The organism is Streptomyces sp. NPDC049954, from assembly GCF_040656295.1.
In the GTDB taxonomy this organism is placed as follows: domain Bacteria; phylum Actinomycetota; class Actinomycetes; order Streptomycetales; family Streptomycetaceae; genus Streptomyces.
Window position 1 is genome coordinate 227,367 of record NZ_JBFALS010000005.1, and the last position, 114,875, is coordinate 342,241.

Here is a 114,875-nt window from a genome sequence, read left to right on the forward strand (position 1 = left end):
CGCCCCCGGCTTCCGCCTCGTCCACTACCCCACCGCCCGCGGCTGCGCCGCCGCCTACTACCCCGAGACCAACGTCCTGGTCCCCCTCGACGCGACCGCCGACACCAGCAATACCCCCGCCTCCAAGTCCGTCGTCGTCCGCCTCGACTCCCCCGCCCCCACCCGGGCCTGAACCGACCGCACCACAGAAACGGAGCCGCGCCCATGGGCGAGCAGCACACCGTGAAGTTCCCGCAGGACGTCATCGACGAGTACGCCGCCCTCGGCGTCGACCTCACCGCCCTGTTCTCCGCCGGCCACCTCGGCACCCGCATGGGCGTCCAGGTCCTGGAAGCCGGCGCCGAACGCGTCGTCGCCACCATGCCCGTCGAAGGCAACACCCAGCCCTACGGACTGCTGCACGGCGGCGCCTCCGCCGTCCTCGCCGAGACCCTCGGCTCCGTCGGCGCCATGCTGCACGGCGGCCCCGGCAAACTCGCCGTCGGCGTCGACCTCAACTGCACCCACCACCGCGGCGTCCGCGCCGGCCTCGTCACCGGCGTCGCCACCCCCGTCCACCGCGGCCGCTCCACCGCCACCTACGAGATCGTCATCACCGACGAACAGGGCGACCGCGTCTGCACCGCCCGCCTCACCTGCCTGCTGCGCGAGAACCCGCAGCCGGCCGGCTGACCCACGCCGCGCCCCACCGGCGCACACGCACCGCTGCCACGCGCACGACGACGGGGGCGCCTTCACACGGGAGCGCCCCCTTTGTCAACTCCCCAGCGGCAAAGAGAATATCGCCGCTATGCGGACACAAGACACCGATGAGACAACGCAGTTGACGCCCGGGCAAGCCTCTCAGTGAGCGCGCCACCCCCGTCCACACCACCGGCCGGGAGCCCTCCCCCACTGGTCCGCGATCACCCTGCGTAACACGCGCGCAATACGCCGCCCACAACCAGTTCACGCACCCCACGCCGTGCGCCCACCCCGGCCCCCGCACATGCCCCGACCGGCCTGCCAGCACCAACGGGGATTAAGTACCTTACGCATGCTGGGAGTTCTCAGCATGCGGTCATCACAGACCACTCGAAAACCGCATTGCGGCCACCCCGCGCCTCTCACACGCCACATCGCATAACAAGACAGTCACATCCTGTCCGCCCCCGCTCCCGCACCCCTTCACCTGCGCTTAGAGTCACGGCCAGTCACCGCGCCGCCGGGCAGCCACACCAAGCACCGCCCACAGCACCCTCGTCCTGCCCGGCGATCGACACGGCACCTCAAGCGAGGAGGCCGCGCCAGGAAAGGACCCACCCGTGCGAAACCGTTCCTTGCTCATCCTCACCACCGTGCTCACCACAGGCGCGCTGACGCTCAGCGCCTGCGGATCGCGCGACGACGACGACAGTTCGAGCGGCGACAAGACCAGCGGCGGCGGCAAGAAGACCACCGTCGTCATCGGCGTCGACGCCCCCCTCAGCGGTGACCTCTCCGCCCTCGGCCTCGGCATCCGCAACTCCGCCGACCTCGCCGCGAAGATCGCCAACAAGAAGAACCTCGTCCCCGGCGTCCAGTTCAAGATCGAACCGCTCGACGACCAGGCCCAGCCCTCCATCGGCCAGCAGAACGCCACCAAGTTCATCGGCGACAAGACGGTCCTCGGCGTCGTCGGCCCCCTCAACTCGAACGTCTCGCAGTCCATGCAGAAGCCGTTCAACGACGCGGGCCTCACCCAGGTCTCCCCCTCCAACACCGGCACCGAACTGACCCAGGGCGACGCCTGGAAGAGCGGCGACAAGAAGCGCCCCTTCAAGACCTTCTTCCGCACCGCCACCACCGACCAGGTCCAGGGCTCCTTCGCCGCCAACTACCTGTACAAGACGGTGAAGATCAAGCAGGTCTACCTGATCGACGACCAGAAGACCTACGGCGCCGGCCTCGCCGCCTCCTTCAAGGAGACCTTCACCAAGCTCGGCGGCAAGATCGTCGGCGCCGACCACATCAACCCCGACGACCGCGACTTCAACGCCGTCGTCGCCAAGGTCAAGCGCAAGAACGCCGGGGCCGTCTACTACGGCGGCGAGTACCCCGCCGCCGCCCCCCTCAGCCAGCAGCTCAAGGACAGCGGAAGCAAGATCCCGCTCATGAGCGGCGACGGCATCTACAGCGCCGACTTCATCAAGCTCAACAAGAAGGCCCAGGGCGACCTCGCCACCTCCGTCGGCGCCCCCGTCGAACAACTCGACTCCGCCAAGCAGTTCATCTCCGACTACAAGCAGGGCGGATACAAGGACGACTACGAGGCCTACGGCGCCGGCACCTACGACGCCACCTGGTCCATCATCGAAGCCGTCAAGAAGGCCGTCGAGGACAACGACGGCAAACTCCCCGGCGACGCCCGCAGCAAGGTCCTCGACGCCATGAGCACCGTCAAGTTCAGCGGCGTCACCGGCGACGTCTCCTACGACGAGTTCGGGGACACCACCAACACGATGATGACCGCCTACGAGGTGGACAGCGGCAAGTGGGTCCCCAAGAAGAGCGAGGTCTACAAGCCCTGACCAGGGCCCAACCCGACCACGCACCCTGAGGGCCCACCCTCACACGTGTTGCCCAGGCCGCGCGGGAACCGCTCACAGCGTCCCGCGCGGCGCCTTATCCGAACCACTCCACGGAGGCCCTGCGGTGCACGAACTGCCGCAACAGCTGGCCAATGGACTCATCCTCGGCGCGATGTACGGACTCATCGCGATCGGCTACACGATGGTCTACGGCATTGTCCAGCTCATCAACTTCGCCCACGGCGAGATCTTCATGATCGGAGGATTCGGCGCCTACACCGTCTGGACCCTCCTCCCCGACGGCTCCCCACTCCTCGCCGTCATCCCCGTCATGATCATCGGCGGCGTCATCTGCTCCGTCGCCGTCGGAACCGCCGCCGAACGACTCGCCTACCGGCCCCTGCGCGGCGCCCCCCGGCTCGCCCCCCTCATCACCGCCATCGGGCTCTCCCTCTTCCTCCAGCAACTCGTCTGGGCCTTCTACCCCGACGCCAAGTCCGACATCTCCTTCCCCCAGTTCCACGGCGACCCCTTCCACGTTCTCGGCGCCACCGTGCAGCGCGGCGACCTCTTCATCATCATCGCCGCCCCCATCTGCATGCTCATCCTCGGCTGGTTCGTCTCCCGCACCCGCTCCGGACGCGGCATGCAGGCCACCGCCCAGGACCCCGACACCGCCAAGCTCATGGGCATCAACACCGACCGCATCATCGTCATGGCCTTCGCCATCGGCGCCGCGTTCGCCGCCGTCGCCGCCGTGGGCTACGGCCTCCACAACGGCCAAATCGGCTTCTACATGGGCTTCATCATGGGCCTCAAAGCCTTCACCGCGGCCGTCCTCGGCGGCATCGGAAACTTCTACGGCGCCATGCTCGGCGGACTCGTCCTCGGCGTCGCCGAATCCCTCGCCACCGGCTACATGGGCGACGTCCCCGGAATGGACCTCTTCGGCGGCGGCGCATGGAAGGACGTCTGGGCCTTCGTGCTCCTCATCGTCGTCCTCCTCCTCCGACCCCAGGGCCTCCTGGGCGAACGCGTCGCGGACAGGGCTTGATCACCATGACAGACACCACGAACCCCACGGCCCCGCACGACGCCGTCCTCAAACTCCCGGCCCCCGCCGCCCGCTACGGCACCCTCGCCGGCACCCTCATCGCCTTCGCCGGAACCTTCCTCTCCTGGACCTACACCGACGAGTTCCCCGGCGACCTCACCGTCACCGGATACCCCGGCGGACTCCAGCTCATCACCCTCGCCGGAGCCCTCCTCACCGCCCTGCTCACCCTCAGCGCCCTCCACACCCCCGGACTGCGCTGGCTCACCCCCGGCGGACCCCACAGCGCCGTCCGCTTCCTCGCCCTCGGCACCTTCGCCACCACCGCCTACACCGTCATCGCCATCGCGGTGAAACTCGACGGCCTCATCGCCCTCGACCCCGGAGCCTGGATCTCCCTCGCCGGCTCCGCCCTCGCCCTCGCCGCCGCACTCGGCCTCCCCCACGACGTCCCCCCGGGCACCCACCCCGGCACCACCGACGTCCCCCTGCGCCGCGCCTTCCAGGCACCCGCACCCCGCCGCGCCGAACGCACCCTCCCCGCGTGGCTCGACATCCTCGTCATCGCCGTCGCCTTCGGACTCGGCCTCTACGTCTTCACCTACGGCATCGACACCGAGTACTCCGAACTCTTCGTCGGCTACCTCGTCCTCGTCGTCCTCGGCACCCTCGGCCTCGCCCGCGCCGGCCTCCCGCGCCGCCTCAGCGAACTCACCACCCGCCACCGGCAGGTCACCCTCGCCGCCGCCTTCGTCGCCGCGATCTGCTTCCCCTTCACCCAGGACAACGACACCTACGCGCTCATCGGGACCAACATCCTGATCTTCGCCACCGTCGCCCTCGGCCTCAACGTCGTCGTCGGCCTCGCCGGACTCCTCGACCTCGGATACGTCGCCTTCCTCGGCGTCGGCGCCTACACCGCCGCCCTCGTCTCCGGCTCCCCCCAGTCCACCATCGGCGTCCACTTCCCCTTCCCCCTCGCCGTCCTCACCGGAGCCGCCGTCTCCCTCGTCTTCGGCGTCATCATCGGCGCACCCACCCTGCGCCTGCGCGGCGACTACCTCGCCATCGTCACCCTCGGATTCGGAGAAATCTTCCGGATCACCATGAACAACCTCAACGGCAACAGCGGCCCCGACGTCACCAACGGCTCCCAGGGCATCCCCAACATCCCCGACCTCGAATTCTTCGGATTCAAATTCGGGCTCCCCCACGACGTCCTCGGCTTCACCCTCGGCAGGTCCGGCAACTACTACCTGCTGATGCTCGTCTTCACCGCGATCGTCCTGCTCGTCTTCCACCGCTCAGGACAGTCCCGCATCGGCCGCGCCTGGGTCGCCATCCGCGAGGACGAGACCGCCGCCTCCGCCATGGGCATCAACGGCTTCCGCCTCAAACTCCTCGCCTTCGCCCTCGGCGCCACCCTCGCCGGACTCGCCGGCACCGTCCAGGCCCACGTCTCCTACAGCGTCACCCCCGAGCAGTACAAGTTCGCCGGCTCCGCACCGCCCAACTCCGCCTTCCTCATCGCCGCCGTCATCCTCGGCGGAATGGGCACCATCTCCGGCCCCCTCATCGGCGCCGCACTGCTCTACCTCATCCCGGCCAAGCTCCAGTTCATGCAGGACTACCAGCTCCTCCTGTTCGGCTTCGCCCTCATCCTCCTCATGCGGCTGCGCCCCGAAGGCATCGTCCCCGACCGCCGCAAGCAACTCGAATTCCACGAGAACGACCAACTCGCCGTGCCCGAACCACGACTTCCCGAACACGCCACCGGCGTCACCAAAGCGGGGGCCTGAACCATGACCACCACCCAGACCCCGCCCGAAACGGCCACCGCCGTCCTCGAAGCCACCGGCGTCACCATGCGCTTCGGCGGACTCACCGCCGTACGCAGCGTCGACCTCACCGTCAACGCCGGAGAAATCGTCGGCCTCATCGGCCCCAACGGCGCCGGAAAAACAACCTTCTTCAACTGCCTCACCGGCCTCTACGTCCCCACCGAAGGACGCGTCGCCTACAAGGGCACCACCCTCCCCCCCAAACCCCACCTCGTCACCAAGGCCGGAATCGCCCGCACCTTCCAGAACATCCGGCTCTTCGCCAACATGACCGTCCTTGAGAACGTCCTCGTCGGACGCCACACCCGCACCCGCGAAGGACTCTTCTCCGCCCTCCTGCGCGGGCCCGGCTTCAAAAAAGCGGAAGCCGCCTCCACCGCCCGCGCGATGGAACTCCTCGAATTCATCGGACTCGCCGGAAAAGCGGACCACCTCTCCCGCAACCTCCCCTACGGCGAACAGCGCAAGCTCGAAATCGCCCGCGCCCTCGCCAGCGACCCCGGCCTCCTCCTGCTCGACGAACCCACCGCCGGCATGAACCCCCAGGAGACCCGCGCCACCGAGGAACTCGTCTTCGCCATCCGCGACCAGGGCACCGCCGTCCTCGTCATCGAGCACGACATGCGGTTCATCTTCAACCTGTGCGACCGCGTCTCCGTCCTCGTCCAGGGACAGAAACTCGTCGAAGGCACCCCCGACGTCGTCCAGGCCGACGAACGCGTCGTCGCCGCCTACCTCGGCACCCCCATGGACAACAGCCCCGAGGACGAGTCCCTCGCCGCAGTCCAGGCCGCCGAAGCCGCCGCCACCCCGACGGGCACCACCAGGACGACAGCGGGCGGCGACACCGGTGCGACGACGGAACCCGGCACCGGGAACACCGACGCCACCACCGACGAACCCCCCGCCGACACCACCGCGGAGGACACCAAGTGACCGCCCTGCTCGAAGTCCAGGACCTCCGCGTCGCCTACGGAAAGATCGAGGCCGTCAAAGGCATCAGCTTCTCCGTCCAGGCAGGCGAGATCGTCACCCTCATCGGCACCAACGGCGCCGGCAAGACCACGACCCTGCGCACCCTCTCCGGCCTCATCAAACCCCTCGCCGGAACCGTCACCTTCGACGGCAAACCGCTCCACCAGTACCGCGCCGACCAGATCGTCGCCCTCGGCCTCGCCCACTCCCCCGAGGGCCGGCACATCTTTCCCCGCATGACCATCGAGGACAACCTCCGCCTCGGCGCCTACCTCCGCAACGACACCGAGGGCATCGCCAAGGACATCCAGCACGCCTACGACCTCTTCCCCATCCTCGGAGAGCGCCGCAGACAAGCCGCCGGCACCCTCTCCGGCGGCGAACAGCAGATGCTCGCCATGGGACGCGCCCTCATGTCCCAGCCGAAACTCCTCATGCTCGACGAACCCTCCATGGGCCTCTCGCCGATCATGATGCAGAAGATCATGAGCACCATCGTCGAACTCAAGAAGCAGGGCACCACCATCCTGCTCGTCGAGCAGAACGCCCAGGCCGCGCTCTCCCTCGCCGACCACGGACACGTCATGGAAATCGGCAACATCGTCCTCTCCGGCACCGGAGCCGACCTCCTCCACGACGAATCCGTCCGCAAGGCGTACCTCGGCGAGGACTGATTGCCCCGGCCCATACGGAAAGGGCCGTACCGGAATTCCACCGGTACGGCCCTTTCCGCGTCGTGAAGACAGAAACAGTTCGGTTACTTCGGCTGCTCCTTCGCGGCCTTCTTCTCCGCCGCGTCCTCGATCACGGCCTCCGCGACCTGCTGCATCGACATCCGCCGGTCCATCGACGTCTTCTGAATCCACCGGAACGCCGCCGGCTCGGTGAGCCCGTACTCCGTCTGCAACACCGACTTCGCCCGGTCCACCAGCTTCCGCGTCTCCAGCCGCTGCGAGAGGTCCGCGACCTCCTTCTCCAGCGTCCGCAGCTCCGTGAACCGCGACACCGCCATCTCGATGGCCGGAACGACATCGGTCTTCGAGAAGGGCTTCACGAGATACGCCATCGCCCCGGCGTCCCGCGCCCGCTCCACGAGATCGCGCTGGGAGAAGGCGGTGAGCATCAGCACCGGGGCGATCGACTCCTCGGCGATCTTCTCAGCCGCCGAGATACCGTCCAGCACGGGCATCTTGACATCGAGGATCACCAGGTCCGGCCGGTGCTCCCGGGCCAGCTCCACGGCCTGCTGCCCGTCCCCGGCCTCGCCCACGACGTGGTAGCCCTCCTCCTCCAGCATCTCCTTGAGGTCCAGCCGGATGAGGGCCTCGTCCTCGGCGATGACGACACGGGTGGTCAGCGGAGGCACGTGCGACTTGTCGTCGTCAGCGACGTTCTGGGGCGACTCGGACTCGGGGGCGCTCACGGTTGCTCCTTGATTCAGGGCAGGTGGGTACTGCTATGGAGAGGGTACCTAGCTGCGGTAAGGTAGTCCCGAACAGGGGGTGACCCTCCCTTGTTTTCGAAGGCCCCAGTACTCCAATCGGTCAGAGAGGCCGCTCTCAAACAGCGGACAGTGTGGGTTCGAATCCCACCTGGGGCACTTTCCTTGCTTTCGAAGGTCACGTGCAGCCCCTCGGTTTCACTCGTTCGGGGCCCTTGATCTCTGATTTCCCCATGCGGGTTCTCGCGTGCACCATCGTCGCTCGTGTGTATGACATCGATACGCGTGTCCGCGTGCTAGCACTCCTGGAAAGTGGCCGAAGCCTCAACTCGGTCAGCAAGCAGACCGGCGTGGCCAGGGCGACCATCAGGGAGTGGCAGAAGCGCCTCATCCCACGGGGCCGAGTCGCTTCCTCCTGCTGCCGCTGCCAGAACTCGCCACAAGAGCCTGCGGATCCAGCGGCTTACGCCTATCTGCTCGGGCTCTACTTGGGTGACGGCTGCCTCAGCACCGGGCGCCGCGGGGTCCACACCCTTCGGATCGCCTGTGCCGACACGTGGCCCGGACTGATCAGGGCTTGTGCGGTGGCCATGGGATCCGTGCTCCCCAACAACGTCTGGCGCACGCAGTGCGAGGGCTGTGTCGCGGTCTCCAGCAGCAGCAAGCACTGGACTTGCCTCTTTCCCCAACACGGGCCGGGTAAGAAGCATGAGCGTCATGTCTTCCTCGAGAACTGGCAGCAGGAGGTAGTGGACGCACATCCGTGGGCCTTCGTCCGGGGGCTCATCCACTCCGACGGCTCTCGCATCACCAACTGGACGCAGAGGATCATCGCAGGCGAGTTGAAGCGCTACGAATATGTCCGTTACTTCTTCACCAACAGATCTGACGACATCCGGGGTCTGTACTGCGCCACTCTCGACACACTGGGCGTCGAGTGGACAGTTCTGCACCGCGACAAGCGCGCTCTCAACATCTCCGTGGCCCGAAAGGCCTCAGTCGCCCGCATGGACCGACACGTGGGGCCGAAGTACTGATACGTGGATGCCCCCGTCGGCCCCGAGGCCCCCTCTCAGGAGAGTTCGCGGGTTCGAGCGCCGAGAGCGACACCCCTCATTCCCCCATGCGGTGAAAATACTCCGTCTCCCGCCCAAGTCGGCCCCCAATGCCCGACCGTGAGCCACATGCTCTTCCACCCATTCGAGACGCGCCGGCAGGCACTGTCACTCCTGCGCGAGGGTATGTCCAACGCCGAGGTCGCACGCCTCTTGCATGTCCCGAAAGGGACAATCGGCTACTGGAAACATCTCGACCTGGCCAAGCGAGGCGAAAACCCCGGCCGCAAGCGCAGTTTCTGCCCACGGTGCGACGAATCCCCTCTCGCCGACGCGGCGTACGCGTATCTCCTCGGCCTCTATCTGGGCGACGGCCACATAAGCACCGGGCCCCGAGTCTGATGATCACGCTGGACGACGCGTGGCCCGGCATTCAGGACGAGTGCGAGGCGGCCATGCGGGCAGTGCTCCCGGGTAACGCGATTTGCCGCGTGCGCCGGACGGGCTGCCACAACATCAAGGTCTACTCCCAGCACCTGCCCTGCCTCTTCCCCCAGCACGGCCCCGGCAAGAAGCACGACCGGGAGATCCGGCTCGAAAGCTGGCAACAGGCCGTGGTCGAGGCCCACCCCTGGGGCTTCGTCCGTGGCCTGATCCACTCCGACGGTTGCCGGATCACCAACTGGACCACGCGCGTGGTCGGTGGTGAGCGGAAACGCTACGAGTACCCGCGCTACTGGTTCACCAACGTCTCGGACGACATCCGCCGCCTCTATACGGACACGCTCGACCGACTGGGTGTGGAGTGGACCTCGTGCTTCCGCCACGGCAACCCGTACAACATCTCCGTGGCCCGCAAAGCCTCCGTAGCCCTCATGGACCAGCACGTGGGGCCGAAGTACTGACCTTCCAGTACCCCGGCCCCGTAACCCGTCCTCGTGCGCCGTTACTTCGGGGAGTCGTCCTCGCCGATGTGGTGGACGCGGACCAGGTTGGTGGAGCCGGCGACTCCGGGCGGGGAGCCCGCGGTGATGACGACGACGTCGCCCTTCTGGCAGTGGCCGAGCTTGAGCAGCATCTCGTCGACCTGGTCGACCATCGCGTCGGTGGACTCGACGTGCGGGCCGAGGAAGGTCTCCACGCCCCAGGACAGGGTGAGTTGGGCATAGGTCGCCTGGTCGGGGGTGAAGGCGAGCAGGGGGATGGGTGAGCGGTAGCGGGACAGGCGGCGGACGGTGTCGCCGGACTGGGTGAAGGCGACGAGGTACTTGGCGCCGAGGAAGTCGCCCATCTCGGCGGCGGCGCGGGCGACGGCGCCGCCCTGGGTGCGGGGTTTGTTGCGGTCGGTGAGGGGCGGGAGGCCCTGGGCGAGGATGTCCTCCTCGGCGGCCTCGACGATGCGTCCCATGGTCTTGACGGTCTGGACGGCGTATTTGCCGACGCTGGTCTCGCCGGAGAGCATGACGGCGTCGGTGCCGTCGATGACGGCGTTGGCGACGTCGCTGGCCTCGGCGCGGGTGGGGCGGGAGTTCTCGATCATCGAGTCGAGCATCTGGGTGGCGACGATGACCGGTTTGGCGTTGCGCCGGGCGAGTTTGATGGCGCGCTTCTGGACGATGGGGACTTGTTCGAGGGGCATTTCGACGCCGAGGTCGCCGCGGGCGACCATGATGCCGTCGAAGGCGTCGACGATGTCGGCGATGTTCTGGACGGCCTGGGGTTTCTCGACCTTGGCGATGACGGGCAGGCGGCGGTTCTCCTCGCGCATGATGCGGTGGACGTCGTTGATGTCGCGGCCGCTGCGGACGAAGGAGAGGGCGATGACGTCGGCGCCGGTGCGCAGGGCCCAGCGGAGGTCTTCGACGTCCTTTTCCGAGAGGGCGGGGACGGAGACGGCGACGCCGGGGAGGTTGAGGCCCTTGTTGTCGGAGACCATGCCGCCTTCGACGACGGTGGTGGTGACGCGGGGGCCGTCGACGGCGGCGACTTCGAGGCTGACCTTGCCGTCGTCGACGAGGATGCGTTCGCCCTGGGTGACGTCTCCGGCGAGTCCGGCGTAGGTGGTTCCGCACTGGTGGCGGTCGCCCTGGACGCCTTCTTCGACGGTGATGGTGAAGGTGTCTCCGCGTTCAAGGAGTACGGGGCCTTCTTTGAAGCGGCCGAGGCGGATCTTCGGGCCTTGAAGGTCGGCGAGGATGCCGACGCTGCGGCCGGTTTCCTCGGCGGCTTCGCGCACGCGGTGGTAGCGCTCCTCGTGTTCGGCGTAGCTGCCGTGGCTGAGGTTGAGGCGGGCTACGTCCATTCCGGCTTCGACCAGGGCTTTGATCTGGTCGTAGGAGTCGGTGGCGGGGCCCAGGGTACAGACGATTTTTGCTCGGCGCATGGGTCGAGCCTAGGGCTTACCGGCGGGTAGGGGTTTAGTCGGGGGTGACTGTTCAACGTCCTTCGGGTGTAGGGAACTTGACAATTGTTGAAGTGTGCGCAGGGGTGCTCCGATGAGCGCTCGCGCGGGGGCGTGGGTGGGGTGGGCGGTGATCTGATGGAAACCTGGGAGGGGTGTTCTTCGGGGTGTCGCTGCGTCAGAATCTACGCGCGTTGTGTCTGTGGGCGGTGGGGTGTTCCGGCCGCCGTGGTCAGTGGTGAGGAGCAGGGTGATGGCGTTGGATCGCAGGGCGTTCCTGGGTACGTCGGCGGCGACGGGGGCGGGGGTGGCGCTGGCGGGTGCGGCGGCTCCCTCGGCGGTGGCGTCGTCGGGTCGGGGTGGTGGGCACGGTCCGGGTCGCGGGCAGCGCTACTCGTTCTCGGTGCTGGGGACGACGGATCTGCACGGTAATGCGTTGAACTGGGATTATTTCACCGATAAGGAGTACGACGACGCTCAGCACAATGACGTGGGCCTCGCGAAGATCTCCACGTTGGTGGAGCGGGTGCGTGCGGAGCGGGGCCGGCGGAACACGCTGTTGATCGACGCGGGTGACACGATCCAGGGCACGCAGTTGTCGTACTACTACGCGCGGGTGGACCCGATCACGGCGCGGCGTGGTCCGGTGCATCCGATGGCGAAGGCGATGAACGCGATCGGTTATGACGCGGCGGCGCTGGGGAACCACGAGTTCAATTACGGCATCGAGGTGCTGCGGAAGTTCGAGGAGCAGTGTGATTTTCCGCTGCTGGGGGCGAACGCGGTGGACGCGAAGTCGCTGCGGCCGGCGTTCCAGCCGTATGTGATGAAGCGGTTGCGGACGCCGCACGGCCGGGATGTGCGGGTGGCCGTGCTGGGGTTGACGAATCCGGGGATCGCGATCTGGGACAAGGCGAACGTGCAGGGGAAGCTGGCGTTCCCTGGTCTGGTGGAGCAGGCGGCGAAGTGGGTGCCGAGGCTGCGGTCGATGGGCGCGGACGTGGTGCTGGTGTCGGCGCACTCGGGGGCGGACGGTTCTTCGTCCTGGGGTGATCAGTTGCCGTATGTGGAGAACGCGGCGACCTTGGTGGCGGAGCAGGTGCCGGGGATCGACGCGATTCTGGTGGGTCACGCGCATGTGGAGATCCCGGAGCGGCTGGTGACGAACACGGAGTCGGGTCGGCAGGTGGTGCTGTCGGAGCCGTTGAAGTGGGGTGAGCGGCTGACGGTGTTCGACTTCGATCTGGTGCTGGAGCGGGGTCGCTGGTCGGTGGAGCGGGCGGGTTCGCGGGTGTTGAACTCGAACACGGTGGAGGAGGACCGGCGGATCACGCGGTTGCTGTCGGGGGAGCACAGGAAGGTCGTGGCGTATGTGAATCAGGTGATCGGTACGTCGGTGGTGGCGATGGACACCGTGGAGGGGGCGTACAAGGACGTTCCGTTGATCGATCTGATCAATCACGTGCAGGCTGAGACGGTGCGGGAGGCGCTGGCGGGTGGGGAGTTCGCCTCGTTGCCGGTGTTGTCGCAGGCTTCGTGTTTCTCGCGGACGGCGGTGGTTCCGGCGGGTGAGGTGACGATCCGGGACGCGGCGGGTCTGTACACCTTCGAGAACACTTTGGAGGCGCGGCTGATCACGGGTGCGCAGTTGCGGGACTATCTGGAGTTCTCGGCGCGGTATTTCGTGCGGACGGCGGTGGGGGCGCCGGTGGATCCGGCGAAGCTGACGAACGCGGACGGGACGCCGGACTACAACTATGACGCGGTGTCGGGGGTGACGTACGACATCGATGTGTCGCAGCCGGTGGGTTCGCGGATCGTGGGTCTGTCGTTCGGGGGTGCGCCGGTTCAGGAGTCGGCGCGGTTCGTGCTGGCGGTGAACAACTACCGGGCGAGTGGTGGGGGTAATTTCCCGCATGTGCCGCAGGCGCAGCAGGTATGGGCGAATTCGGATGAGATCCGGAACACGATCATCGCGTGGGTGCGGGCGGCGGGGTCGATCGATCCGGCGGTGTTCGCTTCGGTGGACTGGCGGTTGACGCGGGAGGGTGTGCCGTTGTTCTGATCGTCGGGTGGTGTGCGGCGGCCCCGTGGGTTTTCCTGCGGGGCCGCTGTCGTGTCCGGGTGCGGTGGGTGGGGTCAGCGTTGTTCGGTGAGGCGGATGACGGTGGCGGGGTGGGGTTGGGGGCGGGGCTGGTCGGGGGTGAGGCCGAAGGTGGTGAAGGCGGTGCGGCTGGGGAGGGGGTAGGGGGTGGCGCGGGTGAGGTCGTTGAGGATGGTGGCGCTGCGCCAGGCGGCGAGGCCGAGGTCGGGGGTGCCTACTCCGTGGGTGTGGCGTTCGGCGTTCTGGACGTAGACGTGGGAGCCGGTGTCGGTGATGGCGGGGTCGAGGGTGAGGCGCTGGTGCGCGTCGACGTGGGGGCGTTGGGCGCTGTCGCGGTGGAGGTAGGGGTCGAGGCCGGCGAGGAGTTGGTCGAGGGGGCGTTCGCGGTAGCCGGTGGCGAGGACGACGGCGTCGGTGGTGAGGCGGGAGCGGGTGCCTTGCTGGCGGTGTTCGAGGTGGAGTTCGATGCGGCTGGTGGCGACGCGGCCCGCGGTGCGGACGGTGACGCCGGGGGTGAGGGTGGTGTCGGGCCAGCCGCCGTGGAGGCTGCGGCGGTAGAGCTCGTCGTGGATGGCGGTGAGGGTGTCGGTGTCGATGCCTTTGTGGAGTTGCCACTGCTGGGGCAGGAGGGTGTCTCTGGTGGTTTCGGGGAGTTGGTGGAAGTAGCGGGTGTAGTCGGGGGTGAAGTGTTCGAGGCCGAGTTTGGAGTACTCCATGGGGGCGAAGGCGGGGGTGCGGGCGAGCCAGGTGATTTTTTCGTGGCCGGGGGGCCGGTGGCGGAGGAGGTCGAGGTAGATCTCGGCGCCTGACTGTCCTGAGCCGATGACGGTGATGTGGCCTGCGGCGAGGAGGCGTTCGCGGTGGGCCAGGTAGTCGGCGGAGTGGACGACGGGGACGGTGGGGGCTTCGGCGAGGGGGCGCAGGGGTTCGGGGACGTAGGGGGCGGTGCCGATGCCGAGGGCGAGGTTGCGGGTGTAGGCGCGGCCGAGGGCTTCGGCTTCTCCGTCGTGGTCGATCTGGGTGTAGTCGACTTCGAAGAGGCGGCGTTCGGTGTTCCAGCGGACGGCGTCGACCTGGTGGCCGAAGTGGAGGCCGGGGAGGTTCTCGCTGACCCAGCGGCAGTAGGCGTCGTATTCGGCGCGCTGGATGTGGAAGCGCTCGGCGAAGTAGAAGGGGTAGAGGCGGTCGAGGGTGCGCAGGTAGCTGAGGAAGGACCAGGGGTTGGCGGGGTCGGCGAGGGTGACGAGGTCGGCGAGGAAGGGGACTTGGAGGGTGCTGCCTTCGATGAGCTGGCCGGGGTGCCAGTGGAAGGCGGGTTGTTGGTCGTAGAAGGCGGTGCGCAGGGGTGGGGTGGTGCTGGGGAGGGTGTGGGCGAGGGCGGCGAGGGAGAGGTTGAAGGGGCCGATGCCGATGCCGACGAGGTCGTGGGGGGTGTCGGTGTCGTGGGGTGGGGTGGGCCGGGGTTCGTGGGTGGGTGTGGGGTGGTGCGGGGTGTCGGCGTGGGTGGCTCGGGTGGGGTGGGTCGGGGTGGTCATCGGTCGAGGTGTCCTTCCACCAGGGTGAGCAGGGCGCTGAGGTCGGCGGTGGTGGTGTGGGGGTTGAGGAGGGTGGCTTTGAGCCAGAGGCGGCCGTCGAGGTGGGCGCGGCCGAGGACGGCGGTGCCTTCGTTCAGGAGGGTGCGGCGGAGGTGGGCGACGGTGCGGTCGTCGCTGTGGGTGGGGCGGAAGAGGACGGTGCTGATGGTGGGGCGGGAGTGGAGTTGGAGGTGGGGGTGGGTGGTGACGAGGTCGGCGAGGGTGTGGGCCTGGGCGCAGACGGTGTCGATGAGTTGGGCGAGTCCGGTGCGGCCGAGGGTGCGGAGGGTGACGGCGATTTTGAGGATGTCGGGGCGTCGGGTGGTGCGCAGGGAGCGGCCGAGGAGGTCGGGGATGCCGGCTTGGGTGTCGTCGTCGGCGTTGAGGTAGTCGGCCTGGTGGTTGAGGGGGGCGAGGTCGGTGGGGTCGCGGAGGGTGAGGAGTCCGGCGGCGACGGGCTGCCAGCCGAGTTTGTGGAGGTCGAGGCTGACGGTGTCGGCTCGGTCGAGGCCGTCGAGGAGGGGGCGGTGGGTGGGGCTGAAGAGGAGGGTTCCGCCGTAGGCGGCGTCGATGTGGAGGCGGGCGCCGTGGTGGGCGCAGAGGTCGGCGAGGGCGGGGAGGGGGTCGATGAGGCCGGCGTCGGTGGTGCCGGCGGTGGCGGTGACGAGGACGGGGTGGCCGGCGTGGTCCTGGAGGGCGCGGTGGAGCGTGGTGGGGTCGAGGGTGCCGCGGGGGGTGGGCAGGGGGCTGGTCGATGGGAGGCCGAGGAGCCAGGCGGCGCGGGGGACGCTGTGGTGGGCGTTGGCGCCGTGCAGGAGGTGCAGGGGCCGCTCGGGGGTGGTTTTCTCGCGGGCGAGGAGGGCGGCGAGCTGGTTGGCTTCGGTGGCGCCGGTGGTGACGAGGGCGTCGGGCCGGGGGGTGCCGGGGTGTGGGGGGGTGCCGTGGACTTCGGTGGCGAGGGTGTGGGTGACGAGTTGTTCGAGCGCGGTGGCGGCGGGGGCCTGGTCCCAGGAGTCGAGGGAGGGGTTGAGGGCGCTGGCGGCGAGGTCGGCGGCGGTGGCGACGGCGAGGGGTGGGCAGTGCAGGTGGGCGGCGCAGTGGGGGTGGGCGGGGTCGGCGGCGCCTTGGGTGAGGGCGGTGACGAGGGTGTGCAGGGCGGTGTGGGGGTCGCTGCCGGTGTCGGGGAGGACGGGGTCGGCGGCGGTGCGGGTGCGGGTGGCGGTGCGGGTGGGTCCGCCGGCGGGGAGGGGGCCTTCGCGGTGGGCGGCGCCGTCGGCGAGGGCGGTGAGGACGGTGTCGAGGAGGGGGCGCAGGGCGTCGGGGCCGTCGGGTCCACCGGCGAGGGGTGGTGGGGCGGTCATGGGGTGGTCCTTCCGCTGCGCTCGGGGGGCGGCCGTCTGTTCGGAGTGTTGACGGGGGCGGCCCGGTAAGCCCAACGACTGGGACCCGAAAGGGGTATGGGGGTGAGGTGAACCGGCGGCGGGGGTGCCGCTTCTGGTATGGGGGCGGTTCTGCCGGAGGCGGCGGGGCGCGCCAACTGCCGTTCCGGCAGGCCGCCTTACGCGCGACGCCGGGCGGGCCGGTGGGGTGCCGGCCCGCCCGGCGTCGGGGCGGTGCGGGGTGTCTCGTGGGTGGGGCAGGGGGGTCGGGTCAGGCGGTGTCGCGTACGCGCAGGGCTCGTTCGAGGTCGTCGAGCTGGTCGGTGAGTCCGCGGGCGAGGGCGGGGGTGGCGGTGGCGGTGTCGAGGCAGGCGCGGCCGAGGCGGAGGGTCTCGGTGTCGACGGCGTGGCCGGGGAAGACGTACCGGGCGGCGGCCTGGGCGATGGCGGGGCCGCGGCGCTGTGCGAGGGCGGTGGCGGCCGGGAAGTACTGGCTGACGTAGGGGGCGGTCAGTTCGTGCTGTTCGGGTTGCCAGAAGCCCTGGGCGGTGGCGGTGAACAGGTAGTTGGAGAGGGTGTCGTCCTCGAAGAGGGAGTGCCAGGCGCGGGCTTTGGTGTCGGGGTCGGGCAGGGCGGCGCGGCAGCGGGCGGCGCCTTCCTGGCCGGTGGCGCTGGGGTCGCGGTCGAGGGCGGCGGCGATGGTGGTCTCGTCGGTGGCGCCGAGGACGGCGAGGCGGGCGAGGATGCTCCAGCGCAGTTCGGGGTCGAGTGCGGGGCCGCCGGGGACGGTGTCGTTGTCGTACCAGTCCTGGAGGGTTTCGGGGCGGGTGGCGGTGCGGATGGCGGTGCGTACGGCGGTGAGGCGCAGCCCGGGGTGCTCGCCGCTCTCGGTGCGGCGCGTCAGGTCGCGGCACAGCTCGCCGAGGGTGTTGAGGGCGGCGGGTCGTGCGGCGGGGGTGGTGTAGCGGTCGGCGACCTGGGTGGCGGCGAAGGTGAGGACGCCGGAGACGACGGCGAGGTCGGTTTCCCGGGGCAGGTGGGTGCGGGCGGCGTCGAGGTACTGCTCCGGGGGGAGGTGTCCGTCGCGTACGGCGTCGCGCAGGGCGTTCCACAGGACGGCGCGGCTGAGGGGGTCGGTGACGGCGGCGAGGTGGGTGCGGGCGGTGGTCCAGGAGATGTCGTCGAAGCGGACCTTGGCGTAGCTGAGGTCGTGGTCGTTGAGGAGGACGAGGGCGGGGGCCTTGCCGGGCAGGGTGGTGGTGGCGGGGCCCTGGGCGGGGAGGTCGACGAGGGGGCGGGCGCGCAGGACGAGGCGGTCGGGCTCGACGGGGTCGTGGTCGTAGAGGCCGACGGCGACGCGGTGGGGGCGCCGGCCTTCGTGGTCGACGGTGAGGGTGTGGCCGTCGGGGCCGGGGGTGAGGCGGGGGGTGAGGGTGTCGACTCCGGTGGTGCGCAGCCAGGCGGCGGCCCAGGCGTGGACGTCGCGGTCGGTGGCCGAGGCGAGGTTGTCGATGAAGTCGGCGAGGGTGGCGTTGGCGAACTTGTGGCGGGCGAAGTGGGTGTTGATGCCCGCCAGGAAGTCCTTCTCGCCGAGCCAGGTGACGAGCTGGCGCAGGGCGGAGGCGCCCTTGGCGTAGGAGATGCCGTCGAAGTTGAGGAGGGCGGAGGCGGTGTCGGGGACGGCGTCGGGGTCGGGGGCGACGGGGTGGGTGGAGGGGCGCTGGTCGGCGTCGTATCCCCAGGACTTGCGGGCGACGGCGAAGTCGGTCCAGGTGTCGGCGCACCAGTCGCGTACGGGCCGGCCGGGGGCGTCCTCGCGGGTGGTCTCGGTGAGGGTCTGGTAGCCCATGTACTCGGCGAAGGACTCGTTGAGCCAGATGTCGTCCCACCAGCTGAGGGTGACGAGGTCGCCGAACCACATGTGGGCCATTTCGTGGGCGACGACCATGGCGCGGGTCTGGCGTTCGGTGTCGGTGACGGCGGAGCGGTAGACGAACTCGTCGCGGAAGGTGACGAGTCCGGGGTTCTCCATGGCGCCGGCGTTGAACTCGGGGACGAAGGCCTGGTCGTAGGAGTCGAAGGGGTAGGGCTCGTCGAACTTCTCGTGGTAGCGGTCGAAGCAGGCGCGGGTGACGTCGAGGAGTTCTTCGGCGTCGGTGTCGAGGTGGGGGGCGAGGGAGCGTCGGCAGTGCAGGCCGAAGGGGAGGCCGCGGTGTTCGGTGCGGACGGAGTGCCAGGGGCCGGCGGCGACGGCGACGAGGTAGGTGGAGATGAGGGGGGTGGGGGCGGCGCTCCAGTGGCCCGCGCCGTGGTGTTCGGTGATGCCGTTGGCGAGGACGGTCCAGCCTTCGGGGGCGGTGACGCCGAGGGTGAAGACGGCTTTGAGGTCGGGCTGGTCGAAGGCGGCGAAGACGCGCTGGACGTCGTTCATGAAGAGCTGGGTGTAGACGTAGCTCTCGCCGTCGGTGGGGTCGGTGAAGCGGTGCATTCCCTCGCCGGTGCGGGAGTAGCGCATCGCGGCGTGCACGGTGATCTCGTGTGCGCCGGCGCCGAGTCCGGTGAGGGGGTAGCGGTTGTCGGCGAGGAGCGCGGGGTCGAGGGGGGTGCCGTCGAGGCTGAGGGAGTGCAGGGTGGCGGGTTTGAGTTCGAGGAAGGTGTCGCCGTCGGTGCGGGTGGTGAAGCGCACGGTGGTGCGGGAGTCGAAGGTCTCCTCGCCGTGGGTGAGGTCGAGGTCGACCTGGTAGTGGTGGACGTCGAGGAGGGCGGTGCGGGCGCGGGCTTCTTCGCGTGTCAGTACGGGCATGGGGACATGCTGCCGTACCCCGCACGGCGGTCCGTACGGGGTGCTGGCATCTGTTGGCGCCGGGGTGGGGCCGGGTTCAGTCGGCGGTGTTGGAGGCGGTCCTCCCGGGCTTCGTCCCGGCCGTCTCCTCGGCGATGCGTTCGTGGTGGCGGATGACCTCCGCCACGATGAAGTTGAGGAGTTTCTCGGCGAAGGCGGGGTCGAGTTTGGCGCTTTCGGCGAGGCGGCGCAGGCGGGCGATCTGTTCGGCCTCGCGGGTGGGGTCGGCCGGGGGCAGGTGGTGGGCGGCCTTGAGGTGGCCGACCTGCTGGGTGGCTTTGAAGCGCTCGGCGAGCATGTGGACGACGGCGGCGTCGATGTTGTCGATGCTGTCGCGCAGCCGGAGGAGTTCGGCGCGGGCGTCGTCGGCGTTGCTGGTGGTCATGGTGGGGCAGCTTACGGGGCGGGGGCCGGGGTGTGGGGGCTCGGGGGCCGCGTTCGGTGGTCGTCCGTCCGGTGCCCGGTTTGCCTTTCCGGTGTGCGCGGGGGTACCAGTCGCGGCATGGGCACGGTCAAGAGCGGTTTTCGGACGGGTGACGTGGGGGCCTTGTTCGCGGCGGTGGAGGCCGGGGACGAGGACGCGGTGCTGGGTCTGCTGCGTCGCGGGGTGCCGGCGCGGAGTGTGGACGCGCGGGGCCAGACGGCGCTGTACGCGGCGGCGGTGCGGGACGAGCCGGGGGTGGTGCGGCTGCTGCTGGCGGCGGGGGCCGATCCGGACGAGCTGAGCGGGGCGGGTGACCTGCCGTTGTGCGGGGCGGCGTGCGGCGGGCACGTGGGTGTGGTGCGGGCGTTGCTGGCGGCCGGGGCGAAGGTGGACGGGGTCGAGGAGTTCGGGTTCAGGGCGCTGGACTGGGCGGTGGCCCTGGGTTTCGCCGGGGTGGCGGAGGTGCTGCTCGCGGCGGGGGCCGATCCGGACCGTGCCGCTCCGGGGGGTGCGGAGCCCTTGGTGGTGGCCGCGGCGGGTGGCTCGTTCTCCACGGTGCGGTGTCTGCGGGAGTACGGCGCGCGGGGTGGGCGGGCGGCGCTCGCGGCGGCGTGGGCGGCCTTGCGCGGCGATGTGCGCGCGGAGGCGGAGCGGGCGGCGCTGGAGCAGGCGGGGGGCGCGGGGCCGGAGGTGGAGGTCGTCGTGCGGGAGGTCGTGGAGGACGGCGGGCTGACGGTGGTCGCGGAGGCGTTCCGCGCGGGGCTGCCGGTGGGGGCGGCCGAGCGGCGTACGGGGCACGGGGCCGTGTGCACGCTGCTGGAGCGGGAGGCGGGGATCGTGACGGCGCGTGCGGAGCTGGCGGGCCGGGCGCTGCGCGACGGGGTGCGGGGCCGGGGGCTGGACAACTGGACGCGGTCCGTCGAGGCGTTGGTGGAGCGGCACGACGAGGAGACGTTCGAGGCGGTGGCGGCGTGGTGTGCGTGGGAGGACGAGGCGCGGCGGGCGCTTGCGGCGGACGTGCTGGGCGGCTGGGGCGAGGCGCGGGCGGTACCGCCGCTGCGGGCTCTGGCGCGTCGTTCGCGGGAGCCGGAGCCCTTGGTGGCGGTGGCGGCGGCCTTGTCCCGGTTCGGCGATCCGGCGGCGGTCCCCGAGTTGGTCGCGCACGCGGCGCATCCGTCGGCGCGGGTGCGGGCGGCGGTGGCCGGGGCGCTGGCGGGGCACGCGGGCGGCGCCGGGGCGCTCGCGGCGCTGTTGCGGGACGCGGTGGCCGAGGTGCGGGAGCGGGCGGCGGCGGCGCTGCGGGAACCGGTGGAGCCGGCCGCGCGGGCGGCGGGGGTGCGGGAGGGCCTGGTGGGGCTGCTCGACGACCCCTCCCCCACGGTCCGGGCGCACGCGGCGGCGGCGCTGGCGCGCCGCGGTGACCCGCGCGCCGTGCCGGTGTTGGCCGCCCTGCTGGCGGACAGCCCGCCCCACGCCCCCGCGAGGGCGCTCGCCGCGGGGGCGGTGGCCCTGGTGACGGACGCGGGGGCGCGACGGCGGCTGGCGGCCACGGCGGTGCGGGTGCGGGCGGTCTAGGGGCGGGCCTCGCCGACCCCGCTCATCGCCTGCGGCTGTCTGCCGGTGGGCCGACGTCGGCACGGGCCGAGGCAGCCGGGGACCCGACACGCTCGTGCGCTGCGCACGAGCGGAGAGGAAACGCCCGGTGCCGCCGACCACGACAACGGGTCGGCGGCACCGGGTTTCCGCTTCGCCCGGGTGGGCGGGGGTGCGGGGCTCAGCGTCCGGTGGAGCGGCCCCGGCCGGCGGAGCGGGAGCGGGCCGCGCCGCCGCCGGCGCCCTGGGGGCGGCCGGAGCCGGAGGCTCCGCCGCGCCCGCCCTGGCCGCCGCGGCCCTGGCCGCCCGCGCCCGCGGCGCCCCTGCGACCGCCCTCGGCGTTGCCGCCCGTGGCGCGCGAGCCGCCCTGGCGTGCGCCGCCCGAGGCGGACGTGGTGCCCGTGCCGGGCGCGGCGCCCTGCGCGCCGGCCGGCCTGCGGCGGCGCCTGCCGCGCGAGGACGAGGAGCCGCCCGGCCGGGACTGGCCGCCGTCCTCGTTCTGGCGCTGCGCGGTCGGCTGCACCGGGATCTCCAGGACGACGGGGACGCCGGAGGGCTCCCGCGCCCCGGTGATCCGGGCGAGTTCGGGGTCGGTGGAGGCGACCCGGGCGGTGTGCGGGGTGATGCCCGCCGCCACCATGAGGCGGGACATCTCGCGCTTCTGCTCGGGCAGGACGAGGGTGACGACACTGCCGGACTCCCCGGCCCGGGCGGTGCGCCCGCCCCGGTGCAGGTAGTCCTTGTGGTCCATCGGCGGGTCGACGTTGACGACGAGGTCGAGGTCGTCGACGTGGATGCCGCGGGCCGCGACGTTCGTCGCGACCAGGGCGGTGACCTGGCCGTTCTTGAACTGGTCGAGGGTGCGGTTGCGCTGCGGCTGGGAGCGTCCGCCGTGCAGGGCGGCGGCCTTGACGCCGTCCGCGAGCAGGCGCTTGGCGAGGCGGTCGGCGGCCCGCTTGGTGTCGATGAAGAGGATCACCCGGCCCTCGCGGGCGGCGATGCGGTGGGTGACGGCCTTCTTCTCGGTCTCGTCGGCGAGGTGGAGCAGGTGGTGCTCCATCGTCGTGACGGCGCCCGCCGAGGGGTCGACGGAGTGCACGACCGGGTCGGTCAGGAACTGCTTCACGAGCCGGTCGATGTTGCGGTCAAGCGTCGCGGAGAAGAGCATCCGCTGGCCGTCCGGCTCGACCTGCTGGAGCAGCCGGGTGACCTGCGGGAGGAAGCCCATGTCGGCCATCTGGTCGGCCTCGTCGAGGACGGTGACCGAGACGTTCTCCAGGGTGCAGTCGCCCCGGTCGAGGAGGTCCTTGAGGCGGCCGGGGGTGGCGACGACGATCTCCGCGCCGCGGCGCAGCGCTCCGGCCTGCTTGCCGATGGACAGTCCGCCGACCACCGTCGTCAGGTGCAGGCGCAGGGCGTCCGCGTACGGGGTGAGGGCGTCGGTGACCTGCTGGGCGAGTTCCCGGGTGGGGACGAGCACGAGGCCGAGCGGGGCGCGCGGGGCGGCCTTGCGGCCGGCGGTGCGGGCGAGCAGGGCCAGGCCGAAGGCGAGGGTCTTGCCGGAGCCGGTGCGGCCCCGGCCGAGGATGTCGCGTCCCGCCAGGGAGTTCGGCAGGGTCGCCGACTGGATCGGGAACGGCGTGCTGACGCCCTGCTCGGCGAGGGTCTTCAGGAGGCCCTCGGGCATGTCGAGGTCCTCGAAGGCCGGGGCGGGCGGCAGCGCCGGGGTGAGGGTCTGGGGCGGGGTGAAGTCACCCTGCGGGGCGGCGGCGGGCCTGCGGGCACCGCCGGAGCGGTTGCCGGCGGGGGCCTTGCGCGGGGCGCCACCGGTACGGCGGGTGGGAGCGGCGTCGCCGGAGGTCGTACCCGTACGACCGGAGCGGGAGCGGCCACGGGCCGGGCGGGCGGAGTCGCGCGCCGGGCGGGCGGGCTCCTGAGAGCTGGTCATGGGGTGTGCCTTCCTGGAGACAGCAGACGACCGGGGCCCGCACCTGCCGGTGCGGGCCCCGGTCGCGAGGTTCGCGGCCTGCGAGGGTCAGGCGGGAACGATGTTCTCCGCCTGGAGGCCCTTCTGGCCCTGGGTGACCTCGAAGGACACCTTCTGGCCCTCCTGGAGCTCACGGAAGCCCGAGGACGCGATGTTGGAGTAGTGAGCGAAGACGTCGGGGCCGCCGCCGTCCTGCTCGATGAAGCCGAAGCCCTTTTCGCTGTTGAACCACTTCACGGTTCCGGTGGCCATGTCGTTCTCCTTTGATGAGACGGAGCGGTACACACACCTCGTGTGCACCGTGTCGCACCATGAGCCCCATCCGGTTAACCGGAACAAAACAAACAATGCGCCCGACGAAGCATTCCGTCAGGCGCACATAAGAAGTTCTATGGGTACCAAAACTGCAACTCCGCCAGCCTAACACGATGGTTTTGGATGTGCCGGGTGGGACGCGCCACACCCCTGTCGGCGTGTCGCCCGGGGCGCTTCGCAGCTGGTCCGGGACGCGCCACGGCGCCTGCCGTCCTTGGTCGGGGACGGGGCAGGCGCCGCGTTCAGTTCCGTACGCCTTTGTACGGGACGTGTGGGGTGGTGCGGGTCAGACCGCCAGGGAGCGGTCGGTGGGGCGGATCGGGGCGGGCAGGGCGCTGGCACCGGTGAGGTGGGCGTCCACGGCGCGGGCGGCGGAGCGGCCCTCGGCGATGGCCCACACGATGAGCGACTGGCCGCGGCCGGCGTCACCGGCGACGAAGACGCCCGGGACGCTGGTCTCGAAGTGCTCGTCGCGGGCGACGTTGCCGCGCGCGTCGAGGTCCACGCCGAACTGCTCGACGAGGCCGCCCGACTGGTCGATGCCGGTGAAGCCCATCGCGAGGGTCACGAGCTGTGCGGGGATCTTCCGCTCGGTGCCCGGCTTCTGGGTGAGCTTGCCGTCCACGAACTCGACCTCGGCGAGGTGCAGGGACTGGACGTTGCCGTCCTCGTCGCCCTCGAAGTGGGTGGTGGAGGCGGAGTAGATCCGCTCGCCGCCCTCCTCGTGCGCGGAGGTGACCTTGTAGAGCAGCGGGAAGGTCGGCCAGGGCTGGCTGACCGGGTTCCGCTCGGCGCCGGGCTGCGGCATGATCTCCAGCTGCGTGACGGACGCCGCGCCCTGCCGGTGGGCGGTCCCGACGCAGTCGGCGCCGGTGTCGCCGCCGCCGATGACGACGACGTGCTTGCCCTCGGCGGAGATCGGGGGGGTGACGTAGTCGCCCTCCTGGACCTTGTTGGACAGCGGCAGGTACTCCATCGCGAAGTGGATGCCGTTCAGTTCGCGGCCGGGCACCGGCAGGTCGCGGGAGACGGTCGATCCGGCGGCGATGACCACGGCGTCGTAGCGCTTGCGCAGCTTCGCCGCGTCGATGTCGCGGCCGACCTCGACCCCGGTGCGGAACTTGGTGCCCTCCGCGCGCATCTGCTCGATACGGCGGTTGATGTGCCGCTTCTCCATCTTGAACTCGGGGATGCCGTACCGCAGGAGCCCGCCGATGCGGTCGGCGCGCTCGTAGACGGCGACGGTGTGCCCGGCCCGGGTGAGCTGCTGGGCGGCGGCGAGGCCGGCCGGTCCCGAGCCGATGACGGCGACGGTCTTGCCGGACAGGCGCTCGGGGATGCTCGGCGTGACGTCGCCGGTCTCCCACGCCTTGTCGATGATGGAGACCTCGACGTTCTTGATGGTCACCGGCTGCTGGTTGATGCCGAGCACGCAGGCCGACTCGCACGGCGCGGGGCACAGCCGCCCGGTGAACTCCGGGAAGTTGTTGGTCGCGTGCAGTCGTTCGGAGGCGGCGGACCAGTCCTCGCGGTAGGCGTAGTCGTTCCACTCGGGGATGAGGTTGCCCAGCGGACAGCCCTGGTGGCAGAACGGGATGCCGCAGTCCATGCAGCGCGACGCCTGGGTCGAGATGATCGGCAGCAGGGAGCCGGGAACGTAGACCTCGTTCCAGTCCTGCACGCGTTCGCCGACGGGGCGGGTCTGGGCGACCTCGCGTCCGTGGGTGAGGAAGCCCTTGGGGTCAGCCATTGGTCGCCGCCTCCATCATCTTGTTCTGGGTCTCGTTCTCCGAGAGCCCGGCCCGCTCGGCGGCGTCCTTGGCGGCGAGCACGGCCTGGTACGTACGGGGGATGATCTTGCTGAAGCGCCGCACGGCGGTGTCCCAGTCGGCGAGGAGCTTCCCGGCGACGGTGGAGCCGGTCTCCTCCTGGTGGCGGCGCACCACGTCGTGCAGCCAGGCGGTGTCGGCCTCGTCGAGCACGTCGGTGACGGATTCGAGGTTACCGGCGTTGACGTGGGTGCGGTCGAGGTCGATGACGTAGGCGACGCCGCCGGACATGCCGGCCGCGAAGTTGCGTCCGGTCTCGCCCAGGACGACGGCGTGGCCGCCGGTCATGTACTCGCAGCCGTGGTCGCCGACGCCCTCGGCGACGACGGTGGCGCCGGAGTTGCGGACGCAGAAGCGTTCGCCGACCCGGCCGCGCAGGAACAGTTCGCCGCCGGTCGCGCCGTAGGCGAGGGTGTTGCCCGCGATGGTGGAGTACTCCGCGAGGTGGTCGGCGCCCCGGTCGGGGCGGACGACGACGCGGCCGCCGGACAGGCCCTTGGCGACGTAGTCGTTGGCGTCGCCCTCCAGGCGCAGCGTGACGCCGCGCGGGAGGAAGGCGCCGAAGGACTGGCCGGCCGAGCCCGTGAAGGTGATGTCGACGGTGTCCTCGGGCAGTCCGGCGCCGCCGAACTTCCGGGTCACCTCGTGGCCGAGCATGGTGCCGACGGTGCGGTTGATGTTGCGGATGGCGACCTGGGCGCGCACCGGCTGGGCCTCCTCGGGGGAGGCGGCGTGCAGGGCGTCGGCGGCGAGCCTGATCAGCTCGTTGTCGAGGGCCTTGCTCAGGCCGTGGTCCTGCTCGGTGACGCGGTGGCGCACCCCGCCCTCGGGCAGGTCGGGCACGTGGAAGAGCGGGGCGAGGTCGAGGCCCTGCGCCTTCCAGTGGTCGACGGCGCGCGAGGTGTCGAGGACCTCGGCGCGGCCCACGGCCTCCTCGATGGAGCGGAAGCCGAGGTCGGCGAGGAGCTGGCGGACCTCTTCCGCGATGAACTCGAAGAAGTTGACGACGAACTCGGCCTTGCCGGCGAAGCGTTCGCGCAGCACCGGGTTCTGGGTGGCGATCCCGACGGGGCAGGTGTCGAGGTGGCAGACGCGCATCATGACGCAGCCGGACACGACGAGGGGGGCGGTCGCGAAACCGAACTCCTCGGCGCCCAGCAGTGCGGCGATGACGACGTCGCGGCCGGTCTTGAGCTGTCCGTCGGTCTGGACGACGATGCGGTCGCGCAGCCCGTTGAGCAGCAGGGTCTGCTGGGTCTCGGCGAGGCCGAGTTCCCAGGGGCCGCCCGCGTGCTTGAGGGAGGTGAGCGGGGAGGCGCCGGTGCCGCCGTCGTGCCCGGAGACCAGGACGACGTCGGCGTGCGCCTTGGACACCCCGGCGGCGACGGTGCCGACGCCGACCTCGGAGACCAGCTTGACGTGAATGCGCGCCTTGGGGTTGGCGTTCTTCAGGTCGTGGATGAGCTGGGCGAGGTCCTCGATGGAGTAGATGTCGTGGTGCGGGGGCGGGGAGATGAGGCCGACGCCCGGGGTGGAGTGCCGGGTCTTGGCGACCCAGGGGTAGACCTTGTGGCCGGGCAGCTGGCCGCCCTCGCCGGGCTTGGCGCCCTGGGCCATCTTGATCTGGATGTCGTCGGCGTTGACGAGGTACTCGCTGGTGACGCCGAAGCGGCCGGAGGCGACCTGCTTGATGGCGGAGCGCCGGGCCGGGTCGTAGAGGCGGTCGGGGTCCTCGCCGCCCTCACCGGTGTTCGACTTGCCGCCGAGCTGGTTCATCGCGATGGCGAGGGTCTCGTGCGCCTCCTTGGAGATGGAGCCGTACGACATGGCGCCGGTGGAGAAGCGCTTGACGATCTCGGAGACCGGCTCGACCTCCTCGACGGGGATCGAGGGGCGGTCGGAGGTGAGCCCGAACAGGCCGCGCAGCGTCATGAGCCGCTCGGACTGCTCGTTCACGCGCGAGGTGTACTGCTGGAAGATGTCGAAACGCCGCGTACGGGTCGCGTGCTGGAGGCGGAAGACGGTGTCCGGGTCGAACAGGTGCGGTTCGCCCTCGCGGCGCCACTGGTACTCGCCGCCGATGTCGAGCGCGCGGTGCGCGGGCGCGATGCCGGAGGCGGGGTAGGCCTTGGCGTGGCGGGCGGCGACCTCCTCGGCGACGACGTCGATGCCGATGCCGCCGATCTTGGTGGTGGTCCCGGAGAAGTAGGTGTCGACGAACTCCTGGGACAGGCCGACGGCCTCGAAGACCTGCGCGCCGCGGTAGGAGGCGACGGTGGAGATGCCCATCTTGGACATCACCTTCAGAACGCCCTTGCCGAGGGAGTAGATGAGGTTGCGGATGCCTTCCTCGACGTCGAGGCCGGGCAGAAAGGTGCCGGCCCGCACGAGGTCCTCGACGGACTCCATGGCGAGGTAGGGGTTGACGGCGGCGGCGCCGTAGCCGATGAGCAGCGCGACGTGGTGGACCTCGCGCACGTCCCCGGCCTCGACCAGCAGCCCCACCTGGGAGCGCTGCTTGGTCTTGATGAGGTGGTGGTGGACGGCGGCGGTGAGCAGCAGCGAGGGGATCGGGGCGTGCTCGGCGTCGGAGTGCCGGTCGGAGAGGACGATGAGGCGGGCGCCGCCCTCGATGGCGGCGTCGGTCTCGGCGCGGATCTCCTCGATGCGCTCCGCGAGGGCCCGGCCGCCGCCGGAGACGCGGTAGAGACCGGAGAGGGTCGCCGTCGTCATCCCGGGGAGGTCGCCGTCGGCGTTGATGTGGATGAGCTTGGCGAGCTCGTCGTTGTCGATCACCGGGAAGGGCAGGGTGACGCCGCGACAGGAGGCCGCGGAGGGCTCCAGGAGGTTGCCCTGCGGGCCGAGCGTGGAGCGCAGCGAGGTGACGAGTTCCTCACGGATGGCGTCCAGCGGCGGGTTGGTGACCTGCGCGAACAGCTGCGTGAAGTAGTCGAACAGCAGGCGGGGCTTGGCGGAGAGCGCGGCGATGGGCGAGTCGGTGCCCATCGAGCCGATGGGCTCGGCACCGGTCTTGGCCATGGGCGCGATCAGGACGCGCAGCTCCTCCTCGGTGTAGCCGAAGGTCTGCTGGCGGCGGGTGACCGAGGCGTGGGTGTGGACGACGTGCTCGCGCTCGGGCAGGTCGGGCAGCTCGATCTCGCCGGCCTCCAGCCACTCCTGGTAGGGCTGGTCGGCGGCGAGTTCCGCCTTGATCTCGTCGTCCTCGATGATGCGGTGCTCGGCGGTGTCCACGAGGAACATGCGGCCGGGCTGGAGGCGGCCCTTGCGGACGACCTTGGACGGGTCGATGTCGAGGACGCCGACCTCGGAACCGAGGACCACCAGTCCGTCGTCCGTCACCCAGTAGCGGCCCGGGCGCAGACCGTTGCGGTCGAGGACGGCGCCGATCTGGACGCCGTCGGTGAAGGCGACGGCGGCGGGGCCGTCCCAGGGCTCCATGAGGGAGGCGTGGTACTCGTAGAACGCGCGGCGGGCCGGGTCCATCGAGGCGTGGTTCTCCCAGGCCTCGGGGATCATCATGAGCACGCTGTGCGGCAGGGAGCGGCCGCCGAGGTGGAGGAGTTCGAGGACCTCGTCGAAGGAGGCGGAGTCCGAGGCGTCCGGGGTGCAGATCGGGAAGATCCGCTCCAGGGAGTCGCCGGTGAACAGCTCGGAGGCGAGCTGGGACTCGCGGGCGCGCATCCAGTTGCGGTTGCCCTTGACGGTGTTGATCTCGCCGTTGTGGGCGATGAACCGGTAGGGGTGCGCGAGCGGCCAGCTCGGGAAGGTGTTCGTGGAGAACCGGGAGTGCACGAGCGCGATGGCGCTCGCGAAGCGGCGGTCCGAGAGGTCGGGGAAGAAGGGTTCGAGCTGGCCGGTGGTCAGCATGCCCTTGTACACGATCGTGCGTGCGGACAGCGACGGGAAGTAGACGCCCAGTTCGCGTTCGGCGCGCTTGCGCAGCACGAACGCCTTGCGGTCCAGGGCGATCCCGGTCGCGGGCTCGGTGTCCGCGGCGTCGACGACGAACAGCTGCCGGAAGGCGGGCATCGTGGCGCGGGCGGTGGCGCCGAGCAGCTGCGGGGCGACGGGGACCTCGCGCCAGCCGAGGACGGTGAGGCCCTCCTCGGCGGCGATCAGGCCGACGGCGTCGGCCACGTCGTCCGCGCCGTGCTCGGGCAGGAAGGCGATGCCGACCGCGTAGGCGCCGGCCTCGGGCAGGTCGAAACCGGCGACCTCACGCAGGAAGGCGTCCGGGATCTGGGAGAGGAGGCCCGCTCCGTCGCCGGAGTCTGGCTCTGAGCCGGTCGCGCCGCGGTGCTCCAGGTTTTTGAGGACCGTGAGGCCCTGCTCGACCAGCGCGTGGCTCGCCTCACCGGTGAGGGTGGCCACGAAGCCGACGCCGCAGGCGTCGTGCTCGAAGCTGGGGTCGTACAGTCCCTGGGCGGCAGGGCGGGCATCCATGTGGGCCCAGGAGGTCGAGGTGACCGCGGAGCCCTGGGCCGCTGAATGCTGGGACTGCGGGCGCGGTGTACGCATCGGCTCTCCCGTCGTCGTCGTGGCATATGACATGTGCCGAGGGACGACGTTGGCCCTCTGCGAAATTTCGAGCAGGTTACATGATGGAAGCAATCCCGGAAACCGGATACTTCGTTCCATCATGCGGACAATCAAGGGGGTGCGAACCGATCGGAGTGCTGGTCGAGCGGGTGACCGTGACGGGGGCGGGCCCGGTGGGGGCCGGGTGCCGGAAGCCGGTACGACCACGGGTGAGGGCCGTCGGCTCTGGGGCGCGCGGGCGACATTGCCTGCGGCGCGTACGGCTCATGCCCCTCGGCCGCACTCCTGAAACCGCCGAGTAACGATTAGTTATGCGAGCCCCTGTATAGGACCTCATCCTACGGCGGCGCCGAAGAGATTGCCCAGGAGGTAGGTCACACCGGCCGCGGCGCCGCCCAGCACGAGCTGCCGCAGTCCGCCGAACCACCACGTGCGCGCCGTCACCCGGGCGACGACGGCCCCGCACAGGAAGAGCCCGGCGAGCGCGAGCAGGACCGCGGGCCACAGCGTGGTCGCGCCCAGCAGGTACGGCAGCACGGGCAGCAGGGCGCCCACGGCGAAGGACCCGAACGAGGAGCCGGCCGCCAGGGACGGGGAGGGCAGGTCGCCGGGGTCGACGCCGAGTTCCTCGCGGGCATGGATCTCCAGGGCCTGCTCCGGGTCGGCGGACAACTGCCGGGCGACCTCGGCGGCGAGCTCCGGCTCGACCCCGCGCGAGACGTACAGCTCGGCGAGTTCCGCCAGCTCGTCCTCGGGGTGTCTGCGCAGCTCACGGCGTTCGACGTCGAGTTCGGCGAGGACCAGTTCCCGCTGCGAGGCGACGGAGGTGTACTCGCCGGCCGCCATGGAGAAGGCCCCCGCGGCGAGCCCGGCCAGACCGGTCAGGACGACGGTGTGCGGGGCCAGCGCACCGCCCGCGACCCCGGTGATCAGCGCGAGATTCGACACGAGCCCGTCCATCGCGCCGAACACGGCGGGGCGCAGCCAGCCGCCGGTGACGTCGCGGTGCGTGTGCTGGTCGGGGTGATGGTCCTGATGCCCGTCCTGGCCCTGGTGGTCCTGGTGCGCGACGGACGGCAGCGGCTTCTGGATGCCCTGGGGCACGGTTTCGAGCAGCGGCGCCGTCCCGCTCGGCGCGGCGCTCCTGGCCGGCCGTCGTCCCGTGCCTCCGTCCGGGGCCGTCGCCCTCGTCTCAGCGGACTCACCGGCCGCTCCCCCGGTCCTCCCGCTCCCCCCGGTCTCCTCGGGCTCTTCGCGCTTCACATGTGTCCCGGTGACGGCCATCGCGCCCGTGTTCCTCTTCTCCGCTCGCGCGGCGGCCCTCGGCCGGGTCGTCCGCTCCCCCTCGCGGGGCCCGGCAGGAGCCCTCGCGACGGGTTCGAAAGTACGCACGAAAAGACCGCCCCGCCAGCAAGGAAGGCCGTACTTACCAGCGCTTTCGCGGTGCGCGACAGGCGTCGTCCGGCCACGCGCCGGATGCGTACGGACCGACGGCGGGGTCCGTCGCGGACGTACTCCCGGGGCGCGGCGAGCACCGTTCACCGGGCGCGGCTTCCGTACCCGGCCGGGGCATGGGACCCGGCCCTCAGACGATCGCCGCTGACCGGGCCGAGGGCCGGGTCGCGGGTCGCGGTGATCGACGCGGTCGGCGGCGAAGGCTTCGGTACGCGGCTGCGGCAGGGGCCGGCCGACGCGGGAGCGGACACCGGTCCGCCGCGCCGGGTGCCCGGCGCCAACGGCACGCTCACCGGGCCGGCCTCAGGTGGACGAGCGCCTGATCTCCGGCGCGGACACCTGTTGCTCCAGCTGGAGATCCCGCTGGGCACCGCTCGGGAGGTCCGGGGACGCGGGCGCGTGCGTCACGGCGTACGCACCGTGCTGACGCTCGCACCCGGCCCGCGCAGCCCCTGCCGCAGGGGCTGCTCGCGGCAACCGGCCTCGTGCGTGGGGCCCACCGCGCACGAGGCCGCCGCACTCACCGGCACCGTGTCCCGCGGAAGGCGGCGCGCGTCCTGCTCGGCCGGGCTCCCGAGGTCCTTATGCCGCCCGGTCCTCCGGTGCGCTGTTACACGGCATGGCGCGGGAGCCGGAGGCGCTCGCCCGGGCCGAGCGGCCCGGGGAGCCTAGCTCTTCTTCAGCGAGGTGGACGCCGGATCAGGCGCGGTGTCCTTCCCCTTGACGTCCTCGGCGTCCTCGGCCTCGGCGTCCTCGGAACGCTTGCGGTCCTTGGCACTCGCGGTGCCCTCGGCGTCCCCCGGCTCCGCGCCGTCCCCGGCCGCGACCGGCGGTTCGGGGTCGCTGCCGTCCCCGCGGTCGTGGATGACCTCGCGGCCCGGGCGCAGCCGTGCGGAGAACACGAGGTAGACCACCGCGGCCAGGAACACCAGGATCGCGGTCCAGACGTTGAGCCGGACGCCCAGGATGTGGTGGGCCTCGTCGACCCGCAGGTACTCGATCCAGCCGCGGCCCGCGCAGTACGCGGCGACGTACAGCGCGAAGGCCCTGCCGTGTCCGAGCCGGAAGCGCCGGTCGGCCCACAGGACCAGGAGCCCGACGCCGATGCACCACAGGCACTCGTACAGGAAGGTGGGGTGGTACGTGCCGGGGACACGGCCGCCCGTGTCGCTGGTGATCTTGAGGGCCCAGGGCAGATCGGTCGGCTTTCCGTACAGCTCCTGGTTGAACCAGTTGCCCCAGCGGCCGATGGCCTGGGCGAAGGCGACCCCGGGGGCCACCGCGTCGGCCCACGAGGGGAGCGTGATGCCGCGGCGTCGGCAGCCGATCCAGGCGCCGAGCGCGCCGAAGGCGATCGCGCCCCAGATACCGAGGCCGCCCTCCCAGATCTTGAAGGCGTCGACCCAGTCACGGCCCTTGGTGAAGTACAGCTCGTAGTCGGTGATGACGTGGTAGAGCCTCCCCCCCACCAGGCCGAAGGGCACCGCCCATACGGCGATGTCCGCGACCGTGCCGGGCCGGCCACCGCGCGCGATCCAGCGCCGGTTTCCGAGCAGCACGGCGACGAACACGCCGATGATGATGCAGAACGCGTATCCGCGCAGAGGGAGGGGGCCGAGATACAGCACCCCGCGCGACGGGCTGGGAATGAAGGCAAGGTCCATGGCAGGTCCGACGCTACCGTGCCGGGCCCGGAACGCGGACTCCAGCCCAGGCAACGGCTCCGTAACGAGCGCCACGCCGGGCCCGGAGGCAGTACCGGACACGGGGGCGCGGACAGTCCCCGCGCACCCGGCCGACGGGACCGCCGGTCACACCGCCCGGGGACGTGCCCGCGAAGGACGCGCCCCCGGGGACCGCGCGGCGGGCGGGTCCTGGGCCAGTGGGCGCCGCCCCGCTGCGGGCACCCTCCGCGACCGCGCCCCCGCCCTCTCCCGGCGTTCAGTCGCGCGCCGCGTCCTCCACCAGCTTCCGGAGCTTCGCCGGGGTCAGCGGGTTCTTCTGGTCGGAGAACACGTCCTTGCCGTTGAACCGCACGGTCGGGGTGCCGCGGAAGTCGCCCTGCTGGAACTTCTCGTCGGACTTCGCGACCCACGCGTCGTGGGTGCCCTTCTCGACGCAGGACCGGAAGGCGGGCGTGTCGAGGCCCTCGACCTTCCCGGCCAGTTCGAGGAGCTTGTCCGGCTTGGCGAAGGTGTCCTCGGTCTCGGCGGGCTGGTTGCGGTACAGCTCGTCGTGGTACGCGGGGAACTTGCCGGCGTCCTGGGCGCAGACCGCCGCGTTGGCGGCGCGCGCCGAGCCGCTGCCGCCCATGTTCTTGTCGATGAGCGTCGCGAGGTGGTACTCGACCTTGAGCTGCCCCTTCTCGGCCAGCTCGTGGATCGTCGAACGGTAGGCGCCCTCGAACTGGGAGCAGGCGGGACAGCGGAAGTCCTCCCAGATGGTGAGGGTGGACTTCGCGGACTCCTTGCCGACGGGGATCGCGAGGCCGTCCTCCCCCGCCGCTCCCTTGGGCGTCACGACGGGTCCGGCGGCGTCCGCCTTGTCCCCGTTCAGGTTGGCGGCGACGGCACCGATGGCCCCGGCCACCCCGAGGACGGCGGCGACCGTGACCGCCACGACCACCGTCTTGCGGCGCTTCTCCCGGACCTGCTCCTGACGGCGGTCGGCCGCGATGCGCTCGCGGGCGGACAGCTTTCCCTGACGATTCTTCTCGCTCACACCCCCGCAAACGAACCGGGGAGGCACATGTGCCTCCCCGGTCCTCTTTTCACGCCTACGAGCGAACACCGGGGCGCCAGGTTGCCAGCGGGACGCCCCGTCTGTTCGAGGCCCCGGTGGGCTCTACCGCGCGGGTGCCCTGTCCGCCGCCCGGACCCCGCGAGCGAGGTCCGCGGCGAGTTCCCGTACGGAGGCGAGACCAGCCGCCTCGTCGGGTGCGTCGAGCAGCCGCTTGACGAAGGCGGAGCCGACGATGACCCCGTCGGCGAAGCCGGCCACCTCGGCGGCCTGTTCCGCGTTGGAGACCCCGAGCCCGACGCATACCGGCAGTTCGGTGCTCGCGCGGGTCCGCTCGACCAGCTGCTGCGCCTGGGCGCCTACCGAGGCGCGGGTGCCGGTGACGCCCATGAGGGAGGCGGCGTACACGAAGCCCGAGCCGGCCGCGGTGATCTCGGCGAGCCGGACGTCCTTGCTGCTGGGCGCGACGACGAACACGGTCGCGAGCCCGTGCTTGTCGGCGTGCTCGCGCCACAGCGCGGACTCCTGGACGGGGAGGTCGGGCAGGATGCAGCCCGCGCCGCCCGCCTCGGCCAGCTCCCGGGTGAACCGCTCGACGCCGTAGCGGTCGATGGGGTTCCAGTACGTCATGACGAGGACGGGCTTGCCCGTCGCCTCGTACGCCTCGCGGACGGTGCGCATGACGTGGGCGATCTTCAGCCCGCCGCGCAGCGCGATGTCGTCGGCGGTCTGGATGACAGGGCCGTCCATGACCGGGTCGCTGTGCGGCAGCCCGATCTCGACCACGTCGGCGCCGGACTCCAGGACGGCCTTGACGGCCTCGATACCGCCGTCGACGGTCGGGAAGCCGGCCGGGAGGTAGGCGATGAGCGCGGCGCGCCCCTCGGCCTTCGCGGCGGCGAGGGTCTCGCCGAGCAGGGCGAGGTTGCCGGAGTGCGGGCCGGTGCCCGCGCCGGTCGTACCGGCCTGGGTGCTGGTGGTGCTGGTCACTGGGGCTCCCCCTCGGTGTCGGCCTCGACGACGGCGTCGACGACGACGCTCTCCTCGTCGTACAGCCCGAAGTACTTCGCGGCGGTGTCCATGTCCTTGTCGCCGCGGCCGGACAGGTTGACGAGGACGAGGCCCTCGGGGCCCAGCTCCCGGCCCACGTCCAGCGCCCCGGCGAGGGCGTGCGCCGACTCGATGGCCGGGATGATGCCCTCGGTGCGCGACAGCAGGCGCAGCGCCCGCATGGCCGCGTCGTCGGTGACCGGGCGGTACTCGGCGCGCCCGGAGTCGCGCAGGTAGGCGTGCTCGGGGCCGATGCCGGGGTAGTCGAGACCGGCGGAGATCGAGTACGGCTCGGTGATCTGGCCCTCCTCGTCCTGCAGGACGTAGGAGCGGGAGCCGTGCAGGATGCCGGGCTCACCGGCGGTGAGGGTCGCGGCGTGTTCGCCGGAGTCGACGCCGTGTCCCGCCGCCTCGCAGCCGAGCAGGCGGACCGAGGTGTCCGGGATGAAGGCGTGGAAGAGGCCCATCGCGTTGGAGCCGCCGCCGACGCAGGCGACCGCGACGTCCGGGAGGCGGCCGGCGCGCTCCTGGATCTGGCGCCTGGCCTCCACACCGATGACGCGGTGGAAGTCGCGGACCATCGCGGGGAAGGGGTGGGGACCCGCGACGGTGCCGAACAGGTAGTGCGTGGAGTCGACGTTGGCGACCCAGTCGCGGAACGCCTCGTTGATGGCGTCCTTGAGGGTGCGGCTGCCGGACTTCACGGCGACGACCTCGGCGCCGAGGATGCGCATCCGGGCCACGTTGAGCGCCTGGCGCTCGGTGTCGATCTCGCCCATGTAGATCGTGCAGTCGAGGCCGAACAGGGCGCAGGCGGTCGCGGTGGCCACGCCGTGCTGGCCCGCGCCGGTCTCGGCGATGACCCGGGTCTTGCCCATGCGGCGGGTCAGGAGGGCCTGCCCCAGCACGTTGTTGATCTTGTGTGAGCCGGTGTGGTTGAGGTCCTCGCGCTTGAGGAACACCCGGGCCCCGCCCGCGTGTTCGGCGAACCGGGGCACCTCGGTGAGGGAGCTGGGGCGGCCGGTGTAGTGGACCAGCAGATCGTCCAGCTCGGTGGCGAAGGCGGGGTCGTTCTTCGCCTTGTCGTAGGCGACGGCGACCTCGTCCACGGCGGCGACCAGCGCCTCCGGGATGAACTTGCCGCCGTAGGCGCCGAAGTAGCCCTCGGCGCTGGGGACCCGTCCCTCGGGATCGGGGAGGAAGAACTCGCTCGGCATCTCGTGTGCTCCTGTGTGCCGGGCGCGCGTGAGCGGCCCGGGTGAAGGGCTGACGGTGAACACGAAGGGCCGCCGCACGGGGTCTGCCGGACGCCCGGAGGGGTCCGGGCACACGGGTGCGCGTCAGCGGCCGGGGCGGCGCCATCGCATGCCGTTGACCTGCCCGGGCTCGTCGCCGATGACGTACCGCACGCGGCGGCCGTGGACGCGGCGGGCCGGGGCGCGGCAGCCGCGTGGCTTGCAGCCGCGCGCGAGCCGGGCGTAGGGGTCGCGCGCGGGGACGGGCGCCTCCGGCTGCGGGCGCGCCGGGGCCGCGGCGGGGCGGGGGCCGCCCGGCCGGAGGCTCTCGGTGACGCTCGCGGGAGGGTTCATCGGGGAGCGGTCAGCTCCTGCCGTGCCGCAGCGCGGGGTGGGCACCTGCGGCGACGAGGTCGGAGACGGCGGCCTTCGGGTCGCGGCCGGTGACCAGGGACTCGCCGACCAGGACGGCGTCCGCCCCGGCGTTGGCGTAGGCGATGAGGTCGTGCGGGCCGCGCACGCCGGACTCGGCGACCTTGACGAGGCCCGCGGGGACCTCGGGGGCGACTCTCTCGAAGGTGCCGCGGTCGACCTTGAGGGTCTTGAGGTTGCGCGCGTTGATCCCGATGATCTTGGCGCCGGCCTCGGCGGCGCGCTCGACCTCCTCCTCGTCGTGGGCCTCGACGAGGGGGGTGAGGCCGATGGAGACGGCGCGCTCGATGAGTGATTCGAGAGCCGGCTGCTCCAGGGCGGCGACGATCAGCAGAGCGAGGTCGGCGCCGTAGGCACGGGCCTCCCACAGCTGGTACGAGGTGACGATGAAGTCCTTACGCAGGACCGGGATGTCGACCTTGGCGCGCACCGCTTCGAGGTCGGCGAGGGAGCCGCCGAAGCGGCGCTGCTCGGTCAGGACGGAGATGGCGGCGGCGCCGCCCGCCTCGTAGTCGGCGGCGAGGGCGGCCGGGTCGGCGATCGCGGCGAGGGCTCCCTTGGAGGGGCTGGAGCGCTTGACCTCGCAGATGACCTTGACTCCGTCACCGCTCAGGGCGGCGAGTCCGTCCCGGGCCTCGGGGGCTCGCGCGGCGCGCTGCTTCAGCTCGTCGAGGCTGACGCGCGCCTGCCGCTCCGCGAGGTCGGCACGCACTCCGTCGATGATCTCGTCGAGCACACTCACGCCGGCGGACTCCTTCCCGGAACCCCTCCCCGCGGCGGTCACGCCGGGGGAAGGACGATTTTCGGACAGGCCCCGGAGGTGTCCGCGAAGGTTCCCCGGGGGGAACCGGGACGGGAACCGGGCGCCACTGCGATGGTATCCGCCGCGGGGCGTAAGGGTCGCATCCGGTTGACGCCAGTCCCATGACCTGGACTTTTCATACCGGCTCCGTGGAGCGGACCGGTACGAAACGTCACGGATGCAGGAAGGCGCCGAGGGGCAGGTTCCGGACAACGCTGAACACGAGCAGCACGCAGCCCAGGGCCCACGTCGCGCGCGGCGTGAGCGTGGTGGGGGGCGCGGGCCGGCCGCGTACGGCGCGCAGCACCCACACGGTCCACAGGACGGCGGCGGCGCCGTAGCCGAGGACGGCGAGCGCGTTGTCACCGAGGGCCCCGGCCAGGTCGCCGTGGGCGACGGCGTGGGCGCTGCGCAGCCCGCCGCAACCGGGGCAGTACAGCCCGGTGAGGCGCAGGAGGGGGCAGGCCGGGTAGTGGCCGGGCTCGTTGGGGTCCACGGTGCCGACGTAGGCGAAGGCCGCCAGGACCGCGCCGAGGGCCGCGGCGGGCGCCAGGAGGCGCCGTACGGGCCCGGGGCGGGTGCTCGTGGGGGGAGCGTGGGAGGCCGGGAACGGCGGGGCCCCGGTGTGCGGGCCGGCCGGTGCGCGGTCGACGCCCGTCCGGGGCTCTGGCCCCGCACCGGGCCGCGCGGCGTCCGGGTCCGCGTCCGGGGCGGTGTCTGCGTCTGTTTCTGCGCTCACCCCGGCATTCTGCCCGGGCACGGCGCGGTGGGCGGGCTCGCGCGCGCGAACGGCCCCGGCGCGTGGCGCGTCGAGGCCGTTCGTGGAGCGGATCAGCCCCGGGAGGCGGGGTCCGCCGTGGACTCAGTGCTGGGCCGAGGACACCTGGTGGTGGCCCTTGGGGGCGCCGAGGCCGGCTGCGCTCATCGCCCCGCCGACGATGGCGGCGACCGCGAGGATGCCGATGCCGACCCAGAAACCGGCGGGCACGGCCATCACGGTGAAGACGCTGGCGACGATGAAGCCGACGAAGGCGATGATGACGCCGGTCCACGCCGCCGGAGTGTGTCCGTGGCTGCTCTTCGACATGACTAGCTCCTCAAAGCGGTAGGTCTCGGTCCCCATTCTCCCGTACGGGTGACAACACCGCGCAGCCGGGTGGTATTCACGCACGGGGGCGGGAATTTCGGGGATCAGTGGCCCCCGGTCGGGTCCTCACCGCGGTCGATGGCCTTCCACAGGTCCTCGGGCCGGTCGGGGTCGACGGCCTTGCGCGGGGCGTGCGCGCGGGGCGTGCCGTCCCGCTCGTAGCGCCCCGACATGGCGGGCCAGCGGCGGCTGAACAGCAGCGCGAGCACCCCGGCGAGCAGGATGAACAGTCCGCCGACGGCGCCGACGTAGGGCCACGCGGTGTGGCTGAAGTGGTGCACGGCACCCGCCGTGTCACCGGTGGCGGTGGCCGCCTTCTCGTCGAGGGCGCCGGTGTCCCCGGCCCCGGTGAGGGCGGCGGCCAGGATGCCGGCCCCGCTCAGGGTGAGCAGGAGGGCGACCAGGACCCGGCCCGCGCGGCGGACCGCGAAGACCGCGAAGAGCGCGGCGAGGCCGACGATCGCGAGGGCGGCGGGCACCCCCGTGACGTCGCTGCCCTTCGCGCTCAGCGGCAGGGAGCCGCCGACGACGGAGGCGGTGCCGTGCGCCCAGGTCTGCCGGGAGCAGAGCAGGGCCACACCGGAGCCGACCGCGCCGAGGAGGAGGGCCGCGGAGAGGCTGCGGCGCCCGGCGCCCCCGCCGCGGGCGGAGGCTGCGAGGGCGTCGGTACGGGAGTGGGGGACAGCAGTCACCCTTCCACTATCCCTCACGCCCTCCCGGGGCGTTCAGGCGGTTGGCGGTGTGGACGGCGCGCAGGACGGCGGCGGCCTTGTTGCGGCACTCGGTGTCCTCGGCGACCGGGTCGGAGTCGGCGACGACCCCGGCTCCGGCCTGGACGTAGGCGGTGCCCTCGCGCAGCAGGGCGGTGCGGATGGCGATGGCGGTGTCGGAGTCGCCCGCGAAGTCGAGGTAGCCGACGCAGCCGCCGTACAGGCCGCGCCGGGCCGGTTCGAGTTCGTCGATGATCTGCAGGGCGCGGGGTTTGGGCGCCCCGGACAGGGTGCCGGCCGGGAAGCAGGAGGTCAGCACGTCGAAGGCGGTGCGGCCCTCGGCGACACGGCCGGTGACGGTGGACACGATGTGCATGACGTGCGAGTAGCGCTCGACGGACATGAAGTCGACGACCTCGACGCTGCCGGGCTCGCAGACCCGGCCGAGGTCGTTGCGCCCGAGGTCGACGAGCATGAGGTGCTCGGCGCGCTCCTTCGGGTCGGCGAGCAGTTCCTCGGCGAGCGCCTGGTCCTCGCGGGGGCTCGCGCCGCGCGGGCGGGTCCCGGCGATGGGGTGGACCATGGCCCGCCCGTCCTCGACCTTGACGAGCGCCTCGGGGCTGGAGCCGACGACGTCGAAGCCCTCGAAGCGGAAGAGGTACATGTACGGCGAGGGGTTGGTCGCGCGCAGGACGCGGTAGACGTCGAGCGCGCTCGCGGTGCACTCGGTCTCGAAGCGCTGCGAGGGCACGACCTGGAACGCCTCCCCGGCCCGGATGCGTTCCTTGATGTCCTCGACGGCCACCTGGAAGTCGGGGCCGCCCCAGCGCGCGGTGTACGCGGGCAGTTCGGAGGCGGGCAGTGCGGTGGGTGCCGTGGGCACCGCCCGGGCGAGGTCGGCCTCCATGGCGTCGAGCCGGGCCACGGCGTCCGCGTACGCCTCGTCGACCCCGGTGTCGAGGTCGTTGTGGTTGATGGCGTTGGCGATGAGGCGGACGGTGCCGCTCCAGTGGTCGAGCACCGCGAGGTCCGAGGTGAGCAGCATCGTCAGCTCGGGCAGGTGGAGGTCGTCGTGGTCGCCGGGGCCGACCTTCTCCAGCCGGCGCACGACGTCGTAGCCGAGGTAGCCGACCATGCCGCCGGTGAAGGGCGGCAGGCCCGAGGCGAGGTCGCGGGGGGTGTGCAGGGTTTCGACGGTGGCGCGCAGCGCGGCGAGCGGGTCGCCGTCGACCGGGACACCGACCGGCGGGGTGCCGAGCCAGTGCGCGCGGCCCTCGCGTTCGGTGAGGGTCGCGGCGCTGCGGACGCCGACGAAGGAGTACCGGGACCAGGACTGGCCGGCGTTCTCCGCGGACTCCAGCAGGAAGGTGCCGGGGCGTTCTGCGGCGAGTTTCCGGTACAGCGCGACCGGGGTGTCCCCGTCGGCGAGGAGGGTGCGGCTGACGGGGATGACGCGCCGGTCGGCGGCCAGTTCGCGGAAGGATTCGAGGTCCATGGCGGCAGACCCTACTGGGCGGCGGCGGGCTCGGCGGACGGCAGCAGCACGTCCGCGTCGAAGCAGGTGCGGTCCCCGGTGTGGCACGCGGCGCCCACCTGGTCGACCCGGACGAGCAGGGTGTCCCCGTCGCAGTCGAGGGCGACGGACTTGACGTGCTGGACGTGGCCGGAGGTGTCGCCCTTGACCCAGTACTCGCCGCGGCTGCGCGACCAGTAGGTGCAGCGCCCGGTGGTGAGGGTGCGGTGCAGCGCCTCGTCGTCCATCCAGCCGAGCATGAGCACCTCGCCCGTGTCGTACTGCTGGGCGACGGCCGGCACGAGGCCGTCCGGGGTGCGCTTGAGCCGGGCGGCGAGGGCCGCGTCGAGTGGGCTGTCCGCCGTGCTGTTCATGCCCCCCATTGTGGCGCAGCGGCTGACGGGGCCCGTCCCCCTGTGGACAACCGCCGTACCGGCCCGCCCCGGAAACGGGGCACAGGGCCCGTGCCGCGCACGCCCCGTTCCGTGCCCGGCAGGGCTACGCTGACCTCTATGTCCACTCATGCGAAGCGTGAACGGCTGCTCCTCGCCGATCTGTTGGAGGCCGCGGGCCCGGCCGCGCCGACCCTGTGCGAGGGCTGGCAGACCCGGGACCTCGCCGCCCACGTGGTGCTGCGCGAACGCCGCCCCGACGCGGCGGGCGGCATGTTCATCAAGCCGCTGGCCGCGCGCCTGGAGCGCGTGCAGGCCGAGTTCGCCGCCAAACCCTACGAGGAGCTGATCCAGCTCGTCAGGACCGGTCCGCCGAGGTTCTCGCCGTACGCGCTCAAGCAGGTCGACGAACTCGCGAACGCGGTGGAGTTCTACGTGCACGCCGAGGACGTGCGCCGCGCCCAGCCCGACTGGACGCCCCGGCAGCTGGACCCGGTGTTCTCGGACACGCTGTGGGCCCGGCTGGAGAAGACCGCGAGGATGCTGGGGCGCAAGGCGCCGGTCGGGGTGGTGCTGCGCCGCCCGGACGGGCAGACGGCGGTCGCCCACCGGGGTGCTCCGGTGGTCACGGTCACCGGGGAACCGGGTGAGCTGACCATGTTCGGTTTCGGCCGCCAGGGGCACGCGCAGGTGGAGCTGGACGGCGAGAAGGCCGCGGTCGACGCGCTGAGCGAGACCAGGCAGCTCGGTTTCTGAGGGCCCGGGGCACGGAAGGGCTTCCCCGGGAGGAACCCGTCCGGTGTGTTCCGTCGCACGAGGAGGCAGTGCCGTGATCAGGCTCGCGATGACCGGTGTCCATGTCGAGGACGTCGAGAGGGCGCACGCCTTCTACACGGAGGTCCTGGGGTTCGAGACCCGGACCCGGCTCGACATGGGCAGCACGCTGTTCGTGACGGTGGGCGCCCCCGGCGGGGCGCAGCGGGACGTGGCGCTGCTCCTGGAGCCCTCGGACGACGACGTGGCGCGCGTCTACCGGGAGGGGCTGTTCGCGAAGGGGCTGCCGGCGATCGTGTTCTCGGTGGACGATCTGCGTGCCGAGCACGAGCGGCTGACCGGCCTCGGGGTGCGCTTCGTGCAGGAGCCGGTCGCCCAGGGGCCGGCGCTGATGGCGGTCCTCGACGACACGGTGGGCAACCTGGTGCAGCTCATGGAGCCGCTGCCGGGCACCTGATCCCCGGGGGACCAGGGCCCGGCCCCGCCTCAGCGCACCGCGAGCCCGGCGCCCCGCATCGTGTCCTTGACCTGCCCGATCCTGAGGTCGCCGAAGTGGAAGACGGACGCGGCCAGGACCGCGTCGGCGCCCGCGGTGACGGCCGGGGCGAAGTCGTCCAGCCGGCCCGCCCCGCCGCTCGCGACGACCGGGACGTTCACCCGCCGCCGTACGGCGGCGATCATGTCGAGGTCGTAGCCGTCCTTGGTGCCGTCGGCGTCCATGGAGTTGAGCAGGATCTCCCCCGCGCCCAGTGCGGCGGCGCGTTCGGCCCATTCGACGGCGTCGATGCCGGTGCCCCTGCGGCCGCCGTGCGTGGTGACCTCGAAGGTGCCGGCCGGGGTGCGGCGCGCGTCGACGGACAGGACGAGGACCTGGCGGCCGAAGCGTTCGGCGATCTCCCGGATCAGCTCGGGCCGGGCGATCGCGGCGGTGTTGACGCCGACCTTGTCGGCCCCGGCGCGCAGCAGCTTGTCGACGTCCTCGGCGGTGCGGACGCCGCCCCCGACGGTCAGCGGGATGAACACCTGCTCGGCGGTGCGCCGGACGACGTCGTAGGTCGTCTCGCGGTCACCGGAGGAGGCGGTGATGTCGAGGAAGGTCAGTTCGTCGGCGCCCTCGGCGTCGTAGACCTTGGCCATCTCGACGGGGTCGCCCGCGTCGCGCAGGTTCTGGAAGTTGACGCCCTTGACGACCCGGCCCGCGTCCACGTCGAGGCAGGGGATGACCCGTACGGCGAGGCTCATGCCGCTCCTTCCGGCCGGTACGCCTCGACCTCGACCTCGACGACGAGACCGGGGTCGATGAAACCGGAGACGATGATCATGGAGGCGGCGGGGCGGACGGCGTCGAAGCGCTCCTTGTGGGCGCGGCCCACCTCGTCCGTGTCGCCGCTGTGGGTGACGTACATCCGGGTGCGGACGACGTCCTGCGCGCCGAGGCCGAGTTCGGCGAGCGCGTCGAGGGCGACGCCGAAGGCGGCCTGCGCCTGTTCGTAGGGGCCGCCCTCGACGACCGCGCCGTCCACGACGCCGGTGCAGCCGGAGACGAGGACCAGCCCGCCCGGCAGGGCGACGGCGCGCGAGTAGCCGATCGCGTCCTCCCAGGGGCCGCCCGAGGAGAGGCGTCGGATCTCTCCGGTCATCCGGCGGCCACCGTCCGCAGCGCCTCTTCCAGGGTGAACGCCTCGGCGTACAGGGCCTTGCCGACGATGGCGCCCTCGACGCCCTGGGGGACGAGTGCGGCGATCGCGCGCAGGTCCGCGAGGGAGGAGACGCCGCCGGAGGCGACGACGGGGCGGTCGGTGGCGGCGCACACGTTGGTCAGCAGCTCCAGGTTGGGGCCCTGGAGGGTGCCGTCCTTGGCGATGTCGGTGACGACGTAGCGGGCGCAGCCCTCGGAGTCGAGGCGGGTGAGGGTCTCGTAGAGGTCGCCGCCGTCGCGGGTCCAGCCCCGGCCGCGCAGGGTCGTGCCGCGCACGTCGAGGCCGACCGCGATCTGGTCGCCGTGCTCGGCGATGACCTTGGCGACCCACTCGGGGGTCTCCAGCGCTGCGGTGCCGAGGTTGACGCGGGTGCAGCCGGTGGCGAGGGCGGCGGCGAGGGTGTCGTCGTCGCGGATGCCGCCGGAGAGTTCGACCTTGATGTCCATCGCGCGGGCCACCTCGGCGATCAGCGCGCGGTTGTCGCCGGTGCCGAACGCGGCGTCGAGGTCGACCAGATGCAGCCACTCGGCGCCCGAGCGCTGCCAGGCGAGAGCCGCCTCCAGCGGGGAGCCGTACGACGTCTCCGTACCGGACTCGCCGTGCACGAGGCGCACGGCCTGACCGTCGCGGACGTCGACGGCGGGGAGGAGTTCGAGCTGCGCTGCCATGATCAGAGGGTCTCGATCCAGTTGGTGAGGAGCTGGGCTCCGGCGTCGCCGGACTTCTCGGGGTGGAACTGCGTGGCCCACAGGGCGCCGTTCTCGACGGCGGCGACGAAGGGTTCGCCGTGCCGGGTCCAGGCGACGCGCGGGGCGCGGATGTTGGGGTTGCCGGTCTCCAGGGTCCAGTCCTGGACGGCGTAGGAGTGCACGAAGTAGTAGCGCTCCTCGGGGCCGAGGCCGGAGAACATCTGCCCGCCCTCGGGGGCCTCGACGGTGTTCCAGCCCATGTGCGGGACCACGTCCGCCTTGAGCGGGCCGACGGTTCCGGGCCATTCGTCGAGGCCCTCGGTCTCGACGCCGTGCTCGATGCCGCGGCTGAACAGGATCTGCATGCCGACGCAGATGCCGAGGACGGGGCGTCCGCCGGACAGGCGGCGGCCCACGATCCAGTCGCCGCGCGCCTCCTTGAGGCCCTTCATGCACGCGGCGAAGGCGCCGACACCGGGGACGAGGAGCCCGTCGGCGTTCATCGCGGTGTCGTAGTCGCGGGTGATCTCGACCTCGGCGCCGGCCCGGGCGACGGCGCGTTCGGCGGAACGCACGTTGCCGAAGCCGTAGTCGAAGACCACGACCTTCTTGGGGGAGGTGTTCATGGTCAGCCGAACAGCCATTCCATACGGAGGATTCCGGCGATCAGGCACATGGCCGCGCCGATGGACAGCAGGACGATGAGGCTCTTGGGCATGTCCTGCTTGACGAAGGACACGATCCCGCCGACCAGGAAGAGGCCGACGAGGATCAGGACGGTGGAGAGGCCGTTCACAGCGCGCCCTTCGTGGAGGGGAGGATTCCGGCGGCGCGCGGGTCGTGCTCGCTGGCGTAGCGCAGGGCGCGGGCGAGGGCCTTGAACTGGCACTCGACGACGTGGTGCGCGTTGCGTCCGTAGGGGACGTGGACGTGCAGGGCGACCTGTGCCTGGGCGACGAAGGACTCCAGGATGTGCCGGGTCATCGTCGTGTCGTAGGTGCCGATCATCGGCGCCAGGTTCTCGGGCTCGGTGTGCACGAGGTAGGGGCGGCCGGAGAGGTCGACGGTGACCTGGGCGAGGGACTCGTCCAGCGGCACCGTGCAGTTGCCGAAGCGGTAGATGCCCACCTTGTCGCCGAGCGCCTGCCGGAAGGCGGCGCCGAGGGCGAGGGCGGTGTCCTCGATGGTGTGGTGGGTGTCGATGTGCAGGTCGCCCTCGGTCCTGACCGTGAGGTCGAACAGCCCGTGCCGGCCGAGCTGGTCGAGCATGTGGTCGTAGAACCCGACCCCGGTGGCGACATCGACCGTGCCGGTGCCGTCGAGGTCGATCTCGACGAGCACGGAGGTCTCTTTGGTCTTGCGTTCCACACGGCCGGTGCGGCTCATGCGTGTTGCTCCTTCATCAGTGCGCGTACCGCGTCGAGGAACGCGTCGTTCTCGGCGGGGGTGCCGGCGGAGACCCGCAGCCACTCCGGAACGCCGTTGTCCCGGACGAGGACGCCCCGGTCGAGGATGCGCTGCCAGGCGGCGTGCGCGCCGCCCGGGCCGTCGAAGCGGCCGAACTGGACGAAGTTGGCGTCCGAGTCGGTGACCTCGCAGCCCGCGGCGCGCAGCTCGGTGACGAGGCGGTCGCGTTCGGCCTTGAGCTGTTCGACGTACCCGAGCAGCGTATCGGTGTGCTCCAGCGCGGCGAGGGCGGTGGCCTGGGTGACGGCCGACAGGTGGTAGGGCAGGCGTACGAGCTGGACGGCGTCGACCACGGCGGGGTCGGCGGCGAGGTAGCCCAGGCGCAGTCCGGCCGCGCCGAACGCCTTCGACATGGTGCGGGAGATCACCAGGTTGGGGCGGCCCTCGATCAGCGGCAGCAGCGAGGGGCGGTGGCTGAACTCGACGTACGCCTCGTCCACGACGACGAGCGTGGGCTTGACCGACTGCGCCTCCTCGTAGAGGGCGAGGACGGTGTCGCGGTCGACGGCGGTGCCGGTCGGGTTGTTGGGCGAGGTGATGAACACGACGTCGGGGCGGCGGGCGGTCATCGCGCGCGTCGCGGCGCCCACGTCGATCGTGAAGTCCTCGCGGCGCGGCCCGGAGATCCACTCGGTGCCGGTGCCGCGCGCGATGAGCCCGTGCATCGAGTACGAGGGCTCGAAGCCGATCGCGCGGCGGCCCGGTCCGCCGAAGGCCTGGAGGAGTTGCTGGATGACCTCGTTGGAGCCGTTGGCGGCCCAGACCTGCTCGGTGCGCACGGGGTGCCCGCCGGTGCGCGTGAGGTACGCGGCGAGCTGCGTGCGCAGTTCGACGGCGTCACGGTCGGGGTAGCGGTTGAGGCCGCGCGCGGCCTCGCGGACCCGTTCGGTGATGCGGTCCACGAGGGCCTCGGGCAGCGGGTACGGGTTCTCGTTGGTGTTGAGCCGTACGGCCACGTCGAGCTGCGGGGCGCCGTAGGGGCTCTTTCCGCGCAGTTCGTCCCGCAGGGGCAGGTCGTCGAGGGAGATTCCGGAGGTGCCCGGTTCGTTCGTGCTCACGCCTGGGGGACCTTCCACTCGAACCGGGCCTTGACGGCGGCGCCGTGCGCGGGCAGGTCCTCGGCCTCGGCGAGGGTGACCACGTGGTGGGCGACCTCGGCGAGGGCGTCCCGGGTGTAGTCCACGATGTGGATGCCGCGCAGGAAGGACTGCACGGACAGGCCCGAGGAGTGGCAGGCGCAGCCGCCGGTGGGCAGGACGTGGTTGGAGCCGGCGCAGTAGTCGCCGAGGGAGACGGGGGCCCAGGGGCCCACGAAGACCGCGCCAGCGTTGCGGACCCGCGCGGCGAGGGCGGCGGCCCCGGCGGTCTGGATCTCCAGGTGCTCGGCCCCGTAGGCGTTGACCACGGTGAGTCCGTCGTCCAGGTCGGAGACGAGGACGATCGCCGACTGGCGCCCGGCCAGGGCGGGGGCGACGCGGTCCTCGCGGTGCTTGGTCGCGGCGACCTGGACCCGCAGTTCGGCCTCGGTGGCCTCGGCCAGCTCCGGGGAGTCGGTGACGAGGACGGAGGCGGCCATCGGGTCGTGCTCGGCCTGGCTGACGAGGTCGGCGGCGACGTGCACCGGGTCGGCGTCCGCGTCGGCGAGGATCGCGATCTCGGTGGGCCCCGCCTCGGCGTCGATGCCGATACGGCCCTTGAGGTGGCGTTTGGCGGCGGCGACGTAGATGTTGCCGGGGCCGGTGACGAGGTTGACCGGCCGGCAGCCCTCGGGTCCGTCCTCGGGCAGGGTGCCGTAGGCGAACATGGCGATCGCCTGGGCGCCGCCCGCGGCGTAGACCTCGTCGACGCCGAGCAGGGCGCAGGCGGCGAGGATCGTGGGGTGCGGGAGCCCGTCGAACTCGGCCTGCGGGGGCGAGGCCACGGCGATGCCCTCGACGCCGGCCTCCTGGGCCGGGACGACGTTCATCACGACGGAGGACGGGTAGACCGAGCGGCCGCCCGGCACGTAGAGCCCGACGCGTTCGACCGGGACCCACTTCTCGGTGACGGTGCCGCCGGGCACGACCTGGGTGGTGACGTCGGTGCGGCGCTGCGCGCGGTGGACGAGGCGGGCCCGGCGGACCGACTCCTCCAGGGCGGCGCGGACCTCGGGGTCGAGCGCGGTCAGGGCGCGCTCCAGTTCAGCCTTGGGCACCCGCAGGCGGGCGGGGCGGCCGTCGCCGAACCTCTCTCCCCACTCGATGACCGCCGCCGCGCCACGATGGCGTACGTCCTCGCAGACGGGCCGCACCTTCTCCAGGGCGGCTTCCACGTCGAACTCGGCTCGGGGCAGCAGGTCGCGCAGGGCGGCACCCTCGGGGAGGGCGTCGCCGCGCAGGTCGATTCGAGAGATCACGCCCCCAATTCTCTCAGACGGCCGACGGGCGCCGACGCCGCGTATCACGCACTGGGACGCCCCGGCGCCCGCTCCGTCACTCGGCGCGACGGCTTCGGCCACGGATACGCAGAGGTACGAGGGGCCGCCCCTGTGTTCCCTTTCCACTCACCCGCACCATGGGCTTTCGTTCCGTCACGCAGCGGGCATGAACATGTGTACACGGCACACGGGGGACCCCGGGGAGGAGGGACGGCTGTGCGCGAGGACGGTGAACCGCCGGAGTGGCTGACGGCGGCGGAGGTCGGGATGTGGCAGGCGTTCCGCAACGGCAGCGTGTACGACCTGCGGACCGGTGACCCGGCGGAGGACGATCCGCACGGCGCCCATCCGTGGGGCCCGGAGCGCCAGGTGCGGGCGCGGGTGGTGTGCGTGCTGCTGCTGAGCTGTCCACCGGCGCTGCACGGCCGGGTGTCCTCGCTCAAGCTCGCGGGGGTGCAGATCATGGACCCGCTCGATCTCGCGGGCGGTGCGGTGGTGCCGTACGTCGAGCTGGTGGGCTGCCGCTTCGAGCAGGAGGTCCTGCTGCCGGAGACGAGGTTCACGACGCTGCGTCTGGTGGACTGCGCGCTGCCCCGGCTGGAGGCGGCGCGGCTGCACACCGAGGGCGATCTGCACCTGCCGCGCTGCCGGGTGCAGAACGGCATCCGGCTGACCGACGCGCACATCGGCACCGATCTGCTGCTCAACGAGGCGGTGGTCTACCGCGACCGGCGCAACCGCTCGATCATGGCGGACGGGCTGAGCGTGGGCCAGGACCTCCAGGCGGAGCTGCTGGAGTCGCACGGCGAACTGAGCCTGCGCGGCGCCCAGGTCGGCGTCTCGCTGAGCCTGCGCGGCGCGCGGCTGGCCAATCCGTACGGCAGGCGGGCGCTCAACGCCCCGCAGATGACGGTCGAACGCACGCTGTACCTGACCCCGGCGGCGGTGGGCGACCCGCCGGGTTCCAGCGGGACGACCCCGGCGCGCGGCACCCGGGTGCGCCGCTTCGAGTGCCAGGGCGGACTGCGGCTGGACGACGGGCGGTTCGGGGACGCGGTCGACCTGGAGCAGGCCCGGTTCACGCTGGAGAACGACCAGGAGCTGTCGCTGCGCCGTATCCAGGTGCCCGAACTGCGGTTCCTGGGGCGCAAGGTGGAGCGGGGCCGGGTCGTGCTGTCGGGGGCGCGGGTGATCACCCTCATCGACCGGGCGGCGAGCTGGCCGACGCGCGGGCATCTGGCGATGGGCGGCTTCGTCTACGAGAACCTGGTGGCGGTGGACACCTTCCCGCTGGCGCGGCGTCTTGAGTGGGTGGCGTCCTCGGGGCCGGACTACAGCCCGGAGGCGTACGAGCGGCTGGCCTCGGTGCTGCGGGCCGGCGGGGAGGACGTCGAGGCGCGGGAGGTGCTGCTCGCCAAGCAGCGGGCACGGCGCAGGACCCTGCCCCCGGCCGGGAAGCTGTGGGGGTACGCGCAGGACTGGACGGTGGCCTACGGGTTCCGGCCGGGCCGGGCGGCGATATGGATGGCGGTGCTGTGGGCGACGAGTTCGTACCTGTTCGCGCAGGCGCAGCCGGCCCCGATAAAGGCCGACGAGCATCCCGACTGGAATCCGGCGCTGTTCGCCCTGGACCTGCTGGTCCCGGTGATCAATTTCGGCCAGGACGGCTACTGGCGGCTCCAGGGGGCCTGGCAGTGGGCGGGCGCGGTGCTCATCACACTGGGCTGGGCGCTCGCGACGACGGTCGCGGCGGGCGCGACGCGGGCCCTGCGCCGGGGATAGGGCCCGTACGCCCACACCCACACACACACGCGCGCGGGCCGCGATGCGGAATGCGCGGTACCTGCGGGGACAGGGTGCGGGAATGCGCACGAAATGGACCCCAGCCTTCACCGCACAGTGACGCGGCCTGCACAAGGCGCGATCTTTTGCCCTACCTTGACTCGCCGGAGCACAACCGAACCCACGATGCGAAAGCGACACCCGCCACCCTCTGGACGCGCTCCCACCTGCGTCTTTCAATGGTCCGCACCATGCACCCGCTGCTCGCCCTGCGCCGGACCGCGCGGATGATCCGGCATACCGCACCTCTCTGCGACGGGCTGCCCGCCGACGAGGAGGTCCTCCTCGACGCCCCGGAACCCTGGCTCGCCCCCGCCCTGGTCGCGGCGGGTACGGGCGTGTACGAGGACGCCGCGAAACTGCTCGCGGCGTCCAGGGAACGGGCCGAGTGGGAGACCCGGGACCGCTGCGTCGCGCGGCTGGCGGCCTTCGCCGACGCACGCCCGGAGTGGTTCGCCCGCTGGCAGGACGCGGCCCCGCACGATCCGGACATGCTGCTGGTCAAGGCGGAGCTCGCGCTGCGGCGCGGCTGGGCCTCCCCGGCCCGGGCGGAGCTGCTGCGCGCCGCCTCCCCGCTGATCGCCGCCGCGGCCGAGGGGGACGCCGCCGATCCGGTGCCCTGGCGGGTGGCGCTGGACCAGGCGCGCGGCACCAACGCCTCGCACACCGTCTTCGAGACGCTGTGGGAGCAGGCGGTGCGCCGCTCCTCGCACCACTACGGCTGCCATCTCTCGGCTCTGCAGTACCTTTCGGCGGCCTGGTACGGCTCGCACCGCGAGTGCTTCGACTTCGCGGAGCGGGCGGCCGAGGACGCGCTGCCCGACTCGCTGGTGCAGACCCTGCCGCTGCGTGCCGCGTACATCTGGCTGACGGCCGACGCGGGCGGTGCGCCCCGGGGCCCGCGGGCGGCGGCCGTTCCCCGGGAGCGGCTGGACGCGGCGGCGGACCGGGCCCTGGCCCTGTCGGCCCGCTACCCGGAGGGCGACGCGTGGCCGGCCGAGGCCCGCAACCTGCTCGTGTACGTCCTGCTGCGGCTGGAGCGCTGGCCGCAGGCGCTCCAGGAGCTGCACCGGGTCGGTCCGCTCGCCACCTCCGCGCCGTGGGCGGCGCTCTCCGACGATCCGCTCGCGCAGTTCCTCGACGTGCGCGACGGCGTGCGGATGGAGGTCGCGGCCCTGACTCCGGTGGGGCGCGCCCGCCGCCGCGACCGCACGCGCTGAGCGGTACGGAACGGCCGGACACGGCCTGATGGCCCCGGCTGTCGGCCGTGGCCATTAGGCTTGCCAGCCGTGACCACCGTCCGCCTTCCGCTGTTCCCGCTCAACTCGGTGCTGTTCCCGGGGCTCGTGCTCCCGCTGAACGTGTTCGAGGAGCGTTATCGCGCCATGATGCGCGATCTGAGCAAGATCCCCGAGGACGACGAACGCCGTTTCGTCGTCGTGGCCATCCGGGACGGCCGGGAGATCGCGCCGAGCGCCCCCGGTCTGCCGGACCCGACGGCGGTGCCCGAGAAGGGTCCGGCGGCCGGTTTCGGCGAGGAGCCGCTGCGCGCCTTCCACGAGGTCGGGTGCATCGCCGACACGGCGACGCTGCAGGAGCGTCCGGACGGCGGCTTCGAAGTGCTGACGACCGGGACGAAGCGGGTGCGGCTGCTCTCCGTCGACGCCTCGGGCCCGTACCTGACGGCCGAGGTCGAGGAGCTGGCCGAGGAGCCGGGCGAGGACGCGGGCTCGCTCGCGGAGACGGTGCTGCGGGCCTTCCGCTCGTACCAGAAGCGGCTCGCCGGGGCGAAGGAGCGCACGCTCGCCCCGGACGCGGAGCTGCCCGACGAGCCCTCCGTCGTCTCCTTCCTGGTGGCCGCGGCGACGATGCTCGACGTGCCGACCAGGCAGCGGCTCCTGGAGGCCCCGGACACGGCCTCGCGGCTGCGGGAGGAGCTGCGGCTGCTGCGCGCGGAGACGGCCGTGATCCGGCATCTGCCCTCGCTTCCGGCGATCGAACTGACCCGCTCCCCCACGAGCCTGAACTGAACCCGGCCGGGTTCGCCGACAGGGACCACCGATGGCGAAGAAGTCGAAGAATCAGCAGTCCGGCGGTACGCCCGCGACGCTCGCGCTGACGGCCGCGGGGGCTGCCTTCACGCTGCACGCCTACGTGCACGACCCGGCCCACCCCTCGTACGGCGAGGAGGCGGCCGAGGCCATGGGCGTCAGCGCGGAACGGGTCTTCAAGACGCTGGTCGCGGAGGTGGACGGGGCGCTGACCGTCGCGGTCGTGCCGGTCGCGGGCAGCCTGGACCTGAAGGCGCTGGCCTCGGCGGTCGGCGGCAAGCGCGCGGTGATGGCCGACCCGGCGGCGGCCGAGCGTACGACGGGCTACGTGCGCGGCGGGATCTCCCCGCTGGGCCAGCGCAAGCGGCTGCCGACCGTCGTGGACGCCTCCGCGAAGGACTTCGGGACGATCTGCGTCTCGGCGGGCCGCCGGGGCCTGGAGGTCGAGCTGGCCCCGGCCGATCTGGTGGCCCTCACCGACGCCGTACTGGCGCCGGTGGGCCGGGGCTGAGCCGCCGCACGGGGGCCGGCCCGGGGGTCCGCCCAGGGGTGCGCCTCACCCCCGCTGCGGGCCCTGGCCCTGTCCGCCGGGCTGCTGCGGGGGCGCGTACGGGGCGGGGGTGCCGTCGCCGCCCTGCGGACCGCTTCCGCCCTCCGGACGCGGGGGCGCCCCGGTCGAGGTCCACTGCGGGCCGCCGGCCCACGGGCCCTGCGGGAAGGGGACGGCCTCGCGCGGGCCGAAGACCCCGGTGAGCAGCAGGTGCAGGGCGACGGCGGCGAGCGGCCAGGCCAGCAGGACGCCCTTGGCGCCCAGTTCGAGCGGGGCGTCGAAGGTCTTGTTCTCCCCGACGGCGCGGGCGTGCGCCACGACGTCCTGGGTGGGGCCGAGCCAGATGCCCAGCCGCCAGGCCACGACCGAGCCGAGCAGCGCGCCCACCACGAGGCCCACGACGAGCGGGACCCCGCCCCGGCGCTGGATCAGGAACACCACGGCGCCGCTGACCAGGCCGAGGCCGAGGCCGAGCAGGACGAAGACCCCGTCCGTGCCGATGGCCTGTTCGCCCTCGCTGTCCTTGAGGTAGACGGCCTTGCCGTCGGAGACCAGCGGGACCCGGGGCGCGAGCCACAGCCACAGCAGGCCCATGAGCACTCCGGCCAGCACGAGGCCGAGGCTCACGAGGGCGGCCCGGCGGATCTCCGCCCCGGTCCCGGGGCCCTTGTCCTCGGGATGCGCCGGCTGCGGTCCGCCCGGCGCGGCCTGCCAGGGGTCGTACGGGGGGCCCGGGGGCGGTGTCTGGGATGCGCTCACCGGGACATCGTGTCAAACGGCTCACACCGGCTCAGGGGCGGGAGGGCCGATCGGCCCAAGCGGGCTCAGCGGGCCCCCGACACCGCCGCGCGCCGGTAGGCCCAGGTGGCGAGAGCCAGTGAGAGGACACCGACCCCCGCGCACACCCCGAGGTCGCCGAGGACGGCCGGCCAGTCGGGGGCGCCGGAGAAGGTCCTGGCCAGCGCCTCCACCCCGTAGGTGGACGGCAGCAGGTCACGGCACCAGCGGATCAGCTGCGGCATGTGGTCGGGCGGCAGCACGCCGAGCAGCAGCGCGGCGGACATCCCGAGCTGGCCGAGCAGGGTGGCGAGTTCGGCGCGCGGGGCGAGCAGTCCGCAGGCGGCGCCGAGCCCGGCGAGGGCGGCGCCCGCGAGCGGGACCACGGCGACCAGCACCCACAGGTGGGTGAGCGGCAGCCCGAACAGTCCGCAGCCCACGACGGCGGTCACGACGGTGCCAGGCACGGTGAACGAGGCGTAGGCGGCGGCGGCGCCGAGGACCACGGCGGCCGGTGGTACGGGCAGCGTCGCGTAGTGGTCGAGTCCGCCGGTGGCGCGCAGCTGCCCGAAGTACTGGGCGAGCAGGTTGAGGGCGACGAAGGCGACGACGAGGACGGCGGAGCCGGCGACGACCGAGCGGGCCTCGTCGCCGCCCTCCACGACCCCGCGCATGAGGATCATGATGCCGACGGACTGGAAGGTCGCGACGAACAGCAGCGGGATGCGGGCGACCCGGGCGCGGGAGAGCTGGGCGCGGTAGACGGCGGCGAGGGAGGGCAGCAGCCGGGCGCGGGGGGCGAGCGGGGCGGCCGCCTCGTCCTCGCCGCCCCGGGCGGGGGCCGCGCCGGACGCGCGCAGCGTGCCGGAGGCCTCGACGGGCGCGGCGCTCATCGCGGACCGCCCTCGCCGGGCGACGCGGGGCTGCGGTCCACCGGTACGGCATTCACGCTGCGGGCGCTCCTGTTCGCTGGGCCGAGGGGCGGGCCCGCGGTCTGGTTCATGACTTGACCAGGCCCTTCGTCCGGCCGCCGAGGGCGAGGTAGACGTCTTCGAGACTGGGGGTGCTGAGGGTGAAGTCGTCGAGGGCGCGGAAGGCGGCGCCCCCGGTCACGGCGGAGACGGCGGCGCGCGCCTCGTCGGGCCCCAGGCGCAGGGTCCAGCGGCGGCCGGACTCGACCGCGGAGTGCCGCAGGACGGCGACCTCGGGCACGTCGAGCGGGGCCTGTTCGCGCCACACGAGTTCGAGCCTGACCTCGTGGGCGACGCGGGACTTGAGCCCCGAGGGGGTGTCGCAGGCGATGACCCGGCCCTGTTCGAGGACGGCGACCCGGTCGAGCACCGTCTCGGCCTCGATGACGTTGTGGGTGACCAGCAGGACGGTGACCCCGTGTTCGGCGCGGCGCCGGTCGACGGCGGCCCACACGGCGCGCCGGGCCACCGGGTCCATTCCGGTGGTGGGTTCGTCCAGGACGAGGACGGAGCGTTCGCCGACGAGGGCGGCGGCGAAGCACGCGAGACGGCGCTGCCCGCCGGAGAGCTTCTTGAGGGGGCGCCCGGCGATGTCGGCCAGGCCGAGTTCGTCGAGGACGGCGTCCCGGGCGCGGCGGGCCTCGGGCAGGTCGAGTCCGCGCAGCCGCCCGGTGGTCTCGGCGGCCAGGGACACGGTCAGTTCGTCGAGCGCGGTCGACTCCTGGCCGAGGTAGGCGAGCAGCCGGGCCGCGCGCTCGGGGTGGCGCACGAGGTCGTGGCCCAGCAGGTGAACGCTGCCGGAGTCGGGGCGCATCAGGCCGGTCAGCTGCCGTACGAGGGTGGACTTGCCTGCGCCGTTGGGCCCGAGCAGTCCGAAGATCTCGCCACGTCGCACGTCGAGGTCGATGCCGTCGGTGGCCCGTACGGCAGGGGCAGCGGGCTGTCCGCGCCGGCCGCGCAGCGCGGGATAGGTCTTGACCAGATCCCGCACGACGCACACCGCGTCGCTTCCCCGCGCCCGTGCCGTGCCGTAACTCACGAGAACCGAGGCTACTGGGTGTCCGGTCCGGGACGGCGGGCGGGGCCGGTTCCCACGCGAATACGGCGTGTCGGGTTTCTCACCGTCATTCGACGACGCTGGCGGCCTCGGCGCCCACCTCGCGCCAGAAGCCGGCCCGGATCGCGTAGCGGTCGTTCTCGTCGATCTGGTCGTCCTTGTGGGCGAGCAGGCCGAAGCGCGCGGCGTAGCGCAGCAGCTCGCCGTCGACGCGGTGCGGGATGCGCGGGTAGAGCCCGGAAAGCCGCTCGCGCAGCGGGGGGAGCCCGGGCTGTCCGGGCATCCTGGCGAGCCAGCGGCGGGCGAAGACCTGCCCGACCTCGTAGGGGTCGCCGCCGACCGTCGTGATGTCCTCCTCGCGGTCGGCCCACCGCTGTTCGGCGGTCGTGAGCTGGGCGAGGGTCGGCAACTGGGCGGCCTCGGGGGGCTCGCCGGGGCCGGGGCGCTCGACCCAGCCCTTGTCGGAGGACCAGCGCAGGGTCGCGTTCGCGGGCGGGGACGGGGCGGGGCCGGCGGCGACGGCGCGCAGCGCGGCGAGGTCCTTGGGGGTGGGCACGCCCTTGCCGGGGGCGGGACGGTCCTCCTCGCGGTCCTCCTCGGCGGCGCGGGACGCGACGGGTCCGCCGTCGTGCCCGGCGCGTTCCAGGGGTGCGTGTTCGGGCGCGCGGTGGCCGTTCTCCCCGTTCCTGTCGGCGCGGTGGGCGGGCGCGGTGTGGCCGTCCGCTCCGTGCCCGGCGGAGGGCAGGGCCGACTCGGGCAGCGGGGCGGAGAGGATCGCGGCGTACTCGGGGCGGGGTTCGGCGGGCGGGGCGCACAGCCCGGGGTGTTCCTTGGCGCGGATGGCGCCGGTGATCCACTGCCGGTCCAGGACGCGACGCTCGTCGGCCTCGGCGACGAGGTCCTCGGACTGGTTGTAGTCCCCGTCGGCGGCCTGGACGGCCCACAGGTGCACGGCGACACCGTGCTCCTTGGCGGAGACGAGGCCGGGCAGCAGGTCTCCGTCACCGGTCACCAGGACGACGTCCGAGCAGGCCCGGTTGCGGGCGAGTTCGGTCAGCTCGGCGTGCATCGCGGCGTCCACGCCCTTCTGAGCCCACCGCCCGTCACTGCGGGTGAGGGCACCGAGCCGTACGGTGACGCGAGGGCGGACGCGCAGCCTGCGGTGTTCGGGCTGCGGGACGCGGTCGGGGGCGCCGTCGAACCAGTAGATGCGCAGCAGCGGCTGCTGGGTCTCGTGTTCCGCGCGCTCCCGCAGTCGCTGGATGAGGGCGTGGTGGTCCACGGTGATCCGGGAGCGGGAGGGTTCGCCGGCGAGCAGGCTCGCGGCGGCGCCGAGCAGATATCCGGCGTCCACCAGGACGACGCAGCGGTCCACGCGTTCCACCCTCTTCCCTAAAGTCCCTGTTCGGCCCCGCGTCCACGGTGACGGGGACAGGCGCACATCGGGTTTCCTTCGAGTCTGCCCGACAGTGCGGGGGTTAACGGCCTGAACTCGATCTTCGGCGCGGCGTTTCCACGCTTCGGCCGCTTCCCGCCTTCCCGCCGCCCGTCTCCCCCGCTCTTCCTCCCCTTCTCCGGGGGCGGTGACACCCGAGCGCGCCAGCGGTGATGACGCACGGTAATGATCCGAAATGCGTTCTCTGTCCGGTCATGTGAGCCTGAAGGCGGACCTGGCCCCGAGAACCTCGCAGGAGGAAGATTTCCATGGCCAAGAACAAGAACAACCGCAAGCAGGGCGACTCCCGCAACCGCGGCTCGGCGGCCGAGGAGGCGCAGGCCGAGGCGAGGACGAGCGCGACGGAGGCCCGGGAGGGCTTCCAGTCCCAGGCGCAGGGCAGCCCCGCCGACGTGGCCCGTAAGCACCAGCGCCGTTTCGGCCACAACTGAGCGGTGCCACGCGCTGACGACGTGGGAGAGGGGCGCACCCCGGCCGGGTGCGCCCCTCTCCCACGTACGGTTTCCGCCCGGGGTGTCAGCCGGCCAGGCAGGAGGGGCCGAGCAGGACCTTCAGGTCACCGAACAACGAGGGGTCGGGCTGGACCCGGTGCCGATCCAGGCGCAGCACGGTGGTCTTGCGGGGGCCCTGGAGCTTGATCCGGACCTCCGAGTTGCCGCGGTGGCTGCCGAGCACCTCGTTGAGCCTGCTGATCATCGGCGGGGTGACCCGGACCGCCGGGATGGTGATGATCACCGGCGCGTTGGTCCCCGCGTTCGACAGGTCGGGCACCTGGAGCTCCATCGCGACCAGCCGGGGGATGTCCTCGCGCTTGTCGAGCCGCCCCTTGACGAACACCACGGTGTCCTCAACGAGTTGGGTGGACACGAGCTGGTAGGTGGCGGGGAAGAACATGCACTCGATGGAGCCGGCGAGGTCCTCGACGGTCGCGATGGCCCAGGCGTTGCCCTGTTTGGTCATCTTGCGCTGGAGCCCGGAGATGATGCCGCCGATGGTGACGACGGCGCCGTCCCCGAAGTCCCCGCCGGTGAGCTGGGAGATGGCCGCGTCGCTCTTGTCGCTCAGGACGTGTTCGATGCCGAACAGCGGGTGGTCGGACACGTAGAGCCCGAGCATCTCGCGTTCCTGGGCCAGCAGGTAGGACTTGTCCCACTCGTCCTCGGTGAAGGTGACGTCGAGCCCGAAGCCCGGCTCGTCCTTGCCGCCGTCCTCCCCCATGCCGCCGAACAGGTCGAACTGTCCCTCGGCCTCCTTGCGTTTGACCGCGACGACGTTGTCGATCATCGGCTCGTACTGCGCGGTGAGGCCCTTGCGGGTGTGGCCCATCTCGTCGAAGGCGCCGGCCTTGATGAGCGATTCCGTGGTGCGCTTGTTGCAGGCCGCGGCCTCGACCTTGTCGAGGTAGTCGGGGAAGGAGGCGTACTTCCCCTTGGCCTTGCGGCTGCGGATGATCGAGTCCACGACGTTCTGCCCGACGTTGCGCACGGCGGTGAGACCGAAGAGGATCACGTCGTCGCCCTGGGCGGCGAAGTTGGCGACCGACTCGTTGACGTTGGGCGGCAGCACCCGGATGCCCATGCGGCGGCACTCGTTGAGGTAGACCGCGGACTTGTCCTTGTCGTCGCGCACCGAGGTGAGCACGGCGGCCATGTACTCGGCCGGGTAGTTGGCCTTGAGGTAGGCGGTCCAGTAGGTGACCAGCCCGTACGCGGAGGAGTGGGCCTTGTTGAAGGCGTACCCGGCGAAGGGCACCAGAACGTCCCACAGCGCCTGGATCGCCTCGTCGGAGAAGCCCTTCTTCTTGGCACCCGCCTGGAACAGGACGAAGTTCTTCTGGAGCTCGTCGGCCTTCTTCTTGCCCATGACGCGGCGCAGGATGTCGGCCTCGCCCAGCGAGTAGCCGGCGATGATCTGCGCGGCCTTCTGCACCTGCTCCTGGTAGACGATGAGCCCGTAGGTGAGGCCCAGCACCTCCTTGAGCGGCTCCTCCAGCTCGGGGTGGATCGGGGTGATCTCCTGCTGGCCGTTCTTGCGCAGCGCGTAGTTGGTGTGCGAGTTCATGCCCATCGGGCCCGGCCGGTACAGGGCCGAGACGGCGGAGATGTCCTCGAAGTTGTCGGGCTTCATGAGGCGCAGCAGGGAGCGCATGGGCCCGCCGTCGAACTGGAACACGCCGAGGGTGTCGCCCCGGCACAGCAGTTCGTAGGTCTTCGGGTCGTCCAGCGGGATGGCGAGCAGGTCGAGGTCGAGGCCCTTGTTGGCCTTCACCATCTTGACCGCGTCGTCCATGATCGTCAGGTTGCGCAGGCCCAGGAAGTCCATCTTCAGCAGGCCGAGCGACTCGCACTGCGGGTAGTCCCACTGCGTGATCGTCACGTTGTCCGTGTGCCGGACCCAGACCGGGGCGTGGTCGATGATCGGCTCGCTGGACATGATGACGCCGGCGGCGTGCACGCCCATCTGCCGCACGAGGCCCTCGACGCCCTTGGCGGTGTCGATGACCTTCTTGACGTCGGGCTCGTTCTCGTACATCCCCCGGATCTCGCCCGCCTCGGAGTAGCGGGGGTGCTTGGGGTCGGTGATGCCGTTGAGGTCGATGCCCTTGCCGAGGACGTCGGCGGGCATCGCCTTGGTGAGCCGGTCGCCCATCGCGTACGGGTAGCCGAGGACGCGCGCGGAGTCCTTGATGGCGTTCTTGGCCTTGATCTTGCCGTAGGTGCCGATCATGGCGACCTTGTCGGCGCCGTACTTCTCGGTGACGTAGCGGATCACCTCGACGCGCCGGCGTTCGTCGAAGTCGATGTCGACGTCGGGCATGGAGATGCGCTCGGGGTTGAGGAAGCGCTCGAAGATCAGTCCGTGCTCGATCGGGTCGAGGTCGGTGATGCCCATCGCGTACGCGACGATCGAGCCGGCCGCGGAGCCTCGCCCCGGACCGACCGCGATGCCGTTGTTCTTCGCCCACATGATGAAGTCGGCGACGACGAGGAAGTAGCCGGGGAACCCCATCTGGATGATGACGTCCATCTCGTACTCGGCCTGCTTCTGCCGGTCGTCGGGAACGCCCGCCGGGTAGCGGCGCTCCATCCCGCGGCGGACCTCCTCCTGGAACCAGGTGATCTCCGTGAAGCCCTCGGGGATGTCGAACTTCGGCATCAGGTCGCGCTTCTCGAACATCCCGCCGGTGTCGATCTGCTCGGCGACCAGGAGGGTGTTGCGGCAGCCCTCCTGCCAGGCGTCCGAGGAGTCGATCGCGTACATCTCGTCGGTCGACTTGAGGTAGTAGCCCGTGCCGTTGAAGCGGAAACGGTCGGGGTCGGAGAGGTTCTTGCCGGTCTGGATGCACAGCAGCGCGTCGTGGGCGGTGGCCTCGTGCGCGTAGGTGTAGTGCGAGTCGTTGGTGACCAGCGGCGGGATGCCGAGCTTCTTGCCGATCTCCAGCAGGCCCTCGCGCACCCGGCTCTCGATGTCGATGCCGTGGTCCATCAGCTCCAGGAAGTACCGGCCCTTGCCGAAGATGTCCTGGTAGTCGGCGGCTGCCTTGAGCGCCTCCTCGGGCTGGCCCAGCCGCAGCCGCGTCTGCACCTCCCCGGAGGGGCAGCCGGTCGAGGCGATCAGGCCCTCGGACCACTGCGCGATGGTCTCCTTGTCCATGCGCGGCCACTTCTGGAGCCAGCCCTCGGCGTAGGCGTCGGAGGACAGCCGGAACAGGTTGTGCAGGCCGGTCTTGTTCGCGGCCCAGATCGTCTTGTGCGTGTAGCCACCGGAGCCGGAGACGTCGTCGCGCTTCTGGTGCGGCTGGCCCCACTGGATCTTGCGCTTGTTGCGCCGGGACTCGGGCGCGACGTAGGCCTCGATCCCGATGATCGGCGTGATCCCGGCCTTCTTCGCCTGGTGGAAGAAGTCGTAGGCCCCGTGCAGGTTGCCGTGGTCGGACATCGCGATGTGCGACATCCCCATCTCCTTGCACGCGTCGAACATGTCCGTGAGCCGGGCCGCGCCGTCCAGCAGCGAGTACTGGGTGTGCACGTGCAGATGGGTGAACGGCGGCTTGGACGAGGACACGACAGGGGCCTCCGGCGGCACATCGACAACAGGACGAACAGCGAGGAAGTCTACGTCGCAGGACCAAGATCCATCCCGCCCACCACCAAGCCCGAACCCGCCCACGCCCTCACCACATGTACGGCCCCACCCCCACCCCACGCACGACCGCACCCCTCCACCACACGTACGGCCGCACCCTTCAAGCCCGTCCGGCGCTTGAGGACAAGGCCGAAGGCCGGCACCCCCGCACGCCCAACCCCAACCCCCACGCACGACCGCACCCCCCAGCCCGTCCGGCGCTTGAGGACAAGGCCGAAGGCCGGCATCAGTAACCGCCACACAAAGCGCACCCCCACCCGGGGCCGTCCGCCAAGGACCCGGGCACTCGGCGGTACCTTCAGGCGTTGACACACCGGGACGTACAGAGGTCCCCGGGCAAAGACGCCCCGCACTTCCCGTACCAGGAGGCACCCAGCGATGTCGGTCCCGCAGTCCACGGCAGCAGACCGCGAGGAGCGTGGGGAGCAGATCCTCGCGGTGTTCGACACGGCGTTCGGTGAGCTGCTGGCCGCCGACCCCGCCGCGTTCCGGGTGAAGTTCCGCAAGATGGCGGCCTCCGCCTTCGCGTTCTACCGCGGTACGGCCTGCCTGTTCTACGCGGACCTCGCGCGCGAGCAGCACGCGGGCCCCTACCTGGACGACCGCACCGGCCGGGTGTGGATCCACGGCGATCTGCACGCCGAGAACTTCGGCACCTACATGGACGCCCAGGGCCGCCTGATCTTCAACGTCAACGACTTCGACGAGGCGTACGTCGGCCCCTTCACGTGGGACCTCAAGCGGTTCGCGGCCTCGCTCGCCCTGATCGGCTACGCGAAGGCGCTCAGCGACGAGCAGATCAGCGAGCTGGTCGGGATCTACGCGGTCGCCTACCGCGAGCGCGTCCACCAGCTCGCGACGGGCGCCAAGAGCGACGAGGTGCCGCCCTTCACCCTGGACACCGCGGACGGGCCGCTGCTGGGCGCGCTGCGCGAGGCCCGTTCGCTCACCCGCTTCGGCCTGCTCGACTCGATGACGGAGATCCGCGACTTCGAGCGCCGCTTCGCTCCGGGCGGCGGCTCCCTGGAGCTGGACGCCGCGACCCGCTACAAGGTCCTGGCCGCGTTCGACGGGTACCTGGAGACGCTGCCGGACTCGTCCCTGACCCGCCCCGACTCCTACCGCGTCAAGGACGTCGTGGGCCGGCGCGGCATCGGGATCGGCTCGGCCGGGCTGCCCTCGTACAACATCCTGCTGGAGGGCAACAGCGACGCCCTGGAGAACGACGTGGTGATCTACGTCAAGCAGGGGCAGACCCCGGCCGTCAGCCGGCACATCACCGATCCCGCGATCCGCTCCTACTTCCAGCACGAGGGGCACCGCACGGTCATCTCGCAGCGCGCCCTGCAGGCGCACGCCGACCCGTGGCTGGGCTGGACCGAGCTGGACGGGGCGGGGCAGCTGGTCGCCGAGGTCTCGCCGTACGCGGTGGACCTCGACTGGTCGGACATCGACGAGTACGAGGAGATCGCGGCGGTCGTCGCGGACCTCGGCCGGGCCACGGCGGCGATGCACGCGGCGGCGGACGACGAGAGCGGGCACTCCGAGCTGGTGCCCTTCTCGACCGAGCGGGCCATCGACGCGGCGATCGCCGCCGACGAGGAGGGCTTCGCCGGACTGCTCGTGGGCTTCGCGCACGAGTACGGCGCGCGGGCCCGCCACGACCACCAGATCTTCGTGGACCTCTTCCGCAACGGCCGCATCCCCGGCCTGTAGCCCCCCCCCGGCGCGCGTCGCTCCCGCCCCAGCGGCGGAGCGGCGCGTGCCCTTGTTCACAGGCCCTGCTTCACAGGAACCCTTTAGGGCTCGTTTACCGGGGCCCGTGGCACACTCGGCAACGATGGACATATCCGGGACCCAGCTCAGAGCGCTGCGCGCGACGCTGTTCACAGCGCTCGTCGTGACGCTCTCGGCTGCCTCGCACGTCGTGCTGTCCCGGGCCCCCCTGCCGCTGCTCCCCCTGCTCGCCGTCGCCGGCGCGGTCTTCGCGCTGTCGTACGGCCTGGCCGGGCGGGAGCGCGGTTTCTGGCACATCGCGGCGCTGCTGGTCCCCCTGGAGCTGGCGGCGGACACGGTCCTCACCACCGGTCAGCATGTCTGTTACGGCCCTGCGGGCGGCCCCGTCGCGGGCCCGCTGCGCTCGTTCGGGATCGACGTGCTGTGCGGCGGCGGACCGGTCGGCACGCCGCTGAGCTCTCTCGCCGGTGGCGAGGAGACGCATGCCGCGCTGCTGCTGGCCGATCCGCGTCCCGGCGCCTCCTGGGTCCTGCTGGGCGCCCACCTCGCGGTGGGGCTGCTCGCGGCGGCCTGGCTGCGGCGCGGGGAACGCGCCCTGGCCCAGTCGCTCGCCGCCTTCACGGCCTTCGCCTTCCGCCCGCTGCTGCTCGCCGTGGCCTTCGTCACGGCCGGCGGCGCCCGCGCGGTGCGCGCGATCGCGCCTCGTCCGGCGCGCGCCGGACGCCGTCCGCACCTGGCGCTGCTCGCCCACTCCCTGGGACGGCGCGGCCCGCCCGCGGTGGCGAACGCCCCGGCCTGACCACGGCCTGCGGCGTCCCCTCCTCCCTTTTCTTCCTTCCGCCCGTCCGACCGGGCCCCGCCGTGTCCCCTCGTGGGCGCGCGGCGCAGGTGTGACCGGTCCGGGCCCCCCGCACTTTTCTGTCTCGACGGAGTACCCATGAGCAAGCGCAACACCCAGCAGGAGAAGACCGCGGCCCGTGAGCGGCTGCGTGCCGAACGCGAGCGGCAGGCCAAGAAGGAGGCCAGGAACCGGCAGCTCAAGGTGGGCGGCGGGGTCCTCGCCGTCCTGGTCATAGCCGGCGGTGTCGTGTTCGGCGTGAGCCAGGCCAGTGGCGGCGGCTCCGGCTCCGGTGCCTCCGGCCAGTGGGCCTCGGCGGAGAAGGACCCGCTGGTGAAGCCGAAGAACACGAGCGGCAAGGACGGCACGACCGTCGTGGTCGGCAAGGCCGACGCGAAGAAGACCCTCCAGATGTACGAGGACCCGCGCTGCCCCGTCTGCGCCCAGTTCGAGCAGACGGTCGGCTCGACGGTGGACAAGGGCGTCGAGGACGGGACGTACAAGGTCCAGTACATCGGCGCGACCTTCCTGGACGGCAACCTCGGCGGGTCCGGCTCGAAGAACGCGCTGAGCGCGCTGGGCGCGGCCCTCAACGTGAGCCCCGACGCCTTCTGGCACTTCAAGTCCGCGATGTACACGAAGGACAACCACCCCGACGAGCAGACGGACACCTTCAACAGCGACGCGGCCCTCATCAAGATCGCCGACCAGGTGCCGGAGCTGAAGGGTGACAAGGCGTTCCAGAAGGACGTCAAGGACGGCACCTTCGACAAGTGGGCGCTGACCATGTCGGACAAGTTCGACAAGAGCGGCGTGCAGGGCACCCCGACCCTGGAGATGGACGGCAAGAAGCTGACCTCGCCGGGCAGTGACAACGCGCCGATGACGGTCGCCGACTTCACCAGCGCGCTCGACCCGCTGCTGAAGGGCTGACCACCACCGCGCGAGAACGAAGGAGGGGCGGACCACGTACGCCGTGGTCCCGCCCCTCCTTCGTTTCCCCGCCTGCGGGCTCTCGCGGCCTACAGGCTGTCGAGGAAGCCGAGCGCGACGCTCCAGGTCTCCTGCGCGGCCCGTTCGTCCCAGTCCGGCAGTCCGGGGTCGGTGTAGAGGTGCCCGGCGCCCGGGTGGCCGAAGACCTCGACGTCGGCTCCGGCCCGCCGCATCCGCAGGTACCAGGCGTTCAGCCAGTCGTGCGACTCGAAGGGGTCGGGGTCGGCGACGTGCAGCTGGACGGGCAGGTCGTCGACGCTCGCGTCGTCCTTGAGGTCCGAGGTGCCGTGCAGGAGCAGCAGTCCGCGGGCCTTCTCGTCGCCGAGGGCGAGGTTCTGCGCGAGCGCGCCGCCGAGCGAGAACCCGGCGTAGACCAGACCCCGGTCGGACAGGGGCGCGGCGGCCTTGATCGCCCTGGTCAGCAACTCCTCGTTACCGATCTCGTCCCGCAGTTCCAGGCCCCGCTCCAGGGTGTCGGCCGTTTGTCCCCCGTACAGGTCGGGCACATGCACCTGATGTCCGGCGGCTCGCAGCCGGTCGGCCGCCGAGTGGACGGCCGGTCGCAGACCGTAGGCGGAGTGAAGAAGCAGGATGTCCATACGGGACATCCTGCCAGCCGCCGCTTCCCCCACTTCCAACGGAGACCAAGGGAGAGATGGAGAACATACTGCGCCCCGTCCTGGTGATCGGTGGTTCCGTCCTGTTCACGCTGGTCATCGGCTGGGCGGTGGACCAGCTGCTGCGCCGGGCCGACGCCCGCCACCACGAGACGCCCCTGTGGGGAATGCTGCGGCAGTGCCGGGTGCCCTGGCAGGTGGTGCTGCTCGCGGCGATGCTGCGCGGCTCCTACCGCGAGATCACCTGGCGTCCGGTCCGTCACTTCGACGGCGCCATCGGCCTCGTCCTCTCCCTCGTCCTCATCGGGGCGACGGCCTGGCTGCTGATCCGGGTCGCCTCGGCCGTCGTGGAGTCCTCGTACGCCCGTTATGCCTCGGCCACGCGTGATCCCGCCCGGGTGCGCCGGGTGCGCACCCAGGTGACGCTCATCATGCGGATCGTCACCGCGCTGGTCATCGTGATCGCGGTGGCGGCGATGCTCATGACCTTCCCCGACCTGCGGACGGCGGGGAAGTCGGTCCTGGCCTCGGCGGGCCTGATCGGGATCGTGGCCGGTGTCGCGGCCCAGTCGACGCTGGGCAACCTCTTCTCCGGTTTCCAGATCGCCTTCGGCGACATGGTGCGCATCGGCGACACCGTGGTGGTGGACGGCGAGTGGGGCGTGGTCGAGGAGGTCACGCTGACCTTCCTCGCGGTCCGTACCTGGGACGAGCGGCGCATCACCATGCCGGTGTCGTACTTCACCAGCAAGCCCTTCGAGAACTGGTCGCGCGGCGGGGCGCAGATGTCCGGCACGGTCTTCTTCCAGCTCGACCACTCCGCCCCGGTCCCGCTGATGCGCGAGCAGTTGCAGGTCATCCTGGACGACTGCCCGGCCTGGGACCGCCGCGACTGGAGCCTCGCGGTGACCGACACGACGCAGACCACGATCGAGGTCCGCGCCGTGGTCACCGCGAAGAACGCCGACGACATCTGGACGGTGCGCTGCGTGGTGCGCGAACGGATGATCGCCTGGCTGAGCGAGAAGCACCCGTACGCGCTGCCGAGCGTCGCGACGGTCCCGGCGGTGGCCCCGCCCGAGGAGGACACCGTCCGGCTGCGCAAGGACGAGACGCCGCGTCAGGAGGAGGTGCACAGCAACAACGCCGACGCGTACGCCGCCCGGGCCGGGCGCTTTGACGGCCTGGAGGACCGGCCGGCCGCCCCGCAGGTCCCGCAGCCGTCCCGCGAGGACGGCGACCGCCCGAGCCGGGTGGACGCCGCGCCGCGTACGGGGCGGGGCTGAGACACGTCGGCGCACGGGGTGACGCCCCGGTGAGCGGCGTCCGCACCCGGGCGGGCGCCGCTCACCGCTTCTTGTCGATACGGCAGTCGGCGACCGTCAGCTCCTTGGCGGCGCCGCTCGTCCGGCCGCACAGCATGACCGACTCCGTCTTGCCACTGCCCGGGTCCTGCCGCACCCGCCACAGCGCGATGGCGTGGCCCGTCCGCACCCCGTAGACCGGCGCGTCCTTGAAGTTCACGGTGCCGGTGGCCTGGGCGCCCAGCTCGACGTCGCGCAGGTTGACCCAGGTCGCCGCCCGGCTGTGGACCCGGTCCTTGCGGCTGGCCGCCTCGTACAGGGCGCGGGTCGCGTCGTGGGACAGGGCGGTCTGGCCGCTCGCGAGGAAAGGGCTGTTGTAGCCGGCCTGCCTGCCGCTGGTGCCGGGCAGGTAGCGCTCGACGTCCCGGTAGAACTCCGTTCCGGGCGCCGCGTCCCTGAGGTCGGCGAGGGTCGCGTGGTAGATCGTGACGTTGCGCCCGATGCCCTCGCTCTCGAAGTGGGCCTTGGAGACGTCGTCCCCCATGACCAGGGCGATCCTGTGCCGGTGGCAGTCGTCGTCCTCCGACAGGGCGCGCAGCAGGTTGCCGAGGTCCTCGACGCGGCCCGCGAAGTAGATGACGTCGGGCACCTCTCCCGGGACGCAGAACCCGGAGACGGCGTCCCGCAGCGCCGCGCCGCCGCTGTCCCGCAGCTGGTAGCGGATGGGTTTCTCGGGGGCGAGGGTGAAACCGCGGTCCTGCAGCATCCGCCCGCCGTACTTCTCCTGCTCCCCCGTGTACATGTCGCCGGTGCCCTTGGTCTCCCGGCTCAGTACGAGCGCCCGCTGCGGCTTTCCCTCCGTGCGCAGTTGCCGCACGAGCAGGCCGAGCTGCTGCGCCTGCCACTCGTCGGGCGCCGCGAGCGAGAACCAGTTGGCGTACTTCTCGGGCAGGTAGGTGGCGGAGTTGGTGCCGGAGACGACGGGCAGCCCGGCCGCGCCGAGGATCTCGGTGACCTTCCCGCTGGTCTTCATGTCCCGCCCGGCGCCGACCACGCCGACGACCGTGGCGTCGCGCTGCGCGTAGTCGGCGATGAGCCGGGCCATCCGCACCTGTTCGTCCATGTCGACCCCGCCGTTGGCGACGAGGACACGGAGTTTGACGGGTGCGTTGTCCTCGTTGACCGCGGCCTGGGCGAGCGCGAGTCCGGCCAGTTCCTCGGTGCCCTTGACGGGCGAGGAGCTTCCCGTGGCGTCGGCGCTGAGCGGGCCCGCGTAGACGATGGTGACGTAGTGGCCCGCGGAGTTCGCGAGCACCTTCCGGTTGCGCTCCCCGATCTGTTTTTCCAGCTCCGGGACGCTCCAGGGCACGCCGCCTGCCACCGGGCCGCGCCGGTCCTTGGGCAGCCGGGCGCCGAAGCTGACCGCGCCGGTCGAGATCCCGATGCACTGCTCCTCCCCGCCCGCGCCCGGCAGCAGCACCGAGTCCCGGTCGGCGGTGAGCAGCCCGGTGCGGCAGTACGTCGCGTCGAGGTGGAGCTGCTGGGCGACGAGCAGACCGGCGACGAGGGCCAGGCCCACCCCGAGGACCCCCGCCGACCACAGGACGCGGGCCGGGGCGGGCCGGGCCGAGGCCCGCTCGCACCAGCGCACCGGCTGGGCGGGCCGTTCGAGGTCGGTCGGGGTCAGCGCGATCGGCAGCGCCCACGGCACGGTGCCCGAGCGGCTCGGGGACTGCCGGGCGCGCAGGGCCCCCTCCCACTCCTCGTGCAGATGCGCGACGCGCTCGCTCAGGTTCAGCGGCGCGGTCCGCCGGGGCGCGACCCGGATCGTCGTACGGGGCCGGTCGAGGGCCGGTACGTCCTGCGCGGCCACCGAGGCGACGACGAGCAGCGGGTCCAGCTCGCTGCGCACGGTCCGCACGTCGCTGATCGCCTGGAGCAGCGCGATGCCGCCGTCCGCCGCGTCCGCCCGGTGCAGGAACAGCACGGGGGGCCGCAGCCGTTTGAAGCCGCGCAGGTCCCAGCTCCAACGGCGGTGGGCGTCCCGCAGGTCCTCAAGCAGCGCGAGGACGTGCAGCTGGAGCTGGGCGTCACCGCCCGCGCGCAGCGAGTCGGCCACGTCCCCGGCGCGGTGGGTGATCGCCCGCCAGGAGCGCAGCGGGTGCAGCAGCCCGGCCTCGTAGGCCTGTTGGCCGGCGACGGGGAGCAGGAAGGTGGTGGTCAGGAACCAGCGGCTCTCCCGGCGCAGCCACAGCAGCATCGGGGTGCGGCCGGGCGGTACGAGGTAGAGGACGGCGAGCAGGAAGAGGAAGCCGCAGGCCACGGTGAGCGCGATCGGGGCCTCGAAGAGCGGCAGTACGGCGGCGAGGACGGCGAGGACGGCGGCGAGCATCCCGGCGCCGGCCTGCCGGGACCGGTCCGCGACCGAGTCGCGGCGGTTGGCCCGGCGGGGGCGCCAGTGCTGTGCCGCGAGCTGGTCGAGGAGATCGCGGCGGCGCTGCACCGGATCGCTGACGCCGTCCCGCGTCGCCTCCTCGGCGTCCACGGCGCGTACGGCGTCGGCCAGGGCGTGGACGAGGCGCAGGCGCCGGAAGCGGTACCGGCGGTAGGCCGTCTGCGGACCGAGGCCGGAGGTGCCCTCCCACTCCCGTCCGGAGTCGATACGGCGCAGCAGGGCGGCGGCCCGCACCCGGTCGTCGTCGCCCGCGCCCTCGGCCGGGATCTGCGGGTCGTGCGGGTTGAGGACCGCGCAGCGCGCGCCGTGGGCGAGCTGGACCCGGTGGACGTCGTCGAGTATCCGGTCGGCCCGGTGGTCGTCCTCGGGCCGCTCGGCGTGCAGGACGAACATGGGCAGCAGCGGATCCCCGCCGCGGAAGTCACGGACGAGTTCCTCGACGCGCTGCTGAAGGTCGACGCTCGCGCGAACGGACACCCCGATGGGGTGCCGACACCCCACCAGGCCGTTGCGATTTCTCCCCGCCACGCCTCAACCCCCGCTCAGCCCCGTTGAGTTGAGGGTATACCGCACTCCTCGGACAGGAGCGGGTCACCGCGTCGCCGAAACACAACCGGTACCGGGGGCGTACCGCGGGGCACGGGGAAGGGGTGAGGGCCCGGCCGCCTCGGCGGGCGGCCGGGCCCTCACCCCTTCCGGAAGGAGGCGGCGGACGCGGCTCAGTGCAGGCTGCGCACGTCCAGCTGCCGCAGCACCCGGTCTACGACCTCGGGATCGGCCCCGGCCTCGTTGCGTGCCGACAGCACCTCGTGCCGGGCGGCCGACATCATCTCGCGCTGGACCTGGCGGTAGGCCTTGACGCGTTCGGCGCGTTTGGTGAGGTACTCGCGGCGTTCGTCGTCCATCAGCTCGGGGCTGATCCTGGCCCCGATGTCGAAGGCCCCGCGCTGGAGGCGTTCGATCACGTCGTCCGGCAGGTCCTCGATGCCGTCGATCTCCTTGAGCCGTCGCCTGGCCGCCTTGGCCGCGCGGATCGCCAGATCGTGCTCGATGCGCCGCTCGGCGTCGGTGTCGGCCTTCACGCCGAGGCGGCGCACCAGCCAGGGCAGGGTGAGCCCCTGGACGACGAGGGTCGCCATGATGACGCAGAACGCGATGAACACGATCTCGTCGCGGGCCGGGAAGGCGGATCCGTCGTCCGTCTCCAGCGGAATGGCCAGGGCCAGCGCGACGGAGGCCACCCCGCGCATCCCGGACCACCACATGACGACGGTCTCGCGCCAGTTGGACGGGATGTCCTCGTCGACGTCGCGTTTGCGGTGCAGCTTGAGGGCGAGCCAGCCGGCCGGCAGCAGCCACAGCAGGCGTACGACGATGACGACCCCGGCGACCGCCGCGCCCCAGCCGAGCATCTTCCCCTCGTGGCCCGCGGCGGTGCCGAACACGTTGTGCAGTTCGAGCCCGATGAGCCCGAAGGCGACCCCGGTCACGAGGGTGTCGACGATCTGCCAGAAGGTCTGCCCGGTGATCCGGCCCAGGACGTCGTCGGCGTCGAGCGCGTACTCCGCGAGGAAGAGCGCCGTGGTCAGCACGGCGAGCACCCCGGAACCGTGCAGCTCCTCGGCGAGTACGTAACTGATGAAGGGCACCAGCAGGGTCAGCCCGGTCTGGAGCGTCGCGTCGCCGAGCAGGTCGATGAGCTTGGAGGCGATCCAGCCCAGGGCGAGCCCCACGGCGACGGCGACGACGGCGGACAGGAAGAACAGGCCGATCGCGGAGGGCAGCGAGAAGCTGCCGCCCACCGCCGCGCCGATCGCCACGTGGTACAGCACGATCGCGGTGACGTCGTTGAACAGCCCCTCGCCCTCCAGGGTGGAGACGAGCCTGCGGGGCAGGCCGAGGGAGCCGGCGACGGCGGTCGCGGCGACCGGGTCGGGCGGGGCGACGAGCGCGCCGAGCGCGACCGCGGCGGCCAGCGGCAGCCCCGGCACGATGCTGCTGGCGACGGCGGCGACCGCGGCGGTCGTGACGAAGACGAGCGCGACCGCGAGCAGGAGGATGGCCCGCTTGTTCGCCGCGAACTGCCGCCAGGACGTGCGTTGCACCGAGGCGTAGAGCAGGGGTGGCAGCACCAGCGGCAGGATGAACTCCGGCGGCACCTCGACGTTGGGCACGAAGGGCAGCAGCGCCAGGACGACGCCCAGGAGCGTCATCAGCACCGGCGAAGGCAGCCCCAGCCGGTCCCCGAGCGGCACCGTGAGTACGGCGCCGAGCAGCAGCAGCATCAACAGCGCCAGTTGATCCACGGCGGGGGCCTCCTAGGGAGCCGGGGGCGGACGATCAACGCCTCAGGGGTCGCGGACCCCTGGGGGCTGTCCGGCGGATCATGGCCGGACACCCCCTAACCCTGCCATGGGCATCCCTTTACCCGGCCACTGGGTGCCGTGGCCCACGCCGGATCCCACGCCGGTGCCTCGGCGGACGGCCCCGGCCGCTCGCACCGCCGGCGGCCTCAGCCGCCCGCGCCGCCCACCGGCTTGCGCATCGCCCGGTGGTCGATCCCGGCGTCCAGGAACTCCGGTCCGTAGGCGCGGTAGCCGAGCCGCTCGTAGAAGCCGAGCGCGTGCGTCTGGGCGTGCAGGTCCACGGCGGTGAGCCCGCACGCGGCGGCCGCCTCCTCCAGGGCGCCGACCACGGCCGCGCCCACCCGGGAGCCCCGGGCCACGCGGCGCACGGCGAGCCGCCCGAGGGAGCCCACCGAGGGGTCGCCCCCCGTACGGTCCGCGGCCTCGGGGCCGTACAGCAGCCGCCCGGTGCCCAGCGGCGTCCCGTCCTCGGTCACGGCGAGGACGTGCACGGTGCTCGCTGCGGGCGCGTCGAACGCGTCGTACTCCAGGTCCTCGGGGACGCCCTGCTCGGCGACGAAGACCTCCTTGCGGACCGAGAAGCACGCCTCCCGGTCCGCGGCGTCCTCGGCGACACGTATCGCGTACGGCGTTCCGTCCTTCAGGCTGTGGCTGCTCACGCCGCCCCTTCCGTTCCGCTTCGTTCCTTGTGCGCCCCGGGGAGGGGCTCAGGCGCTCTCGGCCCGGACCCGGTCCAGCGCCCGCTGGAGGTCCTCGGGGTAGGAGCTGCTGTACTCTACCCACTCGCCGTCGCCGGGGTGGGTGAAGCCGAGACGCACGGCGTGCAGCCACTGGCGGGTCAGCCCCAGCCGCTTGCCGAGCGTCGGGTCGGCCCCGTAGGTGAGGTCCCCGACGCAGGGGTGGCGGTGCGCGGACATGTGGACCCGGATCTGGTGCGTACGCCCCGTCTCCAGCTTCACGTCGAGCAGGGAGGCGGCCCGGAACGCCTCCATGAGGTCGTAGTGCGTCACGGAGGGCTTGCCCTCGGCGGTGACGGCCCACTTGTAGTCGTGCTGGGGGTGGCGGCCGATGGGCGCGTCGATGGTCCCGGAGGTCGGGTCGGGGTGCCCCTGCACGAGCGCGTGGTAGCGCTTGTCGACCGTACGGACCCGGAACTGCTGCTTGAGCGAGGTGTAGGCGCGCTCGGACTTGGCGACCACCATGAGCCCCGAGGTGCCGACGTCGAGGCGGTGCACGATGCCCTGGCGCTCGGCGGCGCCCGAGGTGGAGATCCGGTAGCCCGCGGCGGCCAGCCCACCGATGACGGTGGTCCCGCTCCAGCCGGGGCTGGGATGCGCGGCGACGCCGACCGGCTTCATGATCACCACGACCTCGTCGTCGTCGTGGACGATCTCCATGCCCTCGACGGGTTCGGCGACGATCTGGACGGGGGCGGGGGCCTGCGGCATCTCGACCTCCAGCCAGGCCCCGCCGTGCACCCGTTCGGACTTGCCGACCACGGACCCGTCGACCTGCACCTTCCCGGCCGCGGCCAGCTCGGCGGCCTTGGTGCGGGAGAAACCGAACATGCGCGAGAGGGCGGCGTCTACGCGCTCGCCCTCCAGGCCGTCCGGTACGGGCAGGGTGCGGACCTCGGGAATCGTGCTCACCCGTCGAGTATGCCGGACGGGTGACACGCCCCGTCCCGCGCCGGGTGCGAGCGGACCGCCCGGAGGACCACTCAGTCCTTGTGCCGGGTCCCGTCCGGGTCCAGTCCGCGGAAGGACAGCAGCACGATCAGGATGCCGCCGCACACGATCGCCGAGTCGGCGAGGTTGAACACGGCGTAGCCCTTGGGGGCGATGAAGTCGATCACCGCACCGCGGAAGACGCCGGGCGAGCGGAAGATCCGGTCGGTGAGGTTGCCCAGCGCGCCCCCGAGCAGCAGCCCGAGCGAAATGGCCCAGGGCAGGCTGTAGAGCTTCCTGGCCAGCCGCGCGATGACGAGGATCACGGCGGCCGCGATGATCGTGAAGACCACCGTGTACGCCTCGCCCATGCTGAAGGCGGCTCCGGAGTTGCGGATGACGCCGAAGGTCAGCCAGTCGCCGATGACGTGCACCGACGCGTGCCCCTCCAGCTGCGCGACCACGACCAGCTTGCTGATCAGGTCGAGCAGATAGGCGAAGGCGGCCACGGCGAAGAGCGCGGCGATCTTCCGCCGCCCCTTCGGCGCCTCCTGCACCGCTTCCCCGTCCGGCTCCTGCCGTTCCGGGGTGTCCGGCGTACCGATGGTGCGCTCCACCTCTGCCACGTGACGTCCTCAAGCCCTGGTTACCCGATGGGGACGAGGGTACGGCAAGAACCCGCGGGCCCGGCCGACAGCCGCCGCCCGGACCGCCCTCGCCGGGTCGGGCACGTGCGCGCACGAACACGCGGGCCACGGCTCACCCTGCCCGACGTCAAAGCCGACGACGTCCGTGCGCCCGCGAACACGCGGCCCCCGGCCGACCCAAGAAGCACGGGCACACTCCGGGAGCCCCCGACCGGCCAGGGCCTCCCGGTCAGCCGCGTCGCTCCTGCTTCTGCTTGCAGTCCACGCACAGGGTGACGTGCGGGAACGCCTGCATGCGGGCCTTTCCGATCGGCTTCCCGCAGCTCTCGCAGACGCCGTAGGTGCCCGCGTCCATGCGGCCGAGCGCCCGCTCGGTCTGCTCCAGCCGCTCGCGGGAACTCGCGGCGAGCGACATCTCGTGCTCGCGCGTGATGTTCTTGGTCCCGGTGTCGGCCTCGTCGTCGCCCGCGCCGTCGGCGGAGTCCCGCATCAGTCCGGCCAGCGCCTCCTCCGCCGCGTCGATCTCGGCGCGCAGCCGGGTGACCTCGTCCTCCAGGCCCTGCCTCGCCTCACCGGCCTCCTCGGCCGTCCAGGGGTCCTCCCCCGGCCGCACCGCGAGGTCCTCCGGGCCGGGCGCTCCGCCGCGTGTCGGGGGCACGATCTCCTCCGTAGCCGTCCCTGTCCCGGCTGTCCTGGGGGTCTCGGGGTTCTTCTTCGCAGCCACTGTGGGGGCTCCCGTCTTCAGCGCGGCCGCCGCCGCTCGTGTGGGGCCGGCCGCCGGAGAACCAGCGTCCTTCCCCTTGCGGATATTCCTCTGCTCTTCGCGTGCCGGTTCTCGTCCGGCGGTCCTGCTCGCCACCATGACCGGGGCCCCTCACATTCCGTGATGTCGCACGCGAATCGTGCTCGGACGATAAATCGACACGCCGTCGGCGGCAACGGGGCACGCCGCCGGAACCCTTCCGCTCCCGGTGGGGAGGGGGCGGGCCCTCAAGCGTTGTGCCCAGCTCCCCGGCGGGTAACCGTCCGTGTCGGCGCACGCCGGGCGCACCCCCGGGGGCCTCGGCATTCGGCGCAGCCGAGGCGGCCCGCCGGCTCCGGGGACGTACGGCAAAAGCGGTCGCGGGCCACCCCGCCGCGCCCCGTACACTGGCCGCAGCGAGAAGCGAGGATGGGACGAGTAGCGGCGCAAGCGGCCACGAGCGACCCGGGGACGGTGGGAGCCCGGGGGTGCGCGCGACGTGAAGATCACCCCGGAGCCGCCGGAGGAAAGCCCCGCCGGAAGGCGCGGGCCGTAGAACCGGTTTCGCTGCCCCAATGAGGGGGTCGAGGGCCAGCAGGTCACCGGCCAAGGAGGGTGGTACCGCGGGAGCGAAACGGCTCTCGTCCCTCCGACGGAAGCCAGCAGTCCGCCGGAGGAGAACCCCCGATGACGCCGCCGCAATACCACCAGGTACCCGCCCAGGTCGATCTGCCCGCCCTCGAACACGAGGTGCTCACTTTCTGGAGCGAGCGGAAGATCTTCGCGAAGAGCCTCGCCCAGTCCGAGGGCGGTCCCGAGTGGGTCTTCTACGAGGGCCCGCCCACCGCCAACGGCATGCCGGGCGCCCACCACATCGAGGCCCGCGTCTTCAAGGACGTCTTCCCGCGCTTCCGCACGATGCGCGGCTACCACGTCGGCCGCAAGGCCGGCTGGGACTGCCACGGCCTGCCGGTCGAGCTGGCCGTCGAGAAGGAACTCGGCTTCAGCACCAAGAAGGACATCGAGGCGTACGGGATCGCCGAGTTCAACGACCGGTGCCGCGAGTCGGTGACCCGGCACACGGACGCCTTCACCGAGCTGACCGAGCGCATGGGCTACTGGGTCGACCTCGACGACGCCTACCGCACGATGGACCCCGAGTACGTCGAGTCGGTGTGGTGGTCGCTCAAGGAGATCTTCTCCAAGGACCTCCTGGTCCAGGACCACCGGGTCGCGCCCTGGTGCCCGCGCGACGAGACCGGCCTGTCCGACCACGAGCTGGCGCAGGGCTACGAGACGGTCGTGGACCCCTCGGTGTTCGTGCGTTTCCCGCTCACCTCGGGTCCGCTGGCCGGTGAGGCGGCGCTGCTGATCTGGACGACGACCCCGTGGACCCTGGTGTCCAACACGGCGGTCGCGGCCCACCCGGACGTGACCTACGTGGTCGCGACCGACGGCAACGAGCGGCTCGTCGTCGCCGAACCGCTCCTGGAGAAGGCGCTCGGCGAAGGCTGGGAGGCGACCGGACAGCGGTTCACGGGCCGCGAGATGGAGCGCTGGACCTATCAGCGCCCCTTCGAGCTGATCCCCTTCGACGCCCCCGCGCAGTACGTCGTCAACGACGGGTACGTGACGACCGAGGACGGTACGGGCCTGGTCCACCAGTCCCCCGCCTTCGGCGAGGACGACCTGCGGGTGTGCCGCTCCTACGGCCTCCCGGTGGTCAACCCGGTGCTGTCCGACGGCACCTTCTCCCCCGAGGTCCCGCTCGTGGGCGGCCAGTTCTTCAAGAAGGCCGACGAGGACCTGGTCGCCGACCTCAAGGCGCGCGGCGTCCTCTTCCGGCACCTCCCCTACGAGCACAGCTACCCGCACTGCTGGCGCTGCCACACCGCACTGCTCTACTACGCGCAGCCCTCCTGGTACATCAGGACCACCGCCGTCAAGGAGCGGCTGCTGGAGGAGAACGCGAAGACCAACTGGTACCCGGACTCCGTCAAGCACGGCCGGTTCGGCGACTGGCTCGACAACAACGTCGACTGGGCCCTGTCCCGCAACCGCTACTGGGGCACCCCGCTGCCCATCTGGCGCTGCGCGGACAACCACCTGACGTGTGTCGGCTCGCTGGCCGAGCTGAGCGAGCTGACCGGCACCGACCAGTCGGGGCTCGACCCGCACCGCCCCTTCATCGACGAGGTCACCTTCGCCTGCCCGGACTGCGGACAGACGGCGACCCGGGTGCCCGAGGTCATCGACGCCTGGTACGACTCGGGGTCGATGCCCTTCGCGCAGTGGGGCTACCCGTACAAGAACAAGGAGGTCTTCGAGGAGCGCTACCCGGCGCAGTTCATCTCGGAGGCCATCGACCAGACCCGCGGCTGGTTCTACACGCTGATGGCGATCGGCACCCTCGTCTTCGACAAGTCGAGCTACGAGAACGTCGTGTGCCTCGGTCACATCCTGGCCGAGGACGGCCGGAAGATGTCCAAGCACCTGGGCAACACGCTGGAGCCCATCCCGCTCATGGACCAGCACGGCGCGGACGCGGTGCGCTGGTTCATGGCGGCCGGCGGCTCCCCGTGGGCGGCCCGGCGCGTGGGACACGGCACGATCCAGGAGGTCGTTCGCAAGACGCTCCTGACGTACTGGAACACGGTGGCCTTCCAGGCGCTGTACGCCCGCACCGCCGGCTGGGCGCCCTCCGCGGCCGACCCGGCCCCGGCCGAGCGCCCGCTGCTGGACCGCTGGCTGCTGTCCGAACTGCACGCGCTGACCGGGGGCGTGACCGAGGCGCTGGAGGACTACGACACCCACCGCGCCGGGAAGCTGCTCTCCGCCTTCGTCGACGACCTCTCCAACTGGTACGTGCGGCGTTCGCGGCGACGCTTCTGGCAGGGTGACGCGGCGGCGCTGCGCACCCTGCACGAGGTCGTGGAGACGGTGACGCGGCTGATGGCGCCGCTCGTGCCGTTCATCACCGAGCGGGTGTGGCAGGACCTGGTCGTCCCGGTCGCCCCCGACGCGCCCGAGTCGGTGCACCTGGCGAGCTGGCCGGAGGCCGACCGCTCGGCGGTGGACCCGGAGCTGTCGAAGCAGATGGCGCTCGTGCGGCGGCTCGTGGAGCTGGGCCGGGCCACCCGCGCCGAGTCGGGCGTCAAGACCCGTCAGCCGCTGTCCCGCGCGCTGGTCGGCGCGGGCGGTTTCGAGTCGCTCTCCCCCGAACTGCGCGCGCAGATCACCGAGGAGCTGAACGTGTCCTCGCTGGCCTCGCTCAGCGAGGTCGGCGGCTCCCTCGTCGACACCTCCGCGAAGGCCAACTTCCGTGCCCTGGGCCGGCGCTTCGGCAAGGGCGTGCAGGCGGTCGCGAAGGCCGTGGCCGACGCGGACGCGGCGGCCCTCTCCCTCGCGCTGCGGGAGGGCACGGCCTCCGTGGAGGTCGACGGGGAGACGGTGACGCTCTCCCCCGAGGAGGTCGTCGTCACCGAAACCCCGCGCGAGGGCTGGTCGGTGGCCTCCGACTCCGGGGCGACGGTGGCGCTCGACCTGGAGATCACCGAGGAGCTGCGCCGGGCGGGCCTCGCCCGGGACGCGATCCGGCTGATCCAGGAGGCGCGCAAGAACAGCGGCCTGGACGTCTCGGACCGCATCGCGCTGCGCTGGCAGGCGAAGGACCCGGAGGTCGCCCACGCCCTGACCGAGCACGCGGGCCTGATCTCCGACGAGGTCCTGGCGACCGACTACGCGCAGGGTGAGGCGGACGCCGGGTACGGAGAGCCCTTCCTGGACGAGGCCCTGACCCTGAGCTTCCGTCTGCGGCGGGACGCGAAGTAACCCGAGATCCACGAAGGCCGGTGGCCACTCCCTGGGGAGTGGCCACCGGCCTTCGTCGTTCTCGCCCCGCTCGGCGCGGGCGACGCGAAGGGCCCCGGGGCGAACCCCGGGGCCCTTCGCGGAATGCGTGCCGACGCCTACCGGCGCGGGTGCGCCGTCAGTTGTCGTCCTCGTCGATCAGGAAGCCCCGCATGGGAGAGGGGGCCTGCTGCATCGGCTGCGGAGCCTGCGGCCGCACCGGGGCCATCGGCTGCGTCATGGCCGGCGACATCTGCTGCTGGCCGCTGCCGTACGAGGGGCCGGAGGACGGGCCGTTGCCCATGCCAGGACCGTTGTGGCCGCTGCCGTAGGAGGGCGCGCCGGCCCCCGCGGGAGCCATCGACGGCGCCGGGGACGGCGGCAGCGAGGGCGCGGAAGACGCTCGCGGCGGAGCCAGCGAGTCGTCGGCCTGCGTCTCCAACTGCCGCAGCTGCGACTCCAGGTAGGACTTCAGCCGGGTGCGGTACTCGCGCTCGAAGCCGCGCAGGTCCTCGACCTTGCGCTCCAGCGTGGCGCGGGCGGACTCCAGGGAGCCCATCGCGACGCGGTGCTTCTCCTGCGCGTCCCGCTCCAGCGCGTCGGCCTTCGCCCGGGCGTCCCGCTCCAGACCCTCGGCACGGCTGCGCGCCTCACCGACGATCTTGTTGGCCTCGGAACGCGCCTCGGCGATCGCCTGGTCGGCGGTCTGCTGAGCGAGCGAGAGAACCCGGGCCGCGCTGTCGCCGCCGGGGCCCTGCCCCTGCTGCGGCATCTGCGGGCCGCCGTGGCCGAGCGGGCCGACCATCTGTCCCTGCTGGTGCTGCATCGGACCCTGGCCCATCGGGCCGGGACCCTGCTGACCCATCGGACCGCCGGGGCCCTGCTGACCCATGGGGCCGGGACCCTGCTGACCCATCGGGCCCTGACCCATCGGGCCGCCGGGGCCCTGCTGGCCCATCGGACCCGGGCCCTGCTGACCCATGGGGCCGGGACCCTGCTGACCCATCGGGCCGGGACCCTGCTGACCCATCGGACCCTGACCCATCGGGCCGGGGCCCTGCTGGCCCTGCGGACCGTGCCCACCGGGGCCCGGGGGCAACTGCGGGGCGCCGGACGGCAGCTGGGGCGGGCCACCCATGTGCTGCTGCTGGCCCGGGTGCTGCTGCTGGTGCTGACCGGGGTGCTGCTGCTGCGGAGGCTGCTGCTGCCCGGGCTGCACCGGCTGCGGTCCCGATATGGCGGCGGGCACCGGTCCCTGCTGCCGATCCTGCTGCTCGGGAGGCTTGCGCATGTTCTGCTGCTGGTTCTGCGCGGCCGCCCGCGTGGCGGCGGCGAGTTTGGCCCGGAGGTCCTCGTTCTCGCGCAGCAGCCTGGTCAGTTCGGCCTCGACCTCGTCGAGGAAGGCATCGACCTCGTCCTCGTCATAGCCTTCTCGGAGGCGGACGGTTGTGAACTGCTTGTTCCGCACGTCCTCGGGGGTCAATGGCATCTCTTCACCTCAACGTAGTCGTCGGCATTCGGCAAGACCGTATCGTTCACAGCCAACTCACGACGGAGATCAGGATGTAGACGATGATCATTAGTACGAAGAAGGACAGGTCGAGCGCCACGCCCCCGAGACGCAACGGCGGGATGAACCTCCGCAGAAGCTTGAGCGGTGGATCAGTGACAGTGTAGGCGGCCTCAAGAACGACCACCATCGGCTTGCCTGGTTGCCATGAGCGGGCGAACTGGAACACGTAGTCCATGACGAGCCGGAAGATGAGCACCAGGAGAAAACACATCAGCGCGATGTAGAGCACATCCAGCACTACGCCCATGAGCGCTTCCCACTCCCCTGTCCTACGTGCTCGTTGTCCCGAGCCGCTTCGCTGCGCATCTGTTCTCAGCTCTGGTTGAAGAACCCGCCCTCTGCGATGCGAGCCTTGTCCTCCGCCGTGACATCGACGTTAGCAGGCGACAACAGGAAAACCTTCTGCGTCACCCGCTCAATGCTCCCGTGCAGACCGAAGACAAGTCCGGCCGCAAAGTCGACAAGTCGCTTCGCGTCCGTATCGTCCATCTCGGTCAGATTCATGATCACCGGGGTGCCCTCACGGAAGTGTTCCCCGATGGTACGGGCCTCGTTGTAGGTCCGCGGGTGCAACGTCGTGATGCGGTAGGGCTCCCGCTCGGAGACAACCTTGGGCATGATCACCGGTGCGTTCTTCTCCAGGCTCTGACGTTCGGGTGTGATGGATGCCACGGGGGCGATTCGCGCGGGTCGCCCGGATTCGACCGGTTGCGCGAGGGGTTCACGGGGAGCCGGAGGCTGTGCCACTCGTACCGGTTCGTCCGGAACGGGGGGCTGTTGATGCGGCGTGGAATGCCGCCTGCGGTCGCGCTCGGGCTCCGGCTCGGGCTCGAACTCGTCGTCGGGGTCGAACCCCGGGCCGTCGTACCCATCGTCCTCCACGAGGCCGAGGTAGACCGCCATCTTGCGCATCGCGCCGGCCATGCTCTGAGTCCTCCGCTCTGTGGTGGATCGACGAGGACCACCACGCCTGCGATCCACGCGGTCTGACCGCCTGTTTCGGCGGGAAATGACCATATTTTGTGCTGTGGTCCGACTTGCTTGGCGACGTTACCCGAGGGGGGGACGCGCGCCGAGTACCGCGCTGCCGATGCGCACATGTGTCGCTCCGGCCGCGACGGCCTCCTCCAGATCCGCGCTCATTCCCGCGGAGACCATGGTGGCAGCCGGATGCGCCGACCGCAGGACGCCCGCCAATTCCGCCAGTCGCCCGAAGGCGGCACGCGGCCGCCCCGCGAAGGGTCCGGCGAGCGGGGCGACCGTCATCAGCCCGGCCGGGCGCAGCCCTTCGGCCTCGGCGAGCCGGTCCGCCAGTTCGGCGACCTTGTCCGGGGCGACCCCGCCGCGCTCACCCCTGCCGCCGACTTCGGCGTCGAGGGCGACCTGGATCAGGCAGCCGATCTCCCGGCCCGCACGGACCGCCGCCGCCGAGAGGGCGGAGACGAGCCGGTCCCGGTCCACGGAGTGAACGAAGTCGGCGTACTTGACGACTGATTTGACCTTGTTGGTCTGAAGTTGTCCAACAAAATGCCATGTCAGGGGGAGGTCCGCGCTTTCGGCCGCCTTCGGCGCCGCGTCCTGGTCCCGGTTCTCCGCGACCTGGCGGACGCCGAGCCCGGCCAGCAGCCGGACATCGCTCGCCGGATAGGTCTTGGTGACCGCGATCAGGGTCACCTCCTCGCGGCCGCGACCCGCCGCCGCGCAGGCCTTGGCGATGCGTTCCTCCACCTTCGCCAGGTTCGCGGCGAGTTGTGCTCTACGGTCCGTCATGTCCCATCAGTCCAGCCATACATAGCCCGCGAGGCGACCGGTGACCCGGTCGCGGCGGTACGAGAAGTGATCCTGCGACTCCCGCGTGCAGTACGGCGAGCGTCGTACGTCGACTACCCCGAGATCGGCGAGTTGACCGAGCACCCCGGCGGCCACGTCGAGCGCCGGAGTGCCCCAGCTCGTCTCGGCGTACGCCGGGGGCGCCACGGCGGACACCTCGGCGCGCATCTCCTCGGGCACCTCGTAGCAGCGTCCGCACACGGAGGGGCCGGTGCGGGCCACGATCCGCTCGGGGCGGGCCCCGAGCGCGGTCATCGCCTCGACGGCCGCGGGTACCACCCCGGCGAGCAGGCCCGGGCGCCCCGCGTGCGCGGCCCCCGCGACCTTGGCCACCGGGTCGGCCAGCAGGACGGGGACGCAGTCGGCGGTCAGGACCGCGAGCGGCAGACCTCCCCGGCCGGTGACCACCGCGTCCACGGCGGGGACTTCGCGCTCCCCCCAGGGGCCGTCGACGACGGCGACCTCACGGCCGTGCACCTGGTTCATCCAGACGACCAGGCCCGGGTCGAGCCCGAGGGCCTGCGCGGCGCGCTCCCGGTTGACGAGCACGGCCTTCGCCGTGTCCCCCACGGCTCCGCCGAGGTTGAGCTCCTCGTACGGAACGGCGCTCACCCCGCCCCACCTGTCGGTGAAGGCGAAGTGCGCGCCGCTCGTGTTCTCGCGTTCCGCTATCACTTCAGGAAGTCCGGTACGTCCAGCTCCTCGGCCTGGCTGTCCTGGTAGGGACGGGCCGGGGGCACCGAGGGCTGCGGCACCTGCGGGACCGGGTTCTCGTTGACCGGCGCCGGCTCGGGCTCGGCCCGCACGGGGGTCGACTCCTCGCGCGGGGTGACGCTGCCGAGGCCGCCGAAGGCCGGGCGCGCGGGCTCCGCGGCACGGGCCGGGGGCTGCTCCTCGCGCTTGCCGGTGGAGGCGCCGATCACGTTGTCCCGCTTGGCCGGGGGCTGTCCCCCGTCGAAACCGGCGGCGATCACGGTGACCTTGACCTCGTCACCCAGGGCGTCGTCGATGACGGCGCCGAAGATGATGTTGGCCTCGGGGTGCGCCGCCTCGCTCACCAGCTGGGCGGCCTCGTTGATCTCGAACAGGCCGAGGTCGGAGCCGCCCGAGATGGACAGCAGGACCCCGCGCGCCCCGTCGATGGAGGCCTCCAGCAGCGGGGAGGAGATGGCGAGTTCGGCCGCGGCCACCGCCCGGTCGTCGCCGCGCGCCGAGCCGATGCCCATGAGCGCGGAACCGGCCTCGGACATGACGGACTTGACGTCGGCGAAGTCGAGGTTGATCAGACCGGGGGTGGTGATCAGGTCGGTGATGCCCTGGACACCGGACAGCAGCACCTGGTCCGCGGACTTGAACGCGTCCAGCACGCTGACCTGGCGGTCCGAGATGGACAGCAGCCGGTCGTTGGGGATGACGATGAGGGTGTCGACCTCTTCGCGGAGTTCGGCGATGCCGTCCTCCGCCTGGTTCGCGCGGCGCCGGCCCTCGAAGGTGAAGGGACGGGTGACCACGCCGATGGTCAGCGCGCCGAGCGAGCGTGCGATGTTGGCGACCACGGGTGCGCCGCCGGTGCCGGTGCCACCACCTTCGCCGGCCGTGACGAAGACCATGTCGGCCCCCTTGAGGACCTCCTCGATCTCCTCACGGTGATCCTCGGCGGCCTTGCGGCCGACGCCGGGGTTGGCTCCGGCGCCGAGTCCTCGGGTCAGTTCCCGGCCGACGTCGAGCTTGACGTCGGCATCGCTCATCAACAGGGCCTGAGCGTCGGTGTTGATCGCGATGAACTCGACGCCCTTGAGACCGACCTCGATCATCCGGTTGATGGCATTGACACCACCGCCGCCGACACCGATGACTTTGATGACTGCGAGGTAGTTCTGCGGTGCTGCCACGTCGAAGGCTGCCTCTCGCCTCGATTTACGTGTCGCCGCTCCGCCGCGAGGCGGGTGCGTCGACTGATGCCGAATTGGGGCGGTCCAAAGCGCCGACCCGAACCCTAACGCTGAAGTTTAGGGTTACCAGTGTGTCTGTTGCTGGAACTTCCATGACTGTTCCGAACAGGACACTAAGTCGACAAGTGGCGCACGTTCAACGAACACGCCGAACCTCCCGTTTTTCTTTTCACCCTATGTGATCAGCCGTCGCGGTGCCCACTCAGGGGGCTGGCCTGCGTTTTGTTCCGTCAACTACCCGAAACCGCGGGCGCGATGGGTACCGACACATCGAAGTGCCGCGCCTTGGGAGCTGCTTTCATGAGAGCGGTGAGTGCCCGGGCCTTCGCGCGGCCTTTTTCCCCGCTGCCCCACTCGACCGTTCGGCCGTCCTTCAACAGCAGCGTGACGGCGTCGTAGGAGCGGACCCTGACGGTGCGTACGCCGGGCGCGACCGAGGGTGGCAGGGCGGTGGCCACCCGGGCCGCCTCACTCAGCAGCCGGCCGGTTCCGAAGCGGCGCAGGCTCGGGGATTCACGCGCGTCGAGATCGAGCAGCGGAATGCCGCGCGGAGCCTTGCCCACCGTGGCGAAAAGCACTCCACGTGCGTCCACTTCGTCAAATTTTCCGCCCTTTTCCCGCAGCAGGACAGGTTTACGCTCCGTCACCGAGATGCGCAGCGAGTGCGGCCAGGAGCGGTCGATATCCACCGATTCGATACGGGGAAGAGCGCGCCGCGCATTCGCCGAAACCCGGTCGGTGTCGACGGAAATGAGCGGGGAACCGAGCCGGGCGCCGGCGGCGGCCCGCACCTCGGCGGGGGTGAGCACCTCGGTACCCGTGACGCTCACCTGACGCAGCCGCAGCCACGACGATCCGTACAGCGCCCAGACGACGCCCCCCACGAGGAGGACGAGGGCGGTGACCCACAGCACGAGCCGCCACCGTACGCGTGGCAGGCGACGACGGGGAGCGGGTCCGGGCGGGTTCTCGTCCTGCGGACCCGGTCGCGGCGGGCCGAAGTCCGTACGTCCCGTGCCGCCCTGGGCGGTGCTCGCTCCGGCCACGCTCCCTGTCGCCTCCTGTGTACGGGGGCCGTGGCCCCTCAGTGGTTCCTGCGTGCCGCGATCGCTTCGTAGACCATGCCGACGAGCAGGTCGTCGGCGTCGCGGCGGCCGAACTCCGAGGCCGCGCGGGACATCTCGTAGAGCCGGTGCGGGCTGGAGAGGACCGGCAGCACCTGGGAGGTGACCCATTCCGGCGTCAGTTCCGCGTCGTCCACCAGGAGTCCGCCGCCCGCCTTGACCACCGGCTGGGCGTTGAGCCGCTGTTCGCCGTTGCCGATCGGCAGCGGTACGTAGGCGGCCGGCAGCCCGACGGCGGAGAGTTCGGCCACGGTCATCGCGCCCGCACGGCACAGCATCATGTCGGCCGCGGCGTACGCGAGGTCCATCCGGTCCACGTACGGTACCGGGATGTACGGCGGCATCCCGGGCATGTTGTCGGCGCGTGGCAGCTCGTTCTTCGGGCCGACCGCGTGCAGCACCTGGATTCCGGAGCGCTGGAGCAGCGGGACGACGCGCTGGACGACCTCGTTGAGGTGGCGGGCGCCCTGGGAGCCGCCGGAGACCAGGAGGGTCGGCAGGTTCTGGTCGAGGCCGAAGGCGGCGCGGGCCTCGGGCCGCATCCTGGCCCGGTCCAGGGTGGCGATCGAGCGGCGCAGCGGGATGCCGATGTAGCGGGCGCCGCGCAGTTTGCTGTCCGGGGTGGACACCGCGACACCCGAGGCGTAGCGGGAGCCGATCTTGTTGGCGAGGCCGGGGCGGGCGTTGGCCTCGTGCACGACGATCGGGGTGCCGGTGCGCTTGGCGGCGAGGTAGCCGGGCAGCGCGACGTAGCCGCCGAAGCCGATCACGCAGTCGGCCTTGGTCCGCTCGATGACCTGCTCGGCGGCCTTGATGGTGCCGCGCAGCCGGCCGGGGACCGTGATCAGTTCGGGGGTGGGCTTGCGCGGCAGCGGAACGGCCGGGATGAGCGCGAGTTCATAGCCGCGCTCGGGCACCAGCCGGGTCTCCAGACCCCGTTCCGTGCCCAGCGCCGTGATCCCCACGGTGGGGTCCTGCCTGCGCAGGGCGTCCGCGAGGGCGAGCGCCGGCTCGATGTGGCCGGCGGTCCCCCCACCGGCGAGTACGACATGCACCGAAATTCACCGCTCTCCGGACGTACGCGCCGAGGAGGCGCGCCGTCGCATCGTGTTCCATCTCACCGCGAACCGCTTGCGGCCGAAGCCGGGCCCGCGTCGTGCCAGGGCCGCTCGCGCAGCGGGCTCGTCGCGTGCGAAGGCGATCAGCAGCCCGATGGCGAACATGGTCGGCAGCAGGGCGGAGCCCCCGTAGGAGAACAGCGGGAGCGGGACCCCGGCGATCGGCAGCAGCCCGAGCACCGCACCCAGATTGATGACGGCCTGGGCCGTGATCCAGGTGATCACACCTCCCGCGGCATACCTCACGAAGGGGTCCTCCGTGCGTCCGGCCACGCGGATACCCGCATAGCCTAGAGCCGCGAACAGACCGAGTACCGACAGCGTCCCCGCGAGGCCGAGTTCCTCCCCGGTGACGGCGAAGATGAAGTCGGTGTGGGCTTCGGGGAGTTGACCCCATTTCTCCACACTGGCGCCGAGGCCGGAGCCGAACAGGCCGCCGGAGGCGAGGGCGTACAGCCCGTGCACCCCCTGCTGGCACTTGTCACCGAACGCGGTCGGGTCGGTGCTGCCCAGGCACGCGAAGCGGGCCATGCGGTTGGCGCTGGTCTTGATCAGGACGACGCCGAGCAGGCTGACGAAGGCGAGCACTCCGGCGAACATCCGGGTGGGGGCGCCCGCGAGCCACAGCAGTCCGAACAGGACGGCGGTGAGGATCATCGCCGTCCCCATGTCCCCGCCGATCATGATGAGCCCGAGCAGCACGAAGGTGACCGGCACGAGCGGTACGAGCATGTGCTTCCACTGGTTGAGCAGCCGCTTCTCGCCCTTGCGGGCGAGCAGGTCGGCACCCCACAGGACGAGGGCGAGCTTGCCGAACTCGGAGGGCTGCACCTGGAAGAAGCCGAGCGAGATCCAGTTCTGGTTGCCGTTGATCTCATGCCCTATGCCCGGCACCTGAACCAGGGCCATCGCCGCGATCGAGCCGACGAGCAGCGGGTAGGCCAGGGCGCGGTGCAGCTTGACGGGCATCCGGGCGGCGATCACCAGGAGCACCCCGCCGAGGACGGCGGCGGTGAGCTGCTTGCGGAAGAAGAAGGAGCCGGAGAGCCCGTAGTTGAGGGCGGTGATGACGGAGGCCGAGTAGACCATGACCAGGCCCAGCACGATGATCAGCAGGCTCGCGCCCAGGATCACGTAGTAGGCCGTCAGGGGCCGGTCCCAGGCGCGGCGCAGCCGCTCGAACAGCCGGCGCAGCGGGTTGTCCCGGGCCGGCCGGGGCGCCCCGGCCGCCGCGGGCTTGCGCTCCGGTGCCTTGCGGGGCCGCCCGGCGAGGGCGCCGCCCCGCAGGGCGAGTCCCTCGGTGGGTGGCCGGTGGGCCCGTGCGGAGCTGTAGCGCCCGCCCGGGGCCGTGCGGTCGACGGCCATCGTCGCTGTCCCCTCCAGTCGTCCTGGCGCGGACCGGCCCGGCTGCGGGCCGGTCCGGTTCAGTCGCCTTCGGCAGCGGTGTCCAGTGCGCGGACCGCGTCGGCGAAGACGTCTCCACGCACGAGGTAGTTCGTGAACATGTCCATCGAGGCGCAGGCCGGGGCCAGCAGGACCGTGTCGCCCGGCAGAGCGAGCCCGGCCGCTTTCCGGACCGCCTCGGACATCGCCCCAGTGTCGGTCCGGTCGAGGTCGACCACAGGCACTTGTGGGGCGTGTCGCGCGAGGGCTTCGCGGATGAGGTGGCGGTCGCGTCCCATCAGGATCACGGCGCGCAGCCGCTTCGCGGCACCTTGTACCAGTTCGTCGAAGGAGGCACCCTTGGCGAGTCCGCCGGCGATCCAGACGATCGGCTCGAAGGCGGCCAGGGAGGCTTCCGCGGCGTGCGTGTTGGTGGCCTTGGAGTCGTCCACGTACGTGACCGAGCCGATCTCGGCGACCCGCTCGATGCGGTGCGGGTCGGGCCGGAAGGCGCGCAGTCCCTCGCGTACGGCGGTGGCCGGGACGCCGTAGGCGCGCGCGAGGGCGGCCGCGGCGAGGGCGTTGGCGATGTTGTGCGGGGCCGGCGGGTTCACGTCCGTCAGCTCGGCGAGTTCCTGCGCCTGCTTGGCGCGGTCGGGCACGAAGGCGCGGTCGACGAGAAGGCCGTCGACGACGCCGAGTTCGGAGGGGCGGGGCGCGCCGAGCGTGAAGCCGACGGCGCGGCAGCCCTCCTCGACGTCGGCCTCGCGCACGAGCTGTTCGGTGGCCGGGTCGGCGAGGTTGTAGACGCAGGCGACCTGGTTGCCCTCGTAGACGCGGCCCTTGTCCGCGGCGTACGCGGCCATCGAGCCGTGCCAGTCGAGGTGGTCGGGCGCGAGGTTGAGCACGACCGCGGAGTGCGGGCGCACCGAGGGCGCCCAGTGCAGCTGGTAGCTGGAGAGTTCGACGGCGAGGACGTCGTAGGGCTCCTCGGCGAGGACCGCGTCGAGCAGCGAGACGCCGATGTTGCCGACGGCCGCGGTGCGCAGTCCGGCCGCCTCCAGGATCGCGGCGAGCATCCGTACGGTCGTGGTCTTGCCGTTGGTACCGGTGACGGCGAGCCAGGGCGCGGCGCCGGGACCGCGCAGCCGCCACGCGAGTTCCACGTCGCCCCAGACGGGGACGCCGGCGGCCGCGGCGGCCTGGAAGAGGGGCTTGTCGGGCTGCCAGCCGGGGGCGGTGACGACGAGTTCGGTGGACTCGGGCAGGCTCGCGCCGTCCCCGAGGCGGACCGTGATGCCCTCGGCCCGCAACTGCCCGGCCTGTTCGCGGCTGCGGGTGTCGTCCGCGTCGGTGACGGCGGTGACCCGGGCGCCCCGGGCGTGCAGGACGCGGGCCGCCGGCATCCCGGAGACCCCGAGACCGGCGACGACGACCCGCTTGTCCTGCCACCGCGTCACTTGTCGGCCGCCCATCCCGCGTAGAAGATGCCGAGTCCGACGATCACGCACATGCCCTGGACGATCCAGAAGCGGACCACCACGAGCACTTCGGACCAGCCCTTGAGTTCGAAGTGGTGCTGGAGCGGGGCCATCCGGAAGACGCGCTTGCGGGTCAGCTTGAAGGAGCCGACCTGGATCACGACGGACATCGTGATGAGGACGAACAGTCCGCCGAGCACCGCGATGAGCAGTTCGGTGCGGGAGCAGATGGCGAGGCCCGCGAGGGCGCCGCCGAGCGCGAGGGAACCGGTGTCGCCCATGAAGATCTTGGCCGGCGAGGTGTTCCACCACAGGAAGCCGAAGCAGGCGCCCATGAGGGCGGAGGCCACGACGGCGAGGTCGAGCGGGTCGCGCACCTCGAAGCAGGCCGCCGGGTTGGTCAGGCTCGCCGCGTTGGCGCAGGACTCCTGGAACTGCCAGATGCCGATGAAGGTGTAGGCGCCGAAGACCATGACCGAGGCGCCGGTGGCCAGGCCGTCCAGACCGTCCGTCAGGTTCACGCCGTTGGACATGGCCAGGATCATGAAGAGCGCCCAGACCACGAACAGGACGGGGCCGATGGTCCAGCCGAAGTCCGTGACGAAGGAGAGCTTCGTCGAGGCCGGGGTGTTGCCGCGCGAGTCGCCGAACTGGAGGGCGAGCACGGCGAAGGCGATGCCGACGATGAGCTGCCCGGCCATCTTGGCCTTCGCCCGCAGGCCCAGCGAGCGCTGCTTGACGATCTTGATGTAGTCGTCCAGGAACCCGACCAGGCCCATGCCCGTCATCAGGAACAGGACCAGCAGCCCCGAGAACCTGGGGTCCTCGCCGGTGATGACCTTCGTCAGGGCGTACGCGATGATCGTGGCCAGGATGAAGGCGATACCGCCCATCGTCGGCGTACCGCGCTTGCTGTGGTGCTCGCGCGGCCCGTCGTCCCGGATGAACTGGCCGTAGCCCTTGCGGGCCAGCAGCTTGATGAGCAGGGGGGTGCCGATCAGGGTCAGGAAGAGCCCGATGGCCCCCGAGAAGAGGATCTGCTTCATCGGCCGGCGGCCTCGCCCTCGGTGGCGTCCTCCAGCAGAGCTGCGGCCACCTTCTCCAGGCCGGCGGCCCGGGACGCCTTCACGAGCACGACGTCTCCCGGTCGCAGTTCACCGCGAACCAGGTCGATCGCCGCCTGTGCGTCGGACACGTGCACCGACTCCTCACCCCACGAACCCTCGTTGTATGCGCCCATTCGCAGCCAGGCCGCTTCCCTGCCGCCGACCGCCACGAGCTTGCTCACGTTGAGCCGGACGGCGAGCCGTCCGACCGCGTCGTGCGCGGCGAGCGCCTCGTCACCGAGTTCCGCCATCAGCCCGAGCACCGCCCAGGTCCGGCCCCCCTTGGCGCGGGAGGCCGAGCCCATCGCGACGAGCGCGCGCAGGGCGGCTCGCACGGAATCGGGGCTCGCGTTGTAGGCGTCGTTGACGATCGTCACGCCGTCGGGGCGCTCGGTGACCTCCATCCGCCAGCGGGAGAGGGACCGCGCCTCGGAGAGCGCCAGGGCGATCTCGTCGGCGGACATACCCAGCTCATGGGCGACGGCGGCGGCGGCGAGCGCGTTCGACACGTGGTGCTCACCGTACAGGCGCAAGGTCACTTCGCCGCACCCGGTGGGGGTGCGAAGGGTGAAGCCGGGGCGCCCGGTGTCCCCGAGCGTGACGTTCTCCGCCCGAACGTCCGCATCCTCCGATTCGCCGAAGAGGAGGACCCGTGCCCGGGTTCGGGAGGCCATGGCGCGTACGAGCGGATCGTCCGCGTTGAGTACGGCCAGTCCGTCCTCCGGCAGGGACTCGACCATCTCCCCCTTTGCCTGTGCGATCTGTTCCTTGCCGCCGAACTCCCCGATGTGGGCGCTGCCGACGTTGAGGACCACACCGATCCTGGGCGGGGTGAGCCCGGTCAGATAGGTGATGTGGCCGATGCCGCGGGCGCCCATCTCCAGGACGAGGTTGCGGGTCTCCTCGGTGACGCGCAGCGCGGTCAGCGGCAGCCCGATCTCGTTGTTGAGGTTGCCCGGTGGCCACACCGTCGGCCCGCTGCGGGACAGCAGTTGGGCGATGAGGTCCTTGGTGGAGGTCTTCCCGGCCGAGCCGGTCAGCGCGACGACGTTCGTGCCGAGGCGTTCCACGACGTGCCGGGCGAGGGCGCCCAGGGCGCCGACGACGTCCTCGACGACGATCGCGGGCACGCCGACGGGGCGGGTGGCGAGCACGGCCACCGCACCCTCGCGCACGGCCTGGGCGGCGAACTCGTGCCCGTCCACGCGCTCCCCGGCGAAGGCGACGAAGAGGGCGCCGGGTTCGGTCTCGCGGGAGTCGGTGACGACGGGACCGGTGACGGTGACGGCCGGGTCCGGTATGTCGTGCGTCTGCCCGCCGACGATGTCAGCGATCTCGGCGAGAGAGAGGGCGATCACAGATTCATCCCACGCTTTTCTGGTGCGCGGCCCGGGTGGCCGCGGCTTTCCGGATGGCTTCCTGGAGCACCTGGCGGTCGTCGAAGGCACGGACGACGCCGTTGATGTCCTGGCCCTGCTCATGTCCCTTCCCGGCCACCAGCACGGTGTCCCCGGGCTCGGCGCGGGCGACGGCGGCCGCGATGGCGGCGGCCCGGTCGGCGTCCACGAGGACGTCGCCGCGCTCGTGCACGGGCACTTCGGCGGCGCCCGCGAGCATGGCGGCGAGGATGGCGAGGGGGTCCTCGGAGCGGGGGTTGTCCGAGGTGAGTACGGCGGTGTCGGCGAGCCGGGCCGCGGCGGCGCCCATCGGGCCGCGCTTGGTGACGTCCCGGTCCCCGCCGCAGCCGAGGACGATGTGCACCTTGCCCTCGGTGACCTTGCGCAGCGAGCGCAGCACCGATTCCACGGCGTCCGTCTTGTGGGCGTAGTCCACGACCGCGAGGTAGGGCTGCCCGGCCTCGACCCGCTCCAGCCGGCCGGGGACGCCGGGGACGGCGGCGACGCCGTCGGCGGCGGTCTGCGGGGCGATCCCGGCCTCGGCGAGGGCGACGACGGCGGCCAGGGTGTTGGCGACGTTGAAGGGACCGGGCAGCGGCGCCACGGCCGCGTAGCGAGCGCCGTCGGGGCCGACGATCGTGAAGGCCGAGGTGCGCGGCCCGATCTCGACGTCCTCGGCCCGCCAGTCGGCGTCGGGGTGGCCCTCGGCCGAGAAGGTGGTGACGGGCACCTCGGCCTCGACCGCGAGCCTGCGCCCGTACTCGTCGTCGTGGTTGACGACCCCGCGTTTGCTGCGTTTGCGGCTGAACAGTTGCGCCTTGGCCCGGAAGTAGTCCTCCATGTCGGAGTGGAACTCCATGTGTTCCGGGCTGAGGTTGGTGAAGACGGCCACGTCGAAGACGCAGCCGTCGACCCGGCCGAGCACGAGGGCGTGGCTGGAGACCTCCATGGCGACCGCGTCGACGCCGCGCTCCCGCATGACGCCGAACAGCGCCTGCAGGTCGGTGGCCTCGGGCGTGGTGCGCTCCGACTTCAGGCGCTCGTCCCCGATGCGGGTCTCCACGGTGCCGACGAGTCCGGTGCGCCGTCCGGCCTCACGCAGGCCGCCCTCCACGAGGTAGGCGGTGGTGGTCTTGCCGGAGGTGCCGGTGATGCCGAGCTGGAGCAGGGCCTCGCCGGGCCTGCCGTAGATCTCGGCGGCGAGCGCGCCCATCCGGCCGCGCGGGTCGCCGACCACCAGGACCGGGAGGCCGCTGGCGAGGGCGCGTTCGGCGCCGGCCGGATCGGTCAGCACGGCCGCCGCGCCGAGGCTCGCCGCCTGCGCGGAGAAGTCCGCGCCGTGGAAGCGGGCGCCGGGCAGCGCGGCGTAGACGTCGCCGGGGCGCACCGCACGGGAGTCGTGGGTGATGCCGGTGACATCGGTGGAGGCGGGGTCCGCCGTACCGCCGCGGGTCCTGACGCCCAGCTCTTCGGCGAGGCGGTCGAGGGGGATCGCCGCGGTCTTGGCGGGGCGGGGGGGACCGGGATACGTCACGGGACCGCTCTCCCGGAGGGTTTGGGACTCATCGGAGCGTGGCACGGCGGTGAGCGTACCGGGCGCACCGGGGTCGTCGCGAAATGAGGGGCCTGGGCTGTGCGGCGGTTCCTGCCGGGTGGGCAAGTCCTCCGGGTGGTTCCCTGGTTCGGGAGTGATCGTTGTCACGGGCGGTTCCTGATCAGTCTCCGGCAGTGAAGGTGACGGGCAGTCGGGCGGCGGGGGCGCCCGTGGGCGGGACCTGGAGGGTCTTGAGGGCGAACTCCATGACCTTCTTGTAGATGGGCCCGCAGATCTGCCCGCCGAAGTAGCTGCCCTTGGTCGGGTTCTGGATCGCGCAGTAGACGGTGACGCGGGGTTTGTCGGCGGGGGCGAACCCGGCGAAGGAGGACGTGTAGCCGCGGTAGCGGCCGGTCTTGGGGTCGACCCGGTTGGCGGTACCGGTCTTGCCCGCGACCCGGTAGCCGGGGATGCGGGCGAGGGCGCCGGTGCCCTCCTCGTCGTCGACGACCGATTCGAGCATCGTGGACAGGGTCCGGGCGGTCTTCTCACTGACCACCCGGGTCTTCTCCGGCTTCTTCGCGGGGGTGAGGCGTCCGTCCTCGCCCTTGGTGCCGCGCACCAGGGTCGGGGCGATCCGCACCCCGCCGTTGGCGATGGTCGAGTAGACGGAGGCGGCCTGCATCGCGTTGATGGACAGCCCCTGTCCGAAGGGGATCGTGTACTGCTGCGAGGTGGACCACTTGTCGGGCGGCGCGAGGATGCCCGGGGTCTCGCCGGGGAAGCCGAGACCGCTGGCCTGCCCGATGCCGAACTTGTGCAGGTAGGAGTAGAGGACCCGGTTGGCCTCGGGCTGCGTCCTGCCGAGCTGCCCGGTGGCGAGGATGGTGCCGATGTTGGAGGACTTGGCGAGCACCCCGTTGAGGGTGAGCTGCCAGGTGGGGTGGTCGATGTCGTCCTGGAAGAGCCGGTCGCCGCGGTGCAGCCGGTTGGGCACGGTGACGTGGGTGCCGGGGGTCGCGGCGTTCTCCTCCAGCACGGCGGCCATGGACATGATCTTGCTGGTGGAGCCGGGTTCGTAGACGTCCTGTAGCGCGGGGTTGCCCAGGGCGTTCACATCGGCCTTGGAGAGGTCGTTGGGGTCGAAGCCGGGCGCGTTCGCCATCGCGAGCACCTCACCGGTCCTGGTGTCCTGCACTATCACGTACCCGCGGTCCGCCTTGGACTTCTCGACCTGTTCGCTGATCGCCTGCTGGGCGGCCCACTGGATGTCGCGATTGAGGGTGAGTTCGATGTCGTCGCCGGGGACGGCGGGTTTCTCGCTGCCGCCCGCGGTGGGCACCTGCCGCCCGCCCGCCTGGGCGAAGCGGATCTGTCCCGGGGTGCCCGCGAGTTCCTTGTCGAGCTGGGCCTCCAGTCCGCCCGCGCCCCTGCCCTCGGAGTTGACCCAGCCCAGTGTCCCGGCCGCGAGCTGCCCGTTCGGGTACACCCGCTTGCTGCTGGACTCCTGGAAGATCCCGGCGAGCACACTGGGCGCGGCCTTGGTGGCGCGCTCGGCGAAGGCGGTCTTGAGGTCCTTGATCTGGGTCCACACCTGGGGCGTGCGGCGCCGCGCCAGCATGACGTAGCGGACCCCTCCCCCGGTGCGCAGCTTCTCGGCGACGGTCTTCTCGTCGGCCCCCAGGATCGGGGCGATCAGGGCGGCGGCCTGCTCGGGGGCGTCCTTCACCTTGGTCTGCTCGGGGCTGAACATCGTGGGGTCGGCGGTGATGTCGTACGCGTCGACGGTGGTCGCGAGCTCGACCCCGTCGCGGTCGGTGATGGCCCCGCGTTCCGGGGCGATCTCGCGGCTGACCACGCGGTTCTTCTGGGCGGCGGTGGTGAACGAGCCGGCGTCCACGACCTGCACCTGGAGCAGCCGCCCCACGAACACGGCCATGACGAGGGTGAGGCCGAGGCCGACCATGCGCAGCCGGGGGCGCGGACTGCCCAGCCGGATGGTGCGCGGTCCGCTCCGCCCGCCGCGGGGCCGGCCGCCGCGCGGGGCGGCACCCGGGTCGGGGCGGCGGGGCGGCCGGGGGCCGGGGCGGCCGGGGCCGCCCCGTTCCCTGGGCCTCGCCGGGCCGGGCACCCTGCGCCGGGGCGGTTCCCTGTCGGTCACGGCGTCACCTGCTGGAGGTCGAGGGCGAGGGCCACCCGTCCGGGGTGGACACGACGGAGGGGGAGGGGACGAGCGGGGCCGGGGCGAGGGGCGCGCCGCCCGCGAGGGACTCGGCCGGGGAGGGCTGGGGCGTCGGGGAGCCCGGGTCGGCGGAGGGCTCCTCGGCGGGCGGCGGGCTGTCCTGCGGCCGTTCGGCGAGCCGCCGCAGCGCGGAGTCCTCGGGCGCGGCGGAGGGCACTCCGCGCACGGTGCCGTCGGGGCCGAGGAAGGCGGGCGTGCCGCCGGGCACCATGCCGAGTTCGGCGGCGCGGCGGGCGAGGGCGTCGGGGGCCGCGTAGCCGTCCACGTCCCGCTGGAGTTCCTGCTGCTCGTCGGTGAGGTCGGTGGTCTGCTTCTTGAGCCGGCTCAGCTGGAAGGAGCCCTCGTTGAGCGAGGAGTTGAGCACGAGCAGGGTGATCAGCCCGCCGCCGAGCAGGAGGACGACGAGCAGGACGAAGGGGGCCTTGGCGGCGCCCGAGGAGCCCGTGGGCAGCAGCCGGGCGAGGGCCGCGGCCCGGCCGCGCAGGGCTTTCCTCCCGGTCACAGCGCCTCCTCGCGGATGCGCTGCGCACCCCGCAGCCGTGCCGGAGCGGCCCGGCGGTTCTCGGCGACCTCTTCCTCGGTGGGCAGCTCGGCTCCCCGGGTCAGCAGTTTCAGGCGGGGCTGGTAGCGCTCGGGGACGACGGGCAGTCCGGGGGGCGCGGTGTTGGCGGCTCCGGCGGCGAACACCTGCTTGACGAGCCGGTCCTCCAGCGAGTGGTAGGACAGCACCGCGATCCGGCCGCCGACCGCGAGCGCCGAGACGGCCGCGGGGACGGCCCGCTCCAGCACCGTGAGTTCCCCGTTGACCTCGATGCGCAGGGCCTGGAAGGTGCGCTTGGCGGGGTTGCCGCCGGTGCGTTTGGCGGCCTGCGGCAGGGCGTCCCTGATCAGCTCGACGAGCCGGGCGCTGCCCGTGAAGGGCTCCTTCTCGCGCTCCCGCACGACGGCCGAGACGATCCGCTTGGCCTGCTTCTCCTCGCCGTAGGCGCGCAGGATGCGGACGAGTTCCCCGGGCGGGTAGGTGTTGAGGACCTCGGCGGCGCTGATCCCCGTCGACTGGTCCATCCGCATGTCCAGCGGCGCGTCCTGGGCGTAGGCGAAGCCCCGGTCGGCCTCGTCGAGCTGCATCGAGGAGACGCCCAGGTCGAACAGCACGCCTTGGGCGCGGGGCAGTCCGAGCCGGTCGAGGACCTCGGGCAGTTCGTCGTAGACGGCGTGCACGAGGGTGGCCCGCTCGCCGAAGGGAGCGAGGCGTTCCCCGGCGAGCCGCAGCGCCTCCTTGTCCCGGTCGAGGGCGACGAGGCGGGCGGCGGGGAAGGTGTTCAGCAGCGCCTCGCTGTGACCGCCGAGGCCGAGGGTGCAGTCGACGACGACGGCCCCGGGTTCGGCGAGGGCGGGGCCGAGCAGGTCGAGGCAGCGGCGGAGCATGACGGGGACGTGCCGCGGGCCGTTCGCCCCGGCGGCCGGGGTGTCCGGCGCGTCCACCGGGTCGTCCTGCTGCGGCGCCCGCGGACCGGGGGCGGTCCGCTGCGTGACGCCTTCCGGCGTCTGGTCCTCGTGCATATGTCGCCCGTCACCCTCGTCGGAAGGCGCTTCGCGCCCTGGCATCGCGGCCCTCCCTGGGCGGTGTGCGCGGCGGGACGTACGGGCTGGTCCCCTCCCGCTCAGAAGGGGATGTGGCCCGCGCGCGCCGCTGGGGCGAGCGCCGGCCGGAACGGGAGGGGGCCGGGCCGTACGTACGCGCCGCGCTGTGCGCCTCGTGGAGGTTGTTCCCGGACAGGTCCGGCACGGCCGGGATTCTCCGGGAAGCACGGGACTGCGGCAGTCCAGCGGGTGTCCGGGGTCCCGCTTCGCGTCACTTTAGTCCACGGTGTCGCGCGGTCAATCAACCGGCCTGCGCGTCGCGGGGCCCCCGGCGCAGGTCGCGGGCCCCTTCCCCTCACCCGGTCGGCGGCCCGCCGACGGGGCGCGGCCGAGGGGCGGGGCCGGGCGGGCGCCGGTCCGCGCACCGGCGCGAGTGCCGCGCTCGTCCCCGGCCCGCGCGCGCCGGGCGGGCGGGCCGGGGACGGGGCCCCGACAACCCCCGGCGATCTTCTTTGTGCGTTCCCACCGCATGACTGGCCCATCCGCACCGATTACCGTCTTAGGCATGACGTCTTCCGCACCCTCCTCCGCCGCTGAGCAGCCGATACGCACGGACGGCACGGTCACCGACCGCCTCGTGAACGCCAACCGCCGGTACGCCGACGCCTTCACCGACCCGGGGATGGACGCCCGTCCGGTCCTCAAGGTGGCCGTCGTCGCGTGCATGGACGCCCGGCTCGACCTGCACGCGGCGCTCGGGCTGGAGCTGGGTGACTGCCACACCATCCGCAACGCGGGCGGCGTGGTCACCGACGACGTGATCCGTTCGCTGACCATCAGCCAGCGCGCCCTGGGCACCCGCAGCGTGGCCCTGATCCACCACACCGGCTGCGGTCTGGAGTCCCTCACCGAGGACTTCCGGCACGAGCTGGAGCTGGAGGTCGGACAGCGTCCCTCGTGGGCGGTCGAGGCCTTCGCGGACGCCGAGCAGGACGTGCGTCAGTCGATGCAGCGGGTGCGCACCTCCCCGTTCCTGCTGCACACCGACGACGTCCGGGGCTTCGTCTTCGACGTCACGACGGGTCTGCTGCGCGAGATCGACCCGGCGGCCTGACGCGTCGGCCGGCCCGGTTCCCGGAGGGCCGGGCCGGCCTCGCGCACGTCCTTCATGTACGCCACACCCACCTCGCGAAAAGCCACTAAGACCTGACATTTCTCCGCGAGTTGTCCGCAGGCGAGTGACACGAGCCGATAACGGCAACAAGAATGCGGTGGGGCCCGCGCGGAACCATTTCCGCGCGGCGTCCGTATGTCGGGGTGGGCCGGTCCGCACGGAAGGACCGCGGCCCGGTATTTGGGGTGAACCCCCGCTCCCGTGGAGCGGGGGGCAAAGGCCGAGGAGGGCCGGGTGACGACGTATGACGATCGAGCGAGCCTCACGGATCTGACCAGCACCGCCGAGCGGGTGCGTACCGCGGTCGAGAGCGTGATCGAGGGCAAGCCGGAGGTCGTACGGCTGTCGCTGACCGTCCTGCTGGCCGAGGGCCACCTGCTCATCGAGGACGTGCCGGGCGTCGGCAAGACGATGCTGGCCAAGGCGCTGGCGCGGTCGGTGGACGCCTCGGTGCGGCGCATCCAGTTCACGCCCGACCTGCTGCCCTCGGACATCACCGGGGTCTCGGTCTACGACCAGCAGCGCAAGGACTTCGAGTTCAAGCCCGGGGCGATCTTCGCGCAGATCGTGATCGGGGACGAGATCAACCGCGCCTCCCCCAAGACCCAGTCGGCGCTGCTGGAGTCGATGGAGGAGCGCCAGGTCACGATCGACGGGCAGACCTACGAGCTGCCGAGCCCCTTCATGGTCGTCGCCACCCAGAACCCGGTGGAGATGGAGGGGACGTACCCGCTGCCGGAGGCGCAGCGGGACCGTTTCATGGCGCGCGTGTCGATGGGGTACCCGGCTCCCGAGGCGGAGCTGAAGATGCTGGAGTCGCACGGCGCGCTCTCCCCGCTGGAGGACCTCCAGCCGGTGGCGCACGTGCACGAGATCGCCAAGCTCATCGAGGCGGTGCGTTCGGTGTACCTCGCGCAGGACATCCAGCGGTACGCGGTCCAGTTGGTCAACGCGACGCGCAACCACCCCGAGCTGCGGCTCGGCGCCTCCCCGCGCGCGACGCTGCACCTCGTGCGGGCGGCCCGCGCCTCGGCGGCGCTGGCCGGCCGGGAGTACGTGCTGCCCGACGACGTGCAGGCCCTGGCGGTGCCGGTGCTGGCCCACCGTCTGCTGCCGACGGCGCAGGCGCAGCTGGGCCGGCGGACCTCGGAGCAGATCGTGCGCGACCTCGTGCAGCAGACACCGATCCCGGACTCGGGGCCGCGCGCGGGTGTGCCGCACCCCGCCGGGGCGGTGCCGGCCCCGGCCTCGGCCGGCTCGCTGTTCCGGCGCCGCCCGCCGGGGGACCGGGCGCTGTGACGGGCGCCGAGGCGCAGGGCGCGCGGCCCGAGCTGGAGGACGGCCGGGGGCCGGTGCGCACCGCGCTGTCCGGGCTCACCACGCGCGGCCGGTCCTTCCTCGCCGCCGGGGTGGCCGCCGCGGTCTGCGCGTACGTGCTCGGGCAGGAGGATCTGCTGCGGGTGGGGCTGCTGCTCGCGGTACTGCCCCTGGTCGCGGCCCTCGTCCTGTACCGCACGAAGTACCGGGTGACGGGCAGCAGGCGCCTGACGCCCTCCCGGGTGCCGGCCGGCGCGGAGGCCCGGGTGCATCTGCGGGTGGACAACGTGTCGCGGCTGCCCACCGGACTGCTCATGCTCCAGGACCGGGTGCCCTACCAGCTGGGCCCCCGGCCGCGTTTCGTGCTGGACCGGGTGGAGGCGGGCGGCCGGCGCGAGGTCTCCTACCGGGTGCGCTCGGACCTGCGCGGGCGCTACCCGCTGGGTCCGCTGCAACTGCGGCTCACCGATCCCTTCGGGATGTGCGAGCTGACCAGGTCCTTCTCGGCGTACGACACGCTCACGGTCATTCCCGCGGTCGAGCCGCTGCCGCCGGTGCGGCTCTCCGGCGAGTCCGCCGGGTACGGCGACGGGCGCACCCGCTCCCAGTCGCTCGGCGGCGAGGACGACGTGATCCCGCGCGGCTACCGGCACGGCGACGACCTGCGCCGGGTCCACTGGCGTTCGACGGCGCGGTACGGGGAGCTGATGGTGCGCCGCGAGGAGCAGCCGCAGCGGGCCCGTTGCACGGTGCTGCTCGACACGCGGCGTCTCGCGTACGAGGGCTCCGGACCGGACTCGGCCTTCGAGTGGGCCGTCTCGGCCGCCGCTTCGACGCTGACCCACGTGCTGGAGCGCGGTCTCGGCGTGCGCCTGCTGACCGACGAGGGCGGGGCCCTCGCCGGTGAGGGGACGGACGGTTTCGCGGGCACCGGCCAGGACGCGGCGGAGTCGGCGGGTCTGCTGCTCGACACGCTCGCGGTGCTCGACCACTCGGACGGGGCGGGTCTGTCCCGTGCCTACGACGCGTTGAGCGGGGGCGCGGAGGGGCTGCTCGTCGCCTTCCTCGGCGAACTCGACGAACAGCAGACGGCGATGGTGGCCCGGATGCGCCGGCGCAGCGCGGTGGCGGTCGCCTTCCTGCTGGACGGCCCCGGCTGGGATCTCACGCGGGCGCTCATGGAGGGCCCGGACACCAGGGAACAGCGGGCGCGCGCGCTGCGCGAGGCGGGCTGGACGGTGCTGGGCGTGGACCGGGGCGCGGCGCTGCCCGAGCTGTGGCGGCAGGCGGCCGGCCAGTCGTACGGCCCGGACCGGGTCACGGTGCCGGGCGGCTGACGAGGCCCGGGGCGTACCGCGGCAGGCGCGGGCGGACCGGGAGGGGGCGGGGGCCGGGGTGGCCCTCCGGTGAGGCGGATCGAGGCGGGGAGCGGAAGATGAGCGGTCGCGGGCGGCTCGCGGTGTGCGCGGCGGTGGCGACTGTGCTGTCGGCGGGGGCACTGCTGCCTCTGGTACAGACGTACGAATGGCTGTTCGAGGCGGCGGTCCTGCTGGCCCTGGTGGTCGGGGCGGGGGCGCTGGCCAGGCGGGCCTCGCTGGCGCGCCCGCTGACGGTGCTGATCCAGTCGCTCGTCACCGTGTTCCTGCTGACGTTCGCCTTCGTACGGGATCAGGCGCTCGTCGGTTTCGTGCCGGGACCGGCGGCGGTGGAACGTTTCGGCCTCCTGCTCCAGGCGGGGCGGCACGACGTGCAGAGCTATACGACGCCGGCCCCGCTGACCGACGGCATCGAGCTGATGCTCGTGGGCGGGGTCCTGCTGATCGGTCTGCTGGTGGACTTCCTCGCGGTGACCCTGCGGGCGGCCGGGCCCGCCGGTCTGCCGCTGCTCGCGCTGTACTCGGTCGCGGCGGGGCTCGCGCAGGACGGCTCGGGCTGGCTGTGGTTCCTGCTCGCCGCGGGCGGCTATCTGGTGCTGCTTCTCGCCGAGGGCAGGGACCGCGTCGCGCAGTGGGGGCGGGTCTTCGGCGCCGCTCCGCGCGGGGCGGGGCGCCCGGGGCCCGGGCCCGGTGGCGGGCGGGCGGCCACCGCGCCGCTGCGCACCGGCCGCCGTATCGGGGTGCTCGCGCTCGGCGTCGCGCTGGTGGTGCCGCTGGCGCTGCCCGCGCTGGACGGCGGGCTGCTGGACGGGCGGGGCGGGAGCGGCCGGGGCGGCGGGGCGGGCACGATCTCGGCGGTCAACCCGCTGCTGTCCCTCCAGAACAGCCTGAACCAGCCCGAGGACCGGGAGGTGATGACGTACCGCACCAACAGCGAGAACACACAGGACATGTACCTGCGGATCGTCTCCCTGGACGAGTTCGACGGCACGTCCTGGTCACCGTCCGAGCGCCGCATCGTCGACGTGCCCGACACGCTGCCCTCCCCGACCGGGCTGGCGCCGGGGGTGGACACCACCGAGGTGCGCACGCAGATCAGGGCGGCCGACTGGTACGCGCAGGACTGGCTGCCGATGCCGTATCCCGCGACCGGGGTCCAGGTCGACGGCCGCTGGCGGTTCGAGCCGGAGGGCCGCACCCTGGTCGGCGAACGCGGGCAGACCACCCGCGGCGCGGACTACACGGTGACGAGCCTGGAGGTGCGGCCCACCGCGCGGGAGCTGTCCGAGGCCCCGCCCCCGCCGCCGGACCTGGCCCGGGTCTACACCCGCACCCCGGGCAATCTCCCCGCGGTCGTGGCGCGTACGGCGCGGCAGGTGACGCGGGGCGCGGACAACGACTACGAGCGGGCCGTCAAGCTCCAGGACTGGTTCGCCTACGACGGCGGCTTCACGTACAACACGCAGGTCAGGGCGGGCAGCGGCCCGGAGGCGATCGCGCGTTTCCTGAAGGACAAGGAGGGCTTCTGCGTCCACTTCGCCTTCTCGATGGCGGCCATGGCCCGGACGCTGGGCATCCCGGCGCGGGTGGCGGTCGGCTTCACTCCGGGCACGAGCGTGGGCGAGGGACGGATGTCGGTGGGGCTGCGCGACGCGCACGCCTGGCCCGAGCTGTACTTCCAGGGCGTGGGCTGGACGCGTTTCGAGCCGACGCCGAGCCGGGGTTCGACCCCGGAGTACACGCAGCCCGAGGCGCCGTCCAGCGCGGCCAGCGATCCCGCGCTGCCGCGCCCCTCCGCCTCCACCGAGCCCTCCGAGGCGCCCTCCGCCTCGGAGCCGGGCTGCCCGCCCGCCCTGCGCCACCAGGCGGACTGCTCCTCCTCGGCGACCACGGTCGCCGTCGGCTCCTCGGGCGGCGGCACCTCGGCGGGTGTGGTGGCCCTGATCGTGCTCGCGGCCCTGCTGGTCCTCCTGCTGCCCTTGTCGCCGATGCTGTGGCGCCGCAGGGTACGGGCGCGGCGGCTGTCCTCGGCGGTGGGCCGCTCCCCCGAGGCGCTCGCCGCCCGGACGCTGGGCGCCTGGCAGGAGGTCGTGGACACGGCCTGGGACCACGGGGTCGTGCCGGACGAGGCGCTGACCCCGCGGGCCGCGGCGGCTCGGATCGTACGTCTGGGTGAACTGGACGATTCCGCGGCCGCTGCCGCGAAGCGACTGGCCGTCGCGGTCGAACAGGTCCTGTACGCGCCCCGGGCCGAACCGGTGCCGGGACTGCCGGACGAGGTGCGCCGGGTGCGCGCGGGCCTGCGGGCCGGGTGCGGGCGCCGGACACGCTGGCGGGCGGAGCTGGCGCCACGATCGGCCGTCCGGGTGCTGTGGGCCGTCTCCGACCGCCGGTCCGCGCTGGCGGAGCGCCTGCGCCCGCGGTGGCGCCGGCCGCGCACGAACTGAGGCCGACACCGGGAGGGCCCGGCTGCCGAGCCCGTGGGGCCCCGGTCCCGGCGGGCGCCCGGCGGCCGGGCCCCGCCCAGCCCCGGCGCGCGCCCGGCGGCCGCGCTCTGCCGCGTACGAAGGCCGCGATGCCCAGGGCGGCGGACACGGAGGGTGTGTGGGGCGGTGCGGGGATAACCGGCCCGAAGCGAAACGGGAGGCTCAGCGGCCGCCGGGTCCGCCGAGGCCCGGCCGGGTGTCCACGGCCCGGCCGGGTGTCCACGGCGCCGGACACACGAAATCGGCGGACGCCCTCAGGGCGCCCGCCACATGTCGTCGTGTGGTGGTGCGGGGCTTCGTGCGGCTACTGCCCCTGCTCGTCGCGGCGGCGCTGCCACCGCTGTTCGATGCGGTCCAGCACGCCGCGGCGCTGGCGGCCGGAGCGGCCACGTCTTCCCGCGGGTTGCTGTCCGGCGGGCGCCTGCCCCTCCGCGGGTTGTTCTCCCGGCTTGGGGGCTTTGCGCCATCCGGTGACCGCGAGCACCGCACACCCCAGCATGACGAGAAATCCCACCACACTGATCCAGATCTGCTGCGCGACCATTCCGGCCATGAGGAGGGCGATCCCCACGAGAAAGCCCGCAATCGCCTGATACACCCGGCGACGGGTGTACGTGCGCAGCCTGCTTCCCTCAAGCGCCGTCGCGAATTTAGGATCTTCGGCGTACAGCGCTCGCTCCATTTGCTCGAGCATTCGCTGCTCGTGCTCCGAGAGCGGCACGGAGTCCTCCTCATCGTGCAGTCGCCGGGGCGACCGGGGGTCCCCTTCAGGATAGGCAGGGAATCGCCCCCGTGAAACCCGCCCCTCTACGCCAATCCGCCAGACGCAACCGGCCACGCGCTCCGGGTCCGCCGAAACAGTCAGTTGCACCCAACGTTCCCCGGGATCTGGGGCGTCATGCCGATTGGTCTCCTTCGATCATACGGCGCGCGCGCCGTGTTCGGAGGGTCGAGGAAACAGCTCGTGCGCCACTTCCGCGCTGATCAACGGCGTGAGGGAAAACGGAGGGGGACCTTCCGGCCCTTTGTGTCCCGTCTTCTCACCGGGGCGTGCCGGTCTTCTCGCCGAGTACGTGCAACTGGGTGGCGACGGAATGGAACTCCGGGAGGGCGGCCGCGGCCGATTCGAGCTTCAGCAGCGCGTCCAGCGCGCCGGGCTCGGTGTCGACGAGCACCCCGGGCACGAGATCCGCGAAGACCCGCACGCCGTGCACCGCGCCGACCGCCAGGCCGGCCTCGCTCACGAGGGAGCCGAGCTGCCCGGCGGTGAACCGGTGCGGCACCGGATCGCCCTCGCCCCAGCGCCCGGCGGGGTCGGTCAGGGCGGTCCTGGCCTCGCTGAAGTGTCCGGCCAGCGCGCGGGCCAGGACGGCCCCGCCGAGCCCGGCGGCGAGCAGGCTCAGGGTGCCGCCGGGGCGCAGGGCGGCGACGACGTTGTCGAGGCCGGCGGCCGGTTCCTCCAGGTACTCGAGGACGCCGTGGCACAGCACGACGTCGTAGCCCTCGCGCTCCACGACGTCGAAGAGGCCGTGGACGTCCCCCTGGACTCCGCGCACCCGGTCGGCCACCCCGGCCTCCGCGGCCCGGCGCTCCAGGGCGAACAGGGCGTTGGGGCTCGGGTCCACGACGGTGACCCGGTGGCCGAGCCGGGCGACGGGGACGGCGAAGTTGCCGGTGCCACCGCCGGAGTCCAGGACCTCCAGGGCCGCTCCCTGGGCGTTCTTGGCGCGGCGGTCCAGGGCGTCCTTGAGGACCTCCCAGACCACGGCGGTACGGAGAGCGGCGCGGGGGCGCATCGGGTCCGGCACGGCAGGCGACTCCTCGGCGCGGCACCCGCCGTCGGGGCGGGGCGTGATCGGGTGCGGGTGCTGCCCACCCTATGGCCTCGTGGGGGCCGCCCCCGCACGCCCCGGGCCCGCGTCCGGGGCTCCGGGGGCGGCGGGCAGGCCGACGAGGCGCTGCACCAGCCGGAGGAACACGGCCGCCTCGCGCAGCAGGTCGGCGGCCTCCCGGGGACCGGCGGCCCCGGCGATGCCCGCTTCCGCGCGGGCCCGGCGTTCGGCGCCCGAGGCGAACAGGCCGGCCCACTCGGCCAGCTCGGGGGCGATCTCCGGCAGGACCTCCCACACGCTGCGGATGCGCTGCCGGGCCCGCACGGTGGCCTCGGGGCGACCGCGGACGGCGAGCACGGCGGAGGCCGCGCGCAGGGCGGCGAGGTGGGCGGCGGCGTACCGCTCGTTCGGCTCCGGCGCCGCGGCCGCCTCCGCGAGGCCCGCACGGGACTGGGCGAGGAGGTCGAGCGCGGCGGGCGGGGCGGTGGAGCGGCGCAGGACGGGGTGCACGTCGGTGGCGCGGTGGTCGGCCGCGGCGAGCCCTTCGGGGGCCTTCGCCTGGCGCGGGACGGCCGTGGTCGCGGCCGGCCCCGGGGCGGCCGGGAGCGCGGACGGGGCGGCGGTGCTGGGCTGCGGGCCATGACGAACCTCCTGATCGTCGAGCGGTGGCGGCACGGGGCCGCCGGTGCCCTTCCTGTCCCTGGTGCCCCCATCGTGAAGTACGCCACTGACAATCCGGCCCGACCTGGACGTTTCCCCCTTTCCGGCGACCCGGCGGCCGGGAAAAGCGCACAGCCGTGCGCATACTTTTGAACTGACCGGTCAGCACAAAAACAGACGACCGAACGGGAACGGGGCGGGGAGCCGAGCCATGCACGGTGACGAGAGCACCGAAAGCACCGACACCGCAAAGAGCACCGAGAACGCCGCGGCGGTACGGGACGCGCGGGGCGACGCCGCCTCTGCCGAGGGCGCGGAGGGCCCGCCCCGAGGAGGGGCGCACGGGGCCTCGCTCCACGTGCGCGGCCTCGGCATGAAGGGGCCGCGCGGGCCGGTGTTCCAGGGGCTGGAGCTGGATGCCGCTCCGGGTTCCCTCGTCGCGGTCGAGGGCCCCTCGGGCAGTGGCCGTACCTGTCTCTTGCTCGCGCTCACCGGCCGTATGCGCACCTCCGAGGGCAGCGCCCGGGTCGGCGGGCACCCGTTGCCCGGCCGGCTCGCGGCGGTGCGCCGGATCAGCGCCCTCGGGCCGGTGCAGGGGGTCAGCGAACTGGACCCGGCGCTCACGGTGGCCGAGCATCTGCGCGAGCGGGCTCTGCTGGAGCGGCGGTTCGGGGCCTCGCTGGGCCTGTCGGGCACGGACCGGCTGCGGCCCGGCCGGCGGCGCGCGGCGGTACGGGCGAGGGCCGAGGAGTGCCTGGCTGCGGCCGGACTGGACCTCGGAGCGCTCCCGAAGGGCGCGCGGACCGCCGTACGGGACCTGGAACGCGTCGAGTCGCTGCGTCTGTCCCTGGCCCTCGCCCTCTTCGGCCGGCCCCGGCTCCTCGCGCTGGACGACGTGGACCTGAAGCTGTCGGACGCCGGACGCGCCGAGGTCTGGGAGCTGCTGCGGGGGCTCGCACGAGGCGGCACGACGGTGCTCGCGGTGTGCAGCGAGGCCCCGGCGGACGCGCTCGTCCTGCGCACCCGGGAGCCCTGCCCTCAAGGCCCCGGGGAGCCCGTCGCATCCGGCGACGGCGTCAGCGGCACCACGTACGACGGCGACGAGGACGAAGGGCAGGACCGCGATGCGCTCGCCACGACTCGCCGCGCTTGAGCTGAAGCGGTTCGGACGGGGGCGGCTGTCCCGTGCGGCGCTCGTCGCGCTCCTGCTGCTGCCGCTGCTGTACGGGGCGCTGTACCTGTGGTCGTTCTGGGACCCGTACGGCAGGCTCGACAAGATCCCGGTGGCGCTCGTCAACGAGGACACGGGGGCACGGGCGAAGGGGCAGAAGGTCGAGGCCGGGCAGCAGATCGTGAAGGGGCTGCGCGAGAGCGACACCTTCGAGTGGCACGAGGTGGACGCGCGCGAGGCCGGGGAGGGTGTGGAGAGCGGCCGGTACTACCTGTCGCTCACGCTGCCCGGGAACCTGAGCCGCAGGATCGCCTCGGACGCCGGGAAGTCGCCCGGGACCGGGGCCCTTCAGGTGCGGACCAACGACGCGAACAACTACATCGTCGGGCAGATCTCCCGCACCGTGTTCTCCGAGGTGCGCTCGGCCGCCTCGACACGGGCGACCCGCTCCTTCCTCGACCGCATCTTCGTCTCGTTCTCCGACCTGCACGACGAGACGGCGAAGGCCGCCGACGGCGCGGACCGGATCAAGGACGGCACGGACAAGGCGAAGAAGGGGGCCGGGGACCTCGTCTCCGGCCTGTCGGACGCGAAGGAGGGCAGCAGCGACCTCGCGGGCGGTCTCAGCCGGCTCACGAAGGGCGCGGAGGCGCTGGAGAGCGGTTCGGGGCAGGTCGCCGAGGGGACCGGGCAGCTCGCGGGCAAGGTCGACGGGGTCGCCGGCACCGTACGGCCCTTCCTCAAGGACAACGAGGACACGATCGCGGACTCGGCGCGGCTGGTGGCCGACGGGGCGGGCGTGGTCCGCTCCCACCTGGGGACGCTGACGAAGGACGCGCCCCAGGCCGCCGAGGCCGCGCGCACCGCCTCGGGCGCCCTCGGCTCCGTGTACGCGGACCGGTGCGGTCCCGTTGACCGGGCGCGGCCGGCGACCACGCCCGCCGCGCCCGCCCCCTCGGCTTCCGCGCCCCCCTCCCCCGCCGCTCCGTCCGGACCGGACGCGGCCTGTCCCGAGTTGCGGAAGGCGAAGGACGCGGCGGCCGAGGTCTCGCGGATCGCCACCGGCCTGAACGGGGTGGTGGGCGACCGGAAGGACGACTTCTCGAAGCTCGACGGGCAGCTCGCGACGCTCCAGAAGCAGGCCCGCCAGCTGGAGCGGCACGCGCCGCACCTGGACGAGGACCTGGACGCGGCCGTCGCGAAGATCGACAAGCTCGACTCGGGGGCCCGGCAGGTCGCCAAGGGGGCCGCGACCCTGCACGAGGGGCTCGCGAAGGCGCGCACCGGGGCGGACACCCTGGACCGGGGCGTGGGCCGCCTGGAGACGGGCGCCACGGACCTCGACGGCGGTCTCTTCAAGCTCGCGGACGGTTCGGGCACGCTCGCGAGCGGCCTCCACGACGGGGCCGGGAAGATCCCCGACTACGACAAGGACGACCGGGACCGGCACACGGACGCGATGTCCGACCCGGTGCGGCTGGCCTCGCAGTCCCTGCACCGGGCGCCGAACTACGGCACGGGTTTCGCCCCGTACTTCATCCCGCTCGCGCTGTGGGTCGGGGCGATGGTCGCGTACATGCTGATCGCCCCGCTCAACCGCCGGGCGCTGGCGAGCGGCACCTCGGCGCTGCGGGCCGCGCTCGCGGGCTGGCTGCCGGTCGTCGTCCTGGGCTTCGCACAGGTGGGGGCGCTGATGGCGGTGCTGCACTGGGCGCTCGGGCTCCAGATGCTGCGCGCGGCGGGCACGATCGGTTTCCTGTGCCTGGTCACGGCGTGCTTCGCGGCGATCGTGCAGTGGCTCAACGCCCAGTTCGGGGCGGCCGGGCGGATCCTGGTGCTGGCGCTGCTGATGCTCCAGCTCACCTCGGCCGGCGGCACCTACCCGGTGCAGACGAGTCCCGCCTTCTTCAACGCGCTGCACCCCTTCCTGCCGATGAGTTACGTCGTCGAGGCGCTGCGGCGGCTCGTCACGGGCGGTGGCCTCGGGCCGGTGTGGACGGCCTGCGCGGTGCTGTGCGCGTTCACGGCGGGGGCGCTCGCGCTCACCGTGTGGCGGGCGCGACGCGGTCAGGTGTGGACGGTGGAGCGGCTGCACCCGGAGCTGAGCCTGTGAGGCGGCCGGGGCCGGCGGCGCCTGTGAGAATCAGCCGCATGGACAGCAGCAGCACACGGCGCGAGGCCACCCGGCAGAAGCTCTACGAGGCGGCGGTCACCCTGATCGCGGAGCAGGGCTTCTCGGCCACGACGGTCGACGAGATCGCCGAACGGGCCGGGGTGGCCAAGGGCACCGTCTACTACAACTTCACGAGCAAGGCCGGCCTGTTCGAGGCGCTGCTGCGGCACGGGGTGGGCCTGCTCACCACGGCGCTGCGGGACGCGGCGCGGGAGGCGAAGGAGCGGGGCGGCGCGACCGTCGGCGCGCTGGACGCGATGGTGCGCGCGGGCCTCGTCTTCATCGACCGCTATCCGGCCTTCACGCAGCTGTACGTCGCGGAGCTGTGGCGCACCAACCGGGCCTGGCAGTCGACGCTGCTGGTGGTGCGGCAGGAGGCCGTCGCGGTCGTGGAGCGGGTGCTGAGCGAGGGCGTGGCGGCCGGGGAGCTGAGCGCGGAGATCGACGTCCCGCTCACGGCGGCGGCACTCGTCGGCATGGTGCTGGTGGCCGCCCTCGACTGGCAGGCCTTCCAGCCGGAGCGCTCGCTCGACGAGGTGCACGCGGCCTTGTCGCTGCTGCTCCAGGGCCGGGTGAGCGGGCACCTGGGCTGAGCCGCGGCGGGCCGCCGGGCTGAACCCCGGCGGGTGACCGGCGTGCGGCCACCCGCCGGGAGAACCGTGGGTGCCGCGTGGGTCAGGCGCGGACACCCCCGGGCGCCGCTCCGTTCCGCCGCCCCGTGTCGGCGGTCCGGTGCGAGCACCCGTCCCCGTGCCCCACACTCTGCCGTCCGCGCAGGTCACGGCCCATCCGTACGCCTACTCATCACGCGGTCTGAGTAGGCGTACTCAGAGAGGTGCCCGGGGCCCGGGCGCGCTGTCGCAGGCGCCGGATAAAGTCCCTGGCATGGCACGGATTGTGGTGATCGGCGCGGGTCTCGGCGCGATGTCGGCGGCGGCCCGGCTGGCCGTCGCGGGCCACCGGGTGGTGGTGCACGAGCGCGCGGCGACGTACGGCGGGGCGCTGGGCGAGTTCGGGCGGGAGGGCTTCCGTTTCGACACGGGGCCCGGTCTGCTGACGCTGCCCGCCGTCCAGCGCGACCTGTTCCTGAAGACCGGCAAGGAGTCCCTGGAGTCGCTGGCCCCGCTGGAGCAGGTCGAGCCGGCCGCCGCGCACCTCTTCGCGGACGGCACCGTCGTGTCCCTGCCGAACGCCTCGCGGGCCGGGGTCGCCCAGGCGCTGGACGGGGCGCTCGGCGCGGGCGCGGGGGCGCGCTGGTCCGCCTTCATGGACCGCTCGCGGGAGGCCTGGGACCGGGTCCGCCGTCCGCTGCTGGAGGAGACGCAGTGGCCCAACTGGCAGGTGCTGGCCGGTCGTGAGCCCTATCCGGCGCTCGGGGTGCGGCGGCCGCTGCGGCGCGAGCGGCGCGCGAGCACGCTCGCGGAGGTCGGCGCCCTGGAGTTGCGGGACGCGCGGCTCACGGCGCTGCTGGAGCAGTACGCGCTGCTCGCCGGTCTCGATCCCCGTACGGCCCCGGCGGGCGCGGCGGTCCTGCCGTACGTCGAGCAGACCTTCGGTGTGTGGGCGGTGCGCGGGGGGCTGCGTGCCTTCGCGAGCGCGCTGCACGAGCGGTGTGTGCGGCGGCGGGTGGAGTTCGTGTTCGGCTCGGAGGTGACGGCGGTCCTGGAGAAGGACGGCCGGGCGGCCGGGATCGGGACGGCGGACGGCGCCCGCGTCGAGGCGGACCACGTGGTGGCGGGCGTGGCCCCCGAGGTGCTGGAACGGCTGCTCGCCGGCCGCTCCCCGTGGCCGGCCGACGGGGTCCCCGCGCGGCGCGGCGGCAGCAGCAGGCTCCTGGTGTTCCTGGCGCTGCGCGGCGCCCGCCCCGAGGGCACCGCCGTCCGCACCGTGCTGCACACCCCGGACCGCGCGGCCGAGTTGGGCGCGGTCTTCGACGGGCCGGGCGCCCTGCCGCCCGCGCCGACGCTGACGGTGCTGCGCCCGGGCGACACCTCCCGGGTACCGGACGCGGAGCACGAGGCGGTCACCCTGAGCCTGACGGTCCCGGCCGGTACCCAGGTGCCCGAGGCGTACGTCGAGGGGCTGCTGGACCGCGCGGAGGCGGCGCTGCCGGGCCTGCGGGAGCGGCTGCTGTGGCACGAGACGCGCACCCCGGACGACGTGGCGCGGGCCACCGGGGTGTGGGGCGGCGCGGTGCCGGCCCCGTCCCTCGCGGCGGGCGGGGGTCGTTTCCTGTACCCGTCGAACACCACGGCGCTGCCCGGCCTGTACGCGGTGGGCGGCTGGGCGCATCCGGGCGGCGGCCTGCCGCACGCGGGCATGTCGGGCGCGCTGGTGGCCGGACTGATCGTGGAGGGCCCGGACTTCAAGGGCTCCTACTGAGACGGTGCGGCGCGCGGCGAGGGCCGGGCGGGGCGCACCCTCAGTACTGCCGCCCCTGTCCGTCGCTGCCGCCGTCCCCGTAGCCGGGCTGGCCGGGGTACTGGACGTAGGGCTGCTGCCCGGGTTCGGCGCCGGCGCGCTGCTGCGGGACCCAGACGCCCCCGGGCGGGGTGTCCGTGGCGTAGGTGGCCTCGGGGCCGGGCGCCGCTTCGGCCGGGTAGCCGTACCCGTACCCCGTCGTGGCGTACGGGTCCTGCGCGGACTGCCCGGGGTCGTAGCCCTGGGCGCCGGTGGTGTAGGGGTCGCCGTACGCGGCGTACGGCTGCGCGTAGCCGTGCTGCGTCTGCTCCCCGCCCCAGGTGTCGCCGGGGCCGGGTGCGCCGTTGTCGTACCCGCCGGTGGCGTACGTGCCCGTGTCGTAACTGCCGTACGGGACTTGGGCGTAGCCGCCGGTGTCGCCCTGGGAGGTGGCGGCGAAGGACTCGCCGAAGGGGGAGGCCGTACCGAAGGAGCCGGTGTCGTAGGAGGCTGCCACGTAGGGGGCGGGGTCGTAGGCGGAGGCGGCGGCCTGTTCGTGTCCGGACGTCTCCTCGGGGGCCGCGAAGTATTCCTGTCCGGAGGTGTCCCCGAAGGCCGCGAAGGACTCCTGCCCGGAGGTGTCCCCGAAAGCGGCGAAGGGCTCCTGTCCGGACGTCTCGGCGGAGGCCGGGAAGGGCGCCTGTCCCGGCGTTCCCGTGAAGGCCGGGGAAGCGGGGACGGATTCGAGGACCGCGGTGCCCTCGAATCCGTCCGAGGCCTTGTCCCGGCTGTCCTGTGCGCCCGTCGACGCGGAAGCCGCTTCCGGGCCCTCGTCCTCCAGGCGCAGGTCCGAGACCTCCAGGGCCGGGCGCCCCGCGCCGTCCCGGCGGCGTTTGCTGGCCCCGGGTTTGCCGCCGAGGGCCCAGCCGGCGGCGAAGCCGCGCCGGAAGGACAGGGTCACGAGGGTCTGCCCGGTGGCGAAGGCGATCGCGCCCAGCGCGATGACCACGACGGAGGGCAGCAGCACCCCGAGGACGACGAGGAGGAAGCCGCCGAAGGCGAGCAGACGCCAGCGCAGTCGCGCCTTGTACTGGAGCAGCACCTCCCCCAGCAGCCACAACGCCACGACGGCGAAAGCGAGATAGAGGACCGCCCAGCCCATGTACGCCCCTCTCCCCGGCGGCCTGCGGGCCGCGGGTTCGGCAGATCAGGGCCTGTGGTGGGGCAGGCCCAGATTCTCGTGGATCTCCAGAGTCGCCGTGGAGTTGTTCAGCGTGATGAAGTGCAGACCCGGCACGCCTTCGGCGAGCAGTCGGGCGCAGAACTCCGTGGCGAACTCGATTCCCAAGGAGCGTACAGCCGCCGGATCGTCTTTGGCGGCGAGCATGCGTTCTTTCACCTCGCCGGGGAACTGCGCGGTGCTCAGCGAGGGAAGTCTCTCCAGTTGCCGGAGGCTGGTGACCGGCATGACCTCGGGAATGACCGGGGTGTCGCAGCCCGCGGCGGCGAGCCGGTCACGAAGGCGCAGGTAGGCGGTGGGGTCGAAGAACATCTGGGTGATCGCGTAATCCGCCCCGGCCCGGCACTTGTCGACGAAATGGCGCACGTCGGAGTCCCAGTCCTCGGAGCGCGGATGCATTTCCGGGAAGGCGGCCACACCTACACAGAAATTGCCCGACTCCTTGATGAGCCGTACCAGTTCGGCGGCGTACAGCAGGCCGTCCGGGCGCGCCACCCAGTCGCCCATGGGGTCACCGGGCGGATCACCGCGCACGGCGAGGATGTTGCGGATCCCGGCGTCGGCGAACTGGCCGACCATGTTGCGCAGCTCGGCGATCGAGTGCGACACGGCGGTCAGGTGGGCGACCGGGAGCAGGGTGGTGTCCTCCGCTATCCGCTGGGTCGCGCGCACGGTGCCCGAACGGGTCGTGCCGCCCGCGCCGTAGGTCACGGAGACGAAACTCGGGGAGACGGCCTCGACGCGGCGCAGCGCGTTCCACAGGTTGCGCTCGCCCTTCTCGGTCTTCGGCGCCCAGAACTCGAAGGAGTACGACGGTTTGCCGCTCGCGAGCAGGTCACGGACGGTCGAAGCGTCGGAGGTCCAGGTGGATGCGGTGCCGAGGGCCATACGGGAAGGGTAGCCAGAGCCGGGCCTGTCCGGCCTCCCGCTTGGTGGTTTTGCCCGTTAAGCGGACTTCTCGTCCACGCCTCGGACGGTCGGGGGCGGTCTTGGAACCGTGCGGGGCAGGGGCCGAGGCGGCCCGGAGTGGTCCGTGTCTCAGTTCTCCCGGTCCGGGTCCCCGCCGTGTCAGTGTCTCGCGCGGTCGTCAGTTCTCGCGCAGTCGTCGCGCGAAGTGCCTGGCCGCGGTCCCCGGGTCCTCGGCCTCGGTCAGCGCGCGGACGACGACGACCCGGCGGGCGCCCGCGTCGAGCACCTCGTCGAGGTTGCCCGCGTCGATGCCGCCGATCGCGAACCAGGGCCGGGTGGTGCCGAGCGAGGCGGCGTACCGCACGAGGGAGAGTCCGGGGGCGGGGCGACCCGGCTTGGTGGGCGTGGGCCAGCAGGGGCCGGTGCAGAAGTAGTCCGCCCCGTCCTGGACGGCGGCGGCCGCGGCCTCCGCCTCGGAGTGGGTGGAGCGGCCGATCAGCACGTCGGGCCCGAGGATCGCGCGCGCGGCGTCCACCGGCAGGTCGTCCTGGCCCAGGTGCAGGACCTGGGCGCCCGCCGCGTGCGCCACGTCGGCCCGGTCGTTGACCGCGAGGAGCTTGCCGTGTCTGCGGCAGGCCTCGGCGAAGACCTCCAGCGCCCGCAGCTCCTGGGCGGCCTCCAGGTTCTTGTCCCGCAGCTGGACGACGTCCACCCCGCCGGCGAGCACGGCGTCGAGGAAGGCGGGCAGATCGCCCTGCCGCTCGCGCGCGTCGACGCACAGGTAGAGGCGGGCGTCAGCGAGGGCCCGCCGGGCGGCTGCGGCGGTGTCGGACTGCGCGGTCATGGAGAAGGGTCCCCCCGGGGAAACGGCGGGCCGGGCGGTCCGGATTCTCCCGGCCCGCCCGGCCCGTGCGCGGCGTGGAAGACGGCGGCACACCACCGCCGTCAGCGGTCGGTACGGCTCAGACGGCGAGCGCCTGGGCCCGGCGCTTCACCTCCGTGCCGCGATTCTCCTTCAGCGCCTGGGCGGGGGTGCCCGGCAGGGTCGGGTCGGGGGTGAACATCCACTCCAGGATCTCCACGTCGTCGAAGCCGTCGTCGCGCAGCACCGTGAGCAGTCCGGTGAGGCCCTTCACCGTGTGGTCGCCGTCGAGGAGCGCGGCGGGCACGTGCAGGGCGCGGTTCTCCCCCCGGCGTACGGCGATGAGCTGGCCTTCCCTCACCAGTTGCCGCACCCGGGTCACCTCGACGCCGAACAGTTCGGCGATGTCGGGAAGGGTGAGCCACTCGCTGACGAGCGCTTC

General features: G+C 72.3%; 94 protein-coding genes, 1 tRNA gene and 2 pseudogenes (2 of these 97 cut by a window edge). 32 read left to right on the plus strand and 65 right to left on the minus strand.

From position 1 onward, the window contains the following. The 7 genes from AB0J21_RS12950 to AB0J21_RS12980 all read left to right on the plus strand — a co-directional run. On the plus strand, positions 1-172 hold the final stretch of the coding sequence (locus tag AB0J21_RS12950; protein WP_363145940.1) for an FdhF/YdeP family oxidoreductase. The gene continues 2,114 nt to the left of window position 1, outside the view; 172 of the gene's 2,286 nt are visible here — the last part of the coding sequence; its start codon lies beyond the left edge, outside the window; its stop codon occupies positions 170-172. A gap of 32 nt (positions 173-204) precedes the next feature. Next, on the plus strand, positions 205-672 hold the full coding sequence (locus AB0J21_RS12955; RefSeq protein WP_363145941.1) for a hotdog fold thioesterase: 468 nt from the start codon (positions 205-207) through the stop codon (positions 670-672). A gap of 647 nt (positions 673-1,319) precedes the next feature. Next, entirely contained in the window at positions 1,320-2,549 is a 1,230-nt protein-coding gene (locus AB0J21_RS12960; protein ID WP_363146240.1) for a branched-chain amino acid ABC transporter substrate-binding protein, read from the plus strand. A 124-nt stretch (positions 2,550-2,673) separates the two neighbouring features. Then, the gene (locus tag AB0J21_RS12965) at positions 2,674-3,603 is read left to right on the plus strand and encodes a branched-chain amino acid ABC transporter permease (RefSeq protein WP_363145942.1); all 930 of its coding nucleotides are present in this window, start codon (positions 2,674-2,676) and stop codon (positions 3,601-3,603) included. A 5-nt stretch (positions 3,604-3,608) separates the two neighbouring features. Next, positions 3,609-5,402, plus strand: a complete 1,794-nt coding sequence (locus AB0J21_RS12970; RefSeq protein ID WP_363145943.1) for a branched-chain amino acid ABC transporter permease — start codon at positions 3,609-3,611, stop codon at positions 5,400-5,402. Between the two features lie 3 nt (positions 5,403-5,405). Beyond that, the gene (locus tag AB0J21_RS12975; RefSeq protein WP_363145944.1) at positions 5,406-6,380 is read left to right on the plus strand and encodes an ABC transporter ATP-binding protein; all 975 of its coding nucleotides are present in this window, start codon (positions 5,406-5,408) and stop codon (positions 6,378-6,380) included. Beyond that, positions 6,377-7,093 (plus strand): ABC transporter ATP-binding protein, encoded by a 717-nt coding sequence (locus AB0J21_RS12980; protein ID WP_363145945.1) that lies wholly within the window; start codon positions 6,377-6,379, stop codon positions 7,091-7,093. Before AB0J21_RS12975 ends, AB0J21_RS12980 begins: the two co-directional genes overlap by 4 nt. Positions 7,094-7,176: 83 nt before the next feature. On the opposite strand, the gene AB0J21_RS12985 is transcribed toward AB0J21_RS12980, so the two are convergent. Beyond that, on the minus strand, positions 7,177-7,842 hold the full coding sequence (locus AB0J21_RS12985; RefSeq protein ID WP_363145946.1) for a response regulator: 666 nt from the start codon (positions 7,840-7,842) through the stop codon (positions 7,177-7,179). 102 nt (positions 7,843-7,944) lie between these two features. Between AB0J21_RS12985 and AB0J21_RS12990 the strand changes: the two genes are divergently transcribed. The 3 genes and pseudogenes from AB0J21_RS12990 (at position 7,945) to AB0J21_RS13000 (ending at position 9,820) form a co-directional block, all read left to right on the plus strand. Then, positions 7,945-8,019 (plus strand) — tRNA-Leu (locus AB0J21_RS12990). Between the two features lie 107 nt (positions 8,020-8,126). After that, the gene (locus AB0J21_RS12995) at positions 8,127-8,897 is read left to right on the plus strand and encodes an IS630 transposase-related protein (protein ID WP_363145947.1); all 771 of its coding nucleotides are present in this window, start codon (positions 8,127-8,129) and stop codon (positions 8,895-8,897) included. A 147-nt stretch (positions 8,898-9,044) separates the two neighbouring features. Beyond that, positions 9,045-9,820 (plus strand): annotated as a pseudogene (locus AB0J21_RS13000) (helix-turn-helix domain-containing protein). 41 nt (positions 9,821-9,861) lie between these two features. Here the strand turns inward: AB0J21_RS13000 and pyk are convergent. Beyond that, positions 9,862-11,298 carry a pyruvate kinase gene (pyk, locus tag AB0J21_RS13005; protein WP_363145948.1) on the minus strand — a complete coding sequence of 479 codons (1,437 nt, stop codon included), beginning with the start codon at positions 11,296-11,298 and terminating at the stop codon, positions 9,862-9,864. Positions 11,299-11,569: 271 nt separating this feature from the next. Between pyk and AB0J21_RS13010 the strand changes: the two genes are divergently transcribed. After that, complete coding sequence (locus tag AB0J21_RS13010) at positions 11,570-13,381, plus strand: 5'-nucleotidase C-terminal domain-containing protein (RefSeq protein ID WP_363145949.1); 1,812 nt, start codon at positions 11,570-11,572, stop codon at positions 13,379-13,381. Between the two features lie 74 nt (positions 13,382-13,455). Here AB0J21_RS13010 and AB0J21_RS13015 read toward each other — a convergent pair whose 3' ends face one another. From AB0J21_RS13015 to AB0J21_RS13030, 4 genes are all read right to left on the minus strand, one after another. Continuing rightward, on the minus strand, positions 13,456-14,955 hold the full coding sequence (locus AB0J21_RS13015) for a SidA/IucD/PvdA family monooxygenase (protein WP_363145950.1): 1,500 nt from the start codon (positions 14,953-14,955) through the stop codon (positions 13,456-13,458). Beyond that, a complete protein-coding gene (locus AB0J21_RS13020; protein ID WP_363145951.1) occupies positions 14,952-16,355 on the minus strand; it encodes an aminotransferase class V-fold PLP-dependent enzyme in 1,404 nt (467 codons plus the stop codon). Before AB0J21_RS13020 ends, AB0J21_RS13015 begins: the two co-directional genes overlap by 4 nt. A gap of 289 nt (positions 16,356-16,644) precedes the next feature. After that, positions 16,645-19,176, minus strand: a complete 2,532-nt coding sequence (pepN, locus tag AB0J21_RS13025; RefSeq protein ID WP_363145952.1) for an aminopeptidase N — start codon at positions 19,174-19,176, stop codon at positions 16,645-16,647. Positions 19,177-19,252: 76 nt separating this feature from the next. Beyond that, the gene (locus AB0J21_RS13030) at positions 19,253-19,600 is read right to left on the minus strand and encodes a chorismate mutase (protein ID WP_363145953.1); all 348 of its coding nucleotides are present in this window, start codon (positions 19,598-19,600) and stop codon (positions 19,253-19,255) included. A gap of 117 nt (positions 19,601-19,717) precedes the next feature. On the opposite strand from AB0J21_RS13030, the gene AB0J21_RS13035 reads away from it, so the two are divergent. Next, entirely contained in the window at positions 19,718-21,214 is a 1,497-nt protein-coding gene (locus tag AB0J21_RS13035; protein WP_363145954.1) for a HEAT repeat domain-containing protein, read from the plus strand. Between the two features lie 199 nt (positions 21,215-21,413). Here AB0J21_RS13035 and AB0J21_RS13040 read toward each other — a convergent pair whose 3' ends face one another. The 16 genes from AB0J21_RS13040 to hisI all read right to left on the minus strand — a co-directional run bounded on the left by AB0J21_RS13040 (position 21,414) and on the right by hisI (position 41,380). Then, the gene (locus AB0J21_RS13040) at positions 21,414-23,180 is read right to left on the minus strand and encodes a DEAD/DEAH box helicase (RefSeq protein WP_363145955.1); all 1,767 of its coding nucleotides are present in this window, start codon (positions 23,178-23,180) and stop codon (positions 21,414-21,416) included. Positions 23,181-23,267: 87 nt separating this feature from the next. Further along, the gene (locus AB0J21_RS13045; protein ID WP_363145956.1) at positions 23,268-23,471 is read right to left on the minus strand and encodes a cold-shock protein; all 204 of its coding nucleotides are present in this window, start codon (positions 23,469-23,471) and stop codon (positions 23,268-23,270) included. Between the two features lie 349 nt (positions 23,472-23,820). Further along, complete coding sequence (locus tag AB0J21_RS13050; protein ID WP_363145957.1) at positions 23,821-25,284, minus strand: glutamate synthase subunit beta; 1,464 nt, start codon at positions 25,282-25,284, stop codon at positions 23,821-23,823. Then, complete coding sequence (gene gltB, locus AB0J21_RS13055) at positions 25,277-29,902, minus strand: glutamate synthase large subunit (protein WP_363145958.1); 4,626 nt, start codon at positions 29,900-29,902, stop codon at positions 25,277-25,279. Before gltB ends, AB0J21_RS13050 begins: the two co-directional genes overlap by 8 nt. A 354-nt stretch (positions 29,903-30,256) precedes the next feature. After that, positions 30,257-31,027, minus strand: a complete 771-nt coding sequence (locus AB0J21_RS13060; protein ID WP_363145959.1) for a VIT1/CCC1 transporter family protein — start codon at positions 31,025-31,027, stop codon at positions 30,257-30,259. A 1,019-nt stretch (positions 31,028-32,046) separates the two neighbouring features. Further along, positions 32,047-33,042 carry a prolipoprotein diacylglyceryl transferase gene (lgt, locus tag AB0J21_RS13065; protein ID WP_363145960.1) on the minus strand — a complete coding sequence of 332 codons (996 nt, stop codon included), beginning with the start codon at positions 33,040-33,042 and terminating at the stop codon, positions 32,047-32,049. A gap of 277 nt (positions 33,043-33,319) precedes the next feature. Beyond that, positions 33,320-34,099, minus strand: coding sequence for a thioredoxin domain-containing protein (locus tag AB0J21_RS13070; RefSeq protein WP_363145961.1), 780 nt, complete (start codon positions 34,097-34,099; stop codon positions 33,320-33,322). Between the two features lie 123 nt (positions 34,100-34,222). After that, positions 34,223-35,107: a tryptophan synthase subunit alpha gene (gene trpA, locus AB0J21_RS13075; RefSeq protein ID WP_363145962.1), complete on the minus strand. Its 885-nt coding sequence runs from the start codon at positions 35,105-35,107 to the stop codon at positions 34,223-34,225. Continuing rightward, on the minus strand, positions 35,104-36,384 hold the full coding sequence (gene trpB, locus AB0J21_RS13080) for a tryptophan synthase subunit beta (RefSeq protein ID WP_363145963.1): 1,281 nt from the start codon (positions 36,382-36,384) through the stop codon (positions 35,104-35,106). The genes trpA and trpB overlap by 4 nt, the downstream gene beginning before the upstream one ends. Positions 36,385-36,507: 123 nt before the next feature. After that, positions 36,508-36,756 (minus strand): tryptophan synthase subunit(beta), encoded by a 249-nt coding sequence (locus AB0J21_RS13085; protein WP_363145964.1) that lies wholly within the window; start codon positions 36,754-36,756, stop codon positions 36,508-36,510. A 10-nt stretch (positions 36,757-36,766) separates the two neighbouring features. Further along, positions 36,767-37,576 (minus strand): indole-3-glycerol phosphate synthase TrpC, encoded by an 810-nt coding sequence (trpC, locus tag AB0J21_RS13090; protein WP_363145965.1) that lies wholly within the window; start codon positions 37,574-37,576, stop codon positions 36,767-36,769. 232 nt (positions 37,577-37,808) lie between these two features. Continuing rightward, a complete protein-coding gene (locus AB0J21_RS13095) occupies positions 37,809-38,189 on the minus strand; it encodes a DUF2752 domain-containing protein (protein WP_363146241.1) in 381 nt (126 codons plus the stop codon). A 309-nt stretch (positions 38,190-38,498) separates the two neighbouring features. Then, positions 38,499-38,723 carry an HGxxPAAW family protein gene (locus AB0J21_RS13100; protein ID WP_363145966.1) on the minus strand — a complete coding sequence of 75 codons (225 nt, stop codon included), beginning with the start codon at positions 38,721-38,723 and terminating at the stop codon, positions 38,499-38,501. A 104-nt stretch (positions 38,724-38,827) separates the two neighbouring features. After that, positions 38,828-39,475: a TIGR02234 family membrane protein gene (locus tag AB0J21_RS13105; RefSeq protein ID WP_363145967.1), complete on the minus strand. Its 648-nt coding sequence runs from the start codon at positions 39,473-39,475 to the stop codon at positions 38,828-38,830. Positions 39,476-39,482: 7 nt separating this feature from the next. Further along, the gene (locus AB0J21_RS13110; protein ID WP_363145968.1) at positions 39,483-40,988 is read right to left on the minus strand and encodes an anthranilate synthase component I; all 1,506 of its coding nucleotides are present in this window, start codon (positions 40,986-40,988) and stop codon (positions 39,483-39,485) included. 11 nt (positions 40,989-40,999) lie between these two features. Then, the gene (gene hisI / locus AB0J21_RS13115) at positions 41,000-41,380 is read right to left on the minus strand and encodes a phosphoribosyl-AMP cyclohydrolase (protein ID WP_363145969.1); all 381 of its coding nucleotides are present in this window, start codon (positions 41,378-41,380) and stop codon (positions 41,000-41,002) included. A gap of 138 nt (positions 41,381-41,518) precedes the next feature. On the opposite strand from hisI, the gene AB0J21_RS13120 reads away from it, so the two are divergent. Then, a complete protein-coding gene (locus tag AB0J21_RS13120; RefSeq protein ID WP_363145970.1) occupies positions 41,519-42,154 on the plus strand; it encodes a TIGR03085 family metal-binding protein in 636 nt (211 codons plus the stop codon). 73 nt (positions 42,155-42,227) lie between these two features. After that, positions 42,228-42,629, plus strand: a complete 402-nt coding sequence (locus AB0J21_RS13125; protein ID WP_363145971.1) for a VOC family protein — start codon at positions 42,228-42,230, stop codon at positions 42,627-42,629. A 29-nt stretch (positions 42,630-42,658) separates the two neighbouring features. Here the strand turns inward: AB0J21_RS13125 and hisF are convergent, their stop codons facing one another. Genes hisF through hisD form a run of 8 tightly spaced genes read right to left on the minus strand, consistent with a single transcriptional unit; the run spans position 42,659 to position 48,423 of the window. Beyond that, positions 42,659-43,414, minus strand: a complete 756-nt coding sequence (gene hisF, locus AB0J21_RS13130; RefSeq protein ID WP_363145972.1) for an imidazole glycerol phosphate synthase subunit HisF — start codon at positions 43,412-43,414, stop codon at positions 42,659-42,661. Continuing rightward, positions 43,411-43,812 (minus strand): RidA family protein, encoded by a 402-nt coding sequence (locus tag AB0J21_RS13135; RefSeq protein ID WP_363145973.1) that lies wholly within the window; start codon positions 43,810-43,812, stop codon positions 43,411-43,413. Before AB0J21_RS13135 ends, hisF begins: the two co-directional genes overlap by 4 nt. After that, positions 43,809-44,540, minus strand: coding sequence for a bifunctional 1-(5-phosphoribosyl)-5-((5-phosphoribosylamino)methylideneamino)imidazole-4-carboxamide isomerase/phosphoribosylanthranilate isomerase PriA (priA, locus tag AB0J21_RS13140; RefSeq protein ID WP_363145974.1), 732 nt, complete (start codon positions 44,538-44,540; stop codon positions 43,809-43,811). Before priA ends, AB0J21_RS13135 begins: the two co-directional genes overlap by 4 nt. 2 nt (positions 44,541-44,542) lie before the next feature. Further along, positions 44,543-45,193: an imidazole glycerol phosphate synthase subunit HisH gene (gene hisH / locus AB0J21_RS13145; protein WP_363146242.1), complete on the minus strand. Its 651-nt coding sequence runs from the start codon at positions 45,191-45,193 to the stop codon at positions 44,543-44,545. Further along, positions 45,190-45,357 carry a hypothetical protein gene (locus AB0J21_RS13150; RefSeq protein ID WP_363145975.1) on the minus strand — a complete coding sequence of 56 codons (168 nt, stop codon included), beginning with the start codon at positions 45,355-45,357 and terminating at the stop codon, positions 45,190-45,192. The genes hisH and AB0J21_RS13150 overlap by 4 nt, the downstream gene beginning before the upstream one ends. Then, a complete protein-coding gene (gene hisB, locus AB0J21_RS13155; RefSeq protein WP_363145976.1) occupies positions 45,354-45,947 on the minus strand; it encodes an imidazoleglycerol-phosphate dehydratase HisB in 594 nt (197 codons plus the stop codon). Before hisB ends, AB0J21_RS13150 begins: the two co-directional genes overlap by 4 nt. After that, positions 45,944-47,086, minus strand: coding sequence for a histidinol-phosphate transaminase (locus tag AB0J21_RS13160; RefSeq protein WP_363145977.1), 1,143 nt, complete (start codon positions 47,084-47,086; stop codon positions 45,944-45,946). The genes hisB and AB0J21_RS13160 overlap by 4 nt, the downstream gene beginning before the upstream one ends. After that, positions 47,083-48,423, minus strand: coding sequence for a histidinol dehydrogenase (gene hisD, locus AB0J21_RS13165; protein ID WP_363145978.1), 1,341 nt, complete (start codon positions 48,421-48,423; stop codon positions 47,083-47,085). Before hisD ends, AB0J21_RS13160 begins: the two co-directional genes overlap by 4 nt. Before the next feature lie 288 nt (positions 48,424-48,711). On the opposite strand from hisD, the gene AB0J21_RS13170 reads away from it, so the two are divergent. The 4 genes from AB0J21_RS13170 to ybaK all read left to right on the plus strand — a co-directional run bounded on the left by AB0J21_RS13170 (position 48,712) and on the right by ybaK (position 52,848). Further along, complete coding sequence (locus AB0J21_RS13170) at positions 48,712-50,226, plus strand: oxidoreductase (RefSeq protein ID WP_363146243.1); 1,515 nt, start codon at positions 48,712-48,714, stop codon at positions 50,224-50,226. Positions 50,227-50,465: 239 nt separating this feature from the next. Then, positions 50,466-51,506 carry a hypothetical protein gene (locus AB0J21_RS13175; protein WP_363145979.1) on the plus strand — a complete coding sequence of 347 codons (1,041 nt, stop codon included), beginning with the start codon at positions 50,466-50,468 and terminating at the stop codon, positions 51,504-51,506. Between the two features lie 69 nt (positions 51,507-51,575). Continuing rightward, positions 51,576-52,316 (plus strand): LON peptidase substrate-binding domain-containing protein, encoded by a 741-nt coding sequence (locus AB0J21_RS13180; RefSeq protein ID WP_363145980.1) that lies wholly within the window; start codon positions 51,576-51,578, stop codon positions 52,314-52,316. A gap of 31 nt (positions 52,317-52,347) precedes the next feature. Further along, positions 52,348-52,848 (plus strand): Cys-tRNA(Pro) deacylase, encoded by a 501-nt coding sequence (gene ybaK / locus AB0J21_RS13185; protein ID WP_363145981.1) that lies wholly within the window; start codon positions 52,348-52,350, stop codon positions 52,846-52,848. 45 nt (positions 52,849-52,893) lie between these two features. Here the strand turns inward: ybaK and AB0J21_RS13190 are convergent, their stop codons facing one another. The 4 genes from AB0J21_RS13190 to AB0J21_RS13205 form a co-directional block, all read right to left on the minus strand. Continuing rightward, positions 52,894-53,646 carry an ABC transporter permease gene (locus AB0J21_RS13190; RefSeq protein ID WP_363145982.1) on the minus strand — a complete coding sequence of 251 codons (753 nt, stop codon included), beginning with the start codon at positions 53,644-53,646 and terminating at the stop codon, positions 52,894-52,896. A 65-nt stretch (positions 53,647-53,711) separates the two neighbouring features. Beyond that, a complete protein-coding gene (locus AB0J21_RS13195; protein ID WP_363145983.1) occupies positions 53,712-54,557 on the minus strand; it encodes an ABC transporter permease in 846 nt (281 codons plus the stop codon). 106 nt (positions 54,558-54,663) lie between these two features. Beyond that, a complete protein-coding gene (locus AB0J21_RS13200) occupies positions 54,664-55,674 on the minus strand; it encodes an ABC transporter ATP-binding protein (protein WP_363145984.1) in 1,011 nt (336 codons plus the stop codon). Between the two features lie 85 nt (positions 55,675-55,759). Further along, positions 55,760-57,076: an NYN domain-containing protein gene (locus AB0J21_RS13205; RefSeq protein WP_363145985.1), complete on the minus strand. Its 1,317-nt coding sequence runs from the start codon at positions 57,074-57,076 to the stop codon at positions 55,760-55,762. Positions 57,077-57,396: 320 nt separating this feature from the next. Between AB0J21_RS13205 and AB0J21_RS13210 the strand changes: the two genes are divergently transcribed. Beyond that, entirely contained in the window at positions 57,397-57,579 is a 183-nt protein-coding gene (locus AB0J21_RS13210) for a hypothetical protein (protein ID WP_363145986.1), read from the plus strand. An 85-nt stretch (positions 57,580-57,664) separates the two neighbouring features. Here AB0J21_RS13210 and dnaE read toward each other — a convergent pair whose 3' ends face one another. Next, a complete protein-coding gene (gene dnaE / locus AB0J21_RS13215; protein WP_363145987.1) occupies positions 57,665-61,213 on the minus strand; it encodes a DNA polymerase III subunit alpha in 3,549 nt (1,182 codons plus the stop codon). Positions 61,214-61,672: 459 nt separating this feature from the next. On the opposite strand from dnaE, the gene AB0J21_RS13220 reads away from it, so the two are divergent. The 3 genes from AB0J21_RS13220 to AB0J21_RS13230 all read left to right on the plus strand — a co-directional run bounded on the left by AB0J21_RS13220 (position 61,673) and on the right by AB0J21_RS13230 (position 64,802). After that, entirely contained in the window at positions 61,673-63,010 is a 1,338-nt protein-coding gene (locus AB0J21_RS13220) for a DUF2252 domain-containing protein (RefSeq protein ID WP_363145988.1), read from the plus strand. 124 nt (positions 63,011-63,134) lie between these two features. Further along, on the plus strand, positions 63,135-63,830 hold the full coding sequence (locus AB0J21_RS13225; RefSeq protein WP_363145989.1) for a hypothetical protein: 696 nt from the start codon (positions 63,135-63,137) through the stop codon (positions 63,828-63,830). A gap of 138 nt (positions 63,831-63,968) precedes the next feature. After that, complete coding sequence (locus AB0J21_RS13230; RefSeq protein ID WP_363145990.1) at positions 63,969-64,802, plus strand: thioredoxin domain-containing protein; 834 nt, start codon at positions 63,969-63,971, stop codon at positions 64,800-64,802. 89 nt (positions 64,803-64,891) lie between these two features. On the opposite strand, the gene AB0J21_RS13235 is transcribed toward AB0J21_RS13230, so the two are convergent. After that, positions 64,892-65,461, minus strand: a complete 570-nt coding sequence (locus AB0J21_RS13235) for a dienelactone hydrolase family protein (protein WP_363145991.1) — start codon at positions 65,459-65,461, stop codon at positions 64,892-64,894. A 56-nt stretch (positions 65,462-65,517) separates the two neighbouring features. Between AB0J21_RS13235 and AB0J21_RS13240 the strand changes: the two genes are divergently transcribed. After that, positions 65,518-66,765: a mechanosensitive ion channel domain-containing protein gene (locus AB0J21_RS13240; RefSeq protein ID WP_363145992.1), complete on the plus strand. Its 1,248-nt coding sequence runs from the start codon at positions 65,518-65,520 to the stop codon at positions 66,763-66,765. A gap of 61 nt (positions 66,766-66,826) precedes the next feature. On the opposite strand, the gene AB0J21_RS13245 is transcribed toward AB0J21_RS13240, so the two are convergent. The 6 genes and pseudogenes from AB0J21_RS13245 to AB0J21_RS13270 all read right to left on the minus strand — a co-directional run. After that, a complete protein-coding gene (locus tag AB0J21_RS13245; RefSeq protein ID WP_363145993.1) occupies positions 66,827-69,715 on the minus strand; it encodes a hypothetical protein in 2,889 nt (962 codons plus the stop codon). Between the two features lie 242 nt (positions 69,716-69,957). Beyond that, positions 69,958-71,544, minus strand: a complete 1,587-nt coding sequence (locus AB0J21_RS13250) for a Na+/H+ antiporter (protein ID WP_363145994.1) — start codon at positions 71,542-71,544, stop codon at positions 69,958-69,960. 206 nt (positions 71,545-71,750) lie between these two features. Then, entirely contained in the window at positions 71,751-72,263 is a 513-nt protein-coding gene (locus tag AB0J21_RS13255; protein ID WP_363145995.1) for a GNAT family N-acetyltransferase, read from the minus strand. A 48-nt stretch (positions 72,264-72,311) separates the two neighbouring features. Further along, positions 72,312-73,253: an RluA family pseudouridine synthase gene (locus AB0J21_RS13260; RefSeq protein ID WP_363145996.1), complete on the minus strand. Its 942-nt coding sequence runs from the start codon at positions 73,251-73,253 to the stop codon at positions 72,312-72,314. Between the two features lie 71 nt (positions 73,254-73,324). Beyond that, positions 73,325-73,897 carry a signal peptidase II gene (lspA, locus tag AB0J21_RS13265; RefSeq protein WP_363145997.1) on the minus strand — a complete coding sequence of 191 codons (573 nt, stop codon included), beginning with the start codon at positions 73,895-73,897 and terminating at the stop codon, positions 73,325-73,327. Positions 73,898-74,147: 250 nt separating this feature from the next. Continuing rightward, positions 74,148-74,684: pseudogene (locus AB0J21_RS13270) on the minus strand (TraR/DksA family transcriptional regulator); the annotation flags it as partial. 663 nt (positions 74,685-75,347) lie between these two features. Here AB0J21_RS13270 and ileS point away from each other — a divergent pair. Further along, complete coding sequence (gene ileS, locus AB0J21_RS13275) at positions 75,348-78,491, plus strand: isoleucine--tRNA ligase (RefSeq protein WP_363145998.1); 3,144 nt, start codon at positions 75,348-75,350, stop codon at positions 78,489-78,491. Between the two features lie 157 nt (positions 78,492-78,648). Here the strand turns inward: ileS and AB0J21_RS13280 are convergent, their stop codons facing one another. The 16 genes from AB0J21_RS13280 to rsmH form a co-directional block, all read right to left on the minus strand. Then, positions 78,649-79,998 carry a DivIVA domain-containing protein gene (locus AB0J21_RS13280; RefSeq protein ID WP_363145999.1) on the minus strand — a complete coding sequence of 450 codons (1,350 nt, stop codon included), beginning with the start codon at positions 79,996-79,998 and terminating at the stop codon, positions 78,649-78,651. Between the two features lie 46 nt (positions 79,999-80,044). After that, positions 80,045-80,329 (minus strand): YggT family protein, encoded by a 285-nt coding sequence (locus AB0J21_RS13285; RefSeq protein ID WP_363146000.1) that lies wholly within the window; start codon positions 80,327-80,329, stop codon positions 80,045-80,047. A gap of 65 nt (positions 80,330-80,394) precedes the next feature. Then, positions 80,395-81,006 (minus strand): cell division protein SepF, encoded by a 612-nt coding sequence (gene sepF / locus AB0J21_RS13290; RefSeq protein ID WP_363146001.1) that lies wholly within the window; start codon positions 81,004-81,006, stop codon positions 80,395-80,397. A gap of 126 nt (positions 81,007-81,132) precedes the next feature. Next, on the minus strand, positions 81,133-81,852 hold the full coding sequence (locus tag AB0J21_RS13295) for a YggS family pyridoxal phosphate-dependent enzyme (RefSeq protein WP_363146002.1): 720 nt from the start codon (positions 81,850-81,852) through the stop codon (positions 81,133-81,135). 6 nt (positions 81,853-81,858) lie between these two features. Beyond that, positions 81,859-82,587 (minus strand): peptidoglycan editing factor PgeF, encoded by a 729-nt coding sequence (gene pgeF / locus AB0J21_RS13300; RefSeq protein WP_363146003.1) that lies wholly within the window; start codon positions 82,585-82,587, stop codon positions 81,859-81,861. Further along, positions 82,584-83,804: a cell division protein FtsZ gene (gene ftsZ, locus AB0J21_RS13305; protein ID WP_363146004.1), complete on the minus strand. Its 1,221-nt coding sequence runs from the start codon at positions 83,802-83,804 to the stop codon at positions 82,584-82,586. The genes pgeF and ftsZ overlap by 4 nt, the downstream gene beginning before the upstream one ends. A 290-nt stretch (positions 83,805-84,094) precedes the next feature. Beyond that, on the minus strand, positions 84,095-84,910 hold the full coding sequence (locus tag AB0J21_RS13310) for an FtsQ-type POTRA domain-containing protein (protein WP_363146005.1): 816 nt from the start codon (positions 84,908-84,910) through the stop codon (positions 84,095-84,097). Between the two features lie 38 nt (positions 84,911-84,948). Then, positions 84,949-86,043 carry an undecaprenyldiphospho-muramoylpentapeptide beta-N-acetylglucosaminyltransferase gene (murG, locus tag AB0J21_RS13315; RefSeq protein ID WP_363146006.1) on the minus strand — a complete coding sequence of 365 codons (1,095 nt, stop codon included), beginning with the start codon at positions 86,041-86,043 and terminating at the stop codon, positions 84,949-84,951. Between the two features lie 6 nt (positions 86,044-86,049). After that, positions 86,050-87,471, minus strand: coding sequence for a putative lipid II flippase FtsW (gene ftsW / locus AB0J21_RS13320; protein ID WP_363146007.1), 1,422 nt, complete (start codon positions 87,469-87,471; stop codon positions 86,050-86,052). 59 nt (positions 87,472-87,530) lie between these two features. Further along, the gene (gene murD, locus AB0J21_RS13325; RefSeq protein WP_363146008.1) at positions 87,531-88,964 is read right to left on the minus strand and encodes a UDP-N-acetylmuramoyl-L-alanine--D-glutamate ligase; all 1,434 of its coding nucleotides are present in this window, start codon (positions 88,962-88,964) and stop codon (positions 87,531-87,533) included. Continuing rightward, on the minus strand, positions 88,946-90,016 hold the full coding sequence (gene mraY, locus AB0J21_RS13330; RefSeq protein ID WP_363146009.1) for a phospho-N-acetylmuramoyl-pentapeptide-transferase: 1,071 nt from the start codon (positions 90,014-90,016) through the stop codon (positions 88,946-88,948). The genes murD and mraY overlap by 19 nt, the downstream gene beginning before the upstream one ends. Next, positions 90,013-91,434: a UDP-N-acetylmuramoyl-tripeptide--D-alanyl-D-alanine ligase gene (murF, locus tag AB0J21_RS13335; RefSeq protein WP_363146010.1), complete on the minus strand. Its 1,422-nt coding sequence runs from the start codon at positions 91,432-91,434 to the stop codon at positions 90,013-90,015. Before murF ends, mraY begins: the two co-directional genes overlap by 4 nt. 4 nt (positions 91,435-91,438) lie before the next feature. Then, positions 91,439-93,175 (minus strand): UDP-N-acetylmuramoyl-L-alanyl-D-glutamate--2,6-diaminopimelate ligase, encoded by a 1,737-nt coding sequence (locus tag AB0J21_RS13340; protein ID WP_363146011.1) that lies wholly within the window; start codon positions 93,173-93,175, stop codon positions 91,439-91,441. Positions 93,176-93,188: 13 nt separating this feature from the next. Next, on the minus strand, positions 93,189-95,168 hold the full coding sequence (locus AB0J21_RS13345; RefSeq protein ID WP_363146012.1) for a penicillin-binding protein 2: 1,980 nt from the start codon (positions 95,166-95,168) through the stop codon (positions 93,189-93,191). A gap of 4 nt (positions 95,169-95,172) precedes the next feature. After that, on the minus strand, positions 95,173-95,751 hold the full coding sequence (locus AB0J21_RS13350) for a septum formation initiator family protein (protein ID WP_363146013.1): 579 nt from the start codon (positions 95,749-95,751) through the stop codon (positions 95,173-95,175). Continuing rightward, the gene (gene rsmH, locus AB0J21_RS13355; RefSeq protein WP_363146014.1) at positions 95,748-96,812 is read right to left on the minus strand and encodes a 16S rRNA (cytosine(1402)-N(4))-methyltransferase RsmH; all 1,065 of its coding nucleotides are present in this window, start codon (positions 96,810-96,812) and stop codon (positions 95,748-95,750) included. The genes AB0J21_RS13350 and rsmH overlap by 4 nt, the downstream gene beginning before the upstream one ends. 586 nt (positions 96,813-97,398) lie before the next feature. Between rsmH and AB0J21_RS13360 the strand changes: the two genes are divergently transcribed. From AB0J21_RS13360 to AB0J21_RS13375, 4 genes are all read left to right on the plus strand, one after another. Beyond that, the gene (locus tag AB0J21_RS13360) at positions 97,399-97,947 is read left to right on the plus strand and encodes a carbonic anhydrase (protein WP_363146015.1); all 549 of its coding nucleotides are present in this window, start codon (positions 97,399-97,401) and stop codon (positions 97,945-97,947) included. Positions 97,948-98,241: 294 nt separating this feature from the next. Then, entirely contained in the window at positions 98,242-99,306 is a 1,065-nt protein-coding gene (locus AB0J21_RS13365; RefSeq protein WP_363146016.1) for a MoxR family ATPase, read from the plus strand. Next, on the plus strand, positions 99,303-100,661 hold the full coding sequence (locus AB0J21_RS13370) for a DUF58 domain-containing protein (RefSeq protein ID WP_363146018.1): 1,359 nt from the start codon (positions 99,303-99,305) through the stop codon (positions 100,659-100,661). Before AB0J21_RS13365 ends, AB0J21_RS13370 begins: the two co-directional genes overlap by 4 nt. A 98-nt stretch (positions 100,662-100,759) precedes the next feature. Next, positions 100,760-103,147, plus strand: a complete 2,388-nt coding sequence (locus AB0J21_RS13375) for a DUF3488 and transglutaminase-like domain-containing protein (protein WP_363146019.1) — start codon at positions 100,760-100,762, stop codon at positions 103,145-103,147. Positions 103,148-103,490: 343 nt separating this feature from the next. Here the strand turns inward: AB0J21_RS13375 and AB0J21_RS13380 are convergent, their stop codons facing one another. From AB0J21_RS13380 to AB0J21_RS13390, 3 genes are all read right to left on the minus strand, one after another. After that, the gene (locus AB0J21_RS13380) at positions 103,491-103,907 is read right to left on the minus strand and encodes a DUF3040 domain-containing protein (RefSeq protein ID WP_363146020.1); all 417 of its coding nucleotides are present in this window, start codon (positions 103,905-103,907) and stop codon (positions 103,491-103,493) included. A 319-nt stretch (positions 103,908-104,226) separates the two neighbouring features. Then, on the minus strand, positions 104,227-104,994 hold the full coding sequence (locus tag AB0J21_RS13385) for a methyltransferase (RefSeq protein ID WP_363146021.1): 768 nt from the start codon (positions 104,992-104,994) through the stop codon (positions 104,227-104,229). Between the two features lie 69 nt (positions 104,995-105,063). Continuing rightward, positions 105,064-105,693: an SAV_6107 family HEPN domain-containing protein gene (locus tag AB0J21_RS13390; RefSeq protein WP_363146022.1), complete on the minus strand. Its 630-nt coding sequence runs from the start codon at positions 105,691-105,693 to the stop codon at positions 105,064-105,066. A 358-nt stretch (positions 105,694-106,051) separates the two neighbouring features. Between AB0J21_RS13390 and AB0J21_RS13395 the strand changes: the two genes are divergently transcribed. From AB0J21_RS13395 to AB0J21_RS13410, 4 genes are all read left to right on the plus strand, one after another. Next, positions 106,052-106,831 carry an ATP-binding cassette domain-containing protein gene (locus tag AB0J21_RS13395; protein ID WP_363146244.1) on the plus strand — a complete coding sequence of 260 codons (780 nt, stop codon included), beginning with the start codon at positions 106,052-106,054 and terminating at the stop codon, positions 106,829-106,831. Next, on the plus strand, positions 106,803-108,962 hold the full coding sequence (locus AB0J21_RS13400) for a YhgE/Pip domain-containing protein (protein WP_363146023.1): 2,160 nt from the start codon (positions 106,803-106,805) through the stop codon (positions 108,960-108,962). Before AB0J21_RS13395 ends, AB0J21_RS13400 begins: the two co-directional genes overlap by 29 nt. A gap of 38 nt (positions 108,963-109,000) precedes the next feature. Beyond that, on the plus strand, positions 109,001-109,615 hold the full coding sequence (locus AB0J21_RS13405; protein WP_363146024.1) for a TetR/AcrR family transcriptional regulator: 615 nt from the start codon (positions 109,001-109,003) through the stop codon (positions 109,613-109,615). 292 nt (positions 109,616-109,907) lie between these two features. Continuing rightward, positions 109,908-111,404, plus strand: a complete 1,497-nt coding sequence (locus AB0J21_RS13410; RefSeq protein ID WP_363146025.1) for an NAD(P)/FAD-dependent oxidoreductase — start codon at positions 109,908-109,910, stop codon at positions 111,402-111,404. Between the two features lie 40 nt (positions 111,405-111,444). On the opposite strand, the gene AB0J21_RS13415 is transcribed toward AB0J21_RS13410, so the two are convergent. From AB0J21_RS13415 to AB0J21_RS13430, 4 genes are all read right to left on the minus strand, one after another. Beyond that, complete coding sequence (locus AB0J21_RS13415) at positions 111,445-112,584, minus strand: hypothetical protein (protein ID WP_363146026.1); 1,140 nt, start codon at positions 112,582-112,584, stop codon at positions 111,445-111,447. 45 nt (positions 112,585-112,629) lie between these two features. Beyond that, on the minus strand, positions 112,630-113,550 hold the full coding sequence (metF, locus tag AB0J21_RS13420) for a methylenetetrahydrofolate reductase [NAD(P)H] (RefSeq protein WP_363146027.1): 921 nt from the start codon (positions 113,548-113,550) through the stop codon (positions 112,630-112,632). A gap of 199 nt (positions 113,551-113,749) precedes the next feature. Further along, positions 113,750-114,415, minus strand: coding sequence for a thiamine phosphate synthase (gene thiE, locus AB0J21_RS13425; RefSeq protein ID WP_363146028.1), 666 nt, complete (start codon positions 114,413-114,415; stop codon positions 113,750-113,752). A 118-nt stretch (positions 114,416-114,533) separates the two neighbouring features. Continuing rightward, positions 114,534-114,875 carry the 3' portion of an Rv2175c family DNA-binding protein gene (locus AB0J21_RS13430; protein ID WP_363146029.1) on the minus strand. 24 nt of this gene lie beyond the right edge of the window, so only the last 342 of its 366 coding nucleotides appear in the window; the start codon falls outside the window, past its right edge; the stop codon is at positions 114,534-114,536.

What these genes read in the sequence shown, in the direction of transcription:
- pepN (WP_363145952.1), bottom strand. Translation starts at nt 19,176, where the DNA reads ATGCCCGTACTGACACGCGAAGAAGCCCGCGCCCGCACCGCCCTCCTC.
- priA (WP_363145974.1), bottom strand. Translation starts at nt 44,540, where the DNA reads ATGGCAGCGCAGCTCGAACTCCTCCCCGCCGTCGACGTCCGCGACGGT.
- sepF (WP_363146001.1), bottom strand. Translation starts at nt 81,006, where the DNA reads ATGGCCGGCGCGATGCGCAAGATGGCGGTCTACCTCGGCCTCGTGGAG.
- AB0J21_RS13010 (WP_363145949.1), top strand. Translation starts at nt 11,570, where the DNA reads ATGGCGTTGGATCGCAGGGCGTTCCTGGGTACGTCGGCGGCGACGGGG.
- ftsW (WP_363146007.1), bottom strand. Translation starts at nt 87,471, where the DNA reads ATGGCCGTCGACCGCACGGCCCCGGGCGGGCGCTACAGCTCCGCACGG.
- AB0J21_RS13175 (WP_363145979.1), top strand. Translation starts at nt 50,466, where the DNA reads ATGGTCCGCACCATGCACCCGCTGCTCGCCCTGCGCCGGACCGCGCGG.
- AB0J21_RS12955 (WP_363145941.1), top strand. Translation starts at nt 205, where the DNA reads ATGGGCGAGCAGCACACCGTGAAGTTCCCGCAGGACGTCATCGACGAG.
- AB0J21_RS13410 (WP_363146025.1), top strand. Translation starts at nt 109,908, where the DNA reads ATGGCACGGATTGTGGTGATCGGCGCGGGTCTCGGCGCGATGTCGGCG.
- mraY (WP_363146009.1), bottom strand. Translation starts at nt 90,016, where the DNA reads ATGAAGCAGATCCTCTTCTCGGGGGCCATCGGGCTCTTCCTGACCCTG.
- AB0J21_RS13085 (WP_363145964.1), bottom strand. Translation starts at nt 36,756, where the DNA reads ATGAACCCTCCCGCGAGCGTCACCGAGAGCCTCCGGCCGGGCGGCCCC.
- AB0J21_RS13295 (WP_363146002.1), bottom strand. Translation starts at nt 81,852, where the DNA reads ATGACGGACCGTAGAGCACAACTCGCCGCGAACCTGGCGAAGGTGGAG.
- AB0J21_RS13220 (WP_363145988.1), top strand. Translation starts at nt 61,673, where the DNA reads ATGTCGGTCCCGCAGTCCACGGCAGCAGACCGCGAGGAGCGTGGGGAG.
- AB0J21_RS13100 (WP_363145966.1), bottom strand. Translation starts at nt 38,723, where the DNA reads ATGTCGAAGAGCAGCCACGGACACACTCCGGCGGCGTGGACCGGCGTC.
- AB0J21_RS13360 (WP_363146015.1), top strand. Translation starts at nt 97,399, where the DNA reads ATGACGTCTTCCGCACCCTCCTCCGCCGCTGAGCAGCCGATACGCACG.
- AB0J21_RS13230 (WP_363145990.1), top strand. Translation starts at nt 63,969, where the DNA reads ATGAGCAAGCGCAACACCCAGCAGGAGAAGACCGCGGCCCGTGAGCGG.
- AB0J21_RS13280 (WP_363145999.1), bottom strand. Translation starts at nt 79,998, where the DNA reads ATGCCATTGACCCCCGAGGACGTGCGGAACAAGCAGTTCACAACCGTC.
- AB0J21_RS13210 (WP_363145986.1), top strand. Translation starts at nt 57,397, where the DNA reads ATGGCCAAGAACAAGAACAACCGCAAGCAGGGCGACTCCCGCAACCGC.
- AB0J21_RS13120 (WP_363145970.1), top strand. Translation starts at nt 41,519, where the DNA reads ATGTCCACTCATGCGAAGCGTGAACGGCTGCTCCTCGCCGATCTGTTG.
- AB0J21_RS13035 (WP_363145954.1), top strand. Translation starts at nt 19,718, where the DNA reads ATGGGCACGGTCAAGAGCGGTTTTCGGACGGGTGACGTGGGGGCCTTG.
- ileS (WP_363145998.1), top strand. Translation starts at nt 75,348, where the DNA reads ATGACGCCGCCGCAATACCACCAGGTACCCGCCCAGGTCGATCTGCCC.
- AB0J21_RS13235 (WP_363145991.1), bottom strand. Translation starts at nt 65,461, where the DNA reads ATGGACATCCTGCTTCTTCACTCCGCCTACGGTCTGCGACCGGCCGTC.
- AB0J21_RS13405 (WP_363146024.1), top strand. Translation starts at nt 109,001, where the DNA reads ATGGACAGCAGCAGCACACGGCGCGAGGCCACCCGGCAGAAGCTCTAC.
- AB0J21_RS12975 (WP_363145944.1), top strand. Translation starts at nt 5,406, where the DNA reads ATGACCACCACCCAGACCCCGCCCGAAACGGCCACCGCCGTCCTCGAA.
- AB0J21_RS13395 (WP_363146244.1), top strand. Translation starts at nt 106,052, where the DNA reads ATGAAGGGGCCGCGCGGGCCGGTGTTCCAGGGGCTGGAGCTGGATGCC.
- hisB (WP_363145976.1), bottom strand. Translation starts at nt 45,947, where the DNA reads ATGAGCCGCACCGGCCGTGTGGAACGCAAGACCAAAGAGACCTCCGTG.
- AB0J21_RS13050 (WP_363145957.1), bottom strand. Translation starts at nt 25,284, where the DNA reads ATGGCTGACCCCAAGGGCTTCCTCACCCACGGACGCGAGGTCGCCCAG.
- AB0J21_RS12970 (WP_363145943.1), top strand. Translation starts at nt 3,609, where the DNA reads ATGACAGACACCACGAACCCCACGGCCCCGCACGACGCCGTCCTCAAA.
- lgt (WP_363145960.1), bottom strand. Translation starts at nt 33,042, where the DNA reads ATGGACCTTGCCTTCATTCCCAGCCCGTCGCGCGGGGTGCTGTATCTC.
- pyk (WP_363145948.1), bottom strand. Translation starts at nt 11,298, where the DNA reads ATGCGCCGAGCAAAAATCGTCTGTACCCTGGGCCCCGCCACCGACTCC.
- AB0J21_RS13110 (WP_363145968.1), bottom strand. Translation starts at nt 40,988, where the DNA reads ATGGACCTCGAATCCTTCCGCGAACTGGCCGCCGACCGGCGCGTCATC.
- AB0J21_RS13135 (WP_363145973.1), bottom strand. Translation starts at nt 43,812, where the DNA reads ATGACCGGAGAGATCCGACGCCTCTCCTCGGGCGGCCCCTGGGAGGAC.
- AB0J21_RS13020 (WP_363145951.1), bottom strand. Translation starts at nt 16,355, where the DNA reads ATGACCGCCCCACCACCCCTCGCCGGTGGACCCGACGGCCCCGACGCC.
- AB0J21_RS13225 (WP_363145989.1), top strand. Translation starts at nt 63,135, where the DNA reads ATGGACATATCCGGGACCCAGCTCAGAGCGCTGCGCGCGACGCTGTTC.
- ybaK (WP_363145981.1), top strand. Translation starts at nt 52,348, where the DNA reads ATGGCGAAGAAGTCGAAGAATCAGCAGTCCGGCGGTACGCCCGCGACG.
- rsmH (WP_363146014.1), bottom strand. Translation starts at nt 96,812, where the DNA reads ATGCACGAGGACCAGACGCCGGAAGGCGTCACGCAGCGGACCGCCCCC.
- AB0J21_RS13040 (WP_363145955.1), bottom strand. Translation starts at nt 23,180, where the DNA reads ATGACCAGCTCTCAGGAGCCCGCCCGCCCGGCGCGCGACTCCGCCCGC.
- AB0J21_RS13240 (WP_363145992.1), top strand. Translation starts at nt 65,518, where the DNA reads ATGGAGAACATACTGCGCCCCGTCCTGGTGATCGGTGGTTCCGTCCTG.
- hisF (WP_363145972.1), bottom strand. Translation starts at nt 43,414, where the DNA reads ATGAGCCTCGCCGTACGGGTCATCCCCTGCCTCGACGTGGACGCGGGC.
- AB0J21_RS13415 (WP_363146026.1), bottom strand. Translation starts at nt 112,584, where the DNA reads ATGGGCTGGGCGGTCCTCTATCTCGCTTTCGCCGTCGTGGCGTTGTGG.
- AB0J21_RS13045 (WP_363145956.1), bottom strand. Translation starts at nt 23,471, where the DNA reads ATGGCCACCGGAACCGTGAAGTGGTTCAACAGCGAAAAGGGCTTCGGC.
- murD (WP_363146008.1), bottom strand. Translation starts at nt 88,964, where the DNA reads ATGGGCGGCCGACAAGTGACGCGGTGGCAGGACAAGCGGGTCGTCGTC.
- gltB (WP_363145958.1), bottom strand. Translation starts at nt 29,902, where the DNA reads ATGCGTACACCGCGCCCGCAGTCCCAGCATTCAGCGGCCCAGGGCTCC.
- AB0J21_RS13400 (WP_363146023.1), top strand. Translation starts at nt 106,803, where the DNA reads ATGCGCTCGCCACGACTCGCCGCGCTTGAGCTGAAGCGGTTCGGACGG.
- AB0J21_RS13170 (WP_363146243.1), top strand. Translation starts at nt 48,712, where the DNA reads ATGTGGCAGGCGTTCCGCAACGGCAGCGTGTACGACCTGCGGACCGGT.
- AB0J21_RS13195 (WP_363145983.1), bottom strand. Translation starts at nt 54,557, where the DNA reads ATGAGCGCCGCGCCCGTCGAGGCCTCCGGCACGCTGCGCGCGTCCGGC.
- metF (WP_363146027.1), bottom strand. Translation starts at nt 113,550, where the DNA reads ATGGCCCTCGGCACCGCATCCACCTGGACCTCCGACGCTTCGACCGTC.
- hisI (WP_363145969.1), bottom strand. Translation starts at nt 41,380, where the DNA reads ATGAACAGCACGGCGGACAGCCCACTCGACGCGGCCCTCGCCGCCCGG.
- trpB (WP_363145963.1), bottom strand. Translation starts at nt 36,384, where the DNA reads ATGCCGAGCGAGTTCTTCCTCCCCGATCCCGAGGGACGGGTCCCCAGC.
- AB0J21_RS13015 (WP_363145950.1), bottom strand. Translation starts at nt 14,955, where the DNA reads ATGACCACCCCGACCCACCCCACCCGAGCCACCCACGCCGACACCCCG.
- AB0J21_RS13375 (WP_363146019.1), top strand. Translation starts at nt 100,760, where the DNA reads ATGAGCGGTCGCGGGCGGCTCGCGGTGTGCGCGGCGGTGGCGACTGTG.
- AB0J21_RS13285 (WP_363146000.1), bottom strand. Translation starts at nt 80,329, where the DNA reads ATGGGCGTAGTGCTGGATGTGCTCTACATCGCGCTGATGTGTTTTCTC.
- AB0J21_RS13030 (WP_363145953.1), bottom strand. Translation starts at nt 19,600, where the DNA reads ATGACCACCAGCAACGCCGACGACGCCCGCGCCGAACTCCTCCGGCTG.
- thiE (WP_363146028.1), bottom strand. Translation starts at nt 114,415, where the DNA reads ATGACCGCGCAGTCCGACACCGCCGCAGCCGCCCGGCGGGCCCTCGCT.